This is a genomic window from Streptomyces prunicolor (assembly GCF_045162825.1).
Classification (GTDB): Bacteria; Actinomycetota; Actinomycetes; order Streptomycetales; family Streptomycetaceae; genus Streptomyces; species Streptomyces prunicolor.
In genome coordinates, this window is the sequence record NZ_CP108676.1 from 8037890 (window position 1) to 8153232 (window position 115343).

Consider the following 115343-nt stretch of genomic DNA (forward strand, 5'->3'; position numbering starts at 1 on the left):
CGGCTTCATGGCGGTGGCCGCCACGCACGCGGCGCTCCTCATGGCCCAGGGCGCCGGCCGTCTCGTCCGCGCGTCGGGGGACCGGGGCGTGGTCGCCGTCCTCGATCAGCGACTCGCCACCGCCCGCTACGGCAGCTATCTCAAGGCGTCACTGCCCGACTTCTGGTACACGACGGACCGTAACCAGGCCCGGAGGTCGCTGGCCGCGATCGACGCGAAGGCGAAGCAGGAGGAAGCCGAAGCGGAGTGATCCGGGGCGGTGTTGGCCCGGTACGCCGGGTCAACACAGGATCGACGACCGGCACCGGATCTCGACGACCGGCCGACACCGGGGCCCGCGCAGCACAGGACCCCGGAACCGGCGCAGGGGTCCCGGGGTCCGGTCAGGGGGCCGGGCCGATGAGGCCCGCCCGCCGCAGCCGTCACACGCGCCGCAGCACTGCCACCACCTTGCCGAGGATCGTCGCGTCGTCGCCGGGGATCGGCTCGTAGGCCGAGTTGTGCGGGAGGAGCCAGACGTGGCCGTCCTCGCGCTTGAAGCGCTTGACGGTGGCCTCGCCCTCCAGCATGGCGGCCACGATGTCGCCGTTCTCGGCGACCGGCTGGCGGCGCACGGTGACCCAGTCGCCGTCACAGATCGCGGCCTCGATCATCGAGTCACCGACGACCTTGAGGACGAACAGCTCACCGTCACCGACCAGTTGGCGGGGGAGGGGGAAGACGTCCTCGACCGACTCCTCGGCGAGGATCGGGCCACCGGCGGCGATCCGGCCGACCAGCGGGACGTATGACGCGGCCGGTTTGCCCGCGGTGTCCGTGGGCTGCACCGACGAGGACTGGTCCGAGCCGCGGACCTCGTACGCGCGCGGGCGGTGCGGGTCGCGGCGCAGGAAGCCCTTGCGCTCCAGTGCCATCAGCTGGTGTGCGACCGAGGATGTGCTGGACAGGCCCACGGCCTGGCCGATCTCGCGCATCGACGGCGGGTAGCCCCGTCGCTGCACCGAGTCCCTGATGACCTCGATCACCCGGCGCTGCCGGTCCGTGAGCCCGGAGCTGTCCGCCCGGATACCGGGAGGTCGGCCCGGCAGGGAGCGCTTGTGTCCCTCGGGATTCGCGGCTTCGTTCATTGCATGCACCGGCTCGAGTCGGCCCTGGGAGCGATCCTGGGCAGTGATGGTGGCACTGTCTGCGGTGGTGGTCACGTCGGCCCCTCTCGATGGTCTCCCTGCTGGACAACGGTAGTTGCTTTCGAAAGGTTGCGCCAAACACACGTTCGAGTGAAAAAGTGCAGATAGCCTGTTGTGATCACGCGTCTGGGTGTATGGCCAACGCGGCACCTGGCGGACAAAAGGGCCCATTGTTGTACTCTTCGCCGCCGGGGTGGTGACCTCATGGGTTGTCGCCTCAGTCTGCCACCCGGTGTCCCGGCGGTCAGGGGCCGGTCCCGTTCTGTGCGGGAGCCCCACGCCTCCTCCGTGCCGCGCTCACGGTATCTCCGTAAGTGGCCTGGCGGTACGGCTGTGCGCCCGCGTGTTCGGGGTGGCGGGACGGTCCTATGGCACATGCCAATACGGGTGCGACACGCGCGTGTGGCGTGTTTGTGTGAGCCAATCACCACATCTAGTGGTTGGATTGCGGCAGCAGCCCAGAAGTTGTGGTCCCCCGGGTCTCCAGAGTCTCGGTCATCGCCTATGCTGGGGGCTGCTTCGAGGGGCCCAAGGGGTCTCACGAGGCTATTGAGTCTGCTGTGAGGGAGGGTTGGAGACCATGCACTGCCCCTTCTGCAGGCACCCCGACAGCCGTGTCGTCGACAGTCGTACGACCGACGACGGCACGTCGATCCGCCGGCGCCGCCAGTGCCCTGACTGCTCCCGTCGTTTCACGACCGTGGAGACGTGCTCGCTCATGGTGGTCAAGCGGTCCGGAGTCACCGAGCCTTTCAGCCGTACCAAGGTCATCAACGGTGTGCGCAAGGCATGCCAGGGACGGCCTGTCACCGAGGACGCGCTCGCTCAGCTCGGCCAGCGGGTCGAAGAGGCGGTGCGGGCCACCGGAAGTGCCGAACTGACCACCCATGACGTCGGGCTGGCCATACTCGGCCCGTTGCAGGAACTCGACCTCGTCGCCTATCTGCGATTCGCCTCCGTCTACCGGGCGTTCAACTCGCTCGAGGACTTCGAGGCCGCGATCGTGGAGCTGCGCGAAGTGACCCCAGGCCCCGCCGCGGACGACGAAGACGCGGTATCGGGGAGCCAGGAAGACGACGGCGGGACCGGAGGGACTCTTCAGGTCCCCGTGCCCGCCCACTCCGCCGACTGACCGACGGGCCGGAACCGGGCGGAGACCCCGGGTCCGGTCGGGCGGCGGCGAATCAGGACTTGTTGCGGGGCCATGAGCTGTGGGCGCCCGCGGCATCAGACAAACACTCTGCCACGGGAACATCGTGGCATTTTCGGGCGTTTTTGCCTGTAGAGGGAGGCGGCATGACAGAGACGGCGAGCGGTCCGGCACGAGGTTCCCGCGCGAAGGGAACCAAGACCACCAAGGGACTGCGCATCGAGCGTATTCACACCACCCCCGGCGTGCACCCGTACGACGAGGTGGAGTGGGAGCGTCGTGACGTCGTCATGACCAACTGGCGCGACGGCTCGGTCAATTTCGAGCAGCGTGGCGTCGAGTTCCCCGCCGAGTGGGCGGTGAACGCGGTCAACATCGTCACCAGCAAGTACTTCCGCGGTGCTGTGGGCACCCCGCAGCGTGAGGTGAGCCTCAAGCAGCTCATCGACCGCATCGTGAAGACGTATCGGAAGGCCGGCGAGGACCACAAGTACTTCGCCTCGCCCGCCGACGCCGAGATCTTCGAGCACGAGCTGGCGTACGCCCTCCTGCACCAGGTCTTCAGCTTCAACAGCCCCGTCTGGTTCAACGTCGGGACCCCGCAGCCCCAGCAGGTCTCGGCCTGTTTCATCCTGGCCGTCGACGACTCCATGGAGTCGATCCTCGACTGGTACAAGGAAGAGGGCATGATCTTCAAGGGCGGCTCCGGCGCCGGCCTGAACCTGTCCCGCATCCGCTCCTCCAAGGAGCTGCTCTCCTCGGGTGGCAACGCCTCGGGTCCGGTCTCCTTCATGCGCGGCGCCGACGCCTCCGCGGGAACCATCAAGTCCGGTGGCGCCACCCGCCGCGCGGCCAAGATGGTCATCCTGGACGTCGACCACCCCGACATCGAGGACTTCATCCAGACCAAGGTCAAGGAAGAGGAGAAGATCCGCGCCCTGCGTGACGCGGGCTTCGACATGGACCTGGGCGGCGACGACATCACGTCGGTGCAGTACCAGAACGCCAACAACTCGGTCCGCGTGAACGACACGTTCATGAAGGCCGTGGAGAACGGCGACAAGTTCGGCCTGACGTCCCGCATGACCGGCGAGGTCATCGAGGAGGTCGACGCCAAGGAGCTCTTCCGCAAGATGGCCGAGGCCGCCTGGGCCTGTGCCGACCCGGGCATCCAGTACGACGACACCATCAACCAGTGGCACACGTGCCCGGAGTCCGGCCGTATCAACGGCTCGAACCCGTGCAGCGAGTACATGCACCTGGACAACACGTCCTGCAACCTCGCCTCGCTGAACCTGATGAAGTTCCTCAAGGACGACGGCAAGGGCCTCCAGTCCTTCGAGGTCGAGCGCTTCGCCAAGGTTGTCGAGCTCGTCATCACCGCGATGGACATCTCCATCTGCTTCGCGGACTTCCCGACGCAGAAGATCGGCGAGAACACGCGCGCGTTCCGCCAGCTCGGCATCGGCTACGCCAACCTCGGCGCCCTGCTGATGGCGACCGGCCACGCCTACGACTCCGACGGCGGCCGTGCCCTCGCCGGTGCCATCACCTCCCTGATGACCGGCACCTCGTACAAGCGCTCCGCCGAACTCGCCGCGGTAGTCGGCGCGTACGACGGCTACGCCCGCAACGAGCAGCCGCACCTGCGCGTCATGAAGCAGCACGCCGACGCCAACGCCGTGGCCCCGCGCGCGGACGACCTGGACACGCCCATCTGGGCCGCTGCCACGGAGTCCTGGCAGGACGTGCTGCGCCTCGGCGAGAAGAACGGTTTCCGTAACTCGCAGGCGTCCGTCATCGCCCCGACCGGCACCATCGGTCTCGCGATGTCCTGCGACACCACCGGACTTGAGCCCGACCTCGCCCTGGTCAAGTTCAAGAAGCTGGTCGGCGGCGGCTCGATGCAGATCGTCAACGGCACCGTCCCGCAGGCCCTGCGTCGCATGGGCTACCAGGAGGAGCAGATCGAGGCGATCGTCGCCCACATCGCCGACAACGGCAATGTGATCGACGCCCCGGGGCTCAAGCAGGAGCACTACGAGGTGTTCGACTGCGCCATGGGCGAGCGATCCATCTCCGCGATGGGCCACGTCCGCATGATGGCGGCCATCCAGCCCTGGATCTCCGGCGCGCTCTCCAAGACGGTCAACCTGCCGGAGACGGCGACCGTCGAGGACGTCGAAGAGGTCTACTTCGAGGCGTGGAAGCTGGGCGTCAAGGCGCTCGCGATCTACCGCGACAACTGCAAGGTCGGCCAGCCCCTCTCTGCCAAGACCAAGGAGAAGGAGAAGGTCGAGGTCACCGCCAAGGCCGAGGAGACCATCCGTACCGCGGTCGAGAAGGTCGTCGAGTACCGCCCCGTCCGCAAGCGTCTCCCCAAGGGCCGCCCGGGCATCACGACCTCCTTCACGGTCGGCGGCGCCGAGGGCTACATGACCGCCAACTCCTACCCGGACGACGGTCTCGGCGAGGTCTTCCTGAAGATGTCGAAGCAGGGCTCGACCCTCGCGGGCATGATGGACGCCTTCTCGATCGCCGTCTCCGTAGGCCTGCAGTACGGCGTGCCCCTGGAGACGTACGTCTCCAAGTTCACGAACATGCGCTTCGAGCCGGCCGGTATGACGGACGACCCGGACGTGCGGATGGCGCAGTCGATCGTCGACTACATCTTCCGCCGCCTGGCGCTCGACTTCCTGCCCTTCGAGACGCGCTCCGCGCTCGGCATCCACTCCGCCGAGGAGCGTCAGCGTCACCTGGAGACCGGTTCGTACGAGCCATCCATCGACGATGTCGAGGTCGACGTAGAAGGCCTGGCCCAGTCGGCGCCGCGCGCCCAGGAGTTGAAGGCCGTGGCCGCGCCGAAGGCCGTGGTCGAGGCTGCCAAGCCCGCTCCGCAGCAGGCGCACACCAGCGCCGAGCTGGTGGAGATGCAGCTGGGCATCCAGGCCGACGCCCCGCTCTGCTTCTCCTGCGGTACGAAGATGCAGCGGGCCGGTTCCTGCTACATCTGCGAGGGGTGCGGCTCGACCAGCGGCTGCAGCTGATCAACTGCATCTGCTTGAAGTGAACTAGCTGGTCAGGGCGGCGGAGTCGGTATCAGGACTCCGCTGCCCTCAGCATGTCCCGGCCCACGGCGAATCCGGTTTCCCAGCGGAACGATCAGCGGTTAATCTCCCTCGACGCGCATAGCGTGCGCACAGGGGAGGGTGGGGGCATGGTCGACGATTCCGTCGAACCCGAAAGAGGTATGAGGGCGGGGGCCCAGGCAGTCGCGGCAGTGGTGGTGGTCGGTGGTGTCGTGGGCGGTATGTGGGGACTTGGGGGAGTCCTGCCGAAGACGACGTCACGAGACAGCGCACCGGCGACCTGCTCGGCGAGCACGGACAACGCCCTGCCGGCGAAGTACGTCTCGCCGACGGTGCTCTGTACGGCGCTGAACCGCACGGACCTTCCGGCGCTGCTGGGGACTCCGGACGAACACGCGGAGACCGCGTCGGGCAGCGCGGGCTGGATGACTCTCGCCGGTGGCACCAAGATCGCCAGCCCCGAGGCCGACGTAGACCTGAAGACCTACTCCGTGCGGCTGTCGGCGTCCTACGACGACGTTCCCGTCGCCCAGGCGGCCCGGTACGTGGACTCCAGCTCGGAGGTGAAGATGGTCCTGGGGCACCCAGCCGTTCTCTACTCGGACCAGACCATCGCGATCAGCTTCAACCTCGGCGGAGGGAAGGCCAGTACGGGCCCTGGGGGCATCGCCCGCAGCTTGCTGGTCTCCAGGACCCCGCAGGACGGCGGCGACTCCTTCGAGATATCCATCTGGCGTCAGGACGATGTGCCGCCCGATGACGAGGCCCTGTTCCGCATCGCCGAGGAGGTGCTGCCGACGGTCCCGGGCTGGACCGCCGGCTGACGCGCCGTCCGTGACGGGCTCAGGGCTGCTGTGCCCTGCCCATCGTCCTGGTGAAGGTCGCGGGGTCGTCCTCGAAGCCCCGGATGCCGGGATGGAAGTCCCAGCTTCCGGACTCGTCCCGGACGAACTCCCCGACCGTCGCCGCCGTAGCACCGAGGACGTCACCGAAGTCGTCCTCGGTGAGGATGGTGTACCCCTCGCGGATGCGCAGCTTCGGGTTGAGGACATTGACGAACGTGCGGTGGGTGACCCGCTGTTGGATGACGACACCGACCACCACGCGCGCGTACCGGTCGGCGAGCCGGTCGAGCTCCAGCGTCATGACCTCGTCCCAGCCGAAGCCCTTGCCGTCCTTGCTGTCCCGGTTGAGATAAATGGTGCCGTCGGGCGAGCGGCTGTCGAAGTGCACCGCGTACGCGGGAGCGCCGTACAGATCGCCCGCCACATACGTGGTGGCGACGATGTCCAGATCGACGGGCGGCTGCCCGGTGGGACTCGGATCCCACTGGAGCCCGACTTCGGCCTTGCGGATCCCCTTGTTGAGGCCGTTCACCACAGTTCCCCTTCCCCGTTCGCCTCGATCGCGCGCCCCAACTACTGGGCGATCAGCGTGCGTTGTCCATCGTGCCACGCGCGCGGGGGCGCATGCGCCGACGATCTCAGCCGGAGCGTGACCGGCGCCACGCTCCGTGGCCTTACGATGGCGCGGTGCTGGTCAAGTGGATTCGCTGCACCGTGATAGACCGCCGCGGCTTCGAGCGCGGGCAGCGAAAGTGGGCGGGGCTTCTGGGGGAGCCGGGATTTCGGGGACAGGGGGGAGGCTGGAGCAGAGCGCGGCCAGGGGTGGCACACATTTTCGCGTTCTGGGAAAGCCGCGCCTTCTACGACTCCTTCATGGCCCGATCCCACGACCGGCTGGCGTCGGCCCAGGCGGGCACCTTCAAGGATGCGCAGGTCAAGCTGTTCGATCACCGCTTCGACGTGAAGACCGGCTTCGAACCGCGCTTCACCGACGCCGACCTGGTGCGGGTGGCCCTGTGCCGTGTCCACGAGGAGCGCGCCGAGCACTTCACGCTGATGCAGGAGAAGGTCTGGAACCCGGCGATGGCCGGTTCCCCCGGCATGCTCCGCGGGCTTTTCGGCGAGGCTCCGGAACACGAGTTCATGGTGCTGTCGATGTGGCACTCGGCCGCCGAGCACGGCAAGTACCGCACCGAGCGGGTGGAGCGGCTCGCGCTGCGGGCCCAGATCGAGGCGGACGTCGTGTCCCTCACGGGGGACATCGTGCAACTGGAACCGTCCTGGACGGTTTGAAATCCGAACTGACGCCGTCGGCGTCCCAATGTGTGAATCGTGCGTCCCTATGTGGCTCATCGGACACAATTCGTGTGACCTACGCCGTATGGAGCCCGTACGAGTGCTCGATATCCCGTCACTGGATCTAGGGTTTTGGCATGGCACGACCACGGCGCATCGTCCTTGTCCGGCACGGCGAGTCAACGGGCAATGTTGATGACACCGTCTACGAGCGTGAACCCGACCATTCCCTGGCGCTGACCGACCAGGGCTGGCGACAGGCGGAGGAGACCGGAAAGCGGTTGCGGGAGGTGTTCGGTCGCGAGCGCCTCAGCGTGTACGTCTCCCCGTACCGCCGCACGCACGAGACCTTCCGCGCCTTCCATCTCGATCCCGACCTCGTCCGCGTACGCGAGGAACCCCGGCTGCGTGAACAGGACTGGGGGAACTGGCAGGACCGCGATGACGTACGCCTCCAGAAGGCGTACCGGGACGCGTACGGGCACTTCTTCTACCGCTTCGCCCAGGGCGAGTCCGGCGCCGACGTCTACGACCGGGTGGGCGGCTTCCTGGAGAGCCTGTACCGCAGTTTCGAGGCCCCGGACCATCCGCCGAACGTGCTCCTGGTGACGCACGGCCTGGCGATGCGGCTGTTCTGCATGCGCTGGTTCCACTGGACGGTCGCCGAGTTCGAGTCGCTGTCGAATCCGGGGAACGCCGAGATGCGGATGCTCGTTCTGGGAGACGACGGCAGGTACGCGCTGGACCGGCCGTTCGACAGCTGGCGAGACCCCGAGCCGTACGGGATCACCGGATAGAGTTGCCGACCGATGATCCCTGACTCCTCTTCCGACACTCCCGACCCGTCTGTTTCTCTTACCTCTTCCAGTTCGCCCGATGTACGCCTGGACCGCGCCCTGGCCAGCTTGCGTGGACTCGCCGTGGGCGACGCGCTGGGCTCACAGTTCTTCGTCCCCGTGAACTACCCGCTGCTCAAGCGCCGCGAACTGCCCCCGGGGCCTTGGCAGTGGACGGACGACACGGAGATGGCCTGCTCCGTGGTAGCCGTCCTGGCAGCCCACCACCGCATCGACCAGGACGCCCTGGCGCACTCGTTCGCGGAACACCACGACTTCGACCGCGGCTACGGCCCCGCCGTCAACCGGCTGTTGCGCCTCGTCCGCGAGGGCGGCGACTGGCGTGAACTGTCCGCCGCGCTCTTCAACGGACAGGGGTCGTGGGGCAACGGCGCGGCGATGCGCATCGCGCCCCTGGGCGCCTGGTACGCGGACGACCCCGAGCAGGCGACCCACCAGGCGGAGATCTCCGCCTACCCCACGCACCAGCACCGTGAGGCCGTGGTCGGCGCCATGGCCGTCGCCGCGGCCGCCGCACTGGCCGCGGCCCCCGGTGGCCCGCCCGGCCCCGGGGAACTCCTCGACGGCGTCGTCGCACTCGTACCGAAGAGCGCCGTCGGCGCGGGCCTGCGGCGCGCCCGGGACATGCTCGACTACGCCGATCCGGGCACCGTCGCGGCCGTACTGGGCTGCGGACGCCGTACGTCCGCTCACGACACGGTCCCCTTCGCGCTCTGGTCGGCGGCACGCGGCCTCGGCGACTACGAAGAGGCGTTCTGGGCCACCTCCCAGGTCGGCGGGGATGTGGACACCAACTGCGCCATCGTGGGCGGTGTGATCGCCGGCGAGAAGGCGGGGAGGCCGCCCGCCGGGTGGGTGGAGCAGACGGAGGCGCTGCCGGGCTGGGTTCCGACGTCCGTCTGACGCCTTCGACTGCTCATCAGGGCGGTGCCGCCCGCACGCACCGAAAACTCTCTGTGCTTGCCGGGAACTCTCCGTGACCGAATGGCCGTTGTCCTGGTAGCTGCTGTGTGGCACATGAGTCCGCACGGGCAGACAGGACACGACAGTTGCAGGGGGGCGGGTCATGAGGTTTTCGTCGGTGACTGTCGGCCGGGCCCTGGTCGGGCCCGGCCGGTCAGCCGATCCCCGGACCCGCCGTGCCCGCGAGGGCCTCGAGGTCGCTCTTGCGGACCCGGATCACCAACCAGGCGGTGACCAGGGCGAGTACGGCCATCGCGGCGGCCGGGATGAAGGCCGTCGAGATTCCGTGCGCGAGCACCTCGTGCCCCCACGGCGCCGGCAGTTGGTGCGTCTTGGAGAAGGCATCCTTCTGCTCCGCCGATCCGTCGGCCAGGAACTTCGGCAGCTGCTTCTTCGCCTCGTCCTTGCTGGCCGAGCCGAACACCGTCGTGAGGATGGACAGCCCGAGCGAACCGCCCACCTGCTGCATGGTGTTGAGCAGCGCGGAGGCCGCGCCCGCCTCGTGCTGGGCGACACCGGAGACGGCGGTCACCGTCAGCGTGACGAAGTTCAGTCCCATCCCGAAGCCGAACACCAGCATCGGGCCGAGCACGCCACCGGCGTACGAACTGTCCGAGCTGATCAGGGTCTGCCAGGTCAGCCCGATGACCGCGAGAGCCGAGCCGACGAGCATGAACGGCCGTGGCCCGAACGTCGGCAGGAACCGTTGGGACAGTCCCGCGCCGGCCGCGATCACGACGGTCACCGGCAGGAAGGCGAGACCGGCCTGGATCGGGGTGTACCCCAGCACGTTCTGCACGAAGAGCACGATGTAGAAGAACATGCCGAACATCGCGGCGGCCAGGCTCAGCATGATCACGTAGGTGCCCGAGCGATTGCGGTCGGCGAACATCCTGAGCGGGGTGATCGGTTCCTTCGCCCGGTTCTCGGTGATCACGAAGGCCAGCAGCAGGACGACGGCCGCGGCGAAGGAACCGATGGTCAGGCTGTCGCGCCAACCCTGGTCCGCCGCGCGGATGAAGCCGTACACGAGCGACGCCATGCCCGCCGTCGAGGTCAGCGCGCCCGCGATGTCGAAGCGGCCGGTGTGCCGTTCGGACTCGCTGATGTACAGCGGCGTGAGGACGGCGATCAGCAGGCCGATCGGCAGGTTGACGAAGAACACCCAGCGCCAGTCGAGCCACTCGGTGAGCATGCCGCCCGCGAGCAGACCGATCGCGCCACCGCCCGCCGAGACCGCGGCGAAGACTCCGAACGCCCTGTTCCGCTCCGGGCCTTCGGGGAACGTGGTGGTGATGAGCGCCAGCGAGGTGGGCGACGCGATCGCGCCACCCACGCCCTGCAGGACGCGTGCGGCCAGCAACTGCCAGGGTTCCTGGGCGAGGCCGCCGAGCAGCGACGCGAAGGTGAAGAGCAGGATGCCGGTCATGAACACCCGGCGTCGGCCGAGGATGTCGCCGGCCCGGCCGCCGAGAAGCAGCAGGCCGCCAAAGGTCAGTGTGTAGGCGCTGACGACCCATGTGAGGTCGGTGGTGCTGAAGCTGAGCGCGGCTTGAATGTGCGGGAGAGCGATGTTCACAATCGTCGCGTCGAGTACCACCATGAGTTGGCAGGCCGCGATGACCGCGAGTGCGATGCCTGGATGTCCCTCCCGGCGGGCCGCTCCCGGTTTTGGGTCCTTCATCAACTGAGAGGTTGTCACTATGGGTCCCCCACAAGTGTGTTAGTGAACGCTCGCGTTCACTGTCGCGTCAACGGTAGTGAGTCCCCGCTAGTGAACGCAAGCGTTCACTTAAGCCGCTTTCGCGCGGCGCCTCCTCCGTCGCTGCCGCGTGACGTGTCCCCGTTTCCCGGAAGCCTCACTTCCACTGCTCGCTGGAGAGATGTAGATGGTTACCTCGGGCTGGACGGCCGCCCCCGCTCAGACGGCCTCCCTCCGCCGCCGCGGCGCCGTGCTCGAACGCGCGATCCTGGACGCCGCGTTGGAGCAACTCAGTACGGTCGGATGGAACGCCCTCACGATGGAGGGCGTCGCCGCCGGTGCCCAGACGGGCAAGGCAGCGGTCTACCGGCGCTGGTCCTCGAAGGAAGACCTGGTCGCGGACGCGCTGCAGGCCGGACTGCCACGTCTGGACGAGGCGCCCGATCTCGGGAACGTGCGTGAGGATCTGCGGGCGTTGTGCGTGCAGGCGCGCGACGCGATGTACTCGCGCCCCGGATACGCTCTGCGCTCGGTGATTCACGAATGCGACACGGCGCAGGCGGAGCGCTTCCACGGCGTGATCTTCGAAGGGGTCGTGGAGCCGATGATCCGCTTGCTCGGCGAGGTGGTAAACCGCGGAATAGAGCGAGGCGAGGTCCGCTCCGACGCCTCCAACGGCTATGTGCTGGACGCCATTCCGGCGATGATGATGTACCGCTCGAAGATGTGCGGCAGCGAATGGACCGACGGTGACATCGAGGAAATGCTCGACCAGTTGATGCTCCCGCTGCTCCGGCCCGGCGGTGCGTGAAGCCGGATCGGCACGGACTCGCGGGGGCCTCGGGAAACCCGGGTGTCGCAGGGGGTTCCGGGCGGCGTAGTCTGAGCGCGCCATGCCGTACGAACCACCTACTCATGCCGTCGAGCGCTCACTCCGCGCCACGACCGGGGCCAAGGTCATTGCCGGCGTCGACGAGGTGGGGCGCGGCGCGTGGGCCGGCCCCGTCACCGTCTGCGCGGCGGTCACCGGACTGCGCCGACCACCCGAAGGCCTCACCGACTCCAAGCTCATCGCGGTCAGACGACGCACCGAACTCGCCGAAGAACTCCGCAAGTGGGTCACGGCGTACGCCTTGGGGCATGCCTCCCACGAAGAGATCGACGACCTGGGGATGACGGCCGCGCTGCGGCTCGCCGCGGTGCGTGCCCTGGAGGCCTTGCCGGTTCGCCCCGACGCGGTCATCCTCGACGGGAAGCACGATTACCTCGGGGACCCCTGGCGGGTTCGTACGGTGATCAAGGGCGACCAGTCGTGCGTGGCGGTCGCGGCCGCTTCGGTGATCGCCAAGGTTCAGCGCGACAAAATGATGGCCGAACTGGGCATCGACCATGCAGACTTCGCTTTCGCGGCCAACGCCGGGTATCCCTCGCCCGTGCACAAGGCCGCACTGGAGGAACGGGGCCCCACCCCGTACCACCGGTTGTCGTGGGCGTATCTTGATGCGCTGCCCCAGTGGCGGCACCTCAAGAAGGCCCGCAGCTGGGCGGAGGGAAGCGTTCCGAAGATCGAGGGCCAGCTCGGTTTCGACTTCTGACCGTTCCGCTCGCACTCATGTGCCACCCGCTGCCGCAAGCCGCACCAGCGTTTGATAAAAATCAGCCCATGCCTCTCATTCCCGAGGAGCCTCAGATTCACGAGAGCGCCCAGGGTCCCAGCGCCACTCCGGCCAGCAGCCGCGTCGCGCCGACCCCCCGCCCTGTACCCGGTCCCCGCCCCGCGGCTCCGTCGCGTCCCGGTCGTCCCGGCCCCCTGCGGCCCACGGCGCCGGCGCAACGTACGCCGCGCGACGTGGCCGTGGCCAAGCCCGGACCCTCGGGTCCGGCTGTTCCCGCCTCCTCCGACACCGCTGTGGCGACCCCGCAGATCCAGCTGCTCCCGGCCTCGGCCGAGGGCGCGCTGGACGCTGCCGAGGAAGCCGTGGACCTGCTCCTGGAAGCGGGCCGTACCCCCGGTGACGTGCTGGTGATCACCACCGGCGAGCCGCATCCGTGGGCCGCCCACGAACTGTCCTTCGGCGAAGCCTCCTACTGGGCGCAGCACGACGCGCGCGACGACGTCTTCTACGCTGACGCCGCCGTCGCGGACCGGGCGGCATCCCGTCCCGTCGTCGTGGTCGCCGTCAACGGAGGCGCAGCCGCCGTTGCCACCACCGCCCTGCCCCTGGCCCTCGGCCGGGCCGGCGCCCTGCTGATCGTCTGCGGCGACCCGCAGCAGATCAACTCGGTGCTGGGCGCGGGCGTCTGAGCCGTTCCGGGAACCCCCGGAAGGCTTTCGGAGCGCGACGGCGGTCAGGTGAACGCCGTCGCGGCGGTCTGTGCACGGTGACGTGTTCGGCGTGCGCGGATTTCTGGCGGGGTCGGTCAAGTGGGCCTGCTGCGGCCGTACTTCTGGCCCGTGCGCAGGCACCGGAGTGTGCCCGACTCGGCGTCGTCAGGACTCCGTGGTGCTGGGGTCGTACGGTCCGGGCGCGGAGCCCGGACCGGTTTCAGCGGGCCGCGACGCGGCGCAGGACCTCCGAGGCGGCGCCGCCGGTGCGCGGCAGCAGGGGCGGTACCTCGGACATGGCGAAAGGTTCCGGCGTGGAGTCCGCGCTGGGCCGACGGCCGCCGCGCCCCTCGCCGAGCACCTGCCAGCCGTCGCGGGTCAGCGTGATGTAGGCCCCGCAGCGCAGCCCGTGCAGGGTGCAGGCGTCACGCAGCCCCCACATCCACGCGCCGTCCTCCTCCGTCCAACGCGCGTCGCCCTCACGGCAGTAGAGCAGCACGGCCGTGCGCACCGGGGTACGGCGGCGCAGATCGTGCGGGATGACCCGGCGCAGCTGCGCGAGCAGCGCGTTGCGGAACATCCAGCCGTCGGCCGGGGCGGACCGTCGGACGAACGAGGCGCTCGCGAGCAGTCGCTCGTCCGGGTCGAGGACGGCCACGATCGCGGTCGCCGGTCTCGGACCGTGCCGGGAGTGCAGCCCGCTGACGACCTCACGGGGATTGCGCAGCAACGGGATTCCGGCGGCGGCCCATTCGGAGGGTTCGAGCAGACGGGCGAGAGGGTTGGCGGAAGCGGCGGACAGGTCGGCAGACGTCGACGTGGATGCCGCGGAGGACGGAGCGAATCCGAAGGTCACGGTCCTCCCTTCGGCTACGCGCCCACACTACGGGCGGGGTCGGATTCGGGGGAGCGCGCACCACAGCAGAGCCCTACCGGGTCAGGGACGAGCCGTGCGGGGAGCGGACTTCAATTCTTCCTGTCGAACTGGGATGCGGCAACGAGCAAATGGGGCCACGGCCCCTTATCTGATGGTCTGTGGCTTATATCCCTACCCAATGCGTCGCCCGGCGACGCCTGGGACGTTCGGGCACGACACTTTCGTACGCCATTGATGTGCGGCAGGTCCATAGGGAGCCGATCGGCCCTGGTGCGGGACCAGGGTCTCCGCGCGCTTCGCCACGGCGGGGGATTGGGCCGTTGTCAGTGGCGTGCGGTTGCATGGGGGCATGAGCAACCAGGAGCTGCGTGCCGAAGCCGACGCCATCCTCGCCGAGCTGGTCGGTGATCCGAGCGGTACGGCGCGGCTGCGCGAGGACCAGTGGCAGGCGGTGGAGGCCCTGGTGGAGGAGCGCCGGCGCGCGCTGGTGGTGCAGCGCACCGGCTGGGGCAAGTCGGCGGTGTACTTCGTCGCCACCGCCCTGCTGCGCCGGCGCGGCTCCGGTCCCACGGTGATCATCTCGCCGTTGCTCGCGCTGATGCGCAACCAGGTCGAGTCCGCGGCGCGGGCCGGCATCAGGGCGCACACCATCAACTCGGCCAACCCGGAGGAGTGGGACAGCATCTACGGAGAGGTCGAACGGGGTGAGACCGACGTGCTTCTCGTGAGCCCGGAGCGGCTGAATTCCGTGGACTTCCGCGACCAGGTGCTGCCCAAGCTCGCCGCTACGACCGGCCTCCTGGTGGTCGACGAGGCGCACTGCATCTCCGACTGGGGGCACGATTTCCGCCCCGACTACCGCAGGCTGCGGGCGATGCTGACCGAACTGCCCGCCGGCGTACCGGTACTGGCCACCACCGCGACCGCCAACGCGCGCGTGACCGCCGATGTGGCCGAGCAGTTGGGCACGGGCGCGGGCGAGGCCCTGGTGCTGCGCGGCCCGCTGGAGCGGGAGAGCCTGCGGCTGGGAGTGGTCCAACTGCCGGACGCCGCGCACCGTTTGGGCTGGCTCGCCGAGCACCTGGACGAGCTGCCCGGCTCCGGGATCATCTACACCCTCACCGTGGCCGCCGCCGAGGAAGCCACCGCCTTCCTGCGCCAGCGCGGCTTCAAGGTGGCCTCGTACACCGGGAAGACGGAGAACGCCGACCGATTGCAGGCCGAGATCGACCTCCAGGAGAACCGGGTCAAGGCGTTGGTCGCCACGTCCGCGCTGGGCATGGGCTACGACAAGCCGGACCTGGGCTTTGTGGTCCACCTCGGCTCACCCTCCTCGCCGATCGCCTACTACCAGCAGGTGGGCCGTGCGGGCCGCGGTGTGGCCCACGCCGATGTGCTGCTCCTGCCGGGCCGCGAGGACGAGGCCATCTGGCGCTACTTCGCCGATACGGCCTTCCCGCCCGAGACACAGGTCCGGCAGACCCTCTCGGCCCTCGCCGACGCGGGACGACCGCTGTCCGTGCCTGCCCTGGAGACGGCGGTCGACCTACGACGCGGTCGCCTGGAGACGATGCTGAAGGTCCTGGATGTCGACGGGGCGGTCAGGCGCGTGAAGGGCGGCTGGGCTGCCACGGGCGCGGAGTGGGTGTACGACGCCGAGCGGTACACGTGGGTGGCCAAGCAGCGCGCGGCCGAGCAACAGGCCATGCGCGACTACGTGAGTACGTCCCAGTGCCGGATGGAGTTCCTGCGCCAACAGTTGGACGACGAAGGGGCGGTGCCGTGCGGCCGCTGCGACAACTGCGCGGGCGCCTGGATCGATGCCTCGGTCTCGGCGGAGACGTTGACGGGGGCGACCAAGGAACTGGACCGCCCGGGCGTGGAGGTCGAGCCGCGCCGGATGTGGCCGACCGGGATGGCCGCGCTGGGCGTCGACCTCAAGGGCCGTATCCCAGCCAAGGACCAGTGCTCCACGGGGCGCGCCCTGGGACGGCTCTCCGACATCGGCTGGGGCAACCGGCTGCGCCCGCTGCTGGCCGACAGCGCGCCCGACGGCCCGGTCCCCGACGACGTCCTGAAGGCCGCGGTGGCGGTACTCGCCGACTGGGCGCGCTCTACGGGCGGTTGGGCGCCGAACGTCGAGGACGCCTCCGCCCGTCCGGTGGGGGTCGTTGCGGTGCCGTCCCTGGCCCGCCCGCAACTGGTCGGTTCCCTCGCTCAGGGCATCGCGAGCATCGGCCGCCTTCCCCTCCTGGGCACCCTGACGTACACCGGACCGGACGGCACGCACGCGGCACGGCGCAGCAACTCCGCCCAACGCCTCAGGGCACTGTCCGACGCCTTCGCCGTCTCGGGGGAGCTGGCCGAGGCGCTGGCCGCCTCTCCCGGCCCCGTCCTGCTCGTGGACGACTGCACCGACTCCGGCTGGACACTCGCGGTCGCCGCCCGACTGCTCCGCCGGGCAGGCAGCGAACAGGTTCTTCCGCTGGTTCTCGCCGCGGCGGGCTGAGGTTCGTTACAGGGACTCTTGCCCGAGGTGTGCGGCCCGGGCAGGGGAGTGATCGCGTGATCGCCGAGGTGGTCCAGGTGTCCGGGGCGCGTGGGCTGAGTTGGTTCCGTGCCGAACCTCATGTGGCGTGTCCCTGACCGGACTTATCCACAGGCTCAAGCGGAACATTGCGATTCGCGAGATCGTCAACGCATGACGAACCACAGCGAAACGACTGGATCCTTCGAAAACCATGAAAACGGTGACATCGACCCCACGGCGTACGACCGCCACGGCGCCGAGCACCAGGTCACCCTGCGGACCCCCGCCGAACTCGCCGACGCGCTGCCTTATCTGCTCGGGTATCGCCCCGAGGACAGCATCGTCCTCGTCGCCCTGCACGACAAAGACGGCCGGGGCCGGTTCGGCGGCAGGGCCCGGCTCGGCATTCCCGCCGGCGCGGACGACTGGGCCTCCGTGGCACGGCAGTTGGCCCACGGCCTCGTGACCGGCAGTGAGCGCAGGGGAACCAAGCCCGAGCAGATGATCGCCTACGTCTGTCAGGAACCGGCGCCGGGAGAGTCGGGTCGCCAGGTCATGCAACGCCTGGGCCCACTCGTGCAGAAGCTGCGGACCGAGTGCGGCCGACTCGACGTGACCGTGATCGAGGCGCTCTGCATCTCGGACGGCCGCTTCTGGTCGTACTGCTGCGCGACCGAGGGGTGTTGTCCGGTCGACGGCTCCCCGATGGGCCTGCCCGGCACCTCCGTACTGGCCGCGGCGGCGACCTACGCGGGGCTCCAAGTGCGCGGCACGCTAAGGGAGTTGCGGACCCGGCTGCTGCCTTGGGAGACGGCTGCCGCGCTCCAGCAGGAAGTCGCCCTGGACGCCGCCGGTATGGATCTGGTCCCGAGGATCCTCGACGACGTCAGCCGCGCGGACGCGGCGGAGGAGACGCTGGACCTCGCCCAGCGGATCCTGAGGCGCTTCGCCGCGGCACCGCACGTCTCCGGTGCACTCCACTCGGACTTCCGCGACGACGCACTGCTCGCCCACGATGAAGCCGCCAGGCTGATCCTCGGCCTCCAGGACCGTACGACCCGCGACCGCGCCGCCGAATGGATGGAGGGCGACGACGCGGTACCGGCCCTGCGCCTCTGGCGCGCACTGGCCCGCCGCTGCGTCGGACCGTACGGCGAGCACGCCGCGGCTCCGCTCACCCTCGCCGGCTGGGTCGCCTGGTCGACCGGCGACGACCTGGAGGCGAGGGAGGCCCTGGCCATGGCCCTGGGCGCAGACCCCGACTACCTGTTCGCCCGTCTCCTGCACCAGGCGTGCAACGAGGGCCTGGACCCGGAGTCGATTCGGCGGTGTTTGCGCGCGGAGCGGGTGGGGCGGGCAGGGGTGGCGGAAGTTGGAGAGGTCGCGGGCGCTGGCAGGTCGGTGGGGGTTGGAAAGGTCGCAGGCGCTGGAGGGGTGACGGAAGCCGGAGAGGTGGCGGGAGTTGGAGGAACTGCAGGCGCCGCAGGGACAGCTGGGGTTGGAGAGGCGACGGGCGCTGGAAGGGTGACGAAAGCCGAAGAGATGGCGGGAGTTGGAGGAGCGGCGGGAGTCGCACAGACAGCGGGAGTTGGCAAGGCGACGGGCACTGGAGGACCGACGGGTGCTGGAGAGGTGACGCGTGCTGGAAGGCAGGCCGCCGACGCTGAGGCCGCCGACGGTTCCCTGCGGCAGGGTGCGGGCGATCCCGGCGACGGTCCGGCGCCGGCGGAAGCCTCACCCGTAGCCTCCCGCCGTCGGCGACGCGCGCGTACCGCCGACGGAGCCGAGGGCCGTCCCCGTCCCGCGAGCGCGGACGGCCGCCGATCCGGGACGGACGGATCCCATCCGCGCACACCGGCGCAGCGCACCGCACGCCCCGGCACCACACGTGCACGGGCTCCTAGGAAGGGTGGTTCGCAGCGTTACGACACCTGCTCGGAGGCGCCGCAGCCGGGGAGCAACGGCGTTGAGGGGGACGGGTGATCAAGGGCTGGGGGAGCGGAGAACGGCCCCGCCGGTCCAGCGGTCGACTCGGTGCGTTCGGAGCTTGGTTCCACCGGGCCGTCCGGTTGCGGGCGGCGACTCCACACGCGGTCAGTGTCCCCAGCACGCGGGGCGGCGCTGGACTCACCGAGGGGCAGGCGGCGCGAGAAACGGGCGCGTGTGGTGGACGGACCGTGCGCCGGGTCGGCGGCCACTTGGACGGAGCGAATGGCGCCGGCTGTTCGTCTCCTCCGCCGAGCCGCCATTCGGTCGGCTTCCCGGGCCGCGGGCGTGACCAGGACGAGCCCGGCTCCGTTCACCTGAGTGGCGGAACGCCTGAACGGGTCGTGTCGCCGGACAGCCCTTGTCCTTCCGGAACCGTCCATCCGGCGCCGAACACGTCTGCGGCGCACAGAGCGCAGAAGAAGCCGCCCATGCACCAGCCGACTCCGCCCTCCGCTGCCGACGACCGCCCTGAATCCGGTGACCCCGAGCCGCGCCCGAGCCGGGGCGCCGGCTCATCGCCGCCGTACACGGGCACAGCCGATCCCGAACATCCACAGCACCCGTCCCATCGGCTGAACGCGCCGGTGAACTTGCCGCCGACGGCTACCAACAGGCCAGAAGGGTGGACACCCGGCCAGATCCGCCGCCCGCCTCAGCTCGCATCCCCACGCCAGTCGCCATCCACCTCCTCGCCCATCTCCCCGCCGAAAAACTCTCCACTGCACCTGCCACACCCGTCCCGCCCGGCACCCCGCCGCTCCCTCGAACTGCCTCCCACCCACACCACCCTGATCTGCGTGGCCCTCCCGGGCCTCGCCGTCTCCACCGACCAAGGGCAGCTGAACGGCCGGGGGTTGGAGGGGTTCTACCGCGCGGGTCGGCGCGTGCTCTCCCGCTGTCAGGTACGGGTGGCCGGACGCGAACCACTGGCAGTGCAGGCCAGGATGACGGCGGCCGACCGCGCCCGTTTCGTGGGGACCGTACGGGTGTCCCCGGACTGCGGCCCGGACCCGGACCTCGTCGTCGAGCGGACCCGGCACGCCGACGGCACCGAGCGCATCACCCTGCGCAGCGTCTCCCGGCGCCCGCTGCGCCTGCCGGTCGAGGTGGCGCTCGGCACCGACATGGCCGATCTGGGCGCGATCGCCGCAGGCAACACTGGGCCTGAACTGCCCGCCAGCGTGCACGACTCCGGCCTGCGCTGGTCCGGTGCCGCGGGCACCTCGACGGTCACGGCCGACCCACCGCCCGCCGACGCACTGGCCTCCGCAGGTCTCTTGCGCTGGGAGTTCGAACTGCCACCGGGTGACGCGGTGAGCGTGGAACTCCGGGTGCGGCCGGACGGCGCGGGACCGGTACGGGCCGTGGGTCACGGGGCGACCAGTCCCTTGGCCTCCGCACAGGCGACCGGCGACGACCCACGGGTCCAAGTGCTCCTGCGGACCAGCGTCGAGGACCTTCAGGCACTGCTGCTGCGCGACCCCGCGCACCCCTCCGACACCCACCTCGCGGCAGGGGCACCCTGGCGCTGCGGTCTGGCGCCGGTGGACTCGCTCATGGCGGCGCGGATGACGTTGCCTCTCGGCACGCGGCTCGCCGCGGGCACGCTGCGGACTCTCGCCCGCACCCAACTCCAGCGCGCTGGAGCACAGTTGGGCATGATTCCCGGACCGCGCCGTGACGCCGGCGCCCATCTGCCGCCGAGTTGCACGGGGACAGAGGCCACCCTGCTCTTCCCGGTGCTGCTCGCGGAGGCTCGCCGCTGGGGGCTCCCGGAGCAGGAGACACGGGAGTTGCTCCCGGCCGCCGAGCGCTGCCTGACCTGGTTGCGGACCACCGTGGGCGACGGCACGTATCTGCGCGACCCGCACCCGAGCGGCCCCGCCCGCTGCGAGACACAGGCCCACGCCCACCGGGCGGCGCTGCTCGGCGCCGATCTGCTCGACGCGTTCGGCAGACCCGGCGGTGTGGAACTGCGGCAGTGGGCCCAGGCGTTACGTACCGCCTTCCGCGCGGACTTCTGGATCGGGGACCTGGGCGGCGGCCGCCCGGCAGCTGCCCGGGCCCCTGATGGACGCCTCGTACCGCACCTCGGCGCGACCGCGGCCCACCTCCTCGACACCGGGCTCCTGGGCGGCGGCGAGTACGCGCCCGGCCTGCTCGACAAGGTCCGGGCCGAACAACTCGCCCGGCTGCTCGGAGGCCCGGCCATGGACTCGGGCTGGGGACTACGCGGCCTGGGCGTGAAGGAGCCGGGATACAGCCCGTTCAGTCACCGGGGCGGAGCCGTGCGGGTGGCGGAGACGGCGATGGCCGTCGCGGGCCTTGCAGCCGCCTCGTACGAGAAGGAGGCGACCTCGCTGCTGCGTGGCGTCCTCGCCGCGGCCGAGGCGTTCGGGCACCGGCTCCCCGAGATGTACGCGGGGGAGCAGCGCACGGACGGGAGCGCTCCCCTTCCGCACCCCGCGGCCTGCCGCCCGGCGGCCACGGCGGCGGCTGCCGGTGTGCTGCTGCTGACCACCCTCGCGGGCATCCGCCCCGACGCCCCCGCCCGCACGGTCACCCTCCGCCCGGTGCGCAGCGCGCCCCTGGGCGAGATCGGTCTGACCGGGCTGCGGATCGCGGGCGCCCCCTTCTCCGTACGAGTCGGCCGACTCGGTGTCGCCATGGTCGAGGAGGCGGCCGACGGCCTGCAATTGGGAGCGTGACCTCGTGCGAAGCCGCATCGGCCGACGCCCGGAGCGCAGGACCGCCCATGCATCGCACCGAAAAGGATCAGTCATGGCGGTACCGGCGAAGGGAGTGTTTATCGTCAGGCAGACGACTATGATCGCCGCATGTCCTACGACCCGTCAGCGTATCCGCCCTTCGCCGTCACCGTGGACCTGGTCGTGCTGACCGTGCGCCGCCATGCTCTGTGCGGGCTGGCGGTACGCAGGGGCGAGCCGCCGTTCCAGGGACGGTGGGCGCTTCCCGGCGGATTCGTGCGGGCCGACGAGGATCTGGCGCAGGCCGCGGCACGCGAACTGGCCGAGGAGACGGGACTGCGCGCCCACGACCCCGGCGCCCCCGCCCAGGACAACGGAGCGCATCTGGAGCAGCTCGCGACCTACGGCGACCCCAAGCGCGACCCGCGGATGCGCGTCGTCAGCGTCGCCCATCTCGCGCTCGCTCCCGACCTGCCCGCGCCCCGAGCCGGCGGCGACGCCAGTAACGCGCGCTGGGCGCCTGTCGAGGAGCTGCTGCAGCAAGCGGGGTTCGCACGCGACGGCGACCCCGTGGCACCCCTCGCCTTCGACCACACGCAGATCCTGTCCGACGGGGTGGAGCGTGCCCGTTCGAAGATCGAATACTCGTCCCTGGCCACGGCGTTCTGCCCCACCGAGTTCACCGTCGGCGAGCTGCGCCGCGTCTACGAGGCGGTGTGGGGCGTGGCGCTCGACCCACGCAACTTCCACCGCAAGGTGACCGGCACGCCCGGGTTTCTCGTCCCGACGGGCGGCACGACGACCCGTCAGGGCGGCCGCCCGGCACAGTTGTTCCGGGCCGGCGGGGCCACGCTGCTCAACCCGCCGATGCTGCGCCCCGAGGTATGACGCCGTAGCACCTCGACCGAGGCGGTCGACCGAGGCGATCAACCGTTGTGGAGCGGGCCGTTCGGTGCCCCGAAAAACGGACATAGCGCGCTATCTTGCTGTGGGTGATCCAGGCCTTCGGACTGACCAGCAACGCCCGCAAGGAGCATCCGCCCGCCGTCGACGACGTCTCCTTCGAGGCCCGTGCGGGCCGTGTCACCGCACTCCTCGGAGCCCCGGGCGCGGGCAAGACGGCCGCGCTCCGGCTCATGCTCGAACTCCAACAGGGACGTGGAATCACCTATTTCAGGGGCCGTCCCCTGCACCGCATCGCCCACCCGTCGCGCGAGGTCGGCGTCCTCCTGGGCGATGTGCCGGGTCATCCGGCCCGATCGGTCCGCGGCCACCTCCGCATGCTGTGCGCCGCGGCGGGTGTTCCGGCCCGGCGCGCCGACGAAGTCCTCGAAGTGGTCGGCATCGTCAGCCTGCGCGACGAACGCCTCGGCAGCCTCGCGCGCGGCATGGACCGCCGCCTCGGCCTCGCCTGCGCCCTGCTGTCCGACCCGCACACACTCGTGCTGGACGAACCCGCGGACGCCCTCTCCACCCGCGAAAGCCGTTGGCTGTACGGCATGTTGCGCGCGCACGCGGCCCAGGGCGGCACGGTCCTGTTCACCACCGCCGACCCCAAGGAGGCCGCCCGCAGCGCCGACCGGGTCGTCACCCTGGAGCAGGGCAGACTCGTCGCCGACCAGGAGGCCGGAGACTTCGCCCGCACCCGGCTGCGCCCCCGCGTCGCCGTCCGCAGCCCGCACGCCAACCGCCTTGCCGCCCTCCTCACCAAGGAGGCCCGTACCGCACACCGCTCCGTCGAAGTCGTACGGGAGGACGGCAACCGCCTTTCCGTGTACGGCAGTACGTGCGCCGACGTCGGTGAGACGGCGTTCCGGCACGACATCCTCGTGCACCAACTCGCGGACGAGGTCGGGGACATGGGGCCGGGCGCCGGAACGACCCTACGGAGCGAGGTAGAAATCGTCGACGAGCCGCGAGTGCCGGACACCTCGTCGACGGCCGAACTGCCATCGGCCCGCACTGACGCACCACTTGCCGAGCTGCCGACGCGACTCGCGGATGCGCGGCTCGCGGAGATGCCGCCGCCCTGCACAGTCCCGCTGCCTGCCGAGGCTCCGCCGCTCTCCACCGAACCGCTGCCTGCCGAGACGCCGACACCGTCCACCGGCACGCTTCCGGCCGAGACCGCACAGCCCCGCACCGCCGCGCACCTCGCCCCCAGTCCGCAGCCGCTCACCGCCCCGCTGCCCGTCGCCGAGGAACCGGAACCCGCCGCCGCACCCCACCCGCCGGACGAGACCCACACAGCCACTGCAAGCCCCGCCACCACAACCTCCCGGCTGGTTCCCCTCATCGACCCCGAGAAGTCTGCCGGTACTCATCCCCGCGCGCGTGCCTCACGCCCCTCGCAAGCCCTCACCCTCGACACCCTGCCCCCGCTCCCGCCCCCCATCTCCGTCCGCTCCACCCCCAGCCCGCTGCGCCCGCTCCGCTACGAGTTGCGTCGTGCCGCCGGTATCGGCACCGGGTTTCTGACCGGGGCCGCCGTGCTCGTCGTGTCCGCTCTCACCGCGCTGCTGTTGGCCCGCATCGGTCACACCCCGCAGCCGCGTCTGTTGGCCGCGTGGCCGCGGGAGTTGCCCCTGCCGCCCGCGGCGCTCGGTGCGGGACTGCTCGGGGCGTTCGCGTTCGGTGACGAGTTCCGCCACCCTGCCCTGGCGGCGGACCGCGGCACCGTGCCCCGCCGGATGGGGCTGCTCGTCGCGAAGCTCCTCGTCTCCGCGGCCACCGCGCTGCTGCTGGCGTTCCTCACGGTGGGCTGCGACGCCGAAGTGCTCTACCTCGTCTACGGACGGGAGCTCGCGCAAGTTCCCGTCGACTGGCTTTCGATGAGCGCGAGTTGGCTCGGCCTGGTCGTCGGCTGCGCCTGGGCCGGCGTTCTGGCCGCGGGCATCTTCCGGTCGACCACGGCCGGGCTCGCCGCGGTGGTCGCCGTACCGATTCTCGTCGTACCCCTCGTGCACAAGGCGTTGGAAGGGCCTGCCGTGCGAACCGCGGAAGGCTTTCCGCTGCGGTTGCGGAAGGTGTTGCTGCTGCAGTGGCCCTTCGGGGGAGAGCGTTACCTGTCCGCGGCGGCGCGGGTGATCGCCCAACCCGTGGGCGGGGCACTGACGTTGTCGCTGACCGCCCTGCTCTGCGCGTATCTGCTCACGACCCTGCGGAGCAGGGTCCGATGACGACCGTCCGCACCCTTCGGGTGCCGCTCTGCGCACAACTCCCCGCAGAAAGCCCATTTCTTTCCGATAAGGCGTCAATTGCGACGGTGTGAGCGATCACCCTTTCGTGTGCTTTTCACCAAAGACCTCAAGGGAGTTGGAGACAGCGCCGACAAAGGATCCGTGAGTACCCTTGCGCACACCATGATGACCGCCGCCCGCTCCGCAGACTCCGGTCTGGCCGGCCCGGGCGAACTCGACCGCTACCCCTATGCCGAGGCGCCCGTCACCGAGCGCCTCGGAGCCCCTTCCTGGGACGGTTCCGACCCCGAGCTGGGCCGCGTGGGCCGGCGTGCCGGGGGCAGCCGCGGACGCGGGCTGCACGGCCAACTCGTCCAGCAGCTGGGTCAGATGATCGTCTCCGGGGACCTGGGCGCCGACCGCCCGCTGGTGCCCGAGGAGATCGGCCAGCGTTTCGAGGTCTCCCGCACCGTCGTCCGTGAATCGCTCCGTGTCCTGGAGGCCAAGGGTCTGGTCAGTGCCCGGCCGAACGTCGGCACGCGCGTGCGTCCCGTCAGCGACTGGAACCTCCTGGACCCGGACATCATCGAGTGGCGCGCCTTCGGCCCGCAGCGCGACAACCAGCGCCGTGAGCTGAGCGAGCTGCGCTGGACGATCGAGCCGCTCGCCGCGCGCCTCGCCGCCGGGCACGGGCGCGAGGATGTCCAGCAGCGTCTCTCCGACATGGTCGAGATCATGAGTCACGCCATGGGGCAGGGTGACGCGCTGACCTTCTCCCGCGCGGACGCCGAGTTCCACTCGCTGCTCATCCAGGTCGCGGGCAACCGGATGCTGGAGCACCTTTCGGGGATCGTCTCCTCGGCCCTTCAGGTCTCCGGTGGCCCGGTGACGGGCTGTGACCGCCCGACCGACGCCTCCGTGGGGCACCATGCCCGGATCGCCGACGCCCTCGCGGCCGGCGACGGCGCGACGGCGGAGGCGGCCATGCGGCAGCTGCTCATCGTGCACCCCGAGCCGGAGCGTGTGGTGCCCGCCCCGCGCGAACACTGACGCGCGCGGGATGGCCGGCGCGGTCGAGGTGTGCCGCGTTCTCCTGGCGGCGCCCGGCCGGGGTGCCCGTCTTCCGCCGGACCCCGCAGGATCCTTCAGGGAATCCGGCGGGGTCCGGCGGTGCGACGGGGTGTCGGATCTCCTGGAGGAGCGCCTGTCGCGGCCGTGGGTGACCTCCTCTGCCCGTGTATGACCGTTTTTGAACGCTTACGGGGTGTGACTCGGGCCACGCAGATTGGGCGTAACGCTCGCGGGCACTGCGCGATGACCTAAGAGGTGACAGCCGCGGAAGGGAATACGGACGCCGTTCAAGGCGCTGTGTTTCTTCCCGGCCCCAGCCCGCGCCGTCGGCCCATCCCCAGTCGGCGGTCGTCGGTTCCTGTCCGTACCGGACGGGGCCGGAAGCCGTTTTCCATCGTTCCGAGAGGTTGTTCGTGTCGGCCAGCACATCCCGTACGCTCCCGCCGGAGATCGCCGAGTCCGTCTCTGTCATGGCGCTCATCGAGCGGGGAAAGGCTGAGGGGCAGATCGCCGGCGATGACGTGCGTCGGGCCTTCGAAGCTGACCAGATTCCGGCCACTCAGTGGAAGAACGTACTGCGCAGCCTCAACCAGATCCTCGAGGAAGAGGGTGTGACGCTGATGGTCAGTGCCGCGGAGCCCAAGCGCACCCGAAAGAGCGTCGCAGCGAAGAGTCCGGCCAAGCGCACCGCCACCAAGACGGTCGCCGCGAAGACGGTGACCGCCAAGAAGGCCACCGCCACCGCCACTCCGGCGGCACCCGTCGCCGACGCTTCCGTCGAGGACGACGCCGCCCAGAAGGTCGCTGCCAAGAAGACCGCGCCCGCCAAGAAGGCGGTCGCCAAGAAGGTCGCCGCCAAGAAGACGACGGCGGCGGCCAAGAAGACCAGTGCCAAGAAGGACGACGCCGAGGTAGTCGACGAAGAGGCGACCGAGGAGACCCCCGGCAAGACCGGGGACGAGCCCGAGGGTGCCGAGAGCGCCGGGTTCGTGCTCTCCGACGAGGACGAGGACGACGCGCCCGCGCAGCAGGTCGCCGCGGCCGGCGCCACCGCCGACCCCGTCAAGGACTACCTCAAGCAGATCGGCAAGGTCCCCCTCCTCAACGCCGAGCAGGAGGTCGAGCTCGCCAAGCGCATCGAGGCCGGTCTGTTCGCCGAGGACAAGCTGGCCAACGCCGACAAGCTCGCCCCCAAGCTCAAGCGCGAGCTGGAGATCATCGCCGAGGACGGCCGCCGCGCCAAGAACCACCTCCTGGAGGCCAACCTCCGTCTGGTGGTCTCCCTGGCCAAGCGCTACACCGGCCGCGGCATGCTCTTCCTGGACCTCATCCAGGAGGGCAACCTCGGTCTGATCCGCGCGGTCGAGAAGTTCGACTACACCAAGGGCTACAAGTTCTCCACGTACGCCACCTGGTGGATTCGTCAGGCGATCACCCGCGCGATGGCCGACCAGGCCCGCACCATCCGTATCCCGGTGCACATGGTCGAGGTCATCAACAAGCTCGCGCGCGTGCAGCGCCAGATGCTCCAGGACCTGGGCCGCGAGCCCACCCCGGAGGAGCTGGCCAAGGAACTCGACATGACCCCGGAGAAGGTCATCGAGGTCCAGAAATACGGCCGCGAGCCCATCTCGCTGCACACCCCCCTGGGCGAGGACGGCGACAGCGAGTTCGGTGACCTCATCGAGGACTCCGAAGCCGTCGTCCCGGCCGACGCGGTCAGCTTCACCCTTCTCCAGGAGCAGCTGCACTCCGTCCTGGACACCCTGTCCGAGCGTGAGGCCGGTGTGGTCTCGATGCGCTTCGGTCTCACCGACGGTCAGCCGAAGACCCTCGACGAGATCGGCAAGGTGTACGGGGTCACCCGTGAGCGCATCCGCCAGATCGAGTCCAAGACCATGTCGAAGCTGCGCCACCCGTCGCGTTCGCAGGTGCTGCGCGACTACCTCGACTAGGTCGTAGTCGTACGACACGGAAGGCCCGGTCTCCCCTCGGGGAGCCGGGCCTTCGTGTTGGCGCGGGTGCGGGGCGCGGCGCGCTGGATCACTCTGGGTCTTCAATGACCATCCCAGAGTGAGGAACGTGCATGCGTCGTCCCCTTGCCCGGGCGCTGACCCGGCCGCTGGTCCTGGCGGCCGCCGCGTCCGCCATACCGCTGGTCTCCGCGGCCCCTGTGGCCGCCGACAGCATCGTCGTCGGCGGGTTCCCGGTCGATGTCTCCGTGAGCCCCTGGACGGTGGCGCTGTCCAGTCGTGACCGGTTCGGGGGTACCCGGGCGGGCCAGTTCTGCGGCGGTGTGGCTGTGAGCCGGACCACCGTGCTGACCGCGGCCCACTGCATGGGCGACGACGTCCTGGGGGCGCCGCCGCACCGGGCGCGCGATCTCAAGGCCGTCACGGGCCGTACGGACCTGCTCTCGGCCCGGGGTCGGGAGATCGCCGTACGCGAGGTGTGGGTCAATCCGGGTTACGACGCCGTCAGCAACGCCGGCGACTTCGCCGTGCTCACCCTCGCCGATCCGCTGCCCCAGAGCTCGGTCATCGGGATGGCGGCTGCGGGCGACACGGCCTACGAACCGGGCACGGCCGCCACGGTCTACGGCTGGGGCGATCTCACCGGCAGTGGCGACTACGCGGGCAGCCTGCACGCGGCACGCCTGCATGTGCTGTCCGACGCGCGCTGCGAGGAGGCGTATCCGGGCGGCGCCGACGGCACCTACCTCCCCGAGTCCATGCTGTGCGCCGGAGAGGCTCAGGGAGGCCGTGACGCCTGTCAGGGGGACAGTGGGGGGCCGCTGGTCGCCCAGGGGCGGCTGATCGGGCTGGTGTCGTGGGGCAGCGGGTGCGGGCGGGCCGGGAGCCCCGGCGTCTACACCCGGGTCTCGGACGTCCTGCGGACACTCGGACGTCACCGCGGCTCGCCAGGGCCGCACAAGGGCGCCTGACGGCGTCTGAGAGGCGTTTGCGGGCATGAAAGACGGGCGGCCCCGCTCCTGTGGTTCAGGAGCGGGGCCGCCCGTCGCCGGCCTGGGCCGGTGCTGGCTCGTCGTGGACGCGAAGTGTCAGCGGTCTTCTTCAGGAACGCTTGCAGCAGGAGCGGAGGTCAGCCGCTCCGACTCGTCCTGTATCTCAGCGGCGATCTTCTTGAGTTCCGGCTCGAACTTGCGGCCGTGGTGGGCGCAGAAGAGCAGTTCTCCGCCGCTCAGCAGGACGACGCGCAGGTATGCCTGGGCGCCGCAGCGGTCGCAGCGATCGGCGGCCGTCAGTGGGCTCGCGGGGGTCAGAACAGTAGTCACGTCGCCTCTTCTCTAGCTCGACGAGCTGTCGTACCAGGGTCAACATCCAACCAGGCCGAAAACGTTCCCGCTCGTGGCCTTTTCTCGAAAAATTCTTCCGGGGCGGCTGTCTGCTGCCGGTTGGCGGCGAATGTGCCGTATTGCGTGTCTATGTGTCTGTACGGGTTCGCGCTGTGGGGTCAGGGTCGGGTCCACCCGGCTGGATTGCCGGTTGTTCATGAGGACGTGCCCGGAGCCTAAATGGTTCATGCCCCGAAGGGAACGTGATATGTACTTCACTCCATCGAGGGATCGAACAGGTATACGACCCTGGACTAGTGTGAGGAGGAGGCGAGGGTGGCGTTACAACGGCTCTACCAGGCCTCGGTACCCTCTGAGCGGCAACCGAAGCCGGGCCCTTACCCAAAAGGGCCTCATCTGAAATTCAGCGAGGAGCGAACCGCGTGACCGCCGAAACGTCCGTGCCGTCGACAGCGCTGCTGGCAGGAGCAGACCGGGACGGTTCCAACTACACCGCGCGGCACCTGCTCGTCCTTGAGGGGCTAGAGGCCGTACGCAAGCGCCCGGGTATGTACATCGGGTCGACCGACAGTCGTGGCCTGATGCACTGTCTGTGGGAGATCATCGACAACTCCGTGGACGAGGCCCTCGGGGGCTACTGCGACCACATCGAGGTGATCCTGCACGACGACGCCTCGGTGGAGGTCCGGGACAACGGCCGGGGCATCCCGGTCGACGTCGAGCCCAAGACCGGCCTCTCCGGTGTCGAGGTCGTCATGACCAAGCTGCACGCCGGCGGCAAGTTCGGCGGCGGCTCGTACGCCGCCTCCGGTGGTCTGCACGGCGTGGGCGCCTCCGTGGTGAACGCCCTGTCCGCGCGGCTGGACGTCGAGGTGGACCGCAGCGGCAACACTCACGCCATCAGCTTCCGGCGCGGTGTGCCGGGCTCCTTCTCGACCGCCGGTCCGGACGCCACGTTCGAGCCCGGAGGCCTGCGCAAGACCAAGCGGATCCCCAAGACCCGCACCGGCACGCGCGTGCGCTACTGGGCCGACCGCCAGATCTTCCTCAAGGACGCCAAGCTCTCCCTGGAGGGCCTGCACCAGCGGGCCCGGCAGACCGCGTTCCTGGTGCCCGGACTGACCATCGTCGTCCGCGACGAGTACGGCCTCGGTGAGGGCGGCAGCAAGGGGGAGGAGTCCTTCCGCTTCGACGGCGGCATCAGCGAGTTCTGCGAGTACCTGGCGAACGACAAGCCGGTCTGCGACGTACTGCGCCTGTCGGGCCAGGGCATCTTCAAGGAGACGGTGCCCGTCCTGGACGACCACGGCCAGATGACGCCCACCGAGGTCACGCGCGAGCTCGGCGTCGACATCGCCATGCGCTGGGGGACCGGTTACGACACGACGCTCAGGTCGTACGTGAACATCATCGCCACTCCCAAGGGCGGTACCCACGTCGCCGGCTTCGAGCAGGCCGTCGTCAAGACGATGAACGAGGTGGCGCGCGCCAAGAAGCTGCTGCGCGTCGCCGAGGACGACGTCGTCAAGGACGATGCCCTGGAGGGCCTCACCGCGGTCGTCACCGTCCGCCTCGCCGAACCGCAGTTCGAGGGCCAGACCAAGGAGGTGCTCGGTACGTCGGCGGCCCGCCGGATCGTCGCCAACGTGGTGGCCAAGGAGCTCAAGGACTTCCTGACCTCGACGAAGCGTGACGCGGCGGCCCAGGCCCGTGTGGTCATGGAGAAGGCCGTCGCCGCCGCACGCACGCGTATCGCGGCCCGGCAGCACAAGGACGCGCAGCGCCGCAAGACGGCCCTGGAGTCCTCCTCGCTGCCCGCCAAGCTCGCCGACTGCCGCAGCGACGACGTGGAGCGCAGCGAGCTGTTCATCGTCGAGGGAGACTCCGCGCTCGGTACGGCCAAGCTCGCCCGGAACTCCGAGTTCCAGGCGCTGCTGCCGATCCGCGGCAAGATCCTCAACGTCCAGAAGTCGTCCGTCACCGACATGCTGAAGAACGTCGAGTGCGGGGCGATCATCCAGGTCATAGGAGCGGGCTCGGGCCGCACCTTCGACATCGACGCGGCCCGCTACGGCAAGATCATCATGATGACCGACGCCGATGTGGACGGTTCCCACATCCGGTGTCTGCTCCTGACTCTGTTCCAGCGCTACATGCGGCCCATGGTCGAGGCCGGCCGGGTGTTCGCCGCGGTGCCGCCGCTGCACCGCATCGAACTCGTCCAGCCCAAGAAGGGCCAGGACAAGTACGTCTACACGTACTCGGACCGAGAGCTGCGCGAGAAGATGATGGAGTTCCAGAGCAAGGGCGTCCGGTACAAAGACTCCATCCAGCGCTACAAGGGTCTCGGTGAGATGGACGCCGACCAGCTGGCCGAGACGACGATGGACCCCCGTCACCGCACCCTGCGCCGGATCAACCTCTCCGACCTGGACGCGGCAGAGCAGGTCTTCGATCTGCTGATGGGCAATGACGTGGCACCGCGCAAGGAGTTCATCTCCAGCTCGGCCGCGACGCTGGACCGGTCGCGGATCGACGCCTGACCGCCGAGCCGGGTCCGGGTCCGATCTGACCTGACCTGACCGTTGAGCCGGGCCCAGGTCCGAACTGGGCCCGGGCCGCGGCTCGGAGGTTTGGACCCGGGCCGGATCCCTGTGCCCGGAAGGTTCGGCGAGGGCTCGGCGCGATCGCCCCGCTCCTGCCCCGGACCGTTGTCGCCCGCCTGGCCTCGGACCGCCGCCGGTCGGCTCCACCCGTGGGTGGAGATCCGGGCGGGCCGGAGATCCACCCACGATCCACCCTGGCGCCGATCTGCCCACCCGCGAATTTCCGTAGCGTCGAAGGCGTCGGCAGCGCTCGCCGCCGGCATCCTCTTCCGCTCACGGAGGCTCTGATGTCCGGGCTGGTCAACGCGTTGGTGATCGTGGCCGTCGTCGCGGTGGTGATCGTGCGGCAGTTCCGCGCCCGTCGGATCGACACCGACCGGCGCTGGTGGCTCCTCCCCGCGATCCTCGCCGTCGTGGCGCTGCGCCAGCCCGGCATACTCGACGCCCACCACCACACCGGGTCGGCCCTCCTGCTCGCCGTCGAGCTGGTCGTCGGGCTGGTCACCGGAGCCGGCTGGGCCTGGACCACGCGCCTGTGGGTCGAGACGGACGGTTCCGTGTGGAGCAAGAGCACCAAGGCGAGCGGGGGCGTCTGGATCGTCGGCATAGCCCTGCGCGTCGGCCTCATGGCCCTGGGCGCGGTCGCGGGTGTGCACCAGAACAGCTCGGCCCTGATGCTCGGTCTCGCGGCAACGCTGCTGGTCCGCTCCGGGGTCCTGGCCTGGCGGGCCCAGTCGTTCACCGGGTCGGCAGGGTCTGCCCCGGCGTACGGTTTCGGCATGGCGCGTCCCGCCCGGAAGGAGCGCGTGTGACGGAGAACGCCTGGACGCGCTGGCCCTCACGGGAGGCGCTGGGCCGAGAGGGAGTCTCACGGCCCCGGCGTCTGCTCGCCTGGGCCGTCCGGCTGCTGGTGATCGGCGTGCTCCTGGGGGGCGCGCTCACCGGCAGTCACGTCCACGGCTGGGCGCTGGCCGGAGGTGCGGTCGGCATCGTGCTGGCGGCGGTCGTCGGCTGGGCGTTCTGGCGCACGACTCTCGCCCACAGGCTCTGGCCGTCGGTGGCACTCATGGCCGTGCTCCTCGGGATGGCGGTCGGGGGACAGGCAGCCGGTTTCACGGTCCCGGCCCTCGTCATCTGGTGCGGCTGCGCGGTCAGTTCGCTGGAGCGGCTGCCCATCGCGGTCGCCGTGCCGGTGACCGCGGTGTCCCTCGCGATCTTCGCCGCGGTCAACAACGACGTGTGGCTGACCACTGCGGTCACCACGGCCGGGTTGGCCCTTGCCGGATACACGCTCCGCCTCGACGCCGAGGCCCGGGGCAACGCCCAGCGGCTGCTCACCCAGGAGCGCATGGCACGTACTGCCGAGGCGGAGTCCGCCGCGCTCGACGAACGGGCCCGTATCGCCCGGGAGATCCACGACGTGCTGGCCCACAGCCTCTCGGCGCAGCTCGTGCACCTGGAGGCGGCCAGACTGCTGATCGAGCGGGGCGCCGACCGGGAGACGATCCTGGAACGGGTCGTGGCGGCACGGGGGATGGCCCGCGACGGCCTGGTGGAGACCCGGCAGGCCCTGTCCGCGCTGCGGGGCGAGATGAGCCCGCTGGAGGACTTCCTGACCGAGATCGTCGGTACGACGGGCCGTGCCGAGGTCACCGTTACGGGTGACCGGAGACAACTCCCTGCCGAGGCCTCGCAGGCCGTGCGCCGGGTCGCCCAGGAGGCCCTGACGAACGTCCGCAAGCACGCCCCGGGCGCCAAAGTGCTGGTCACATTGGACTACGGCGAACACGAAGTGACCCTGGACGTACGGGACTCGGGCGGCTCGCCCGGCGAACTCACCGGGGCGGGAGGTGGATACGGTCTGCTGGGCATGCGGGAACGCGCCGAGCTGCTGGGCGGTTCCTTGTTGGCCGGACCGGACGAGGAGGGATTCGTGGTGACGCTGAAGGTGCCCGCATGACGGAGGAGGCCGTGAGGAGACCCGCGCGGGTCGTGGTCGCGGACGACCAGACCGTCGTACGGGAAGGCATCGTGATGCTGTTGGGGCTGCTGTCCGGGATCGAGGTCGTCGGCGCTGCCGCCGACGGGGACGAGGCGGTGCGGCTCGTCGCCGAACTCGCCCCGGATGTCGTCCTGATGGACCTGCGCATGCCGCGCTGCGACGGCGTCGAGGCCACGCGGCGGATCCGCGCGGAGCATCCCGGGACACAGGTCGTGGTGCTCACGACGTTCGCGGACGACGCCTCGCTGTTCCCGGCGCTGCGTGCGGGGGCGCGCGGCTATCTCACCAAGGACGCGGGCGGCGACGAGATCGTACGGGCCGTGGAGAGCGTGCTGTCGGGGGACGCGGGGCTGTCGCCGAGCATTCAACGGCGTTTGCTGGAGCGGCTGTCGGAGCCCGAGCCGCCGCCGCAGTCGGGGCCCGCCGAGCCGCCGGACGGGCTCACCGCGCGGGAGACCGAGGTGCTGCTGCTGATCGCCGAGGGCCTGACCAACCAGGAGATCGCCCGCACGCTGCATGTCTCCACGGCGACCGTGAAGACCCACATCAACAACCTGTTCGCCAAGACGGGGCTCAAGGACCGTGCGCAGGCGGTGCGTTACGCCTACGGCAAGGGACTGGTGCGGCCACCCGCGGGTTGAGTCACCCGCGGGTTGAGTCACCTGATGGGGTGAAGACAGCGGAGAAGAAGAGTCGGGGATCTTCCCGTTCTGTCCATCCTTGGGCATGCAGTCAAGCAACGGTCGTTCCCGCGGTGGCGGGAGTGGTCACGAGAGTCCGGCCGAGAACCACGAAGGTCATGACCTGACCCCTGCCGAGGCAACCGGAAAGGTGAGGTACCACGACCCTTGGTACGACGCGCTCGCGTCCGGCTGGGGCGAGACGGACGGCACGGGCGGGCCCGCGCCCGAAGTGCCCGCCGCGCGTCGGGAGGACGCGGACCACGCGGTCCGCGCGGGCGATGTCTATCTGGAGGTGCAGCGCAGCGCGGCCTTCCAGGAGGTGCGCGGCCGGTATCTGCGGTTCGTGGTGCCGGCCACCGTCGTCTTCTTCACCTGGTACGTCGCCTATGTGGTGACGGCGACGGCGGCGCCCGGATTCATGGCCCGGCCGGTGGCCGGCGCGGTGAACGTGGGGATGGTCGCGGGACTGGGTCAGTTCCTCACCACCTTCCTGCTCACCTGGGCCTACGCCCGGCACGCGCGGCTGCGCAGGGACCGGGCCGCGCTCGAACTGCGCTGGGACACACAGGAACTGACACGAGGCATTCGAGGCGGTACGTCGTGACCGGGAACCATCAGACGCTGGCGCTGCTGCTGTTCAGCGCGTTCATCGCGGTCACCCTAGGGATCACCACCTGGGTGAGCCGCAACCGGCATGGTTCGGAGGAGGAGTTCTACGCGGGCGGGCGGCTCTTCTCCCCGATGGAGAATGGTTTTGCCATCTCGGGTGATTATCTGTCCGCAGCCTCGTTCCTCGGGGTCACCGGGCTCATCGCGCTGTTCGGCTACGACGGCCTGCTGTACGTGGTGGGCTTCTTCGTCGCCTGGCTCATGGTGTTGTTCCTCGTCGCCGAACTGGTGCGCAACTGCGGGCGGTTCACGCTCGCCGACGTGGTCGCCGCGCGGATGAGCGAGCGGCCGGTGCGGATCGCGGCGGGAACTTCCTCGGTCACCGTGTCCGTTCTGTATCTGGTGGCGCAGATGGTGGGCGCGGGCAGCCTGGTCTCGCTGCTGCTGGGCGGGACGAGCGCGGCCGCGCGGGCCTGGACCGTCATCGGCGTCGGGGCGCTCATGGTGATCTATGTGTCGATGGGAGGGATGCGGGCCACCACCTGGATCCAGATCGTCAAGGCGGTCCTGATGATGAGCGGCACCATCGCGCTGACGGTGCTGACCCTGGTGCGCTTCCACGGGAACCTGAACCACCTGCTGCTCACGGCCGCCGCGCGCAGCGGTCACGGCGCCGCCTTCCTGGCGCCGGGGCTCAAGTACGGCGGGGACTGGACCGCGCGGTTCGACTTCATCAGCCTCGGCCTCGCGCTGGTGCTGGGCACGGCCGGGCTGCCGCACATCCTGTCCCGCTTCTACACCGTGCCGACCGCACGCGCCGCGCGCCGTTCGGTGGTGTGGTCGATCGGGCTCATCGGCGCGTTCTACCTGATGACGATCATCCTCGGCTTCGCCGCCGCGGCGGTCGTGGGACCGGACACCCTTCGGAAGTCGAACGAGGCAGGGAACACGGCGGTCCCGCTGCTCGCCCTCGACCTCGGCGGAGGAGCCGATTCCACCGGAGGCACCGTCCTGTTCGCGATCGTCGCGGCCGTGGCCTTCGCCACCATCCTCGCGGTGGTGGCCGGGATCACCCTGGCCTCCTCGGCATCCGTGGCGCACGACCTGTACGCGTCGCTGCGGCGCCCGAACGCCAAGCCGCGCAGTGAGGTGGCCGTGGCACGGGTCGCCGCGGTCGGCATCGGTGTCGCGGCGATCGGGCTCGGCCTCATCGCCAGGAACCTCAACGTCGCCTTCCTGGTGGGCCTCGCCTTCGCAGTCGCCGCCTCCGCGAACCTCCCGGTGCTGCTCTACTCCCTGTTCTGGCGCGGCTTCACGACCCGCGGCGCCGTGTGGGCCGTATACGGCGGACTGATCCCTGCACTGGCGCTCGTGCTGCTGTCGCCGGTCGTGTCGGGCAGTCCCGAATCGCTGTTCCCGGGCATCGACTTCCAGTTCTTCCCGCTGCAGAACCCCGGCCTCGTCTCGATCCCGCTGGGCTTCCTGGCCGGCTGGCTCGGCACGGTCACCTCCACGGAGGTCCCGGACGAGGCCAAGCACGCGGAGACCGAGGTACGGGCGCTGACGGGGGCGGGGGCCGTCTAACGGAGGCCTGTGTGTCGTAGCCACGCCCGATTGTGCGGTTGTCGCGTGGCTACGGCGCCACCCAGGCGTAGCGGTGTTCCGGGCGGCCCGTGTCGCCGTACTTGAGGGAGAGGCGGAGGCGGCCGGCCTGTTCCAGGTGGCGGAGGTAGCGCTGGGCCGTGGAGCGGCTCAGGCCGGTCTCGGCGGCGACCTCGTGGGCCGAGAGCGGGTGGCCGGCGCTGTGCAGGACGCCGCAGATCAGGTCGGTGGTCGGTTCCGAGTGGCCGCTGGGCAGGCCGGGGGAGGCCGGCGCGGTCGTCGTGCGCAGCGCGCCGAAGATGCGGTCGACCTGCTCCTGGCCGGCGATGCCGCGGCCGCCGACGCGGTCGACGGTGCGGCGCAGCGCGGCGTACGAGTCGAGGCGGGTACGCAGCGCGGCGAAGGTGAACGGCTTGACCAGGTAGTGCAGGGCGCCCAGGCGCATCGCCCGCTGCACGGTCGTCACATCGCTGGCCGCCGTGATCATGATGACGTCGGTCGTGTGGCCCTGTTGGCGCATGCGGTGGACGAGTTCGAGACCCGTCTGGTCGGGCAGATAGTGGTCGAGCAGCACCAGGTCGATCGTCCCGCGCTCCACGGTGGCCAGCGCCTGGGCAGCGCTGTGCGCGCGGGCGGCGACCCGGAAACCGGGAACCTTTCCCACGTACTTGGCGTTGATCTCGGCGACGCGGAAGTCGTCGTCCACGACCATGACGTCAATCATTGGGCCTCTTTCCTCAAGGCCAGGCGAGCGTTAAGCCCGTGTTTCGGCTCCGCAGTTGTAGCGCGAGCAAAACGAGCACAACAGGCTCTTGCGAGCAAAAGAACGGCTTGCGCCCAGAAGACTGCTGTTGTGGTGCGCGCCACATCTACGGTCCCGGCCATGAGCGCAGACACCAGCCCCGCCATCGAGCTGCGGGGCGCGAGCAAGACCTTCAGGACCCCGTCGGGGGGTCTGCACACGGCCGTACGGGGGCTTGATCTCACCGTCGGGCGTGGCGAGTTCGTGGCGGTCGTCGGCCCCACCGGCTGCGGCAAGTCGACCACGCTGACCCTCGTCAGCGGGCTGGAAGAGCCCTCCGAGGGCGATGTCCTGGTCGCCGGGGAGCCCGTCTCCGGCGTCGGCGACAAGGTCGGTTTCGTCTTCCAGCAGGACGCCACCTTCCCCTGGCGCACGGTGCTGTCCAACGTCATGGCGGGCCCGCGCTTCCGCGGCGTACCCAAGGCGGAGGCCAAGGCGAAGGCGCGTGAGTGGCTGGCCCGGGTCGGGCTGTCCGCCTTCGAGGACCGCTATCCGCACCAGCTCTCCGGCGGTATGCGCAAGCGCGTCGCGCTCGCCGCGACCTTCGTCAACGACCCCGAGATCCTGCTCATGGACGAGCCGTTCTCGGCGCTCGACGTGCAGACCAGGGCTCTGATGTCGGACGAGCTCCTGGAGCTGTGGGAGGGCACCGGCGCCTCGGTCGTCTTCGTCACCCACGACCTGGAGGAGTCCATCGCGCTGGCCGACAGGGTCGTCGTGATGACCGCCGGGCCCGCCACCGTGAAGCAGGTCTTCGACATCGACCTGCCGCGGCCCCGCAAGGTCGAATCCGTGCGCCTGGAGCCGCGGTTCATCGAGATCTACCGCGAGATCTGGGAGTCGCTCGGCGAAGAGGTCCGCATCACACGCGAGAGGGGTGCGGCCAATGTCGCCTGACGTCATGCCCGAGGACAAGGTCCTGCCGACCACGGCCGAGCCCGGCACCAAGTCGGACCGCGCGCATTCACGCGCGCGTGCGGCCCGCAGACGCACACTCGTCATCGTCGCCGCGCGCGTACTGCTCCTGGCCGCGGTGCTCGGTCTGTGGGAATGGCTCTCCCGGGCCAAGGTCATCGATCCGTTCAACTTCTCGATGCCCTCGAAGATCTGGGACCAGATCTACACCTGGGTGACGCACGGGACCGCGCTCGGATCCCTGGGCGAGCAGATCTGGTACACGCTCCAGGAGGCGCTGCTCGGCTGGGTCATCGGGGTCATCGCCGGTGTCGTGTTCGGCATCGCGCTCGGGCGGATCACCTTGCTCGCCGACATACTTGGTCCATACATCAAGGTGCTCAACTCGCTACCGAGGATCGTCCTCGCCCCGATCTTCGTGATCTGGTTCGGACTCGGACCGGCCTCGAAGGTCGCCTCCGCTGTCGTCCTCGTCTTCTTCCCGGTGTTCTTCAACGCCTTCCAGGGCGCCCGCGAAGTCGACCGCAATCTGATCGCCAACGCCCGCATCCTCGGCGCGAGCGACCGCAAGGTGACGCTCCAGGTGGTCATCCCGTCCGCGACCTCCTGGATCTTCACCAGCCTCCACGTCAGCTTCGGCTTCGCCCTCATCGGCGCGATCGTCGGCGAGTACATCGGCGCCACCAAGGGCATCGGCCTGCTCGTCGCGCAGTCCCAGGGCACCTTCAACGCGGCCGGTGTGTACGCCGCGATGGTGATCCTCGCGGTCGTCGCCCTCGTCGCCGAAGGGCTGCTCACCTTCGCCGAGAACCGCATCTTCCGCTGGAAGCCGTCGGGCTCCGACAGCTGAACGGCCCCTCGCCGCAAGCCCGTTGAAGAGCCCCCTTCCTCCCCGCACCGCACCCTCACAAGGACGTGAACCGCCATGCGCAAGACCGCCAGATACACCGCCCTGGCCGCCTCGGGCCTGCTCGCCCTCTCCTCGCTCACCGCCTGCGCCAACGACGCGGCCAGCACCGCCTCCACGGGCTCAGGCAGCAAGGGCGACGGCAAGGGCGTGAAGGTCAAGATCATGGTCGGTGGCCTGGACAAGGTCATCTACCTGCCCGCGATGCTCACCCAGCGACTCGGCTACTTCGACGCCGAGGGCCTCGACGTCGAGCTGCTGAGCGAACCGGCCGGCGTCCAGGCCGAGACCGCGCTCGTCTCCGGGCAGGTCCAGGGAGCCGTCGGCTTCTACGACCACACGCTCGACCTGCAGGTCAAGGGCAAGTCGGTCGAGTCCGTGGTGCAGTTCTCGCAGGCGCCCGGCGAGGTGGAGGTCGTCTCCACCAAGTCGGCGGGGAAGGTCAAGTCGGCCAAGGACTTCAAGGGCAAGAAGCTCGGCGTGACCGGCCTCGGCTCCTCCACCGACTTCCTCACCAAGTACCTCGCCGTCAAGAACGGCGTCAACGTCAGCGAGTTCACCCCGGTCGCCGTGGGCGCGGGACCGACCTTCGTCGCGGCGCTCCAACAGGGCTCCATAGACGCCGGTATGACGACCGACCCGACCGTCGCCACGATCCTCGACAAGAAGGCCGGCAAGATCCTCGTCGACATGCGGACGCCCGAGGGATCGCAGGCGGCGCTCGGTGGACCGTACCCGTCGTCAAGTCTGTACATGCAGACGGACTGGGTGAACAGCCACAAGTCAACTGTGCAGAAGATGGTCAATGCATTCGTCAAGACGCTCACGTGGATGTCCACCCACAGCGCGACCGAGATCGCCGACAAGATGCCGGCCGACTACTCCCAGGGTGACAAGGCCCTCTACGCCGCCGCGATCAAGAGCACGCTGCCGATGTTCACCAAGGACGGCGTGATGCCGACGAACGGCCCGGAGACCGTCGAGAAGGTGCTCAAGGCATTCAACCCGACCATCAAGAACGCCGATGTGGACCTCGACAAGACGTACACGACCGAGTTCGTGAAGAACGCCACAGGCTGACGGCCGCGCGGTCGGCATCCGTAAAGAAGGCAAGGGGTACGGCCCCTTCCCCCGCCCCAACGGCCGTGCCCTCAGGCGCGGGTCGCCCACACGTAACGGTGTTCCGGGCGGCCCGCGTCGCCGTATTTGAGGGTCAGCCTGGCCCGACCGGTGCGCTCCAGGAGCTTCAGATAGCGCTGGGCGGTCTGCCGGCTCACGCCCGTGCGGTCGGCGATCTCCTGGGCGGACAAGGGGCTTTCGGCGTTCATCAGGGACCGGCGCACGAGTTCCGCCGTGGTGGGGGAGTGCCCTTTGGGCAGCCCGGGCTCCGAGGGCGTGGACAGGGCGCCGAAGATGCGGTCCACCTCGGCCTGTTCGGCCTCGCCGCCGCCGTCGAGGGTGCGGCGCAGTTCGGCGTACGCCTCCAACTTGGCCCGCAGGCCCGCGAAGGCGAACGGCTTGACCAGGTATTGCAGCGCGCCCTGCCGCATCGCCGCCTGTACGGTCGTCACGTCCCGGGCCGCCGTCACCATGATCACGTCCGTCTGGAGGCCGCGCCGGCGCATCTCCTGGACGACCGCCAGGCCCGTCTCGTCGGGCAGGTAGTGGTCCAGTAGGACCAGGTCGAGGCGGGGCAGCGTCTCCAACTGGCGTAGCGTCTCAGCCGCGTTGTGGGCCTCGCCGGCCACGTGGAAGCCCGGCACCTTCTCCACGTAGGCCGCGTTGACCTGTGCGACCCGGGTGTCGTCGTCCACGACCAGGACCTCGATCATCGCGACTCCTCCTCGGCGGCGGGCTCCCCGGGGGCGGTGAGGGCGGGTTCCAGGTCCGGTTCGGTCAGCGCCTCGGTCAGTGCCTCCGGCAGGATGACCACGAACTCCGCGCCTCCGCCGAACGCCTCCGTCACCACCGCGCTGCCGCCCTGCCGTTCGGCGAGCCGACGCACCAGGGAGAGCCCGATACCGCGCTTGCCGTGGGCAGGGGGCTTCTTCGTGGACCAGCCCTCGGTGAAGATCAACTCCCGTTGTTCCTCCGGGATTCCGGGGCCCGTGTCGCGCACCCGGAGCACGGCCGTACGCCCCTCCGTCCGCAATTCGACCTCCACGCGTGCGTGCGGTGTGCCCGCGACGGCGTCGAGTGCGTTGTCCACCAGGTTGCCGACGACAGTTACCAGCCCGCGCGGGTCGATCAACCGGTCGGGCAGCCAGGTCCGGTCGGAGATCCACAGGGCGACACCCCGCTCGGCCGCGACGGTCGCCTTGCCCACCAACAGGGCGGCGATCAGCGGGTCCTGGATCTTCTCGGTGACCTGCTCGGCGGTGGCCCGGTGATCACCGACCACCTCCCCGACGAAGTCCACGGCATCGTCGTACATCTCCAGTTCGAGCAGCCCCAACAGGGTGTGCATACGGTTGGCGTGCTCGTGGTCCTGGGCGCGCAGGGCGTCGATCAGGCCGTGCGTCGAGTCCAATTCCCGGCCGAGCTGCTCCAGCTCGGTGCGGTCGCGCAGGGTGGCGACGGCGCCGCCGTCGTCGGTGGGCATCCGGTTGGTGACCAGGACCCGTTGGCCGCGGACGGCGAGCAGATCGGTGCCGGTCACCCGGCCGGCCAGGACGTCGGTCGTACGGCCCTCACCCAGCGCCTCGTCCAGGGACCGGCCGACCGCCTCGTCACCGATGCCCAGCAGGCGCCGCGCCTCGTCGTTCAGGAGCCGTATGCGGCCCGCTCGGTCCAGGGCGACGACGCCCTCCCGGATGCCGTGCAGCATCGCCTCGCGCTCCGAGAGCAGCGCCGAGATGTCCGAGAAGGCCAGGTCCCGGGTCTGTCGCTGGACCCGCCGGGAGATCAGCCAGGCCGCCAGCGCACCGACGGCGAGAGCGCCCCCGGCGTACGCCAGCAGCCCCGGGATCGCGCTGATCAACTGTGCACGGACGCTGTCGTACTTGATGCCCACCGAGACGGCCCCCACGACCGTGCCGTCGGCGTCCCGGAGGGGCACCTTCCCGCGGGCCGAGCGGCCCAGGGTGCCCTTGTCGATCTCCTTGACCTCCTGACCGGCCAGGGGCTGGCCGGGAGAGGTCGAGACGAACCGGCCGATCTCGCTCGGGGTCGTGTGCGACCACCGCATGCCCCGCCAGTCCATCACCACCACGTACTCGGCCTGGGTGGCCTTCCGGATCCGCTCGGCCTCCTTCTGTACGGGTCCGTCCACGGTCGGAGGGGTGTCCTGGATGTCCTTGACGATCTGCGGCTGCTGCGCGGTGGTCTGGGCGATGGCCAGGGCACGGTTCATCGCCTCCTGGTCCAGCTGTTTGCTCAGCGGCGCGAGGAACAGCCCGGTCGCCAGGACCGCGACTCCCGCGGCGATCGCCAGCTGCATCAGCAGCACCTGCGAGAACACCCGCCGCGGCAGCCCGAGGCGACGGCGGCGTGCGGGGGGAGTGGGGCTCATACCCCTGACGGTACGTGGCGGGGCGGGGGCGGCCCCAGGGGTGTGGCGTGGATCTCTTGACCAATTCTTGGGGAAACCGGCTTCCAGGAGAGGGCGGTTTTCTGTACAAGGCCCCCAGGAGACGCGGTGTCGGGCGGGTCAGCCCGCCAGTGCCGTCGTCAGCTCGCGCACCATCACCACGTCCATCCGCGCGGGTGCGCCGAGAACCGACGCCCCGCAGCTCTCCGGGCGGGGCGGAAGCGACGCCCCCTGGGCGACGATCACGCGCCAGTGCCGTCCGTCGACGTGCGCGACGGTCACCTCCCAGCGCGGTGCGCCGCCGTCGGTCCGTACGACGCTCAGGGCGTCCATCGCGTATTCGCCCGCCGCCCTCCGCACGGCCAGCTCCGCCGCCTGTCCGGGCCGCTCCCAGGCCGAAGCACCCCGGCAGCCCTCGACGACCACACGGCCCTCCTGGACGCCCTGGAGGATCTCCTTGATGCCGTGCGCCTGGACCCGCCCGTACGCGTAGCCGTACGGCAGCACGAGCACCGTAGGCGAGAAGCGGTGACCGCCCAGGTGGGTGACCTCCCAGGCGCCCTCGACCCCGGAGGCGGCCAGTTCGGCCGCGAGGGGACGGCCGAGGAGAGCGCAGCAGCGGTCGCGCTTGCCGTTGGTGCAGACAAGGGCGAGTGGGTCACCGGTGTGGGCCCGCCCGCCGAGTGCCGAGCCGAACGAGTGCGGGTCACCCGCGCCGAGGGAGGCGAAGTCCAGGGCGAGCAGCTGCTCCGGGTCGGTGGTCGTGGCGCTGTGCAGCCATACGCTTCCGGGAACTGTGTGGGCCGCATACACCTGGCGTACCCGTGACGGCGCGGGGTCGGCGTGCCGCCCGGGGCGGCGGATGAGCGCGATCCGTACGCCGGTGTTCGCGGCGGCCGCTTCCAGGGCACGCCCCAGCGTGGGGTCCAGGTGGCTCGAAGTGAGCGCTTTGGCACCCCAAGGACCGGGCTGTTCCAGCAGCAGCCACGTCGTCGCCGTGGCCGCGGTTCCGGAAATGGGCTCGTCGAGGTCCCGAGAGACGGTCGCGCACGTACTCACAGAGGTGAGCCTAACCTGACTTGACCCAGGGTGACTTCCGGCCGCGCTCGTGTCCTACTCCGGTAGTGGTTGAGGCGGCCTGGGGCCCACGTAGTGACCGCTGGGCCGCATGCGCAGCGGGCGCTCGCCGTACTCCTCCAGAGCGTGCGCGATCCAGCCCGCCGTACGGGCGACGGCGAAGACCGTCTCGCCCGCCGTGGAAGGCATTCCCGAGGAGACGGTCAGTACGGCGAGTGCCAGGTCCACGTTGACGTACAGCGGGGTGTGGCGGGCGGTGGTGGCGACGATGTCACGGGCCGCGGCGAGGGCGGGCCCGGCGCCCGGGAGCTCCTTCAGGAGAGCGAACAGGGCGCGCGCGCGTGGGTCTTCGCCCGGGTACAGCCTGTGCCCGAGTCCGGGGATACGGCGGCCCGCGCGCAGTTCGTCCGCGATCACCGGGGCCGCGTCGCCCTGGTCGAGCACGTCGAGCAGCAGCCGGTGCGCCAGGCCGCTGGCGGCGCCGTGCAGGGGGCCTTCAAGGACCCCCAGGCCGGAGGAGACGGCCGCGTAGGGGTGGGCGCGGGCCGAGGCGGCGACACGCACCGCGAGCGTGGACGCGGCCAGATCGTGGTCGACGAGCAGGCCAAGTGCCGTGTCCAGGACGCGCAGTGACGGCTCGTCAGCCGGCCGTCCGCTCAGCCGTGCCCATAGGCGGTGTGCAAGCGGACCCGCGTCGCGATGCGCGCGCCGTACCGGCGGCAGGGCCGCGACGAGGGTGGGGATGAGGATGCGCGCGGTGCCGAGCACGGCGTCCTCGGACAGGTCGAAGCGCAGCGGGTCGGCGGTCGCCGCCGCGATGGCCGCGACCCGCAACCGGTCGGTGGGGCCGGTGTGTTCGGGCAGCGCGTCGACGGCGCGACGGGCGACGGCGACGGCCGCCTTGGGCGCGGTGAACGTGATCCCGGGGCGCAACTCCCCGGTCCACAGCCACTCGGCGATCTCCTCGTAGGAGTGGCGCGCGGCCAGCTCGGTCGCGTCGACGCCCCGGAAGTAGTACCGGTCCTTGTCGATGAGCGTGATGCGGGTCCGCACGGACAGCTCGCCCCCGGACCCCGAACTGCCGCTGCTCTCCCGCCTGTTGCGCCGGGCGAGCGCCTCCACCTCCTTGGCGTCGAAGGTGCTGCCCCGGCCGCCGGGCTCGCGCCTGCTGCTCAGCTGCCCGCGACTCACGTACGCGTACACGGTGTCGGGCTTCACGCCGAGCAGCTCGGCGGTCTCCTTGGTGGTCAGCCGTCGCTCGGGGTGACCGGGAGCGGGTTCTTGATCGCGCATGGAGGCCACGGTATCCATCCCTTGCATATATTGATTCAATCAATATTGACAGAGATTGAGTCAACCATGGACATTTGAATCAAGTCCAGGGAGGAAACATGTCCGTCAACAGGGCCGCAGCCACTCGTATCGAGGTTCCGCGGGGACTCGCGGGCGTCGTCGTCACCGACACCCGAATCGGTGACGTCCGAGGGATCGAGGGCTTCTACCACTACCGCCAGTACTCCGCCGTCGAGCTCGCGCAGACCCGCGGCTTCGAGGACGTCTGGCATCTCCTCGCGTACGGCGAACTGCCGGACGCGGACCGGAGCCCCGCCTTCGCCGCCGAGACGGCCGCGCTGCGCCGGCTGCCCGACGAGGTGCGGGCCGCGCTGCCCGCCGTGGCGGCGGCGAGCGGGACGTCCGGACCGCTGTCCGGGATGCGTACGGCGCTGTCGCTGCTCGGCGCGGCGAAGGGCTTCCGGCCGGTGTACGACATCGCCGCGGACGCGCGCCGCAGGGACACCCTCGTGGCCTCCGCGGCCGTACCGACACTGCTGACCGCGCTGTACCGGCTAGGGCGGGGACTCGACCCAGTCGAGCCGCGCGAGGACCTCTCCTACGCGGCCAACTACCTCTACATGCTGACGGGTTCGGAGCCGGACAAGCAGCAGACCAGGGCGATCGAGCAATACTTGATCTCAACCATTGACCACGGGTTCAATGCGTCAACCTTCACCGCGCGGGTCATCGCGTCGACGGGGGCGGATGTGGCGGCCTGCCTGGTCGGGGCCGTAGGGGCGCTCTCGGGTCCGCTGCACGGGGGTGCGCCCAGTCGTGCCCTGGACACCCTGGACGCGATCGGCACACCGGACCGTATCGACCCCTGGATCCGGGAACGTGTCCTCGCCGGCGACCGCATCATGGGCTTCGGTCACGCGATCTACCGTACGGAGGACCCCCGTTCGCGGATGCTGCGCGAGGTCGCCCAGCAGTTCGGCGGGTCGCGGGTCGAGTTCGCCGTCGAGGTGGAGCGCCAGGTCGAGAGGATCCTCGCGGAACTGAAGCCGGGCCGTGAGCTCCACACCAACGTCGAGTTCTACGCGGGGCTGGTCATGGAACTCTGCGGGCTGCCGCGGGAGATGTTCACGCCTACGTTCGCGGCTGCGCGGGTGGTGGGGTGGAGCGCGAACGTGGTGGAGCAGGCCGAGGACTCGAAGATTATTCGGCCGGTGGCTCGGTATGTGGGGGTGGGGGCGCCGGTGGCGGTGCCGGAGGTGGCTTGAGAGATTGCGTGAGGTCCGGCACCGGTCTGGTGCCGGACCCGAGGGGCGTGCTCGTCATTGTGGACGGGCTGGCCTGCCAAGGCGACGCAGGATCCTGGGTGGGGTGCCAGGGTGCTGATGTACCGGGCCGCCTTCGGAATTCGAACCGAGCTGTGGCTGCGGTGGCGTCTGAGAGTGGTCCAGGGGCTGGCGGTTCTTGCGCGCCCCGGACGCGGTCATGACTGCTGCGACAGCGGCGAGCAAGCCGCTCGCCGAACCGATAAGCGCTGCTATCGCGCTGAGAGGATCCATGGCGTTACCTACGCATCTGGAATGTCAGACTTTGCGCGTAGAAGCGTCTCCCGGCTGATGATGACAATACGTTCGTAGTCGGCGCGCGCGGCGTCAGGAGGAAGCTCCTTGTCGAGCGCCGCCGTGGCCTCTGTCCCGATGACGGCGAAGCGTCCGTCACTCAGTTCGAAGATGTCCGGGCATGAATCTCCGGACAAGCTGCCTCGTTCGCGTGGCGACGCACCGATTCGGCGCACGATGTTCAAAGGGATCCCTGTCCTTTTGCGGGGCGGGTGGTAGCCCGTCTGGGCGGGGACAGATTAGCGGCAGAGGCCCTTTGGCCTTGGCAACGGGGCTATCGCGACGACGTCCTTGACGCATCGTCAACTCTGCTCATTCTTCGGGTGGTTCGCCAACAACCCACCATTGTTCAGTTTCCGCTTCGTCCAGATCCTGGATCAGCCGATCCACCATTCGGCCCACTTTGGCTTCGGTCGACTCCGCCTTGAGGCTGGAGCGATGGGGGTGGTGGGCGTACCAGTAGTCGCGAAAGATGCTGTTGCGGCAGATCATCCGGAGGTGGCCGTGTAGTTCCTCCCAGCTGACGATGCCCACGCGGTAGGCGAGCAGCGCGTTGTTGTACAGGGCGTTCGCGAACAGGTACTGGCGCTGCTGCGTGGGCGAGTCCACCTGGACGTTGCTGTACACGGCAGCCAGGTCCGGATCCTCCATGGCCTTGGTCAGGAGGTAGAACTGCAGCCGCTGCTGTTCCGTCAGCATCGCCTGCCTGTCGCTCTGTTCCACTTCGGCGACGCGCACTCGAAGTTCCTCGAACTTGCGGCGCTGTGCGAAGAGCGCCGCGAGCGCCCCCGCGGCGAAGGCGAGTCCTACGGTGGCGGCGGCACTGGGCCCTCGCATCCCGCGGTTCTGTGTGGCCATGTCAACCCCCGAATCAGGCGGCCGTCCGCCGGTCGTCGGGGTGCGGGTCGACTGATGGGGACCGGCGAGCGATGGGCGGCGCTTGCCGTCTCCCAGAGTGCCGAGCGGCTCTGATCGGCAGGGAGGCGGAGAGGAGGCGCACGGAGGGAAGCGAGGGTCGCACGAACCGGCGCCTTCCCCAACGTCTGCCCCGCAAGTGCTGCTAACAATCGTTCACTTCGCGGCGATTCTTCCGGCTCGTATCCTGGGGCGGCATTCAACCTCCGTACGTGTGCCGGACCGCGAGCCGGTGCACGCGTCGGCGTGAAAGAGGTCGCACGTTGAGCCAGCAGAGCCCGAGCGCAAGCCCGGTTCCGGGCACAGGCCCGAGCCCCAGCACGAAACCGGCGTCGGATACAGCCTCGGTTCCGAACCCCCCGCAAATCCCCGTCCTCGTCCTCGCCGGATTCCTCGGCTCCGGCAAGACGACCCTGCTCAACCACCTCCTGCACCGCAGCGGCGGCAGCCGTATCGGAGCGATCGTCAATGACTTCGGGGCGATCGAGATCGATGCGCTGGCCGTGGCCGGGGCGCTCGGTGACTCGACCGTGTCGCTCGGCAACGGGTGCCTGTGCTGTGCCGTCGACGCCAGTGAACTCGACGTCTATCTGGAGCGGCTCGCCCGGCCCTCCGCCGGTATCGACGTCATCGTCATCGAGGCCAGCGGACTCGCCGAACCGGAGGAACTGGTGCGGATGCTGCTCGCCAGCGAGCACCCGGGGATCGTCTACGGCGGGCTCGTCGAGGTCGTGGACGCCGTCGAGTTCGACGACACGCGCGCGAAGCACCCCGAGATCGACCGGCATCTCTCCCTCGCCGATCTCGTCGTCGTCAACAAGCTGGACCGGGCGGCAGCCGATGCCCCGCGCGTCCTCGGTCTCGTCCGCTCCCTCACCGACCGTGCCGCCGTCGTGCCCGCCACCTACGGCCGTATCGACCCGGAGTTCCTCTTCGACTGTCGGCCGAACGAGGAGCGCGTCGGGCAGCTGACCTTCGACGACCTGCACGAGCACACGGGCGGGGACCACAGCGGCGACGCGCATGTCGACCATCTCCACGCCGCCTACGACAGTCTCTCCTTCGAGTCCGACTCGCCCCTGGACCCGCGCAGGCTCATGGCGTTCCTGGACAGTCGGCCCGAGGGGCTCTACCGCATCAAGGGGTACGTCGATTTCGGCGTCCACGATTCGCGTAATCGGTACGCCGTACACGCCGTTGGGCGGTTCCTGCGGTTCTATCCAGAGGCCTGGGGCAGTGGTGACACCCGGCTGACCCAGCTCGTGCTCATCGGTACCGGCCTCGACATGCCCGCCCTCGGCAAGGAGTTGGAGGCGTGCAGAGACGGCGACGCCCCGCACGCCGACGAGCGCGGCATGTGGGGCGTCCTTCGTTACGTACAGGAATCGGAGTCGGGACAGGAGTTGAACCAGGAGCTGGACCAACAACCCGGATCCGAGCCCGAGTTGGACCCGGATCCAGATCCGGAACTGGACGACTGACGGGCGGCGCTAAACCGGCCCCGCCACCACCGACACCGTCTTCGCCAGCGACACGCCCGAGCCGTCCCGTCGCGGGTCCATCTCCGGGAGTTCCGCCGGGGTGCCGTCCCGCTGCGCGGCCTTCGCCGGTACGGGGCCTGCCCAGGCCAGGGACAGGCAGTCCTCGCCCTTCAGGAAGCGCTGGCAGCGGACGCCGCCGGTGGCGCGGCCCTTGCGGGGGTACTGGTCGAACGGGGTCAGCTTGGCCGTCGTCTGGACGGAGTCGTCCAGCGTGCCGCGCGAGCCCGCGACCGTGAAGACGACCGCGTCCACAGCCGGGTCGACGGCCGTGAAGGAGATGACCTTCGCGCCCTCGGTGAGTTTGATACCCGCCATGCCGCCGGCCGCGCGGCCCTGGGGGCGCACCTGGGAGGCCTGGTAGCGCAGCAGTTGGGCGTCGTCCGCGATGAAGACCAGGTCCTCCTCGCCGGTGCGCAACTCGACCGCGCCGACGATCCGGTCGCCGTCCTTGAGCGTGATGACCTCCAACTCCTCCTTGTTCGTGGGGTAGTCGGGGACCACGCGCTTGACGACGCCCTGCTCCGTGCCGATGGCCAGGCCCGGGGACGACTCGTCGAGGGTGGTGAGGCAGATGACCGTCTCGCCCTCGTCCAGGGAGACGAACTCCGAGACCTGCGCGCCACCGGAGAGGTTGGGCGCGGCGGCCGTCTCCGGGAGTTGGGGGAGGTCCACGACGTTGATCCGCAGGAGGCGGCCGGACGAGGTGACCGCGCCCAGCTCGCCGCGGGCCGTCGCCGGGACCGCCGAGACGATCACGTCGTGCTTGGTGCGCCGGGCCTCGGAGTCCTCCGGGAAGGGCTCGCCGTTCGCCGTACGGGCCAGCAGGCCTGTCGAGGAGAGCAGCACCCGGCACGGGTCGTCGGCCACCTGGAGCGGCACGGTGGCGGCGGGGGCGCCCGCCGACTCCAGCAGGACCGTACGCCGGTCGGTGCCGAACTTCTTTGCCACCGCGGCCAGTTCGGTCGAGACCAGCTTGCGCAGCTCGGTGTCCGACTCCAGGATGCGGGTCAACTCCGCGATCTCCGCGCGGAGTCGCTCCATCTCCGACTCCAGCTCGATCCGGTCGAACCGGGTCAGGCGGCGCAGCGGGGTGTCCAGGATGTACTGCGTCTGGATGTCCGACAGGGAGAAGCGCTCCATCAGGCTCTGCTTCGCCTGCCCCGAGTTGTCGCTGGAGCGGATGATCCGGATGACCTCATCGATGTCGATGAGCGCGGTGAGCAGGCCCTCCACCAGGTGGAGGCGGTCGCGCCGCTTGGTGCGGCGGAACTCGCTGCGTCGCCGTACGACGTTGAAGCGGTGGTCGAGATAGACCTCCAGGAGTTCCTTGAGGCCCAGCGTGAGGGGCTGGCCGTCCACCAGGGCGACGTTGTTGATGCCGAAGGACTCCTCCATCGGCGTCAGTTTGTAGAGCTGCTCCAGGACCGCTTCCGGTACGAAGCCGTTCTTGATCTCGATGACCAGGCGCAGGCCGTGCGCGCGGTCGGTGAGGTCTTTGACGTCGGCGATGCCCTGGAGCTTCTTCGCGCCGACCAGGTCCTTGATCTTGGCGATCACCTTCTCGGGGCCTACGGAGAAGGGCAGTTCGGTGACGATGATGCCCTTGCGGCGTGCCGTCACGTTGTCCACGGCGACCGTGGCGCGGATTTTGAAGGTGCCGCGGCCGGTCTCGTACGCGTCCCGGATGCCGGTGAGGCCGACGATCCGGCCGCCCGTGGGCAGGTCGGGGCCGGGGACGTGCCGCATCAGGGTGTCCAGGTCCGCGTTCGGGTAGCGGATCAAGTGGCGGGCGGCGGCGATGACTTCGCCCAGGTTGTGCGGCGGCATGTTGGTGGCCATGCCGACGGCGATGCCCGACGAGCCGTTCACCAGGAGGTTCGGGAAGGCGGCGGGCAGGGCCACCGGCTCCTGCTCCTGGCCGTCGTAGTTCGGGGTGAAGTCGACCGTGTCCTCGTCGATCGACTCGGTCATCAGGTTGGCGGCCTCGGACGGACGGCACTCGGTGTACCGCATGGCGGCCGGCGGGTCGTCGTTGCCCAGCGAGCCGAAGTTGCCGTGGCCGTCGGCCAGCGGGACGCGCATGGAGAAGGGCTGGGCCATGCGCACCAGGGCGTCGTAGATCGACGCGTCGCCGTGCGGGTGCAGCTTGCCCATGACCTCGCCGACGACACGCGCGCACTTCACATAGCCGCGGTCGGGGCGCAGGCCCATCTCGTCCATCTGGTAGACGATCCGTCGGTGGACCGGCTTCAGGCCGTCCCGGGCGTCCGGCAGGGCTCGGGAGTAGATGACCGAGTACGCGTACTCAAGGTAGGAGCCCTGCATCTCGTCGACGACGTCGATGTCGAGAATCCGCTCCTCGAACGAGTCGTCGGGCGGCGGGGTCTTCGTGCTGCGGCGGGCCATCGCTGCCGGCTCCTCTTTTCTGGTCGCTCGCCTGGGGGTCGCTCCCCTTCGGCTCACTCTTGCTGAAGCGTGAACGGGGTCTTGACGTGAACCATTGTGGACCGCGGCACTGACAACGCGGACCAGGACCCGGCGTTGGCCGCTCGGCTCCGTCACCGACGGCTGCCGCGTGAGTCCACGTGTGCGACTGCCCGCAGGCTACGCGATCTCGCTCTGGGCGTACGTCCGCCGGGAACTTCGCCGACGGTCCGCACGCTTGCATACAGTGGCGGGACGAGCAGGATTTCTGCGGTTCCAGCCAGATAATCCGCGATCGAAGGGACGTACATGCCCATGGGTCACACGGCCACCGCCGAGGCAGGATCCGGCGGTCTGACAGCGACCGAACACCGCTTGGCCAACGGTCTGCGCGTGGTGCTCTCCGAGGACCACCTGACCCCGGTCGCGGCGGTGTGCCTCTGGTACGACGTCGGTTCCCGTCACGAGGTCAAGGGGCGTACCGGCCTGGCTCACCTCTTCGAGCACCTGATGTTCCAGGGCTCCGGACAGGTGAAGGGCAACGGCCACTTCGAACTGGTGCAGGGCGCGGGCGGTTCGCTCAACGGCACCACCAGCTTCGAGCGCACCAACTACTTCGAGACCATGCCCACCCACCAGTTGGAGCTCGCCCTCTGGCTGGAGGCCGACCGCATGGGCTCCCTGCTGGCCGCCCTGGACGACGAGTCCATGGAGAACCAGCGGGACGTCGTCAAGAACGAGCGCCGCCAGCGCTACGACAACGTGCCCTACGGGACGGCGTTCGAGAAGCTGACCGCCCTCGCCTACCCGGAGGGCCACCCCTACCACCACACGCCCATCGGCTCGATGGCGGACCTGGACGCGGCCACCCTGGAGGACGCGCGCGCGTTCTTCCGCACCTACTACGCGCCCAACAACGCCGTCCTGTCCGTGGTCGGCGACATCGACCCCGAGCAGACGCTCGCCTGGATCGAGAAGTACTTCGGGTCCATCGCCTCGCACGACGGCAAGCCCACACCCCGTGACGGCGCGCTGCCCGACACGATGGGCGGCGAGCTGCGCGAGGTCGTCGTGGAAGAGGTCCCGGCCCGCGCCTTGATGTGCGCCTACCGGCTCCCGGAGGACGGCACGCGCGCGTCCGACGCGGCCGACCTCGCCCTCACCATCCTGGGCGGCGGCGAGTCCTCGCTCCTCTACAACCGCCTTGTACGGCGCGACCGTACGGCCGTCGCCGCCGGCTTCGGTCTGCTGCGGCTGGCAGGGGCGCCCTCCCTGGGGTGGCTGGACGTCAAGACGTCAGGTGACGTCGAGGTGCCGGTCATCGAGGCCGCCATCGACGAGGAGCTCGCCCGGTTCGCCGCGGAGGGCCCCACGGCCGAGGAAATGGAGCGCGCCCAGGCCCAGTTGGAGCGCGAGTGGCTGGACCGGCTCGGCACGGTCGCGGGCCGCGCGGACGAACTGTGCCGGTACGCCGTCCTGTTCGGCGACCCGCAGCTCGCCCTGACCGCCGTACAGCGCGTCCTGGACGTGACGGCGGAGGAGGTGCAGGAGGTCGCCAAGGCCCGCCTGCGCCCCGACAACCGCGCGGTGCTCGTCTACGAGCCCATCGCGGACGAGGATGCCGACGAGGACGACGAAGCGGCGGCCGAGGCCGGCGACGAGAACGAGGAGGCGGCCAAGTGACCGAGCTCGCCACGATGGAATTCCACCCGCAGCCCCAGGCCGGCGAGGCCAGGCCGTGGGCCTTCCCGGCCCCGGAGCGCGGGACGCTCGGCAACGGCCTGACCGTGCTGCGCTGCCACCGCCCCGGCCAGCAGGTCGTCGCCGTCGAGGTGCTCCTGGACGCACCCCTGGAGGCCGAACCGGCCGGCCTGGACGGTGTCGCCACGATCACCGCGCGGGCCTTCTCCGAGGGCACCGACAAGCACTCCGCCGAGGAGTTCGCCGCCGAGCTGGAGCGCTCCGGCGCCACCCTCGACGCGCACGCCGACCACCCCGGACTGCGCCTGAGCCTGGAGGTACCGGCCTCACGGCTGGCCAAGGGCCTCGGCCTGCTGTCCGACGCGCTGCGGGCGCCCGCCTTCGCGGACAGCGAGGTCGAGCGGCTGGTCCGTAACCGCCTCGACGAGATCCCGCACGAGACGGCCAACCCGTCCCGCCGCGCGGCCAAGGAGCTCTCCAAGGAGCTGTTCCCGGTGACCTCGCGCATGTCGCGTCCGCGCCAGGGCACCGAGGAGACCGTCCAGAAGATCGACTCCGGGGCCGTACGCGCCTTCTACGAGCGGCACGTCCGCCCCGCCACGGCCACCGTCGTGGTCGTCGGCGACCTCACCGGCATCGACCTGGACGCGCTGCTCGCCGACACCCTGGGCTCGTGGACGGGCTCCACCGCACAGCCGCGTCCCGTGCCGCCGGTCACCGCCGACGACACCGGGCGGGTCGTGATCGTGCACCGTCCCGGCGCCGTCCAGACCCAGCTGCTCATCGGCCGGGTCGGATCCGACCGGCACGACCGCGTGTGGCCCGCCCAGGTGCTCGGCACGTACTGCCTCGGCGGCACCCTCACCTCACGCCTGGACCGCGTCCTGCGCGAGGAGAAGGGCTACACCTACGGTGTGCGGGCGTTCGGCCAGGTGCTGCGGTCGGCACCCGACGGCACGGGTGCCTCGATGCTCGCCATCAGCGGCTCCGTGGACACCCCGAACACCGGTCCCGCGCTGGACGACCTGTGGACGGTGCTCCGCAAGCTCGCCGAGGGCGGACTCACCGACGCCGAGCGGGACATCGCCGTACAGAACCTCGTCGGGGTGGCGCCGCTCAAGTACGAGACCGCCGCGGCCGTCGCGAGCACGCTGGCCGACCAGGTCGAGCAGCACCTGCCCGACGACTACCAGGCGACGCTGTACCAGCAGCTCGCCGCGACCGGCACCGTGGAGGCCACCGCGGCGGTCGTGAACGCCTTCCCGGTGGACCGTCTGGTGACGATCCTCGTCGGCGACGCGGAGCAGATCAAGGAGCCCGTGGAGGCTCTCGGTATCGGCGAAGTGACCGTCGTCGCGGCCGAGTAGACGACCAGTAGCGAGCCGAAGAGCGGCACGCGCGCGCGTGGGGGCCCTGGTGACTGAAGAGTCATCAGGGCCTCTTAATGTCCGAATTGGGGGAGAGGTTGCCTGTCTGCCCTGTGGCATGTGCAACAAATTCCGTGATCCGTTTGGGGATTGAAAGTGGCCCCCCTTAGCGTCGGTCCGGCTGTCCGTCAGGCACCGCGCCGCACTCGCGGCACCGGACAGTCATCGCCGAGTCCCCGTACGGCGCGAGCCAGGGGAGCCGGGGACCCACGTCCCTGGGGTGAATCGGACGCCCGCGCGCACAGCGAGGGGGTCCGTAGGAGACCTTCCTGCTCCGAACCCGTCAGCTAACCCGGTAGGCGAGAAGGAAGGAAAGGACCAGCCACTCCATGGCGTTCACCCGCGCCACCGGGAAGCACCGTCGCCCGAGCCGGACCCACCGCACCACCGTTCGTGTCGCGAGTGTCGCGGCCCTCACCACCACCGGCGTCGTCGGCACCCTCGCCGGTGCCCCCGCGTTCGCCGCGGAGCCCGCCCCCGAACAGACCGGCCTCACCCCCGTCGTCGCGATGGGCGATTCCGTGGCCGAGAAGATCGACGCCCAGGCCGTCGCCCAGGAGCAGGCCGCCGCCGAAACCCTGGCCAAGGAGACCGCCCGGGCCAAGGCCGCCGCGCAGGCCAAGGCGGAGCGCGAGGCCGAGGTACGTGCCGCCCGCGCCGCCGAGCGCAAGAGGCTCAACACCTTCGTCGCACCGGTCACCGGCTCGTACGTCTCCACCGGCTACAAGACCGGCGGTTCCCTCTGGTCCTCCGGTGTCCACACCGGCATCGACTTCCACGCCTCGACCGGCACCTCCGTGCACGCGGTCGGCTCCGGCACCGTCGTCGAGGCCGGCTGGGGAGGCTCGTACGGCAATGAGGTCGTGATCAAGATGGCCGACGGCATGTACACCATGTACGGCCACCTGTCGTCCATCGGAGTCTCCGTCGGCCAGACGGTCACCCCGGGCCAGCAGATAGGCCTCTCCGGGGCGACCGGCAACGTCACCGGACCGCACCTCCACTTCGAGGCCCGCACGACCGCCGAGTACGGCTCGGACGTCGACCCCGTCGCCTACCTCCGCAAGCACGGCGTGAACGTCTGACGACTCACCGCCGCACTTCCCGAAGCCCTGGCCCATCCGGCCGGGGCTTTCGGCCTTTCCAGGGCCCATCTGTCCAAAAAATATGCATGGATTCCGGTCCGCCATCGGAAATTCCCGCTGATTGCAATAGAGTCACGGAACACACGTCAATCGTCGACGTTTCACGGGGATTAAGGCGGAGGTCGGACATGCGTATTCCGGCGCACTCGGTATGCACGGCGATCCGGGACGACATCGTCGCCGGTGTCTACGAGCGCGGCAGCCGGCTCACGGAGGAACTCCTCGCGCGCCGGTACGGCGTCTCGCGCGTCCCCGTCCGGGAGGCCCTGCGCACGCTGGAGGCCGAGGGGTTCGTGGTGACCCGGCGGCACGCGGGCGCGTGCGTCGCGGAACCGACCGAGCAGGAGGCCGCCGACCTGCTGGAGATGCGGATGCTGCTGGAGCCGCTCGGCGCCTCGCGGGCCGCCCAGCGGCGCACCGAGGCTCACCTGAAGGTGCTGCGCGGCCTCGTCAGGCTGGGCCAGGAGCGCGCCAGGAGGGGCAACAGCGAGGATCTGCGCTCCCTGGGCAGCTGGTTCCACGAGACGCTGGCCCAGGCCTCCGGGAGCCCCGCGCTGACCTCGATGCTGACCCAGCTGCGGCACAAGATCGCCTGGATGTACGCGGTGGACGTACCGGCCAACCCCGTGGAGTCCTGGGCCGAGCACGGCGCCATCGTGGACGCGGTGGCGCGCGGCGACAGCGAGCGAGCGCGGGCGATCACCGCCCTGCACACCGAGCGCGCGGGCACCGCGCACCGGCTGCGCTTTCCCGGCGGGGCGAACGGCGCGAACGGCACGGACCGTGTGAGGACTTCGCAACCTCCCGTAAACATGTCCGGCCTGCGGCATTAACACGGGCACCGTATACAAAGAGGAGATAATTCGCGGGGGATTATTTCTGCTGCCCGTAAGTGGAATTGCGAAGGGCTCGCCCGGTAATTCGGACGAGCCCTTCGAGGTTGTGTGCAGTGTTTTGCGGCGAAAAGCACCGCAACCATCAATTGAGGAACCCCTGCGGCGCGCAACCGCCTCCGCGAGAGCGGCGCCGGTCTAGGCGCAAAGAAGGGGATACCTCAGACGGTCTCGGGGAGTTCCTCAAGACCTTCGGCGACCAGCTTCGCCAAGCGGTCGAGGGCCGCGTCCGCGCCCTCGGCGTCCGACGCGAGGACGATCTCCTCGCCGCCCTGGGCGCCCAGGCCCAGAACCGCGAGCATGGAGGCCGCGTTGACGGGGTTGCCGTCGGCCTTGGCGATCGTCACGGGGATACCCGAGGCCGTGGTGGCCCGGACGAAGATGGAGGCGGGGCGGGCGTGAAGGCCCTCCGCCCAGCCGACGTTGACGCGGCGCTCAGCCATGTGATGCTGCCCTTCAGAGTCTCAGGGTTGTCTAGACCAGTTTCCCACACGTGAAGCGAGCCCGGAGCGGCCCTGTGGACCGTCCGGAGCGAGTCGTCGGACCGCGGCCTCGGCCCGACTTCCCCATGCTGCTTTCTCCCCCAGACTGCCTCGCGCCGTTGTCAGACGCGAGCCGTACGCTGGGGCCCATGCAGACCTCGTCGGACCGGCACGAGTACCCCGCCCACTGGGAAGCCGACGTGGTGCTGCGCGACGGGGGTACCGCGCGCGTCAGGCCCATCACCGTCGACGACGCCGATCGCCTGGTCAGCTTCTACGAGCAGGTCTCCGACGAGTCGAAGTACTACCGCTTCTTCGCGCCGTATCCTCGTCTGTCCGCCAAGGATGTCCACCGCTTCACGCACCACGACTTTGTGGACCGGGTGGGACTCGCGGCCACCGTCGGCGGCGAGTTCATCGCCACCGTACGCTATGACCGCATTAGTGCCGACGGGCGTGCCGCCACCGCCCCGGCCGACGAGGCCGAGGTCGCCTTCCTGGTGCAGGACGCGCACCAGGGGAGGGGTGTCGCCTCCGCCCTCCTGGAGCACATCGCGGCCGTCGCCCGCGAGCGCGGCATCCGCCGTTTCGCCGCCGAGGTGCTGCCCGCCAACAACAAGATGATCAAGGTGTTCACGGACGCCGGCTACACCCAGAAGCGCAGCTTCGAGGACGGCGTCGTACGCCTGGAGTTTGACCTCGAACCCACGGACCGGTCCCTCGCCGTGCAGCGCGCGCGGGAGCAGCGCGCCGAAGCGCGGTCCGTACGACGGCTGTTGGGGCCCGGGTCGGTCGCCGTCGTCGGGGTGGGGCGTACGCCCGGAGGGGTGGGCCGCAGCGTTCTCGACAACATCAGGGACGCCGGTTTCACCGGTGGCCTGTACGCCGTGAACAAGGCCTTCCCCGAGGAACAGAAGGACCTCGACGGGGTGCCGGCGTACCGCTCGGTGCGTGACATCGAAGGCCCTGTGGACCTGGTAGTGGTCGCCGTCCCGGTCGAGCACGTCCCCGAAGTCGTCACCGAGTGCGGCGAACACGGGGTGCAGGGGATCGTCGTGGTCACCGCCGGGTATGCCGAGAGCGGCCCCGAGGGACGCGAGCGCCAGCGCGAACTCGTGCGCCACGCGCGCACGTACGGCATGCGCATCATCGGGCCGAACGCCTTCGGGGTCATCAACACCTCCGCCGACGTACGGCTGAACGCGTCCCTCGCGCCCGAGATGCCCCGCCCCGGACGCATCGGCCTGTTCGCCCAGTCCGGTGCCATCGGCATCGCCCTGCTGTCCCGGCTGCACCGGCGCGGCGGCGGGGTCACCGGAGTCACCGGCGTCTCCACGTTCGTGTCGTCCGGCAACCGCGCGGACGTGTCCGGCAACGACGTCCTTCAGTACTGGTACGACGATCCCGACACCGACGTCGCCCTCATGTACCTGGAGTCCATCGGCAACCCCCGCAAGTTCACCCGCCTCGCCCGGCGCACCGCGGCGGCGAAGCCGCTGGTCGTGGTCCAGGGCGCCGGATCCGCCCCCCAAGGACATGCCGTACGGGCGACGCGGTTGCCGCACGCGACCGTGTCCGCCCTGCTGCGGCAGGCCGGGGTGATCCGCGTCGAGACGATCACGGAGCTGGTCGACACGGGGTTGCTGCTCGCGCGGCAGCCGTTGCCCGGCGGGGCGCGGGTGGCGATCGTGGGCAACTCGGAATCGCTGGGGCTGCTGACGTACGACGCGTGCCTCTCCGAGGGGTTGCGGCCGCTCGCTCCGCTGGATCTGACCACGGCGGCGACGGCGGTGGACTTCCATCGGGCGCTGTCCGGGGCGCTGGCCGACGACTCCTGCGACGCGGTGGTCGTGACCGCGATACCCGCGGTGGGGGAGGGCCCCGAGGAGGACGCGGCGCTGGCCGAGGCGTTGCGGTCGGCTGCCCAGGAGGTTCCCGGGAAGCCGGTACTGGTGGTGCACGTGGAGCTCGGGGGGCTTGCGGAGGCGCTGTCGGCCGCGATGAGCACGGCACCACAGGCTGGTTCCAAGACGCCCGGCGTCGAAGGCGGTGTCCAACCTGCCAGCCGTACCGAACGCCCGCCCACCGCGGTGCCGGCATCCGAAGGCGGCGGCCTCATCCCCGCCTACCCCGCCGCCGAGCGTGCCGTCCGGGCCCTCGCCGAAGCCGTGAAGTACGCCCAGTGGCGGCGCGAGGCCGTCGACCCCGGGCGGGTGCCCGAGTTCGAGGACATCGACGAGAAGGGGTCCGCCGAGCTGATCGGCGGCCTGCTCGCGCGCGGGCAGGGCCTCACGCTCGGCGTCGACGACACCTGCGAGCTGCTCGGGAAGTACGGCGTCGACGTGCACCGCGCGCTGCCCGCACCCACCCCCGACGCCGCCGCCGAGGCCGCCCGCACCCTCGGCTACCCGGTCGCCCTCAAGGCCACCGCCCCGCACCTGCGACACCGGGCCGACCTGGGCGGCGTACGCCTGGATCTCGCGGACGAGGACCAACTGCGGCGGGCGTACGCCGAGTTGGGCGAGCTGTTCGGGACGCCGCAGGAGCTGCGGCCGGTCGTGCAGCGGATGGCGCCGCGCGGGGTCGACACCGTCGTACGGGCCGTCATCGATCCGGCGGCCGGGGCCGTGCTGTCGTTCGGGCTCGCCGGAGCCGCCTCGCAGTTGCTCGGGGACACGGCGCACCGGCTGATTCCGGTCACGGACCGGGAGGCCGGTTCGTTGATCCGGTCGATCCGGACGGCGCCGCTCCTGTTCGGCTGGCGCGGCTCCACGCCGGTCGACACACCTGCCCTGGAGGAGCTGATGCTGCGGGTCTCGCGACTGGTCGACGATCATCCCGAGGTCGTCGCGGTGACCCTGGAGCCGGTCGTCGTGGCCGCGCACGGCCTGAGCGTGCTCGGCGCGTCCGTCCGGCTGGCCCCGCCGCCGGTCCGCGACGACCTCGGCCCGCGGACGCTTCCCGTGTACTGATCCTGTGTCTCCGGTAACCGGTCCCGTGTACTGAGACAGCTGTGACGAGACCGTGCTCGACGGTGCCTCGCAGTCAGTGCGCCACCGTAGGATGGACGTCATGGCCAAGACCAGTACGACGACCCAGGGGCTGCGTGCGGCGATCGAGCGCAGCGGCTACTACCCGGCCCTCGTGGCCGAGGCGGTGGAGGCCGCCGTGGGCGGCGAGCCGATCCGGTCGTTCCTGGTCCACCAGGAGACCACGTTCGACCAGAACGAGGTGCGCCGACATGTGACCGTGCTCGTCCTCACCGGCAACCGCTTCATCGTCAGCCACACCGACGAGCAGTCCGCCGACAGCACCTCCCCGACGCCGTACGCCACGACATCCACGGAGTCCGTGAAGCTCGGCCGGATCTCGTCGGTGGTGCTCAGCCGCGTGGTCGCCAACCCGGAGTCGTACGCACCGGGCACGCTGCCCCGTGAGGTCGTGCTGACCATCGGCTGGGGTGCCGTCGCCCGCATCGACCTGGAGCCGGCCGCCTGCGGCGACCCCAACTGCGAGGCCGACCACGGCTACACGGGCAACTCGACGGCGGACGACCTGAGCCTGCGCGTCAGCGAGGCCGGGGACGGCCCCGAGACGGTGCGGGAGACCCTCGCCTTCGCGCAGTCGCTCTCCGAGGCGACCGCGGACGTTCCCCGCTGATGGCACAGCCAGCTACCTGGGACCACCCCGAGCCCCTAGCCATCGCTTCCGCGCCCGTCCCCGAGTACGGCTCCGGCTCCCTCGCCGACCTGCTGCCCACGCTGGCCGCGGGCATGGGCGTACCCGGTACGACCGCGGCGATCCCGGAGCTGACCCCGGCCGACCGCAACTGCGTCTTCCTGATCGACGGCCTCGGCTGGGAGCAGATCAAGGACCACGCCGACGAGGCGCCCTATCTGCACGCGCTCCTGGGCAGCTCGCGCGGCGGCACCGGACGCCCGCTCACCGCCGGCTACCCGGCGACCACCGCGACCTCCCTCGCCTCCGTCGGCACCGGCCTGCCGCCGGGCGCCCACGGCCTGCCCGGCTACACCGTGCGCAACCCGGCCACGGGCGCGCTGATGAACCAGCTGCGCTGGCAGCCGTGGAGCGAGCCGAAGGCCTGGCAGCCGTACCCCACGATCTTCCAGCTGGCCCACGACGCCGGTGCGCACGTGGCGCAGGTCTCGTCCCCCACCTTCCAGAACACCCCGCTGACGAAGATCGCGCTCAGCGGCGGAACGTTCCACGGGCGGCTGACCGGCGAGGAGCGCATGGACCTCGCGGCCGAGCAACTGGCCGCCGGCGACCGCTCCTTGGTGTACACGTACTACGCCGAACTCGACGGCGCCGGCCACCGCTACGGCGTCGCCTCCGACACCTGGCGCGGTCAACTCATGTACGTCGACCGGCTCGTCCAGCGCCTCGCCGAGCAACTGCCGCCGCGCAGCGCCCTGTACGTCACCGCCGACCACGGCATGATCGACGTGCCCTTCGACGAGGAGCACCGCATCGACTTCGACGCGGACTGGGAGCTGCGCGCCGGGGTCGCCCTGCTCGGCGGCGAGGGCCGCGCCCGCCACGTCTACGCCGTGCGGGGCGCCGAGAGCGACGTACTGACCTGTTGGCGCGAGGTCCTCGGCGAGCAGTTCTGGGTCGCCTCGCGGGACGAGGCGATCGCGGCGGGCTGGTTCGGCCCGCACATCGACGAGCGGGTCTACGACCGCCTCGGCGACGTGATCGCGGCGGCCCGGGACGACGTCCTGATCATCGCGTCCGATCGGGAGCCGAAGGAGTCGGCGATGGTCGGCAACCACGGTTCGATGACCCCTGCCGAGCAGCTGGTCCCCCTGCTCGAAGTACGCTCCTGAAGTCCCTCTGCCGTCCGTTTTGCCGAAAGGTGCTCAACTCCCCATGCCCGAGCTGGTGTTCTTCTCCGGAACGATGGACTGCGGGAAGTCGACCCTGGCGCTTCAGATCGAGCACAACCGCTCGGCGCGCGGCCTGGCGGGGATGATCTTCACGCGCGACGACCGAGCGGGCGAGGGAAAGCTTTCTTCCCGCCTCGGCCTGGTCACCGACGCGGTGGAGGTCGAGGACGAGCAGGACCTCTACGCGTACGTCGTCGACCACCTGTCCCAGGGCGGTCGCGCGGACTACGTCATCGCCGATGAGGCGCAGTTCCTCACACCGGTACAGATCGACCAGCTCGCGCGCGTGGTCGACGACCTGAGCCTCGACGTCTACGCCTTCGGCATCACGACCGACTTCCGCTCCAAGCTCTTCCCCGGCTCCCAACGCCTGGTCGAACTCGCCGACCGCGTCGAGGTCCTCCAGGTCGAGGCCCTCTGCTGGTGCGGCGCCCGCGCCACCCATAACGCCCGCACGATAGGTGGCGAAATGGTCGTCGAGGGCGCCCAAGTCGTCGTGGGCGACGTCAACCAGGCGGAAGCGGTCGGCTACGAGGTCCTGTGCCGCCGCCACCACCGCCGCCGCATGACGGCGGCTACGGCGCGGGCCGCGGCGCTGTCGCCGGATGTGCTGCCGATGACGTCGGCCTAGGGGCTCGGCGCTCAGGGCACCTGCCATTCGCCGACGTCGTCGGAGAACCCGCTGTCCATGGCGAACTGGACGGTGGCGACACGCGATGCCTTGGGCACCTCGAACGTGATGAACCCGAGCGCCGTCTTCCCGGGGCGGATCGTGACGATGCCGGGGAAGCGCGGACCGGCCGTGGAATCGTTGAACGAATCGGAGAACCGCTGGCCCTCCTTGTCGATCACCGTCGCTCCGTTGGACGGGGCGTCGTTGTAGACGGCGGTACCCGTGTTCTTGAGCTTGAACTGCACGGATACGAAACGGTCCCCGGCGGACGGGTTCTCGTACTGCCTGGCACCCGCCGGATCCACGACCTTGACGACTGTCACGTCGAGCTTCTCGCCGGAGTTGGTGCCGGTGAGGCTCAGCGTGTCTCCCACCTTGCTGTCGGACATCGGCGCCAGAGCCAGCGCCGGAACTGCCAGCAGACAAGTCAACAGCGGTGCCGTACGACGAAGCATCGCTCCTCCAGGTGTGCGGAGCGGCTGATGACCCCCATGATCCGCCCGCACCGCACCGGAGGCGACCCGAGGGGCTACCGCGGTCCCTGGATCACCGAGAACATCGCGCCCTCGGGGTCGGTGACCGTGGCCACGCGGCCGTGGGGGCTGTCGTGGGGCGGTTTGAGGGTGTGGCCGCCGAGGTCCGTGACGCGGCGCAGGGCCTCGTCCGCGTCGGCGACCTCGAAGTACGTCATCCAGTGCGGGCCCCGGTCGCGGGGCAGGGCCGTGCCGACGCCGTGGATGCCGGCGACCGGGTGGCCGTCCAGGTGCAGGGTGACGTAGTCGAAGTCGGCGGCGGCCACCGGCACTTCCTCGTAGCCGAACACGGCCTCATAGAACTTGGCGACGCTCACGGTCTCGGAGGTCACCAGTTCGTTCCAGGCGGGCGTGCCGGGGACGCCGGTGAGGATCGTGCCGAGGTGGTCGGAGGCCTGCCAGATGCCGAAGACCGCCCCCGACGGATCGGAGCCGATCGCCAGCCGGCCGGCCTCGGCCGCGTCCAGGGGGCCCACTCCGACCGTGCCGCCGCACATCCGTACCGTCTCGGCCGTCTGGTCCACGTCGTCCGAGGCGAGATACGGCGTCCACGCGATGGGCAGATGCCGGTCCGGCGGCAACTGGCCGATGCCGGCCACCTCCTGCCCGTCGAGCAGGGCCCGCGCGTAGGGGCCTAGCTGCTGGGGACCGGGTTGGAATTCCCAGCCGAACAGCTCCCCGTAGAAATCCTGAGTCGTGGCCATCCCGTGCACCATCAGACTCACCCAGCAGGGCGCGCCCTGCGTACGCCGAGTGTGCGTGTCGCCGTTCAGGTCGGCCGACCCCCGTGCCTCGGTCATCGTCACCTTCTCCTAGGCCCCTCGCGGTGGCCGTATCGCTTCCGCAGTGCGGATCCGCGTGCCGCAGCAGCCGCGTGCACGCCCCGTGCCGATGCTCGCACCCCCCGTGACGCACCGCGCCCCGGCCGCGCCGTCGACGGGCGGCTCACGTGGAGAGGATGACCGATCTGCGGCCACTCGTCCGTTTCCGGATGATTGCCGAGGGGTGTCCATCAGCTGTACAGCATGTGCTCGTTCCCGTACGCCTCGTGATCGAGGCTGTCCGGCCGAGCAGAGTAGTCGGACCTGGACGTGACGGCCACCCCTTGCGCGAGGATGGTGGCCATGAACGCCATCATCTCCGCATCCGAACTGGCGAGCGGTCTCGCCGGGACGAACCCGCCGGTCCTGCTCGACGTCCGCTGGCAGCTCAGTGTCGCGAAGGCCGCAGGTGAGCCGCCCTTCGACGGACGCGCCGAGTACGCGGCCGGGCACATCCCAAGTGCCGTCTACGTAGACCTCGATCAGGAACTGGCCTCGGCCCCGGGTGCCCATGGCCGTCACCCCCTCCCCGACGCCGCGCGCTTCGGCGCCGCGATGCGCCACGCGGGCGTGTCGGCCGGCCGTCCGGTCGTTGTGTACGACGGCGGCCAGGGCTGGGCGGCGGCCCGCGCGTGGTGGCTGCTGCGCTGGACGGGTCACCCGGACGTGCGCGTCCTCGACGGCGGCCTTCCCTCCTGGGAGGGGTCTCTGGAGACGACCGCACCGACACCGGTCGAGGGCGACTTCACCCCGGAACCGGGCGCCGTGGAACTCCTGGACGCCGACGGAGCCGCCGCCCTCGCCCGCACCGGGGTCCTGTTCGACGCCCGCGCGGGGGAGCGTTACCGGGGCGAGGTGGAACCGATCGACCGCGTGGGCGGCCACATCCCGGGCGCCCTGTCCGCACCGACCACGGAGAACGTGGGCCCGGACGGCCGCTTCCGCCCGGCGGACGAACTGGCCGCCCGCTTCAAGTCCCTTGGCGCTACGGAGGGTTCGGGCGTCGGCGTGTACTGCGGCTCGGGCGTCTCGGGCGCCCACGAGGTGCTGGCCCTGGCGGTCGCCGGGATTCCGGCCGCGCTCTACGTGGGCTCCTGGTCGGAGTGGTCCTCGGACCCGGAGCGCCCGGTCGCGGTGGGCCCAGATCCCCAGTAGGCCCGCATGACAAGAGGGCCCGCAGCCGAACCGGCCGCGGGCCCTCTCGTACGAGCAACTGTCCTGCTACTCCTGCTTCTTCCTGCGTGTCCCGAAGACGATCTCGTCCCAGCTCGGAACGGCCGCTCTACGACCCGGACGGACACCGTCCGCCTCCGCCTGGCGGTCGGTGGAGCCGATGAGCCGGTCACGATGGGCCCCTACGGAGCGAGGCATCAGGACATCCGCGTACGCCGAACCGGCCGAGGCCGCGGGAGCCGGGGGCTCCTCCTCTTCCGGCTCCACGGCGGGTTCCTCCGGGGGATCCGAGGGGCGCTCGGGGACCACCATGTCGCCGCGGAAGCTCGGTACCGCCTCCAGGAGGCTGGTCAGGGAGTCGCGCTCGCTCTCCTCGACCGGCTCGGGCGACGGCAGCGCGGGACGCTCCGGGCGCTCCAGGGCACGGTCCAGCGGCCGGTCCCGGGGCAGCCGGGCGATCCGCGGCACGAACGGGAAGCTGGGCTCGGGCGTGACGGAGAGGTCGTCGGACTCGCCGATCAGCGAGCGCGCCTCGTCGTCGACGGCCTGGACGAGCCGCCGGGGCGGGTCGTACGTCCAGCTCGCCGAGTGCGGTTCGCTCGCGACCCGGTAGACCAGCAGGACCTCCCAGGTGCCGTCGTCACGGCGCCAGGAGTCCCACTGGACGGTCTCCTTGTCGGCGCCGCGCAGCGTCAGACGTTCCTGGACGGCCTCGCCGAGCTGGGGTCCGGCGTTCTCACCGGGGCGGCGGACCGGAGTCTTCCGGGCCCGCTCGGCCATGAAGGCGCGCTCCGCGAGGACAGGGCCCTCGAAGCGGCGCACCCGGTCGACGGGGATACCGGCTAGTTGGGCGACTTCCTCCGCGGAGGCGCCGGCACGTATACGTGCCTGAATGTCTCGGGGGCGGAGATGGCTCTCCACCTCGATCTCGATCTGGCCGAGGCGGGGACGGTCGCCGCGTACAGCGGCGCGCAGACGCTCGTCAATCGGAAGCGTGTACTCCGTGCTGTCCGCAGCCTTCAGCACCAGCCGTGTGCCGTCGTTAGAGACGGCCACGACACGCAGTTCGGGCATGGGGACCTCCCGGGTGGTGCCTGCCGACGTCACGTGCGTCGCTGCTTCCGCTAGTCGAGTGTGGCCTGCCCGGGTGCAGCCTGCCACAACCTTGCCGAGTTGCCCGGCGTGTCGGGCACGGGCCCGAACTCGCCGTTATGGCACGGTTACCTATTCGCAACGCTAAGTGACCAACTACGTCACCCTGTGCAACTGGCCTCCTCTGGGCGGTCCATTGAGGCCGCGGACGCCCTGGCAGGAGACCGCACCCAGGGCTCGCAACAGTACTCCATTTGGACCACGTGCGTGGATTGGCACGCCGCCCAACTTCTTGTGGGGGGCGGGACTTGGCGGCCTGGAGCGGGGTTCGGGCGATCTTGAAAGTGGCGTACTTCACGCAATAGCCGGAAACGGAACTATTGGTTTCGACCGTACGTCCCTTTGTCGTACAGATAGTTGATCAGGTACGAGAAAGTTCGAGAAAGCGAGGCTAGGTCCCGGAATGCGTGCAAGGCCCGATGTCAGCAAGAAACGGATCGAACTGAGCGTCCCTCAAGTCGCGGGCAGTGCGGTGGCGGCGGTGGTGGCCGCCAAACTCGCCTCCTACTTCGGGGTCTACGGCACGATCCTCGGCGCCGGCGTCGTGAGCGCGATAGCCACCTCCGGAGGCTCCGTCTTCCAGCACTTCTTCAGCCGGACCGGCGCTCAGCTCCGGGAGGCGACGGTCACCTCCAAGGAGGCGGAACAAACCCCAGCTCGTCCAGGGGAGTTCACGGAGGGCACCGTCTACCGCGCGCGGGTGGGCAGTTGGAAGCGCCCGCTGCTCGCCGCGGCCCTCGTCTTCGGGGTCACCATGACCGGCATCACCGTCTACGAACTGGTGTCCGGCGACAGCTTCAGCGGCGGCAAGGGGACCACGGTCAGCGCCGCCGTCACCGGCCACGACACGTCCTCGTCCCCGAAGTCCGGTGACCACGAGCCGAGTCCGGCCGATTCCCCGTCCGACTCCTCGAGCGGCTCGTCGGCCGACCCGGAGACGTCATCCGGTGCGACCGACGGCGGCACAGAGTCCAACAGCGGTGGTGCGACGCCCAGTCCGACGCCGAGCGCTTCGGACGGCGGCGGTACGCCGACCCCCACGCCGAGCGCGTCGGCTACTGACCCAGCACCCTCCGCAAGTAGTCGTTCTGGAACCGGCGATCAGGATCCAGCCGATCCCGCAGCGCCGTGAACTCGCCGAAGCGCGGGTACACCCCGGCGAAGTACTCGGCGTCCCGGGTGTTCACCTTGCCCCAGTGCGGTCGGCCCTCGTGCGCGGTGAAGATGCGCTCGGCCTCGGTGAAGTACGCCTGGTAGGGCGTGCCCCGGAACATGTGCACGGCGATGTAGGCGCTGTCCCGGCCGGAGGCGGTGGACAGGGCGATGTCGTCCGCAGGGGCGGTGCGGACCTCCACCGGGTAGCTGATCCTGAAGTCCGAACGGTCGACCATCGCCTTGAGTTCCCGCAGCGTGTCCACCAGGGCCGCGCGCGGAACGGCGTACTCCATCTCCACGAACCGCACCCGGCGGGGCGAGGTGAAGACCTTGTAGGGGATGTCCGTGTACGTCCGTGCGGACCAGGCCCGGGTGGAGATCTGAGCGATGGTCGGAACGGTCGCGGGCACCGCGCGGCCGACCATGTTGGCCACCTGCCAGAGGCCGTTGGCCACGAACTCGTCGTCGAACCAGCTCGCCAGCGGCTTCACGGGCTGCTCCGGGCCCATGCTGCGGTTGTTGCGCTTGGTGTTGGTGGACGCCGTGTGCGGGAACCAGTAGAACTCGAAGTGCTCGTTCTCGGTCCAGAGTTCGTCGAAGCGGCTGGTGACCTCGTCGAAGGGCATCGGCTCCTCGCGGGCCGTGAGCAGGAAGACGGGCTCCACGGCGAAGGTGATCGCGGTGACGACGCCCAGGGCGCCGAGGCCTATACGGGCCGCCGCGAAGACGTCCGGATTCTCCTTCGCGGAGCAGGTCAGCACCGAACCGTCCGCCAGGACCAGTTCAAGTCCCCTGATCTGGGCGGCGATCGAGGCCGACTCGCGGCCGCTGCCGTGGGTGCCGGTGCTGGTCGCGCCCGACACCGTCTGCTCCATGATGTCGCCCATGTTCGTCAGCGACAGACCCTCGCGCGCGAGAGCCATGTTGAGTCTCTTGAGCGGGGTGCCCGCCTCGACCGTGACCGTCAAGGCGTCGCGATCAATATTGCGGATGCCGGTCAACAGTTGAGGGCGGATCAACACACCGTCGGTGGCGGCGATCGACGTGAAGGAGTGCCCACTGCCGACGGCCTTCACCGTCAGACCGTCCTCACCGGCCCTCCGCACGGCCGCGGCCAGTTCCTCGACGGAGGCGGGCGTGACCTCCCGCGCGGGCCGGGACGCGACCGTGCCGCCCCAGTTACGCCACGTGCCGTTCTTCGCGCTCGTTGTGGTGCTCAACGGTGCCTCCCCGACCCGGTGCCGGTCTGCTGAGCCGGCGGTACCCGAGGAAACCCACCGCGACCGCGACGGCACCGGCGACGACCGGAACCCCGTACCCGGCACGCGCGCCGGCTGCGTCGATCACCCAGCCGGCGACGGAGGAGCCGAGCGCGACCCCGACCGCCAGGCCGGTGCTCACCCAGGTCATGCCCTCGGTGAGCTTCGCGCGAGGTACGTGCTCTTCTATGAGGGACATCGTCGTGATCATCGTGGGTGCGATGGACAGGCCCGCAAGGAACAGCGCCACGGCCAGAAGCGGCAAGTTTCCGACCAGTAGGAGGGGGATCATACTCACGGCCATGGCGCATATGCCCAGCAGCCATCGACGTTCCGGGGCTCCCCGGAAGTGCAGCAGCCCGAACACGACTCCCGCCGCGCAGGAGCCCGCCGCGTACAGCGCGAGCACCACGCTGGCGCCGCCCTTGTGACCTTGCTCGTCGGCGAACGCGACGGTGACCACGTCGACCGCTCCGAAGATCGCCCCGGTCGCCACGAAGGTGGCCACCAGCACCTGGAGACCGGCCGCCCGCAGCGCCGAACCACCGCCCTTGTCGCCACGCGCGCGTGGATGCGGCGCGGGCTCGGTGGCGCGCTGAGAGGTCAGCCAGAAGACACCGACCGCCAGGAAGCAGGCGGCGAGCAGAGGACCGGCCTCCGGGAACCACGCCGTGGACAGCCCGATGGAGATGATCGGCCCGAAGATGAAGCACACCTCGTCGACCACGGACTCCAGGGAGTACGCGGTGTGGAGTTGCGGGGTGCCTCGGTACACGGCCGCCCAGCGCGCGCGGACCATCGCCCCCAGGCTCGGCACCGACCCGATGCCGGCGGCGCACACGAACAGCACCCAGTCCGGCCACGCGAAGCGCGCGGCCAGCAACAGCCCGGCCGCCGCGGTCAGCGCGACGAGCGTCGCCGGACGCAGCACCCGCCGCTGCCCGTACTGGTCGACCCACCGCGAGATCCGCGGCCCGATCGCGGCGGCGGCCAGCGCGATGGTCGCCGACAGGGCGCCCGCGAGCCCGTAGCGCCCGTTGATCTGGGAGATCATCGTGACCACGCCGATGCCCATCATCGACAGGGGCATCCGGCCGAGGAACCCCGCGGCGGAGAAGCCCTTGGAGCCGGGTGCGGCGAAGAGGGCGCGATAGGGGCTGGGCACGGTGTCTCCGGTCGGGAAGGAGCAGGGGCGGCTCGGTGGTGGTGCGGTGGCGGCTCGGTAAGGTGCGAACGCGGCTGATACAGCTTACGAGCAGGCCGCCCCCGATGCACCCGCCCGCGAGGCGCCTGGATCTCCGCCCCCATCCCCGTCCGGATCTCCGCCCCGACCCCCGTCCGGCACCCCGCCGTTTCCCGGCTGTCAGTGGTGGGTGGCAGGATCAGAGGCATGCCAGACGTGCTCGATGCCACCCCCTACGACGCCCTGCTCCTGCTCTCGTTCGGCGGCCCCGAAGGCCCGGACGACGTGGTTCCGTTCCTGGAGAACGTGACACGTGGGCGCGGCATCCCCAAGGAACGCCTCAAGGAAGTGGGCCGGCACTACTTCCTGTTCGGCGGGGTCAGCCCGATCAACGACCAGAACCGCGCCCTCCTGGACGCCCTCCGCAAGGACTTCGCGGACCACGGCCTGGACCTGCCGGTCTACTGGGGCAACCGCAACTGGGCCCCGTACCTCACGGACACCCTGCGCGAGATGGTCGCCGACGGACACCGCCGCATCCTGGTCCTCGCCACCAGCGCCTACGCCTCGTACTCGGGCTGCCGCCAGTACCGGGAGAACCTCGCCGACTCCCTGGCCGCCCTTGAGGCCGAGGGCCTCGACCTCCCCAAGGTCGACAAGCTGCGCCACTACTTCAACCACCCTGGCTTCCTGGAGCCGATGATCGACGGGGTCCTCGAATCCCTCGCCGACCTCCCCGAGGACGTCCGGGACGGCGCGCACCTCGCCTTCTCGACCCACTCCATCCCGACCGCCGCGGCCGACAGCTCCGGCCCGGTCGAGGACCACGGCGACGGCGGGGCGTACGTCGAGGAGCACCTGGACGTGGCCAGGCAGATCGCCGACGCCGTCCGCGAGCGCACCGGCGTCGACCACCCCTGGCAGCTCGTCTACCAGTCCCGCTCCGGCGCCCCGCACATCCCGTGGCTGGAGCCCGACATCTGCGACCACCTGGAGGAGCGCCAGGCGGCCGGCGCCCCCGCAGTCGTCATGGCACCCATCGGCTTCGTCTCCGACCATATGGAGGTCCTCTACGACCTCGACACGGAGGCCAAGGCCAAGGCGGAGGAACTGGGCCTGCCCGTACGCCGGTCCGCCACCGTGGGCGCCCATCCGCGCTTCGCCGCCGCGATCCGCGAGCTCGTCCTGGAGCGCGCCGCCGTCGAGACCGGGCAGCAGGTCACGCCCTGCGCCCTGGGCGCGCTCGGCGCCGGCCACAACCTCTGCCCGGTGGGCTGCTGCCCGGCCCGCGCCCCCCGCCCCGCCGCCGCGGGCGCCGACAGCCCCTACGCCTGAGGAGCGCCGTGACCGACCCCCTGCACCAGGAACTGCTCGCACTCGCCCAGGAGGCCGCCCACAAGGCCGGCGCCCTGCTGCGGGACGGCCGCCCGGCCGATCTCGCGGTCGCCGCCACGAAGTCCAGCCCGATCGACGTCGTCACCGAGATGGACATCGCGGCCGAGAAGCTGATCACCGACCTGATCTCCGAACAGCGCCCCGACGACGGCTTCCTGGGCGAGGAGGGCGCCTCCGTCACGGGCACCAGCGGCGTCCGCTGGGTCATCGACCCGCTCGACGGCACGGTCAACTACCTGTACGGACTGCCCACTTGGTCCGTCTCCATCGCCGCCGAGCTGCACGGCGAGACCGTCGCCGGGGTCGTCGCGATCCCGATGCGCGGTGAGACGTTCCACGCGGTGCTCGGCGGCGGGGCGTGGGCCACGGGTGCGTGGGAGGGCGAACGCCGGCTCACCTGCCGCCCGGCGGCACCCCTGGAGCAGGCGCTGGTCTCGACCGGCTTCAACTACGTCACCGAGGTCCGGTCCCACCAGGCCGACGTGGCGCAGAAGTTGATCCCGTTGCTGCGTGACATCCGGCGGGGCGGTTCGGCGGCGGTCGATCTGTGCGACGTGGCCGCAGGGCGCCTGGACGGTTACTACGAGCGGGGGTTGAACCCGTGGGACCTCGCGGCGGGTGACCTGATCGCCCGGGAGGCAGGCGCGTTGACCGGTGGACGGCCGGGAGAGCGCCCCGCGCGGGATTTGGCGGTCGCGGGTACCCCAGGCGTCTTCGAGCCCCTCCAGCGGCTGTTGGAGGATTTCGGGGCTTGGCACGACTGACGTGAGTGGTCGGGGGTGCCTGGGCCCGTGTTGGGAAGGTGCTGCGTGGGTGGGTCGGTGTTGATCAGGCACCCACGCGCGCACCTCTTTTGGTTCGGTCGCCTTCGGGGCGCTGGGAGCCGGTGTCGAGAGCCCCACCGTGCTCGGCGCTGCGCGCCTCCGCGCGCTGGATCTCTCGACACCGGCGCGCCCCTACGGCTCCCTCTCGGCCGTCCACGTGGGGACAGTTGGACTTGGTGGGCCCTCGCCGTCGGTTTCAGGGGGCGAACAACGGCAAAACCCCGGCGCTGGATTCGCCGGGGTTTTGCTTTTCTGCTGACCGCACTGATCAGACGCTCGTCGCGCCGACCTCCACACCGTGGTCGGCGGCGAGGCGGCGCAGGTCGTCGAGCTCGGCCTGTTCCACCTCGACGAGGAAGTCGTCGCCCTCGTCACGAGCCCGCGTCAGGTCGGTCTCGGTCGCCCTTATGCGCTGCAGAAGTCCTGCGGTGAATGCGTCCATGCTGCGCCCCCTCGTCCTGGGTCGTGGGTCGTTTGGCACGGGGGTGTGCCATTCGGAAGGGGCGATCACGTCTGCGGATGGGGTGCCCAGCGCTGCCCTGGCTGGGCGGCGACGGTGCCGGACACCCACGCCCGCTCTGCGGAAGCGGTTGGACGTACCACAAGGTGGCTTGCCACGTGCAGAGCGTGATCGCGGGGTGTAAAGCCGTCCTCCCCGCGCTCCCTTCCGTGGAAACCTCAACCCACCGAGAAAATCCCGCATTCCCGGGCCTCACACCGGACCTTCATCTTGCGCCCGGCCGCCTTACAGCCGACTTATGGCCGAAAAGGGCAGGATGGAGGTCACACAGCCACGAAGACCCTGCCCGTGTGCGCCGAGGCGCGCTACGCGGGTGGACAGAGGAAGGACAAGCGACGTGCGCGTACTCGTCGTCGAGGACGAGCAGCTGCTCGCCGATGCGGTGGCCACCGGACTGCGCCGGGAGGCCATGGCCGTCGACGTCGTGTACGACGGTGCGGCCGCCCTGGAGCGCATCGGCGTGAACGACTACGACGTGGTCGTCCTCGACCGTGACCTCCCGCTCGTGCACGGCGACGACGTCTGCCGCAAGATCGTCGAGCTCGGCATGGCCACACGCGTGCTGATGCTCACCGCGTCCGGCGACGTCAGCGACCGTGTCGAGGGCCTGGAGATCGGCGCCGACGACTATCTGCCCAAACCCTTCGCGTTCAGCGAGCTGACGGCACGCGTGCGTGCCCTCGGCCGGCGCACCAGCGTGCCGCTGCCGCCCGTCCTGGAGCGCGCCGGCATCAAGCTCGATCCGAACCGCCGCGAGGTGTTCCGCGACGGCAAGGAAGTCCAGCTCGCGCCCAAGGAGTTCGCCGTCCTGGAGGTGCTGCTGCGCAGCGAGGGCGCGGTCGTCTCCGCGGAGCAGCTCCTGGAGAAGGCCTGGGACGAGAACACGGACCCGTTCACGAATGTCGTGCGCGTCACCGTGATGACCCTGCGCCGCAAGCTCGGTGAGCCCCCGGTCATCGTCACCGTTCCCGGCTCCGGCTACCGGATCTGATCCACTGTGGCGACGACTCCCGCGCCTCCCCAGGCGCCCCCGAAGCCCACGTGGGACCCCAGAAGGCCCGAACCGCCGTTCCCCTGGCTGCGCCCCACCATCCGCATAAGGCTCACGCTGCTGTACGGCGGCATGTTCCTGATCGCCGGCATCCTGCTGCTGTCGATCATCTATCTGCTCGCCGCCCAGGCCCTGAACGTCGGCAGCGATCTGCCCTTCAAGATCACCGAGGGCAAGGTCACCAGCACCATCTGTGACCTGCCCTCAAGCGCCACGCCCGACGTGTTCAACAGCGCGATGAGCAACTGCGTCAATGAGCAGCGGCAGCACGCCCTGGACAACTTGCTCAGCCGCTCGCTCCTCACCCTGCTCGGCCTCGCGATCATCGCGTTCGCCTTCGGCTACGCGATGGCCGGCCGGGTGCTCTCGCCGCTCGGCCGCATCACCCGCACCGCCCGCGCGGTGGCCGGCTCGGACCTGTCCCGGCGGATCGAACTGGACGGCCCGGACGACGAGTTGAAGGAGCTCGCGGACACCTTCGACGAGATGCTGGAGCGGCTGCAGCGGGCCTTCACCGCCCAGCAGCGCTTCGTGGGGAACGCGTCGCACGAGCTGAGAACACCGCTCGCGATCAACCGCACGCTCCTGGAAGTGCATCTGTCCGATCCCGGCGCCCCCGTGGAGCTGCAACAGCTGGGCAAGACGCTGCTCGCCACCAACGAGCGCAGTGAGCAGCTCGTCGAAGGTCTGCTGCTGCTCGCCCGCAGCGACAACCAGATCGTCGAGCGCAAGCCCGTGGACCTCGCCGAGGTCGCCGAGCAGGCCGTCGACCAGGTGCACGCCGAGGCGGCCGCCAAGGGTGTGGTGATCCGCGGCGAGCAGAAACCCGCGGTCGTCCAGGGCAACGGCGTCCTGCTGGAGCGGATCGCCCTGAACCTGGTGCAGAACGCGGTGCGCTACAACGTGCCGGAGGACGGCTGGGTCGAGGTCACCACCGAGGTCCAGCACGGCCAGGCGGTGCTCATGGTCTCGAACACGGGTCCGGTGGTCCCGGCGTACGAGATCGACAACCTCTTTGAGCCCTTCAGACGGCTGCGTACGGAACGAACAGGCAGCGACAAGGGTGTGGGCCTCGGTCTCTCGATCGCGCGGTCCGTGGCGCGCGCACACGGCGGCCATATCGCGGCCCAGCCACGTGAGGGGGGTGGACTCGTGATGCGAGTCACCCTGCCCATCTGAGATCATGTCGCCGACACACGAGGATGTTCGCTTTGCGCGGAATTTTCTGGCCGCTTCTCCGGCATCCCTGTGTGTGATCGATCACAAGCGCGATTTTCAGGCCATCTACTCTCCGTGATCATGCACCCTGTCGGAAAGCCGGGAAAATCCGGGTTTTCGGGGGTCTTGATCACGGGAAGTACACGATGAGGTGCCTTTGAAGAGCGGCATTGGGACCGTGTACGGTCCCCTTCGCCATCCAAGCCGATCACTCTTGAGGGGTCCGGTTGGGTGTCGATTGAGTAACAGACCTTGATGTGAGGCAAAATCTCCGCCTCAGGTCGGGCACAAGTCCGGCCTCTCACGCGTTACGTGCGCTGGAGACACCGCAGACACCCAGAGGGGGAGAGCGCGACATGGCAACGGATTACGACACCCCACGCAAGACCGACGACGACGTCGACTCGGACAGCCTTGAAGAACTCAAGGCGCGTAGGAACGACAAGTCGACTTCCGCAGTGGACGTCGACGAATTCGAGGCGGCCGAGGGCCTCGAACTGCCCGGAGCGGACCTCTCGAACGAAGAGCTGGCCGTCCGGGTGCTGCCCAAGCAGCAGGACGAGTTCACTTGCATGAGCTGCTTCCTGGTGCACCACCGCAGCCAGCTGGCCCGCGAGAAGAACGGCCAGCCGATCTGCCGCGACTGCGACTGAGGAGGGGTCGGCCGTGACTGGCTCGACCCCACCCTGGAAGCGCCGCTCCCGCCGGTCGGGAGCGGACGAAGGGCCGACAGACGGTCCTCATGGCGCGCGTGACGACGAGCGGGGCTCATCCGAAACTGGATCAGCCTCGCTCGAACCGGCGGTTGACCGGGCTGACCTCCCGGTGCCGACGGATGTTCCCGCAGCCGCCCCCGTCGCCAAACGACGGGTGGCGGTCATCCGGGACAAGGCCAAGGAAGGCGTCCGTAAGGGCGGCAGCAGGGCCAGGGCCGGTCTGGCGTACCTCGCCGACCGGATCATCGACATCGCCCCGCGGATCCCCGTACGGGACCTTCAGGCGCTTCGGCGACAGTTCCCGGGCCTCGGCCCCGAACAGCTCGCCGACAAACTGGTGGCGGGTGCCGCCAACGCGACCTCGACGGTCGGCGCGGGCATCGGTGCCGCGGCGATGCTGCCGGTGCCGCCCGCGATGCCCACCGAACTGGCCGCCGAGATCACCGGCGTCGCCGCGATCGAGCTGAAACTGATCGCCGAGCTCTACGAGGTCTACGGCGCCCGTCCGCCCGGCGACCTCCGGCAGCGCAGCACCACGTATCTGAACTCCTGGTCCGGGGAGCGCGGTATCGACGTGACCAAGCCGTCGACCATGAGCGCCGCGCTGAACGGTCACATGAAGCGCGAGCTGCGCCAGCAGATCATGAAACGGATGGTCCGCGACCTGCCGAACCTGATGCCCTTCATGGTCGGCGCCGCCGTCGGAGCGGTCATGAACCGCCGGGACACCAGGAAACTCGCCGAGCGCATCCGCAAGGACCTGCGCAAGGCCCAGGTCCCGTGGGACGCGCTGCCCGAACTGCCGCCCCTGGAGACCCCGCCGGACCCGCTGCGGATGGGCGAGATCCCGAAGGAACTCGGTCGCTGAAGAGGCCCTAGACGGCTGCCGCGCGGGCAGTCTTCAGGGCCTCCGCCAGCCGCTCCGGCTCGCGCGTGGACAGATACAGGTACGGCGTCGGGTCGTCCGGGTCGGTGACCTCGACGCGCAGTGCCCTCGGGATGTACGAGCGCAGCAGCAGGAAGGCGCGGGTGTCGGCCTTGTAGGTGCGCCAGGCGCGGGCCTCCTCCGGGTCCAGGATCTCCGCCTCGCCCAGGGCCGTCACCGGGATCTTCGCCTCGCCCGCGATCAGCTGGTCGCCCACGATCCGGATGCGGAGCGAGCCGTAGGCGCTGGCCATCACGGAGGCGACCGCGGTGCCGCCGACCAGGCCGCCGAGCAGCGGCAGGGTGCCGAAGGGCAGCAGGATCAGGGCGAAGGAGACGCCCACCAGGAACGAGATGAACCACCACGAACGGGGGGCGGTGAGGCGCTCGTCGTAGGGGGAGGCGGAAAGCTGCATGGAGCCAAGCTTGGCACGGTGTCGGGAACCTACCGACGCGCGGGTAAGGTCTGCGGCTGTGAGTGGTACTTCTCCAGCTCTTAAGCCTCCGTCCGACGCCGTGAAACCGGTGCGGCACCCTGACGCGCCCGCGCCGGGCGAGCTGCTCGGTGCGCACTACGAACAGTGTTTCGGGTGTGGCGGCGAGCAGCCGCACGGGCTGCACCTGGAGGCGCGGGCCGGTGAGGGCGTGACCATCACCGCCGAGTTCACCGTGCGGGCCGCCCACCAGGGCGCCCCGGGCCTCGCGCACGGCGGAGTGCTCGCCAGCGCGCTGGACGAGACCCTCGGTTCGCTGAACTGGCTGCTGCGGACGATCGCCGTGACCGGCCGCCTGGAGACCGACTTCGTCCGGCCGGTGCCCGTGGACACCGTGCTGTACCTGGAGGCCGAGGTGACGGCCGTGGCCGGCCGGAAGATCTACTCGACCGCCACCGGACGCATCGGCGCCCCGGACGGGCCCGTCGCCGTGCGCGCCGACGCCCTCTTCGTCGAGGTCAAGGTCGACCACTTCACCGACAACGGCCGCCCGCAGGAGATCCGGGCCGTCATGGACGACCCGGACCAGGTCCGGCGTACCCGTGCCTTCGAGGTGAACCCGTGAGCCGTAGCCCCCTGAATGTGCTGATCCGCCGCGTCGACCCGGACGTACCGCTTCCGTCGTACGAGCATCCCGGCGATGCGGGAGCCGATCTGCGGACCACGGAGAGCCGGGAACTGAAGCCGGGTGAACGGGCCGTACTGCCCACGGGGGTGTCTATCGCTCTCCCCGAGGGGTACGCGGCCTTCGTGCACCCTCGTTCGGGGCTCGCCGCCCGCTGCGGTGTCGCCCTGGTGAATGCCCCGGGGACGGTTGATGCCGGGTACCGTGGGGAGATCAAGGTGATCGTGGTGAATCTCGACCCGTACGAGTCGGTACGGTTCGAGCGCTTCGACCGGATCGCCCAACTGGTCGTCCAGCAGGTCGAGAGGGTCCGCTTCCAGGAGGTCGCGGAGCTTCCCGATTCGGCGCGGGCCGAGGGGGGCTTCGGGTCCACCGGCGGTCACGCCGCCGTGGGCGGCACCACGGGTGGGAATCGATACGCTTCGGTCGTATCCGACCGGGAAGGACAGTGACGTGTTCGGACGTCGCAAGAAGGGCACTGCCGCCGAGGACGCGGCGAGCGAGGCCGAGCAGGTCGTCGACAATGTCGACACTGAGGCGGACGAAGCGGTCGAGCGCGTGAAGCTCGAACCGGAGCCCCGCCCCGACGGACCCTGGGACGACTCGGAGATCGGCGACCCCGCCGAGGGCCGGGTGGACCTGGGCGGTCTGTTCGTGCCGGGAGTCGACGGCATGGAGTTGCGGGTCGAGGTCGCCGGTGACGCGATCGTCGCCGCCACCGTGGTCCTCAAGGACAGTGCCATCCAGTTGCAGGCCTTCGCCGCCCCCAAGCGCGAGGGCATCTGGGGTGAGGTCCGCGAGGAGATCGCCAGCGGCATCACCCAGCAGGGCGGCATCGTCGACGAGGTCGAGGGGCCGCTGGGCTGGGAGCTGCGCGCGCAGGTTCCGGTGCAACTGCCGGACGGCACGGGCGGGTTCCAGGTCGTGCGGTTCGTCGGTGTGGACGGTTCGCGCTGGTTCCTGCGCGGGGTGATCTCCGGGCAGGGCGCGGTGCAGCCGCAGGCGGCCGGTCTGCTGGAGCAGATCTTCCGGGACACGGTCGTCGTGCGCGGCGAGGGCCCGATGGCGCCTCGCGACCCGATCGTCCTGAAGCTGCCGAACGACGCCCAGATGGTTCCTGAGGGCGTCCAGCAGGAGGAGGCGGGTTCCCGCTTCTCCGGTGGCATGGGCCAGCTGCAGCGCGGTCCGGAGATCACCGAGGTCCGCTAGCCGGAACAAGAACACCGGAACAGACGAAAAAGGGCCGTATCCCTCGCGGGGTGCGGCCCTTCGTCGTGCGCGCACTCTTGACGGTTCATTGGTCCGTACCTATGGTCTCGGCTCAACGCCCAAGTTCATGAGGGTGCTCTGTGTTCACATACGAGAACGGAGTCACCGTGCGCCGCGCTGCCCTGCTCTCCGTCGTCACCGCCCTGGTCCTGGGCTTCTTCGCCCAGCCCGGCACCGCCGCCCAGGCGGCCCCCGCCACCTTCGTCCACCCCGGAGTCGACGTCTCCCGGAGCCAGCTGGACTTCGCCCGCACCGAGGTCCTCGCCGGCGCCCAGCCCTGGAAGGGTGCCTACGACCAGATGATGGCCAGCTCCTACGCCAGCCTGAGTCGCACCCCGAAGCCCAGAGCCGTCGTCGAGTGCGGCTCGTACTCCAACCCCAACTACGGCTGCACCGACGAGCGCGAGGACGCGATCGCGGCCTACACCGACGCGCTCGCCTGGTACATCACCAAGGACGCGCGCTACGCCCAGAAGGCCATCGAGATCATGGACGCCTGGTCGGCCACGATCACCAGCCACACCAACAGCAACGCGCCCCTGCAGACCGGCTGGGCCGGCGCCTCCTGGCCCAAGGCCGCCGAGATCATCAAGTACACGTACACCGGGACATGGGCCAACTCGGCCCGCTTCTCGACCATGTTGCGCAACGTGTACCTGCCCGAGATCATCAACGGCTCCAATTCCAACGGGAACTGGGAGCTGACGATGATGGACGCCGCCGTCGGCATCTCCGTCTTCCTGGAGGACAAGACGTCGTACGACAAGGCCATGGCGCTCTTCCGGACGCGCACGGCCGCGTACATCTACCTCGCCTCGGACGGTTCCGTACCGAAGACCGTGCCGAGCCAGAACCTCAACACCACGGCGAAGATCGTCAGTTACTGGCAGGGCCAGTCGACCTTCGTCACCGGGCTCACCCAGGAGACGTGCCGCGACTTCACGCACACCGGGTACGGCCTCTCGTCGATCTCGCACGTCGCCGAGACCAGCCGGATCCAGGGCACCGACCTCTACGGCACCGACGTGGGGGAGCGGCTGCGGCAGGCGCTCGGGTTCCAGGCCAAGTACCAGCTGGGCACGGCCGTCCCGAGCTGGCTGTGCGGCGGGTCGCTGACCCTCGGGCTCGGGCCGGTCACCGAGGTCGGCTACAACGCCCTGCACAACCGGCTGGGCATCGCGATGACCAACACCCAGACGCTCACGCTCAACAACCGCCCGGCCGGCAGCAACAACCTCTTCGTGGCCTGGGAGACCCTCACCCACGGCGACAACCCCAACTGAACATCCTGAACAGCGCCGGACCCTGATGCCCGTACGTGCCGTACGGGCATCAGGGATGCGTCAAAGACGTCCCCCACCGCGCTCGCCACCCCATTTGTCGGACTTATTGGCCGTAAAGTCGACGCTGCGTACACGGGTGTGACGGGAAGACAATGGAGCCATGGGACGCGGCAAGCTTCGGATCTACCTCGGTGCGGCACCGGGCGTCGGCAAGACGTACGCCATGCTGTCCGAGGCCCACCGCAGGGTGGAGCGGGGCACGGACTGCGTGGTCGCCTTCGTGGAGCACCACGGGAGGGCCCGCACCGAGGTGATGCTGCACGGCCTGGAGCAGGTCCCGCGCGTGGAGCTGGCCTACCGGGGGACCGTCTTCACCGAGATGGACGTCGACGCGGTGCTGCGCCGGGCCCCCGCCGTCGCCCTGGTGGACGAACTCGCCCACACCAACATCCCGGGCTCCCGCAACACCAAGCGCTGGCAGGACATCGAGGAGCTGCTCGCGGCCGGTATCGATGTGGTGTCCACCGTCAACATCCAGCACCTTGAGTCCCTCGGTGATGTCGTCGAGTCGATCACCGGGGTCCGGCAGCAGGAGACCGTGCCGGACGAGGTCGTCCGCCGGGCCGACCAGATCGAGCTCGTCGACATGTCGCCCCAGGCGCTCCGCCGCCGGATGGCGCACGGCAACATCTACAAGCCCGACAAGGTCGACGCGGCCCTCTCGAACTACTTCCGGCCCGGAAACCTCACCGCCCTGCGGGAGTTGGCGCTGCTGTGGGTGGCCGACCGGGTCGACGAGTACCTCCAGGAGTACCGCAGCGAGCACCAGGTGTCGGCGATCTGGGGTTCGCGCGAGCGGATCGTCGTAGGGCTGACCGGCGGTCCCGAAGGGCGGACGCTGATACGGCGGGCCGCGCGGCTCGCCGAGAAGGGGGCCGGCGGTGAGGTGCTGGCCGTCTACATCTCCCGCAGCGACGGGCTGACCTCGGCTTCCCCGAAGGAACTCGCCCTCCAGCGCACGCTCGCCGAGGACCTCGGTGGCACCTTCCACCACGTAGTCGGCGACGACATCCCGGCCGCGCTGCTCGACTTCGCGCGCGGGGTGAACGCCACCCAGATCGTCCTCGGCTCCTCGCGCCGCAAGACCTGGCAGTACGTCTTCGGGCCGGGGGTGGGGGCCACCGTCGCCCGCGAGTCCGGTCCTGACCTGGACGTCCACATCGTCACCCACGAGGAGGTCGCCAAGGGGCGCGGGCTGCCCGTGTCCCGGGGTGCGCGGCTCGGGCGGGCGCGGATCGTCTCGGGGTGGCTGGTCGGGGTCGTCGGGCCCGTGGGGCTCGCGCTGCTGCTGAACGCCGTCCATCTCGGGCTCGCCAACGACATGCTGCTGTTCCTGTCGCTGACGGTGGCGGCGGCGCTGCTCGGCGGGCTGCTGCCGGCGCTGGTCTCGGCGGCCGTCGGATCGTTCCTGCTGAACTACTTCTACACGCCCCCGCTGCACCGGCTGACGATCGCCGACCCCAAGAACATCGTCGCCATCGCGATCTTCGTAGGCGTCGCCGTGTCCGTGGCCTCCGTGGTCGACCTCGCCGCGCGACGCACCCAGCAGGCCGCCAGACTGCGCGCCGAGTCCGAGATCCTGTCCTTCCTCGCGGGCAGCGTGCTGCGCGGCGAGACCAGCCTCGAAGCGCTGCTGGAGCGGGTCCGGGAGACCTTCGGCATGGAGTCGGTCGCCCTGTTGGAGCGCAAGAGCGATGTGGAGCCCTGGACCTGCGCGGGCCGGGTCGGAGTGGGGGCGCCGCTTGAGCGCCCCGAGGACGGCGACGTCGACATGCCGGTCGGCGACCACATGGCCCTCGCGCTGACCGGCCGGGTCCTGCCCGCCTCCGACCGCCGCGTGCTGGCCGCCTTCGCCGCGCAGGCCGCCGTCGTACTGGACCGCAGGCGCCTGCGTGAGGAGGCCGACCAGGCCCGTGCGCTCGCCGAGGGCAATCGCATCCGTACGGCGCTCCTGGCGGCTGTGAGCCACGATCTGCGGACTCCACTGGCCGGTATCAAGGCGGCCGTGTCGAGTCTGCGGTCCGATGACGTGGCGTGGTCCGAGGAGGACCAGGCCGAGCTGCTGGAGGGCATCGAGGACGGCGCCGACCGGCTCGACCATCTCGTGGGCAACCTGCTCGACATGTCCCGCCTCCAGACCGGTACGGTCACGCCGATCATCCGCGAGATCGACCTCGACGAGGTGGTGCCGATGGCGCTCGGCGGGGTGCCCGAGGGGAGCGCGGAACTGGACATCCCGGAGACGCTGCCCATGGTGGCCGTCGACCCGGGGCTCCTGGAGCGGGCGGTGGCCAACCTGGTTGAGAACGCGGTCAAGTACAGCCCGCCCGGCGAAACCGTCCTGGTGTCCGCCAGCGCCATCGCCGACCGCGTGGAGGTGCGGGTGGTCGACCGGGGTCCAGGAGTCCCGGACGAGGCCAAGGACCGCATTTTCGAGCCCTTCCAGCGCTACGGCGATGCCCCGCGCGGCGCCGGAGTGGGACTCGGTCTCGCCGTGGCGCGCGGCTTCACCGAGGCGATGAACGGAACCCTCAACGCCGAGGACACACCCGGTGGCGGCCTCACCATGGTGCTCACGCTCCGCGCGGCGGACGGCGTCGTAGAAGACGCGCATGACGTGTTTGACGTACAACCGGAAAGGCAGGCCTCATGACCAGGGTCCTCGTGGTCGAGGATGAGCCGCAGATCGTGCGGGCCCTCGTGATCAACCTCAAGGCGCGGAAGTACGAGGTCGACGCGGCCGCCGACGGCAAGACCGCCCTCGACCTCGCCGCCTCCCGGCATCCGGACGTGGTCGTTCTCGACCTGGGGCTGCCCGACATGGACGGCGTCGAGGTGATCCGGGGACTGCGCGGCTGGACCCGGGTGCCCATCCTCGTGCTGTCCGCGCGGCACTCCTCCGACGAGAAGGTCGAGGCGCTGGACGCGGGCGCCGACGACTACGTCACCAAGCCGTTCGGCATGGACGAGCTGCTGGCCCGGCTGCGGGCCGCCGTACGCCGGGCCGAGCCCACCGGGGGCGGCGAGGACGACGTCCTGGTCGAGACCGAGGAGTTCACCGTCGACCTGGCCGCAAAGAAGGTGCACCGGGACGGGCGGGACGTACGGCTCACCCCCACGGAGTGGCATCTGCTGGAGGTGCTGGTGCGCAACACCGGGCGGCTGGTCAGCCAGAAGCAGCTGCTTCAGGAGGTGTGGGGGCCGTCGTACGGGACCGAGACGAACTACCTCCGTGTCTACATGGCGCAGCTGCGGCGGAAGCTGGAGACGGACCCCGCGCATCCGAAGCACTTCATCACGGAGCCCGGTATGGGATACCGGTTCGAGCGCTGAGGCCATGGGTACGTCACTGTCGGTGGACCCCGGTACGCTTCAGATATGAGCGCTGTTCCTCGTTCCGAAAAGCAGGCGGGCCGGTTCCGGCGCATGCTCGACCGGCTCTCCACCTCGCAGGAGGACCTGGAGTCCGAGGAGCTGCGTGAGGATGCCGAGACCGAGGGCTGTGTGCGGATCGGCGACTGCCACGACCGACAGATCGTGACGGTTACTGGTACCTTGCGCACGGTCACGCTGCGCCCCCGGGCGGGAGTTCCGGCCCTGGAGGCCGAGCTGTTCGACGGTTCGGCCGCCCTGGACGTGGTGTGGCTCGGCAGGCGCTCCATCGTGGGGATAGAACCGGGGCGCAAGCTGATCGCGTCCGGCCGGATCTCGATGAGCAGGGGCCGCCGGGTGCTCTTCAACCCGAAATACGAACTGAAACCCCTCGGACGGGAGTAGCCGGTGACGTCGCTCGACAAGCCGACCGCGGACACTGTGGACGCCGAAGACAGCGAGCAGGATGTCCGGGCGGTGACCGAGGCGGCCCTCTTCGAGGCGTTCGGCGGTCTGCGCGGCATGATCGAAACGGTCCTGCCCGGCCTGCTCTTCGTCAGCATCTTCACCATCAACAAGAACCTGCACTGGTCGGCGATCGCCGCGCTGGCCGTGGCGCTGGCCCTGGTCGTGGTCCGGCTGGTGATGCGGGACACCGTCAAGCACGCCTTCAGCGGTGTCTTCGGCGTCGCCTTCGGTGTCGTCTTCGCGATGATGACGAACAACGCCAAGAACTTCTATCTCCCCGGCATGCTCTACACGTTGGGGCTCGCGCTGGCGTACATCATCACGACGCTCGCGGGCGTCCCGCTGATCGGCCTGATCCTCGGCCCGGTCTTCAAGGAGAACCTCTCCTGGCGGACCCGCAACCCCGGCCGCAAGAAGGCCTACACCAAGGCCAGTTGGGCCTGGGGCCTGATCCTGCTCGCCAAGTGCGCGATCCTCTTCCCGCTCTACTGGTGGGCCAACACGGCCCAACTCGGCTGGGTCCTGGTCGCGTTGAAGATCCCGCCCTTCCTCCTTGCCGTCTGGCTGACCTGGGTCTTCCTCGCGAAGGCGCCCGCGCCGATCGACGTGTTCGCGGAGATGGAGGCGGAGGAACAGGCCGAGAAGGAACGCAGGGCTGCGGCCGAGGCCGCCGGCGAGACAGAGGACGCCACGTCGGGACGGCACCGGCGCGACGCATAGCCTTCCCGATACTCCGCTACGACGAAGAGGGCGCCCTGAGATCTCAGGGCGCCCTCTTCGTCGTAGACGTCTGGCGAATCAGCTCGCCGCATCCTCCCGGCGTACCGACAACAAGTCCTCCAGCTGCTCCTCGCGCGCCTGAGCCGCCACGAACAGCAGCTCGTCGCCCGCCTCCAGGGAGTCCTCCCGGGTCGGGGTCAGCACGCGGGTGCCGCGGATGATCGTGACCAGGGACGTGTCCTCGGGCCACTCCACGTCGCCGACCTGGGTGCCCGCGAGGGCGGACTCCTCGGGGAGGGTGAGTTCGACGAGGTTGGCGTCGCCGTGGCTGAAGCGGAGCAGGCGGACGAGGTCGCCGACCGACACCGCCTCCTCGACCAGGGCCGACATCAGGCGGGGGGTGGAGACGGCCACGTCGACGCCCCAGGACTCGTTGAAGAGCCATTCGTTCTTGGGGTTGTTGACGCGGGCGACGACGCGCGGGACGCCGTACTCCGTCTTCGCGAGGAGGGAGACGACGAGGTTGACCTTGTCGTCGCCGGTCGCGGCGATCACCACGTTGCAGCGCTGCAGCGCGGCCTCGTCCAGGGACGTGATCTCGCAGGCGTCGGCCAGCAGCCACTCCGCCTGGGGGACCCGCTCGACCGAGATCGCGGTCGGGGCCTTGTCGATGAGCAGGATCTCGTGACCGTTCTCCAGGAGCTCTCCGGCGATCGAACGTCCGACCGCACCGGCTCCGGCAATGGCGACCCTCATCAGTGACCGCCCTCCTCTTCGGGACCCTTGGCGAACGCCGCCTCGACCTTGTCGATCTCGTCCGTACGCATCATCACGTGCACGAGGTCGCCCTCCTGCAACACGGTCTGCGAAGAGGGCAGCATCGCCTCGCCGAGACGGGTGAGGAACGCCACGCGGACGCCCGTCTCCTCCTGCAACTTGCTGATCCGCTGGCCGACCCAGGCGGCCGAGGCGTGCACCTCGGCGAGTTGGACGCCGCCGGTGGGGTCCCGCCACAGCGGCTCCGCGCCCGAGGGCAGCAGCCGGCGCAGCATCTGGTCGGCGGTCCAGCGGACCGTGGCCACGGTGGGGATGCCCAGGCGCTGGTAGACCTCGGCGCGGCGGGGGTCGTAGATACGGGCCGCGACGTTCTCCACGCCGAACATCTCGCGGGCCACGCGCGCGGAGATGATGTTCGAGTTGTCACCGCTGGAGACGGCCGCGAACGCGCCCGCCTCCTCGATGCCGGCCTCGCGCAGGGTGTCCTGGTCGAAGCCGACCCCGGTGACCCGGCGGCCGCCGAATCCGGGGCCCAGCCGACGGAAGGCGGTGGGGTCCTGGTCGATCACGGCGACCGTGTGCCCCTGTTGCTCCAGGGTCTGGGCGAGAGCGGAACCCACTCTGCCGCAGCCCATGATGACGATGTGCACGACCGTCCTTCCGGTGTCCTGAATTCAATGCTCAGCCCCATCAGGGTCTCAGACCGAGGCCCAAGCTACACACGCCCGGTCCCTCCAGGGCACCCCTGTGCGTCAGCGGCGTCCGATGCTGCGCACGCTGGCCAGGGTGAGGATTCCGAGGCCGACGAGGGCGGCCAGGGCGCCGATCAGCTCTGCGGTCGCGGGCATGGAACCTCCAGGAGGCGGCGGGAGCGGGGTTTTGTCATATAGACACGGAGTCGGCCGTCCCGACGGAATCCGCAACTCCGCTCGCCCCTTATTTCACTCGTGAGGCAGATGACAGAGGGTTGGGCGGCGGAAAGTAGAGGATCGCCTGTTCGAAGGCCTACGATCCTCTGTTGTGTCCAAACTGACCGACGTGCCCAAGCGCATCCTCATCGGGCGCGCACTGCGCAGCGACCGGTTGGGCGAAACGCTCCTGCCGAAGCGCATCGCACTTCCCGTCTTCGCTTCCGACCCGTTGTCCTCCGTGGCGTACGCGCCCGGCGAGGTGCTGCTGGTCCTCTCCATCGCGGGCGTGTCGGCGTACCACTTCAGCCCCTGGATCGCGGTCGCGGTCGTGGTGCTGATGTTCACCGTCGTCGCCTCCTACCGGCAGAACGTCCACGCCTACCCCAGCGGCGGCGGCGACTACGAGGTGGCCACCACCAACCTCGGCCCCAAGGCCGGCCTCACCGTCGCCAGCGCCCTGCTCGTCGACTACGTCCTCACCGTCGCCGTCTCGATCGCCTCCGGCATCGAGAACCTCGGCTCCGCGATCCCGTTCGTGATCGAGCACAAAGTGATCTGCGCGGTCGCCGTCGTGGTGCTGCTCACGCTGATGAACCTGCGCGGGGTGAAGGAGTCCGGCTCGCTGTTCGCGATTCCGACGTACGTCTTCGTCGCGGGCGTCTTCGTCATGATCGCGTGGGGCGCCTTCCGCGGCCTGGTCCTCGGCGACACCATGCGCGCGCCGACCGCCGCCTACCACATCAGGGCCGAGCACCAGGGCCTCGCGGGCTTCGCGCTCGTCTTCCTGATGCTGCGCGCCTTCTCCTCCGGCTGCGCCGCGCTCACCGGTGTCGAGGCGATCTCCAACGGCGTCCCGGCCTTCCGCAAGCCCAAGTCCAAGAACGCGGCGACCACGCTCGCGGCGATGGGCATCCTGGCCGTCACGATGTTCTGCGGGATCATCGCCCTCGCCATGACGACCAAGGTCCGCATGGCCGAGAACCCGGCCAACGACCTGCTCCACAACGGCGTCGCGATCGGCTCCGGCTATGTCCAGAACCCGGTGATCTCGCAGGTCGCCGAGGCCGTGTTCGGCAAGGGCAGCTTCCTGTTCGTCGTGCTCGCCGCGGCCACCGCGCTGGTGCTGTTCCTGGCCGCCAACACGGCGTACAACGGCTTCCCGCTCCTCGGCTCGATCCTCGCCCAGGACCGCTACCTCCCACGCCAGCTGCACACCCGCGGCGACCGCCTGGCCTTCTCCAACGGCATCGTGCTGCTCGCCGGCACGGCCGCACTGCTGCTGGCGATCTACGGCGCCGACTCGACCCGGCTGATCCAGTTGTACATCGTGGGTGTGTTCGTCTCCTTCACCCTCAGCCAGACCGGCATGGTCCGGCACTGGAACCGCCACCTGGCCACCGAGAAGGACCAGGCCAAGCGCCGCCACATGGTCCGCTCCCGGGCCATCAACACCTTCGGCGCGTTCTTCACCGGCCTGGTGCTGGTCGTCGTCCTGGTCACGAAGTTCACCCACGGCGCCTGGGTGGCGCTGCTCGGCATGTGCATCTTCTACGCCACGATGACCGCGATCCGTAAGCACTACGACCGGGTCGCCGAGGAGATCGCGGCCCCCGAGGGCCCGAGCGACGACAGCATCCGCCCGTCCCGCGTCCACTCGGTCGTCCTGATCTCCAAGATCCACCGCCCGGCGCTCCGGGCCCTGGCCTACGCCAAGTTGATGCGCTCGGACACCCTGGAGGCGCTCAGCGTCAACGTGGACCCGGTGGAGACCAAGGTGCTGCGCGAGGAGTGGGAGCGGCGCGGGATCGACGTACCGCTGAAGGTGCTGGACTCGCCGTATCGCGAGATCACGCGGCCGATCATCGAGTACGTGAAGGGGCTGCGGAAGGAGTCGCCGCGGGACGCGGTGTCCGTGATCATCCCGGAGTACGTGGTCGGGCACTGGTACGAGCATCTCCTCCACAACCAGAGCGCGCTCCGCCTCAAGGGGCGGCTGCTGTTCACGCCGGGCGTGATGGTGACGTCGGTGCCGTACCAGCTGGAGTCCTCCGAGGCGGCGAAGAACCGGGCGCGGAAGCGCAGCGAGTGGAGTGCGCCGGGTGCGGTGCGGCGCGGTCCCGCGGAGGAGCGGCACAGCGAGCCGTCCTCCAAGTCGAAGCTCTAGCCGACGTCTGGCCGGGACGGCTTTGTGGTGAGCGGTCGGGCGGGGTCCACGTAGACTGGTGGGCTGTTGTCCGGCCGTTCCCCTGTGTACGTCCTTTCGCTCGCCCCCTTTCGCATTTGGAGTCACCCCGCCATGCAGGCAGAACCGAAGAAATCGCTGGTGGGGGAGGAGTACGAGGTCGAGGTGGGCCCCGTCGCCCATGGCGGGCATTGCATCGCCCGTACCTCCGAGGGGCAGGTGCTGTTCGTCCGGCACGCGCTGCCCGGTGAGCGTGTCGTCGCGCGGGTCACCGACGGTGAGGAGGGCGCGCGGTTCCTGCGTGCCGACGCGGTGACGATCCTGGACGAGTCCAAGGACCGGGTCGAGGCACCCTGTCCGTACGCCGGTCCCGGTCGCTGCGGCGGCTGCGACTGGCAGCACGCCAAGCCCGGCGCCCAGCGTCGCCTCAAGGGCGAGGTCATCACCGAGCAGCTGCAGCGGCTCGCGGGGCTCACGCCTGAGGAGGCCGGCTGGGACGGCACGGTGATGCCGGCCGAGGGCGACAAGCTGCCCGCGGGCCAGGTGCCGCGGTGGCGCACGCGCGTCCAGTACGCGGTGGACGTGGACGGCAACGCCGGTCTGCGCAAGCACCGTTCGCACGAGGTCGAGCCGGTCGAGCACTGCATGATCGCGGCGTTGGGCGTCAGCGAGCTGGGCATCGAGGAGCGCGACTGGTCCGGCATGGCCTCGGTCGAGGCGATCGCGGCGACGGGTTCCCAGGACCGCATGGTCATCCTGGAGCCGAGGCCGGGCGCCCGCCTTCCCCTGGTCGAACTGGAACGTCCCGTCTCCGTCATGCGCGTCGAGGAGCACGACGGTGGCATCCACCGTGTCCACGGCCGCGCGTTCGTGCGCGAGCGGGCCGACGGTCGTACGTACCGGGTCGGCAGCGGCGGCTTCTGGCAGGTCCACCCGATGGCCGCGGACACCCTCGTCAAGGCGGTCATGCAGGGCCTGCTGCCGCGCAAGGGCGACATGGCCCTCGACCTGTACTGCGGCGTCGGCCTCTTCGCGGGCGCGCTGGCCGACCGCCTCGGCGACAAGGGCGCGGTCCTCGGCATCGAGTCCGGCAAGCGCGCGGTCGAGGACGCCCGGCACAACCTCGCCGGGTTCGAGCGGGTGCGGATCGAGCAGGGCAAGGTCGAGAGCGTGCTGCCGCGGACGGGGATCAGTGAGGTCGACCTGATCGTGCTGGATCCGCCGCGGGCGGGGGCCGGCAAGAAGACCGTGGAGCATCTGTCGTCGCTGGGGGCGCGGAAGATCGCGTACGTGGCGTGCGATCCGGCTGCGTTGGCTCGGGACCTGGCGTATTTCCGGGATGGGGGGTATCGGGTGCGGACGCTGCGGGCGTTCGATCTGTTTCCGATGACTCATCATGTGGAGTGCGTGGCGATTCTGGAGCCGGTGGCGAAGAGCGCCTGACCTTGGGTTTCGTCGATGGCTGGGCGGTTCGATCTGTTTCCGGTCAGCCATCAGGTTGAATAGGCCGGCTACTTGCCTTGGGTGCTTTGAACTGTGGTTTTGCGCGTATCGGTACCCAGGTTGGCAGCGGTGCGACTCTGTCGCCCAGGAACGTTGACGCTCAAACGACGCTAGTCCTGAGGGCATGTCAGGTACACAGGCGTACCCGCTCGAGTGAGCGTCACGCTGTGCCGAAGTGCTTCCTGATCAGTCGACGTCGGGCTCTTGGGACTCTTCGAGAAGCAAGGCTGCGAGGGCGTCGGCCCAGTGCACGGCCCAGGCGCGCAGTGCGCTGATGGTGGAGTCATCAAGGCCGTAGGCCGCGAAAGCCTCGTCGTCGGTCCACTCGGCCCCCGTGAGGCTGGCCTGCAGGTCTTCCCGCTCGAAGCGGCCACGGGCGTGCCGACGGCCGAATTCTTCGAGGTCGGCCGTGCTCCAACGGCGGGAAGCCGCGTAGACGTCGATCAGGTCGCGGGGCGCTCCGCGGTCGGCGAGGGCGCGGACCTTGGTCCCGATCACATCCTCTTCCGCGAGGACGGGCCCGTACGAGCTCTGGACGACCGGTCGCCAGAAAATCTCCTTGAGGATGTCGACCTCGCAGTCCTGCCCGGTGATCGGGTCGGACACGGTGAAGCGGGCAGACAGCGGGGCGGTTTCCAGCGCCTGAACTTGCCAGCCCCGTGCCTCCAGGCCGACGCGGAGCGTGGCCGCGATGTCGGCCATGGGCGTCGGATTCTCAGTGGCGACATCGAGGTCCTGGCTGGGACGGCTGACCAGGCGGTGGGCCCGCACTGCGTATCCGCCAGTGAGAACCAGCGGGTATGGGGAACCGAGGGCGATCACGTCCGCCAAGAGCCGTGCGTGCAGCTCTGGCATGTTCGTCACGCGGCTGCCTGCGCGTGTAGCGCGAGCTCGGGAAACGCGTCCTCCCACACGGTGCGGACAGTGCGTCCGACGAGAGTGCGCAGCACCGGCCACATTTGTAGGAGCAGGTCTTGATTGAGGTAGAGGGGCAGGTCCTCGCTCAGACCCTCGTGAAGGACTGTGCGATACAGGCCCATGCACTGGCGAGGCTTGGCTATGTCGTACGAGGTCATTCCGGACCAGGCCACGTGCAGTGGCAGATCCACGACGCCTTCGGCGGGGCCGTGCAACTCGTCCAGCGATTCCGGCAGGCGACGCCGGAACTTCTCTTGGTAGAGCGTGAGGTCTTCGGCGTAGACGCCGGAGAGGTCGCTCTTCCCGGACGCATGGGGCTGTGGGCTGGGGGCCATATGACTCATTATGGCGGGCCAGCGCGGCGGCGTGGGTCATGACGGGCGAGGTGGTGAGACCTGGGGCCAGAAGCCAACCCCTTGAGGGACGCGGTGCTGAGCCGACCCCGGATCGGCAGCGCCAGCAGGGACGATGGTGCCGAATGTAACGGCGGCCGCAGCGCGGTCGATGGCAGTCTGCAGGACGATCTGCTGCGGCAGCAGTGCTCTCCGCTCGACGGTCCCTCGTCCGGATGGAGGCACCTGTCGCTCTGCGTGCTGATGATGTCGTTCAGCGGCGCATCCTCCGGAGGGCTGTAGCTGGTAGGGGTGATGCGTCAGCGTTAGTTGGGCCGCCAGTCTCGTGGCCCGTGCTCTTGCGCCGCACAGTCGATCGAGACGCGTGGGCGCCTTTGGTGCCGTTGCGCCAGACGAACAGCGCGAGACTGTGGCAGCGGCTCAGCGGAGCCTTCGGGTAGTTCGAATACGCCCGCCTGCCGAGTTGCTCGCGGTCCCATGCCAGCCGCTCTTTCAGCTCTTCGTCCGCCACCACCCCTGTCCTTGCCCTCTACGACCAAGTCGGCTTCCCCGACTGGCCACGCCCCTGGGTAACCGTATTTTGGTGTGCCGCGCCTCGGAATCGATTCCCAGCGGGCTGCGGTTACGCAGTCGACGGGCGGGGACGGAGACCAGGGTCGATGAGCTCGGGTGTGATGTCGGATACAACTAGCCTTCTTCACCTCGCGGATGCAATTGGGCCATTCCTTCCCATTGGCCCGGCAGGTTGACTAGCGTTCTGCGGCATGAACGACAGCCGTGAGCCGACCGCCGTTGACTTTGCGGATGACGGATTGGCCCGTAGGGCCAAGGCGCTCGCCTGTACGGCTCCCCTGCAGGCGTTGGACGAGAACAAGGGGAGCCTGCGCTGGGTGAAGGCGGACGTCTACCAACTGGCGGAGATCGCGCTGCACACCATCGACCAGGTCACCATCTCCATGGACTTCGACGCTGGGGCTAACCAGGAAAAGGTCGTCGACCAGGTGAAGCGGTTCGTTGCTCTCCAAGCCCCTGAACGTACGACCGAGGAACATCGCAGGGTGGCACGGCACGTACTCCACCGGCTGATCAACGTCGGTACCGTGGACCGGAGTTTCAACGAGACCATCGGGGCGGTGGACCGGAGCGGTATCTATCGTCGCTTCGGCTTCCAGTTCAATCTGCTGGTCGAGAGGGCAGGTCGGGACGGAAAGATCTACCTTCGCGCTTCCGACGAGGCGATCAACGTCTTGGTCGGCGCGCTCGACACGGATGTGGAGTCGGCGCAGATCGCGGCAGAGGTGAAGCTCGACAGCCTGATCAAGCGAGGCAGGCTCGCCGAGGCCAAACTCGCAGCGGAGCAAGCCCGTTACCGCACTGTCCAGTACGGGGAGATGCTGCGTCAACTGCTCGATGCCACGGCACGGGACATCCGCGCGGTCGACTGGGAGCGCGAGGTGCCGGATCTCCTCGCGCACGCGTTGGCCCACATTGAAGAGCGCTACGACTTCGAGCATCGCATTCTGAGCAACATCAGCGCAGCGCGCGACAAGTCCGACGAATCGCTTCACAAACAGCGAGCCGCGGAGCTGGTTACGATTGTCCGTGACTGTATCCGCCGACATATGCAGCTGCAGAAACGCTTGTTGACGGCCCGCTCCGTGTTCCGTGAGGAACAGGACCGACAACAGTTCGCGGAACTGCCGCGGCGAGCCGTACTGGACCTCTATGGGCAGGTACTCAACCCAGTACTGGATCTGTCCCTCCGCGATGCGCTCACCGTCAGCGAGGGGTTCTTCAGCGATGCCGTCGGTCCCGAACCCCCTGCCGTGATGGACCTGTCGTCCTTGGTCACGCGACTGCTCCGAACGGCACCGGAGCGCGAGCGGCTGGGCGAGGCGATTCCGGAACCTGACTTGACGGAGACGACGGAGAAGCCCGCTTTCACGTTGGGAGACTGGGCTGCCACCGATGAACTGCTCGATTTCTGCGACACACCACGGCAGTTGAGCGATCTACTCGCGAAGGCCGAGCACACGGCGCGCAGTACGGCGACCCTGCTCCTGCACCGTGCGTTCCACGCACTCGACCCGCAGGTTGGCGAGCGCATCGCGCGAGGCGACTCCCGCGTCCTTGTGGGGGTGGGCACAGGCGATCGATTCGACGCGCCCCACTTCGGCGGCGACGACCTGCTCCTCTATTCCGTCCCGATCACTTACCCGCCCGACGGCACCGATCCCGACGCTTCCCTTCCCGAGGATTCTTTCGAATGAGCGACACCTTCACGGTCCCCGACGCGGAGGGCGCTGCCCAACTGGTGGCCTTCGGCATGCGTCCGCGCCTGCATCCCTCGCAGGATCGTGAGTACGACAGTCTCGTCCGCCGTTATCGCGAGGACGATGCGTTCCGCTTTCTGACCGAACGGATCGCCTTTAGCCTCGGCCTCCATGTGGTCGACGTCGGTCATGGCACGGGAATGGTCCTGGCTGCCGTCACCGGTTCGGTTTTCGAGACCAGGATCGAGGACTACGCCCGCAGGTCACACCATCGGAACGAGGGTGAGAGAGCGTTGCACGGCATCATTCACCTCGCGGTGGCGGCGCTGGCGTTTCCCCGTCCCGCAGACCTCGCCGATGACGGTTACATCGGCCGGGTCAAGGCGAGCGTCGTCGACGAGGCCGTACGGGAGATCTGCCGGAAGCTGGGACGCCGGGCGGCGGAGGCCGAGAGCACGGAGGATGTCCCCACGGACGCCCCTGAGTTGGAGCGGGCCTGGCGGGCCTACGCACGCCGGCCTGAGGTCTCGGAGACCAAGGATGAGCGTGTCGCCCCCAATTCCACCCGGGGGATGACCTCCCGCGCCCTGCGTTTCCTCACGGAACAGGGACTCCTGGTGATGGTGGACGACGACGAAGCCGAGGAGAACGTCTTCCGCACCACCCCTCGCTACCAGGTGCAGGTGCGTGAACTGGCCTCCACGGCAGCATTTGACGAACTGCTCCGCCTCGGCGCGGTCCCCGACATCACAGAGCCGAGCGGAACACTTCGCACTGGCGCGCCGGGCGCGAGGGCCTCCGAGCCGCACGACGTGGCGAAGGCCGGCGCCGATGTATGAGCTGTCCCGGGTGATGCTCCAGTCCGTCGGGCCGGCCGGAGCCCGCTACCAAAACGTTCTCCTCGACTTCAGCGCTGTCGGTCGCCAGGTCTCAGACCGCCGTATGTCCTTGTTCGGTGCCGGTGAGTCCGTGCGCCGCCCTTCACCCGCAACCGTTCTCTTCCTGGAGAACGGAGGTGGAAAGTCCGTTCTGATCAAGCTGATCTTCTCGGTGGTGCTGCCCGGTCGTCGGCAGGTCGTCGGCACGAGCGGCGGAGGAGTCCTGGAACGCTTCGTCCTGCCCAAGGACACCGCCCATGTGGTCCTGGAATGGACGCATGCACGCAGCGGCCGTCGATTGATCACCGGCAAGGTGATGGAGTGGAAGGATCGGCGGGAGTCCTCCGACCCCCGGAACCTGATCGAACGCTGGTACCACTTTCGCCCCACTCCCGCGCTGGGCCTCGACAATCTCCCCTTCTCGGCAAACGACCACTATCGGACCCGGATCGACTACCTGCTCGAAATGGAGAAGGCGCAGGCCGCTGACCCCACCATCGAGTACGAGGAGTTCGCGCGGCAGGGCGAGTGGTCCGAGCGGCTGACGGATCTGAATCTGGACCCCGAGCTGTTCAAGTACCAGCGCAGCATGAACGCCGACGAAGGGGAGGCAGCCGAGGCGTTCTCCTTCGCCAGTGACATCGCCTTCGTGAACTTCCTGCTCGGAGCTGTTCTGCCCACCGACCCGGCCAAGGAACTAGCGGACCTGCTGGACACGTATGCAGGACGCCTCCATTTGCGCACCGAGCTGCTGCTCGAACGGGATTTCACCCAAGGCGCGTTGAACATCCTCCAGCCCCTTGCCGACGCACGGGCGAGCGCTGACGAGGCGCGCGACCGACGGAGGACTTCGGCACAGGACATGGCCAACCTGCTGGGGAGACTGAAGGCCCGGGCGGAGACGGAGGCCAAGGCTGTCCGCCGGATCCAGACGGAGGCCGAGCAACTCGCCGCTGAGAGCGTGACGGCGAACACTGAGCACCTTCGACTTCAAGCAGCCACTGTCGAGTTGGAAAGACTTCTGGCCGAACTCCGGTTCAGTGAAGCTCAGTCGGAAGCCGAGAAGGCGGAGACGGAAGCCCTGCTCGCCGAGGTGGAATCGGCGGCTTGGAAGGTTGTCCCCACTGTGCTGCGTCAGCTGACCGCGGAGCAACGGGTGAGCGACCTCCGCGCGGTGGTGGCGGCCGCCGAGGAGGCCGCGCGTCCCGCGCTTGTCGCCCGGGACAAAGCGGCGGCACTGCTGATCCGTGCACTCCGCGACGGAGTCAAGGAACTTCGTGACAAGGCGTACCTGATCGAGGCGGAGGCCAAGGCCGCCGCTGCGCAGGCCGAGGTGGACCAGAAGGGGCACAACGACGCGCTCGCCCGCGCGATCAGTCAGGTGAAGGAAGCTGAGACTGCCGAGCAGCGCGTGCGTGAAGTACGCGACCTGATCGTGGACGCGATACGCGACGGTCTACTCGCCTCCGGCGTATCAGTGGCCGGGGCGCTGGAGGAGGCCAAGGCGGCCGCGACGGACAACGCCCGCCGGCTCAAGGCACTGGAGAAGGAGGTCAAACGGCTCGAAGTCGAGCAGCAGGCAGCAGCGCAGACTGTCCGCGTGTCGGAGAGACGACTCGCCGTCCTGCACCGAGCCTTCGACACCGCCGACCAGGAATGGAAGGCGGCCGTGGCTCGCAAGGATGCGCTGGGCGCAGACCCCGCCTTCCTCGATCTGCTTGGGCAACGCCCCCAAGACCTGGAGACTGACGCAGAGTTGCTGCGGAACCGACTGGCCGAGGTCCAGGACAAGGCAGTTGCCGAGATTACGGATCTTCATGTCGCCGAGGCCCAGGACGAGAGGGCCCGCATCGCTTTGGAGAGTACGGAACTGCTGCCTGCCTCCCCAGAGGCCACGCGGGTCAAGGAGATCCTCGCGGAGGCAAATATCACCGCATGGACCGGATGGGAATACCTGGCTGCGATTCCGGATGTCGAGCGTCGTCACTCCCTCGTCAAGCAAGTACCGCAGCTGGCAAGCGGCGTTCTGTTGAACAACCCTGCTCAACTGTCGGCGGCGGAAGAACTCGTCAACAGCCAAGAACCTCACCCCAGCGTGTTCCTCGCGGTCGGTACGACGGAGGCCGTGACCCGGACACATTCTGAGATCGGTGGTGTTGGCTTTGTCGTGGACGCGCATCCGGCGCTCTACGACGAGAGAGCCGCTGACACGGAACGCCGTCTGGTACGACAGCGCCACGATCGGCGTCTGGAGCGGCTCGCCGAACTCGCCGAGCGTCGTGGAGCAGCGGCCACTCTGGTGGCCCGGATCGAGGAATGGCGCAGGGACTTCCCACTTGGCCGTCTGGCCGAACTCCAACAGCAGGCAGAGGAACGGCGTCGGCTCGTCGAGGTCGGGGAGCAAGAGGTCGAGGAACTGCGCGTGGTCCACGACGAGTTGGGGAGAGCCCGTGGCGTAGCGATCGAGGAGACCGAGCCAGTGCGGGTCGCCCAGCGGGGACTCGACGAGCGAACACACCGCCTGACGAGCCTCGCCGATCAGGAAGCGCGTGTTCCAGGCTGGGAAAGCACCGCAGCTCTGTACAGAGAGGCGGGCGAACGAGAGCGGGAAGCGGCCAGGAACGCGGATGAGAAGGCCCGGCGGGGCCGTGAACAGGCAGCCGGGCTGCTGCGTGAAGTGGACGGCATGCGAGCCTCCGCCAGCAGGCTCTCGGAAGAACTGACTGGACTTCCCCTGGATGTCGAACTGACGGCAACGACAGAAGGTGCAAGCGCACCGCTGGAAGTGCTCCGACGCGACTATGCACGTACGGTCGAGACGTATCTGCGCGCGTCTGTCGGTGACCAATTGCTCACCGATCTGCGCCAGGCCGAGAACGACACTTCACTGATCGCAGCTGAACTCGACGATCACGCGGACAACGTGGTCGAGGTGGCGCACAACCTGTTGAACGGCCCGTACGGAGCAGACGGCGCCTCCCGCGAACTGGCGCGCCGACTGGCCGAACAGGCCGCCCCAGAACTACGCCGTCGAGCGGCCGAGTCGAGTGCGCACGCGGCGAGCCGCAAGGAGGAGTTCGAAAGGTTCATCACTCCACAATCAGAGATCGACTTGACTCCGTTCGAAAGACCGCGCCATGTCCTTCACGGTCTGCAACTGGTGGAAACGGCGAAGCGTACACGGGATGAGGTGTACCGGGTCGTGTCGGAGCTGGCCAGGCATGGGCAGTATCTGAAGGAATCCCTGGAGCAGGCCGAATCCTCTCGTAGGGGATTCGAGCAGCTCCTTTTGGGGGGCGATGAGTTCTCGGAATTCGCTCCCATCACAGGCTTGGCCGGTCCCGAACCATTCCAGGGCGACATGACCGTTGCCGCTACGGAGCACCAGGCGGTTCGTACCGTCCATGACGAATGCCGGAAGCGGGAAGTGGCGGCGGAGGACGAAGAACGCCGATTCTCTGATCAGTTGGTCCGGCATGCGAGTCGGGACCGGTTCCTGCCGCTGGAGACCAGCAGCCGAAAGATTATCCTTATGATCGATCGGGCCGAACTGCCTAAGCGGGCAGCTGAGTGGACCGGGGCCATGCGCAGACGCCTCCGCTCGCTCACCGACGATCTGGAGACGATCGACCGCCACCGGAACGCAATCGTCCAGCAACTGTCCCAGCAGGTCACGGAAGCACTTGAGACCCTGCGGCGGGCTGAGCGGTTCTCGCGTCTACCCAAGGGGCTTGGGGACTGGTCCGGCCAGAATTTCTTGAGAATCCGATTCAAAAGCATCCCTGAAGCGGCCTTGCTCGACCGCATGGGGCAGCTTGTGGACGACATGGCGAAGAGCACCATCGCAACTCTCGAAGCGGGGCGAGAGCCCAAGCGCGACGGTCTTTCCCTGATCCTCAAAGGCGTGGCCGCCGGGGCGCCGAGAGGTTTCAGGGTGACGATCATCAAACCCGACTCCGTGCTGCTCGCCCAAAGGGTGCCTGTGTCTGACATCCGTGCCGTGTTCTCCGGTGGACAGCTCCTCACCACGGCGATCATTCTGTACTGCACCATGGCGGCCTTGCGTGCCAACGACCGAGGACGGGTCAAGCATCAGCACTCCGGTGTGCTCTTCCTCGACAACCCGATCGGCCGCGCCTCCACTACATACCTGTTGCGCCTCCAGCAGTCGGTCGCCCAAGCGTTGGGGGTCCAACTCATCTACACCACAGGTTTGTTCGACACCAATGCGCTGGACACCTTCCCTTTGGTGGTGAGGTTGCGGAACGACACCGACCTACGTGCCCGGCGTAAGTACCTGTCGGTGGAGGGAGCCTTCGGACGTTATCTGGACGAGTCGTTGGCGGGAGACGGTTCGCAGATCTCCGCGTCCCGCTACTTCACCAAGGAAGACGCCGTCGATGGTGACGAATGAGGAGGCGCTGGAGCTGCTGGCAAGGCTGCATGATTGGAAAATTGAAAACGGATGGAAGGGGAAAAGCGAGTCGACCATCGAGATAGCTGACGTTAAGTCAATCTTCTTGCGCATGCCACGGCCCCTTGGAAGAAGTGGCGAACTTCCGATCCGGATTCTCTCGGAGTATCTGGGAGAACTGGCCGGAGCAGGTCACATCAAGCCCTCGAAGAAGACGGATCGAGAAAGGCGAACACCCCTGCCTGTCAGTATCAGATTGAAGCCCGTCTACTCTGTGGTGAAGAGCATTCCGGCGATGCCGCCTTGGGTGACTGAACTGGCAGACATCGAGGAATATTGGGCTCTGGGTCGGACCACGGACAGGATTCGCGCCGCCTACGAGGCGTTGAACACCTGGCTGCACCGCGGAGACAGAGGTATGCGTATTCCTCTGCGCGAGAGAGCACTGCAGATCTTCGGCCAGCATCCGTTCTTCCGGCAACCCGATCACCCGGCTGAGAAGCTCTTCGACACGTTGGTGGCGAAGCCGCTCTTCTCCGACACCAAGCGGCTGCTGGATCTGATCAATGCATTCGACGTCGATCCCCCTCTGCTCAGCAAGGATTTCAGCTCAACGAAGCTGGCCAAGAACCTCGGTGGTCATCACCAACTGGGTGAGGGCCACAAGCTTCTCGTCATCGAGAACTCCACCACCTACTGGTCGATCTCTCACATGCTTGGACACATCGATCACCGGATCGGTCGGGTTGCATGGGGCAGCGGCGGCACTTTCCAGCGGTCCATCGGAAGCCTCACGGCGCAGGACCAGATCACTGAGATCGTCTATTTCGGAGATCTGGACCCCAGCGGACTGGCTTTCCCAATCCGTGCAGGCAACTACGTACGTGGCCTGCCGGTGCGCCCGGCAGTCGAGTTGTACGACGCCCTGTTGCAACTCGGCTCGCCGAGCCGCTGTCTGCCCAAGGAGGCGTGGACCACGCCAGAAGACGTTCAGAGACTGGTCACCTGGCTCGACCCCAGCCACCACGACCGCGTACGTGACCTCCTGCTGAGCGGTGAACGGCTTGCGCAGGAATGGGTCGGTTTCGATCACCTGAGCACCAATAGGCACTGGCATGGGGATGTGCGGTGACGTAACCGCTGTCGGGGCCATGTCGTTTGACTGGAAAGCCGGTAAGTCGTTCAGCTACCGACCGGTTGACTCCTCGGCGGCGTAGCCGAGTCTATGAGAGGCGAGTCGCGTGACTCTTCCGGAGGATGCAGCCCCTGGGGCGGAGGGATCCCACGCCACGGGCCTTGTCCCCGTCGGCCGGCGCGCACTGACGAGCAGAATCATGCGGGAACTGAACCGGTACGGGACCGTGGTAGTGGTCGGCGGCCCCGGAGTCGGCAAAACTCACGTGATCGAGCGCGGTGTGTACACGCAGCGCTCGGCGCAGTCCGAGTTCGGGGCCGTAGTCAGGTGGTCCTATGACCTTCAGGAGTACCTGGCCTCGCGCAGCAAGGAGTTCGTCCCGAACTGGGGCCCACCGGTGTTGCTGTTGGCCGACGATGTCGCCGGCCCCGAGTCGTTGCCCGACGTGCTGTTGAACCATGCTCTTCAACTCATCGTCGTTTCACGTGCACCTGCAGACAGGTGGCGGCACCTGCCGAACTTTCCGGCCGTGGTGGAGGTCGGGCCCTTCGACCGCGAAGAGTCAGTGCGGTTTCTCACCGCCAATCTTGCGGGCATGGCCGATTCGGAGGCAGACCGGCTGGCAGAGCACCTGGGCGATCTGCCTCTTGCACTTGACGGCGCGGTCCGCTGGTTCACGCCGGATACGACCGTCGACGAGTTCCTCCAGAGAGCGAAGCTCCAACCCCATGTCCTCGTCGGCGACGAGCGCCCCGGTGAGCGCAGGACTTCGCTGATGGCCGAAGTCCGCGGAGCCGTAGAGGCCTTGTCCGACAGGGGAAGGCTCGCCCCGCGCATCGCCCTGGGTGCCCTCGCCTTGATGGACGGCGCGCGTTACCCCATGTCTCTCCTGGACGGCCCTTCGCGCTGGCCGCAATGGAGTTCGGCCGTGACAGGTCTGCCGTCCGATCGACAGGTGCCGCTGTACGGCCTTTCCACTGCGGTGGTGCCGGACTTGGAGCGCAGTGGGCTCGTCCGAGTGGTCAATGGTGAGGTCAACTTCGTCTGGCTCACTTGCCAGTTGGTGCGGCAGGTGCTGTCGTCGACGGACCTCGAACGGGCCAGACAATTGGCCGAGGTGATGCTGCTCAGCTTGGTACCTGACAGCAAAGGTCATGCGGAGTGGAGGCACTGGGCCTCATGGAAGGAGAGTGCTTCCGCCCTCAACGCCATCGACCCTGGGTGCATGACCACGGTGGTCGGCCGGCGGGCCCTGCTGGCGGCATGTGACTTCCTCATCGAGCAGGGGCATGTTGCCGAGGCGCGTGAGCGACTGCTCATGCTGCGTGACGTGTGGAGGCGGGCGAAGAACGTTCCCTTGTCCCTTCGGTTGATGACTCTCGATCTGCTGGGGCGGGCATCTTACGAACTCGGTGATGTCCGTTCGGCGTGCCGGTACGGCGATACCGCGTTTCGGGCCCGTCGCTGGGAGAGCGATCGGTGGAGACTCGACCCGGCCGCTCTCTCGGGTGCCGCGCATTGGGCGCTGGCCGCTGGCCGTCAGGAGTGGCTCGTGGAACTGCGTCGACTTGCCCAAAACCTTCCGGACCAGAGGCTGGCACTTCGTATCGCTTCCTTCGACATGCTGCTCCGTGCCCGGACGTTGTACGGCCTGTGCCTAGCGGATTCGATCGACGAGATCGTCCGTGCCCAGCGCGACATCCTCGAACCCGAGCACCCCCATACTCTCTTCACCATGGATCTCCTGGCGCGTGCCTACCACAGGGCCGGAAGGCCTGAAGAGGCGCGGCACACGTTGTCCAAGGTGCTGGAACTCCGAACCCGGGTACTCGGACCGGGACATCCTCACACGCAGGCGACAGCCGTCGAACTGTATGGGCAGTCTCACGAGCTGGGGTGACAGGTTTGGACAGTCAGATTCGCAGGCGGAGCTGCAATCTGGAGCGGGTGCCGAGAATCGAACTCGTGCTCCCGGTTCGGGTTGAGTGGCTGCGGTGCTGCTCCCTGCCAGTATGTCGTCATCGGCACAGCTTCGGGCACGAGCCAACGCGAGTCACCCGCGCCCGGAGCATGCCCAGGTGAGCGACCCGGCTAGATGGAGATTTCGCACTCGTCGGACTTCGCATCCAGCAGGGAAGCCGCCAGATGCTCTCATGCTCGTGCGTGTCTAGGTCGTCGGTGTCCGTTCCACCGCAGCTTGTACTCTTCGGCACGTTTTCGTAGTGGAGCGCGTCGGAATAGGCAGCCTGCCACCGACCTCAGGTCTGAGGGGCGGGCTCAGGGATCGTGATCTTCCCCTAGGCGGCTTGCCGACGGGAGATCAGCTTGCCGTGGTTGAGGTAACAGCGCCGTCCGCAGTGGCACCGCCGACATGCCCGCTGCCGCGCCAGCCTCTCTTGATCAGCCTGCGCGTGGGCTGCGCGATGAGAGTTGGTCCCCGTACGAGTGCTTCAAGCCGATGCCGATCACAGCTGGCGCGGCGGCAGGTGTACGGCTTTGCCGCAGCCGGTCTGGCAGAGTTCCCGCATCTCCGTCGTGACGCTCATTTGACGCTCTGTGCCTCTGACGGCCTCCTGCCGATACCGAGGAACCGTCACTGATCAGCTAGTTTTGCCACCTCCTCTCGTCCTGACATGATTCCGATGACTCATCATGTGGAGTGCGTGGCGATTCTGGAGCCGGTGGCCAAGCCGTCCTGACCTGCGGTTTTGTGGGTGCGCATTGTGTGCGGTGTGGGTGTTGAAGCCAAGTGGTTGCGCTCAGCTATACGTGCGGAACGCCTCCGCTCTCGCGGAGATCGACCTGTCGGCCAGGGCTTTGTCAGTGATGCGGTTCCGCTGATTGTGTGACTCGGCTGCTCTGGGTGAATTACGCTGCGTAGTCCGGACGTTACGAGGATGCGGCCGGAGGTGGGCGGCCGGGTTGCGGACGGGGCGGTGGGTTCCCGTCGTCGTCGCGCGCGGAGGTGGTTCCACATGTTCCACATCGCTCACGTGTATGTCCCGGAGGGACTGGTATGCCGCAACGGCGCGTCATCACCGACCGCAGTCAGGAACCCCGCCAGCGGTTCGCCGAGGAGTTGCGGAGGCTGCGCGAAGCGAGCGGGCTGAGCCTGCGGGCGCTTGGTGAACGGCTCGGCTGGGACTGGTCGTTGTTCGGCAAGATGGAGAACGGCGAGACGCTCGGCAGCCCCGAGGTCGTCCAGGCGTTGGACACGCACTACGGGACGCCGGGGTTGTTGCTGGCGTTGTGGGAGCTGGCAGCCGGGGACCATACGCAGTTCCGCGAGCGGTACCGGCGGTACATGGCGCTGGAGGCGGAGGCGGTGAGCTTGTGGCACTTCGCGGTGAGCGTGCTGCCGGGGTTGTTGCAGACGCCGGGGTATGCGCGGGAGATGCTGGCGGCGGGCGGGCTTGAGGGGAAGGAACTTGAGCAGCAGGTCGATGCCCGGATGGGGCGGCGGGAGTTGTTGGAGGGGGAGGGTGCGCCCCGGTTCCGGACCATTCTTTCTGAGGCAGTCCTGCGCACGGCATTGCTGAACTCCCGTGAGTGGCGCGGGCAGTTGGAGCACCTGGCTGAGATGGCGGAACGCCCGAACGTTGCCGTTCATGTGCTGCCGTTCAGTGCTGGCCCCTACGGGCTTGATAGCACTGACCTGTGGTTCCTATGTATGCCGCAGGGACGTACGGTGGCATACACGGAGAATGCGCACCGCGGCGACCTGATCGAAGACGGTGCGGCGGTCGAGAAGCTGCAAGGTGCCTACGATGCAGTTCGTGACCTGGCGCTGTCCCCGGCCGAGTCGCGGAAGTTTGTCCTGCGCATGTTGGAGGAAGTGCCGTGCGATCCATCGACCTGAGCGTCATAAATTGGCGCAAGAGCTCATACAGCAACTCGGACGGTGGCGCTTGCGTCGAGGTCTCTGACGACTTCGCCGCTGTCGTCCCGGTACGGGACAGCAAGGTTCCCCACGGGCCGGTGCTTGTGTTCCCTGTCGGCGGGTGGAACTCCTTCGTTTCGGCAATCGGGAACGGGCAGTTGAGCGACTGAGCAGGCAAGGTGAAGAACTTTGCGGGGGTCGGAAGCGCTCAAGTGGGTGTTCCCGCCCCCTGACCTGACGGTTCGTGCTGCGCGAGGCTGTGCGCACTGCCCCGAGACCTCGATGTCAGTGGTGACCGTTAGTTTGGGATCACTGGAGATCGGCCGCACCGGCCGACGAGGTCCTTGGGGAGGGGTGCGCTGTGTCCGCTGCGCAGGCACGACAGTCGGGGAACACGACGTATCTGGAGTTGTCGCAGGAGAGCGGCGGTGCGCACAAGTTCTACGAGGTGACGGTCGAGGGGACCACCGTCTCCGTGCGGTACGGACGGATCGGGGTGGACGGGCAGCGTCAGATCACCACCTTCCCGACCGACGAGAAGGCGAAGACCGCGGCGGCGAAGAAGATAGCCGAGAAGGTACGGAAGGGGTACGCGCCCGCTGTCCAAGGGCAGCGAGCCGCCCGTGCCGTGACGCGCCGTCAGGTGACGTCGGCTCCGTCGACGGCGCGGTCGACCGCGCCGGTGCTGTGGCGGTTCCGTACCGGCGCCTCGGCGTTCGGCATCCATGTGGACGAGGACCGCTGCTGGGTCGGCAACCAGCAGGGCAATGTCTACAACCTGAGCCACGACGGCGAGGTACTGGCGCACTACTCCCTGCCCGACGGGGTGAAGTGCCTGGTGGCGGACGACTTCTGGATCTACGCGGGCTGCGACGACGGCCGGGTCTACGACCTCTCCTCGAAGGTGCCGTTCGCCGCCTACGACATCGCGGCCGAGGTCGACATCTTCTGGCTGGACATCCACGCGGGCGTACTGAACGTCTCCGACCGCAACGGCGGACTGACGGTCATCGACCACGAGGACGAGCTCCAGTGGTCGCGCAACTCGGCCGGGGACAACGCGTGGATGGTGCGGGCCGACGACCACGCCGTCTACCACGGACACAGCCAGGGCGTGACGGCGTACGCGGCGAACGGCACCAGCCAGCTCTGGCACACCGCGACCAACGGCAACGTGCTCTTCGGCTGGCAGGAGCAGGACGCGGTCTACGCCGGGACGGGCCGGCGGGTCGTCCAGCGACTCGCGAAGTCCTCCGGGGCGATCGAGGCCACCTACCAGTGCGACGCCGCCGTGTACTCCTGCGCCACGTCCCCCGGCGGTCGGTACGTCTTCGCCGGCGACTCGGCCTCCTCCGTCTACTGCTTCACCGCCGACGGCACCCGGCTGTGGAAGCTCGGCACGGGCGGCGGCTCGGCGCTGTCGATGCAGTATCACGACGAGCGGCTGTACCTCGTCTCCACGGACGGCTCGCTCGCCTGCATCGACGCGAGCGAGGCGGCGATCAACGCGGCCCAGTCGGGCACCGTCCCGGTCGCCGCGGACATCAAACTGGCGGCCGCCCTGCCGACGTACGCACCGCTGACCACCGCCGCCTCCGTCGCCACGATCAGCACCGTCCCCGCTGCGGGGAACGGCGTCGTCGTGGAGTGCTTCGAGCGCGGTGGCCGCGTGCGGGTGCATGTGGTGTCCGAGGGTTATGAGCAGGGCTGGAACGTGCAGTTCCCGCGTGCGATACGGGAGCCCGGGGCGCGCTATGTGGTGGACGCGCTGCACTCGTCCGCGGGCGGTTTCTACCGGGTACGTGGGGAGATCAGGCGGCTGGTCTGACCAGCCGGATGACGCGGGCGTCCTATGCCGGACATCGAGGGCGACGCCCGCCTACGAAGGGGCGGGCAGCCGCACCGTGAAGACCGTCTTCGTGCCGGGCACGCCGGTGACGGTGGCCGTTCCCCGGTGGGCGTCGATCAGCTGCCTGACGATCGAGAGGCCGAGGGCCGGTTCCTCACCGAGTCCGTGGCCCTGTCCGGCCTGGGCGGCCTGGTCGGGACCCTGCTGGGAGTGCTGGCCACGATCGGTTACGCCACCTACCAGGGCTGGCCCTGTCGGCCACATGACGCCGGTGGATCCGGCGAAGGGCAACCGGCCTTCGGCTGCCCCGGCCCGCGCTACCCCTGCTCGCCCAACGGCTTCGGCCAACTGTCCAACAGCTGCTCGTCCGTCATCGCCGACGTACCGTCCGCCGTCGCTCCCTCCAACCCGAACCCCACCATCAGCACCTCCGCATACCGCCGCCAGGCATCCGGCGCGACGTCGTGCGTGCGGTCCGCGACCGCGCCGATCATGTTCAGGAAGGCGTACACATCGGCGCTGACGAAGTCCTTGCGGACCGCGCCCGCGGTCACCGCTCGTTCCGCGAGGCCGTCCACGAGGCGGCCCAGTTGGTCGCGGGTGCGGGCGATCGGGTTCGAGTCGACGCTCGCGTTGGCCAGGACGACCTCCAGGGCGCGGTCCTCGGACCGCCACCGTGCCGCCGCCAGCAGGTACTGCCGTAGCGCCCGGGCCGGGTCCGGTTGTTCCGCGGCTGTGGTCGCGAGGTGCAGGAACATCGTGAAGCGTTCAGTGAACAGGGCGTCCACCAGGGACTGGAGGTCCGGGAAGCGGCGGTAGACCGTGCCGACGCCGAGGCCCGCCTCGCGGGCGATCTCGTTGAGGGGGACCGTGGCTCCCCGCCGGGCGAACAGGCGGTCGGCCGTCGTCATGATCAGGCGGCGGTTTCGTTCCGCGTCCGCTCGCAGCGGGCGTTGGTGTGGGGTTTCCGGGCTCACGCCGGGACATTCTCCGGCATCTTCGGCTCGGCGGCCCGGCGCACCTGCCTGACCAGAAGCGATACGCCGGTCACGACGCTCCACAGCAGCCATGAGTACACACCGCCCCGCTCGAAGATGCCCGCCGTGCTCGTCGAGACGCCCACGCCTGCCTCGCTCAGCAGGCCCAGGGTGCCGACCGCGACGCTGAACACGCGGTACGCGCGCGGCAGTTGGAGGCTCTTCAGCGAGCCCGCCATGATCACGATCGTGTTCGCGCACAGGATGGCGACCGCCGCGCCCCCGACATGCAGCCCCAGGCTGTAGCCTGGGCCGTCCGCGGAACCGTGGAACACGCCGATCAGCAGGAAGCCCACCGCGTGTGCGCCCGCAAGAGCGATGACGATGCGGCGCGCGCGGCCCGTGAGCAGGGGCACCGCCAGCAGGATCACCCCGGCGGCGAACAGGATCCCCTGGGCGATGAACGACGTGTTCATCAGCGTGTGATCCGGCGAGCAGATGACGCGGTCCTGGAACTTCGTACCGCAGCCCGTGACGCCCAGGTCGCTGATGTAGTTCGTGGCGTAGCTGTAGGGCGGGGTGGTCCAGGCGCCCGCGGTGACCGCCTCGGACACCACCCACTGCACCGCGTTCAGCACCAGGACAGCCGCTCCCAGCGGCAGCCAGTGCTTGCGGGACGTCTCCGTTCCCATCACAACTCCCTTCACAGGTCTTCTCGACAGGTCATGCTCACCAGCCTACATTAAGTGGATAGATCTATCCGCTTAGGGGTCGCGGCTGCTCGCCGGTCATGTGATCGGCATCACATTGCAAGGTTCGAACTTCGAGGGCCGCCGTGCATCTAGTCGGCGTCCATTCCCCTCCACCGAGGAAACAATCAATGTTGGCTTATCTGCCCGGATTCGCCCCCTGGATCGTCGCCGGCGTCCTCTCGTCCTTCGACTGGCGCTGGGGCGCGATAGGCGGTCTCGTCACGGGGCTGCTGATGATGCTGAACGACCGTCGCCGCGGGATCGGCTTCGACGCGCTGGTCCTGGAGATCAGCACCCTCGCGTACTTCGTCGTGATCGGCGCCGTCTCCGTCGCCCGGCCGGACTCCTCGCTGGCCGACCACACCGACGTCATCTCGTTCGTCTGGCTGGGCGCCACCGCGTGGGGGAGCCTGGTGGTCCGCAGCCCCTTCACGCTGGGCATCGCCAAGCGGCAGACCCCGCGCGAGTACTGGGACATGCCGGAGTTCGTCCAGGTCAACAACTACATCACCAGTGCCTGGGGAGCCGGCTTCACCTTCATCGCCGTCAGCCTGGCCATCGCCAACGCGGTGGACGCCCCGGCCTGGGTGGGCATCACCGCCCACGTCGTCGGCCTGGTCGCCCCGGCCGTCTTCACGAAGGTCTACCCCGCCCGCGCCCAGGCCCGGCTCATGGCACTGGCGCAGGCACCGGAGCAGACCCAGTCGTCGGTGCGGGCCGTTCAGTAACGGCCGGTCCCGTACCGCGACCTGCCTGACCTCTCGGCACCACAGCACTCACCCCACGGATCAGCACCAAAGCACTTACCCCACAAAGGAGTTGACGCATCGTGAGCATCGCAAAGAACGTCGTTCTCGTGCACGGCGGATTCGTCGACGGATCGGGCTGGCGGGGCGTCTACGACGCGCTCCGCGCCGACGGCTACCACGTGAGCGTCGTCCAGAACCCCACGCTGTCGCTCGAGGACGACGTCGCCACGACCAAACGGGTCCTCGACGCCCAGGACGGCCCGACCGTACTCGTCGGACACTCCTACGGCGGCGCGGTGATCTCCGAGGCCGGGACCCACGCGAACGTGTCGACGCTCGTGTACATCGCGGCGTTCGCGCCCGACAAGGGCGAGTCGGTGAACACCCTCATCGCCGACCCGCCGCCCGGCGCTCCCGTTCCGCCGATCCTGCCGCCCGTCGACGGGTTCCTCTTCCTCGACCGGGAGAAGTTCGCCGCGTCCTTCGCCGGGGACCTGCCCGCCGAGGACGCCCAGTTCCTCGCCGACTCCCAAGTGCCGTGGGGCGTAGCGGCGTTGGCGGGCGCGGTCACCGAGCCCGCCTGGCAGACCAGGCCGAGCTACTACCTCGTCGCGACCGACGACTGCATGATCCCGCCGCCCGCCCAGCGCCTCATGGCCGAGCGGGCCGGTGCGACCGTGACCGAGACCGGCGGCAGCCACGCCGTGTACGTGTCCAAGCCCGCCGAGGTCGCCGCGTTCATCAAACAGGCGGCGTCGGGCACCTCGGCCTGAGCCTTCTCCGCTGAGAGCTGAGCGCTGAGCGCCGACAACGGCCAACTCCGTCCCGGACCAAGGGCGTTCGGGCGCACGGAGCCACAGAACCTCTAAGGAAAGCAGCATGACGAACGAGACCGACACACCTGTTCCCCTCTACCTCCAGGGCCGCTTCGCGCCGGTCCCCGAGGAGTACACCGCGGCCGAGCTCACCGTACGGGGCACCCTCCCGCCCGACCTGGACGGCCGCTATCTGCGCAACGGCCCGAACCCGCTGCCCGGCGAGGACCGTGGCCACTGGTTCACCGGGCCCGGCATGCTGCACGGCATCCGGCTGCGCGGCGGCCGTGCCGAGTGGTACCGCAACAGGTGGGTCAAGACACGGGAGTTGGAGGGGCACCCCTTCGTCCGCGAGGACTTCAGCGTCGACCTCGCCGCGGTGCCCGCCAACACCCATGTGATCCGGCACGCCGACACCGTGCTCGCCCTGTGCGAGGTGGGCCTGCCCTACTGGGTCACCCCGGAGCTGGAGACCGTCGGGCCGTACGACTTCGGTGGGAAGCTGACCACCGCGATGACCGCGCATCCCAAGGAGGACCCGGTCACCGGTGAACTGCACCTGTTCGGGACCGGGTTCGCGCCGCCGTACCTCACCTACCACCGGGTGACTCCGGAGGGCGAGTTGCTCGACAGCCGACCGATCGACGTTCCCGGGCCGACGATGATGCACGACTTCGCCATCACCGAGAACCACATCGTGTGGATGGACCTGCCCGTCGTCTTCGACCACACCCTGGCCGGGCGCGGCGGTATGCCGTACCGGTGGGCCGAGGCGTACGGCGCGCGGATCGGGATCATGTCCCGTGAACACGGCTCCACCGACGTGCGCTGGTTCGACGTCGACCCCTGCTACGTCTTCCATGTGGGCAACGCCTATGAGGACGTGCAGGGGCGTGTGGTGCTGGACGCGGTGCGCTACGACGACGCCGGGTTCCGGAAGGTCTGGGGCGACATCGGCGGACCCACCGGTCAGGGCACGCCGAGCGTCCCCGGTGTGCCGAACGGTCAGGTCGGAGTGCGCGAGCCCGGTCACACCCAGGCCCCCTCCGTCCTGTACCGGTGGACCCTGGACCCGGTGGCCGGCCGGGTCACCGAGACCCAACTGGACGACCGCGAGGCCGAGTTCCCCACCCACAACGAGACCCTCACCGGGCGCCGGAACCGCTACCTCTACACGGTCAACGGCGACGGCATCGCCAAGCACGACCTGGAGCGGCAGACCGGTGACGTCCACAAGACGCCCGGCAGCCGCTACTCCGGCGAGGCCGTCTTCGTACCGGCGTCCGACGGCACCGACGAGGACGCGGGCTGGCTCATGTCGCTCGTCTCGGACGACGACGGCGCGGCCGGTGAACTCCTCGTCCTGGACGCCAGTGACCTCTCCGTGCAGGCGGTCGTGGAACTGCCGTACCCGGTCCCGTCCGGCTTCCACGGCAGCTGGCTGCCCGAGCCCGGGTCTGCCGAACAGGACTGACCCGCTGAACATGCCTGATGTGGAGGCGAGTTGACCGATCCGGTCGAGGGGGCCCGTCGAGGAGCCGTAGCGGCGTATCTTCCTCGACAAGGGTCCCCTCGGTCCGACACGTGGGGTCCATCTCCTGTTCATCGGCGGGTGGGAGAAGTGGGGTCCCCAGAGCACGAGCCCAACTCCCCGGAGTGGCCCAGGGCTTGTGATGTGTGCGCATGGAGGCTTCATGGTGCCCCTCGACCACCCCACGGATGAGGAACTCACCCGCAGGGCCCAGGCAGGCGAGTCCGATGCCCTGGGTCTGTTGCTGACACGCCATCAGGCGCCCATGCGGGCCGTCGCGTTGAGCCTGCTCGGCTACGGCCCCGACGCCGAGGACGCCGTACAGGATGCCGCGTTGACCGCGCTGCGGCGCATCGGTGACGTACGGGAGCCCGCGGCCGTCGGGGCGTGGTTGCGGGCGATCGTGCGGAACGCGGCCCGGATGCGGCTGCGGGCCGTGCGGGAGGTGCCCGGTCTCGACGCGCTGGAGCAGTTGCGGGTGCGGGACGACGAGCCCTCGCACCCGGAGCGGGTCGTCGAGCAGCACGCGATGCGGGACTGGATCTGGGACGCGGTGGAGGAACTGCCGCAGCAGCAGCGGCTGGTGCTGATGCTGCGGCACTTCAGCGGGATCACCTCGTACCAGGAGATCGCCGAGGTCTGCGAGGTGCCGGTCGGCACGGTGCGCAGCCGGCTCAACCAGGCCCGGGCGAAGATGGCCAAGGTGCTGCTGTCGACCGCGACCGGGGGCCACGACGACGTGTCCGCGCTCGTCGAGGAGAGCCGGCAGGAGGCCGAGGTCACGCTCGACGGCGCCATGCGCGGCCAACTGCCGCCGGAGATCCTGGAGTTGTGGCCTGAGGAGACCGAACTGGTCGGCGTCCTCAACAAAAAGGGAGAGCGTCTCCATCCCTTCCCGGCGATGCAGAGCACCCGGGTCAAGGGCGTGACCCAGCAGCTGCGTCATGTCGTGGCCAGCCGCGACATCGCCATCTGGGAGATGGACGCCGTCACCCCGGCCGGCGTCCCGAACCCCTGCCCGCCCACCCTGGCCTGGCTGATGTTCCGCCAGGGCAGGCAGGTGCGGAAACTCCGGGTGGTCTTCCCCGGGACGGCGCCCGGGGCACCGGCGTGAGCGCTGTGTCAGGCGTGGCGCGGCAGCTGGGTCAGACGGAGCGCAGCAGCTGTCGTAGCACCGTGGTGTCGATGACGTGGGCGCGGGACGGGAACACCTTCTCGACCAGCACCCGGTGGGTCTCGGTGTCGGGGTCGGCGACGCCGTCGGACAGGACGAGGACGCGGTAGTCGCGGTCGGCCGCGTCGATGACCGTGGACAGGACCACACCGCTGGTGCTGATCCCGGCGAGGACCAGGGTGTCGATGCCGCGGTCGCTCAACTGCTCGTGGAGATCGGTGGTCGAGCCCGCGCCGTAGCGGATCTTGCGGACGACGATGTCGCCGTCCTCGGGTGCGATCCGCGCGTCGATCTGCGTGGCGTCGTCCTCGTGGTGCAGCATCTTCGCCGCGGCGACCGCGCTGAAGGACTTGTTGGTCTCGGGGACCGCCGACCAGTCGTCCTCGGTGAAGGCGACGCGGACGTAGCCGATGGCGCCGCCGGCGGCACGGACGTCGGCGATCGTGTCCTTGACCCGCTCGACGAGGGCGTCGGAGTCGGGGGCGATGGGGACGATCCCGTTCTGGAAGTCCATGACCAGCAGGGCGGTGCGCTCGGGGGTGATCGTGGGGAGGGAGGGGGTGCTCACGCGAGGTTCTCCTTGAGGGGGTTCTTACTGGAGGGGGTCAGGTGGTCTTGGTGGCGCGGCCCATCAGACGGCGGTCCAGGACGGTCAGCAGGAGGACCGTGAGGCCCGCGCCGACCAGGACGAGGCCGAGGATGTGCAGGCCGTGGTCGGTCACGCCGGTGCGGAAGACGATGCCGCCGATCACTGCGGAGGTGATCGTCCCGAGGTAGCCGAAGGTCCTGAACAGGCCGGAGGAGGTGCCGATCTGGTCGGGCGGCGTCTCCAGGTAGAGGGCGGTCTGGTTGCCGACGGTGGTGGTCGCCGAGGCGACGCCGAAGATCAGGGACACCAGCACGATCGCGATCGCCGGGCTGTGCGAGGAGAGCAGCATGATCCCGGCCGAGCCGATCAGCATGGTCACCGCGGCGATGATCAGTGGGCCGCGGATCAGATTGCGGCGGGCGAGCGGGCGCGAGAGGAGCGCGGAGACGGCGCCCATCGGGAGCAGCAGGAGTCCCGCCGTCACGGTGGAGAGGCCGTGCGCGGCCTCCATCCACTGGGTCACGCCGTACATCACGGTGTAGGTGCCGAGCAGGGAGAGCGCCTGGCGCAGATAGGTGCGGGTCAGGGCGCCGTTGGCGGCGAGGCCGCGGAAGTCGAAGAACGGTGCCGGCTTGTGCAGCTCCCACCAGACCGTGGGCACCGCGGCCAGCACGAAGACGGCGAGCGCGGTCCACCCGAGGCGGGGGAGGCCCATCAGGAAGATGACCAGCGCGGTCATCGCCACGGCGAAACCGAGGATGCCGGGCAGGTCGATCCGGTCGGCGACCCTGCGGAAACCGTTGTCCGCGCGGTCGAGCGCCGGGTCCTCGGGCAGCCAGCGCACGGCCATCACCATCGCGGCCAGGGTCACCGGGATGTTGATCAGGAATGCCCAGCGCCAGCCCGCGGCGCCGACCAGCAGCCCGCCGATCGGCGGCCCGATGGCGGCGGTGGCCATGCCCGCGATCGCGATCCCGCCGAGCACTCCGCCCGGCGGGGCGTCGAGTCCGGCGTCCTGGGCGCGGCGCCGGATCAGAACCATCGCGCAGGGGAACGCGGCCGAGGTACCGATGCCGACCAGGACCCGGGCCACGGTCAGCATCGCCAGGTTCTGGCCGAGGCCGCCGACGACACCGCCGAGCAGCACCAGGACGATCCCGCCGAGGAAGATCCGGCGCGCCCCGAGCACCTCCGCGAGCTTGCCGGCGGTGGGCTGCGCCACGGCGCTGGCCAGGTAGAGCGAGGAGACGAGTACGGCGGTGCTGCCGACCGCGACATGCAGCTCGGTGGCGATCGGTACCAGCGCGGTCGCGATGATGGAGCTGTTGACCGGGTTGAGCCCGGCGCCCACGTAGAGCGGGGTCGTGAAGGTCCAGGCGAAGGGCTTGCGCACGAGCTCACGCGCCGGGCCGACGGCCTTGCCGGTGCCGGTCCTCATATCCGGGCCCTTGCATGGACGGTGCCGGTCCTCATATCCCGCCGTCGTTCAGCTCGGTCGTGGCGAGGCGCTCCAGCAGCTCGATGGCCTTCTCTACGTCCTTGCGCTCGTCCGGGGCGACCAACTGGTCGATGGCCCGCGCCAGGAAGGAGGCACGCCCCGCGAGCAGCTTCTCGACCAGTTCGGTCGCGGACGGGTCGGCGCTCATCAGCTTCTTGCGGCCGTCCTGCGCGTCGGGCTCGCTGCGGACCAGCCCGGCGGCCTTGAGCACCGCCAGGCTCTGCGCGATGGACTGCGCGCTGACCCGCTCCAGCGCGGCCAGCCGCGCCGCGGTGACGGGGCCCTCCCGTACGACGCTCGCCAGCACGCCGAGCTGCGTGAGGGTCAGGCCGGTCGCGTGCTGCCCCGATTCCGTGCGCAGCCGGGCGCGCAGCCGGGTCATCGCGTCGTTGAGCCGCTGAGCGGTCGCGACGGACTGCTGCTGCGGCGGGGGGTTCGTGGTCATGGATCCAACGTAAAACTACGCAAGTAACTTTGCCAAGTTACTTGCGTAGTTTCCTGCTGTCGGCTGGATCACACGGTCGGACCAGGCGGGCGGATCACACGGCCGGGTCAGGCGGGTGGATCACACCGCCAGCTGGGCGGCGAAGAAGTCGCCCAGCTTCTCGACGGCGGGCGTCACGTACTGCTCCTTGTCATAGAGATCGACGTGCGAAGCGCCCTCGATCCACGCCAACTCCTTTGACCCGGACGCCTTTTGGAACGCCTCCACGCTCATCCAGGACGTCACCGCGGCCCGCCCGACGATCAGCAGCAGCGGCCGCGGCGCGATCAGCGCGACAGACGCGAACGTGTCGAAGGCCGCGATGCGGTCGACGCTCGTCCAGGTCAGCGACTTGGCCGAACGGGGGTGCCCGGCGCGCGGAGTGCAGTAGTACTCCCAGCCCTCGTAGACATGCTGACCGCCCGCACGCGCCTCCTCCTCGGTGGCGGGGAAGACCGGGAAACGCTGGACGTCCGCACCACCGGCCTCCGCGGTGCGGGCCGCGGAGGCGGCGGCCAACATGCCCTCCACGACCGCCGGGTCCTGGGCGCCGTCCGCGCCGAGCCGGAACTGCCGTGACATGTCTACGGCGCTGACCGCGCCCACAGCCCGGATACGCGGGTCGGTCGCGGTCGCCGCGAGGGCGTAG

99 protein-coding genes and 1 riboswitch (2 of these 100 running past the window's edge) are annotated in these 115343 nt (G+C 69.2%); of the genes, 67 read left to right on the top strand and 32 right to left on the bottom strand.

Annotated elements, in window-relative coordinates; all coding sequences use genetic code 11:
• Nucleotides 1–250 carry the final stretch of an ATP-dependent DNA helicase gene (locus tag OG588_RS36945; protein WP_019060993.1) on the top strand. The gene continues 1733 nt to the left of window position 1, outside the view, so the window shows 250 of its 1983 coding nt (coding positions 1734–1983); its start codon lies off the left edge, out of view; the stop codon is at nucleotides 248–250.
• A gap of 172 nt (nucleotides 251–422) precedes the next feature.
• On the opposite strand, the gene lexA is transcribed toward OG588_RS36945, so the two are convergent.
• Nucleotides 423–1202, bottom strand: a complete 780-nt coding sequence (gene lexA, locus OG588_RS36950; protein ID WP_026151025.1) for a transcriptional repressor LexA — start codon at nucleotides 1200–1202, stop codon at nucleotides 423–425.
• 565 nt (nucleotides 1203–1767) lie between these two features.
• Here lexA and nrdR point away from each other — a divergent pair.
• From nrdR to OG588_RS36965, 3 genes are all read left to right on the top strand, one after another.
• On the top strand, nucleotides 1768–2319 hold the full coding sequence (nrdR, locus tag OG588_RS36955; RefSeq protein ID WP_019060995.1) for a transcriptional regulator NrdR: 552 nt from the start codon (nucleotides 1768–1770) through the stop codon (nucleotides 2317–2319).
• Between the two features lie 164 nt (nucleotides 2320–2483).
• Nucleotides 2484–5384 carry a vitamin B12-dependent ribonucleotide reductase gene (locus OG588_RS36960; RefSeq protein ID WP_405951015.1) on the top strand — a complete coding sequence of 967 codons (2901 nt, stop codon included), beginning with the start codon at nucleotides 2484–2486 and terminating at the stop codon, nucleotides 5382–5384.
• A 170-nt stretch (nucleotides 5385–5554) separates the two neighbouring features.
• Complete coding sequence (locus OG588_RS36965) at nucleotides 5555–6250, top strand: DUF6215 domain-containing protein (protein WP_405951016.1); 696 nt, start codon at nucleotides 5555–5557, stop codon at nucleotides 6248–6250.
• A gap of 19 nt (nucleotides 6251–6269) precedes the next feature.
• Here OG588_RS36965 and OG588_RS36970 read toward each other — a convergent pair whose 3' ends face one another.
• Nucleotides 6270–6803 carry a TerD family protein gene (locus tag OG588_RS36970; RefSeq protein ID WP_405951017.1) on the bottom strand — a complete coding sequence of 178 codons (534 nt, stop codon included), beginning with the start codon at nucleotides 6801–6803 and terminating at the stop codon, nucleotides 6270–6272.
• 155 nt (nucleotides 6804–6958) lie between these two features.
• Between OG588_RS36970 and OG588_RS36975 the strand changes: the two genes are divergently transcribed.
• The 3 genes from OG588_RS36975 (at nucleotide 6959) to OG588_RS36985 (ending at nucleotide 9327) form a co-directional block, all read left to right on the top strand.
• Entirely contained in the window at nucleotides 6959–7564 is a 606-nt protein-coding gene (locus OG588_RS36975; RefSeq protein WP_405951018.1) for a YdbC family protein, read from the top strand.
• Nucleotides 7565–7704: 140 nt separating this feature from the next.
• Nucleotides 7705–8364, top strand: a complete 660-nt coding sequence (locus OG588_RS36980; RefSeq protein ID WP_266862851.1) for a histidine phosphatase family protein — start codon at nucleotides 7705–7707, stop codon at nucleotides 8362–8364.
• Between the two features lie 12 nt (nucleotides 8365–8376).
• Nucleotides 8377–9327, top strand: a complete 951-nt coding sequence (locus OG588_RS36985; protein WP_405951019.1) for an ADP-ribosylglycohydrolase family protein — start codon at nucleotides 8377–8379, stop codon at nucleotides 9325–9327.
• Nucleotides 9328–9541: 214 nt separating this feature from the next.
• Here the strand turns inward: OG588_RS36985 and OG588_RS36990 are convergent, their stop codons facing one another.
• On the bottom strand, nucleotides 9542–11089 hold the full coding sequence (locus OG588_RS36990; RefSeq protein WP_405951020.1) for an MFS transporter: 1548 nt from the start codon (nucleotides 11087–11089) through the stop codon (nucleotides 9542–9544).
• Between the two features lie 187 nt (nucleotides 11090–11276).
• Here OG588_RS36990 and OG588_RS36995 point away from each other — a divergent pair, with 187 nt between their 5' ends.
• The 3 genes from OG588_RS36995 (at nucleotide 11277) to OG588_RS37005 (ending at nucleotide 13394) form a co-directional block, all read left to right on the top strand.
• On the top strand, nucleotides 11277–11900 hold the full coding sequence (locus tag OG588_RS36995; protein WP_366098027.1) for a TetR/AcrR family transcriptional regulator: 624 nt from the start codon (nucleotides 11277–11279) through the stop codon (nucleotides 11898–11900).
• A gap of 82 nt (nucleotides 11901–11982) precedes the next feature.
• Complete coding sequence (locus OG588_RS37000; protein WP_019061004.1) at nucleotides 11983–12684, top strand: ribonuclease HII; 702 nt, start codon at nucleotides 11983–11985, stop codon at nucleotides 12682–12684.
• Nucleotides 12685–12752: 68 nt separating this feature from the next.
• Complete coding sequence (locus OG588_RS37005; protein ID WP_405951021.1) at nucleotides 12753–13394, top strand: hypothetical protein; 642 nt, start codon at nucleotides 12753–12755, stop codon at nucleotides 13392–13394.
• A gap of 241 nt (nucleotides 13395–13635) precedes the next feature.
• On the opposite strand, the gene OG588_RS37010 is transcribed toward OG588_RS37005, so the two are convergent.
• A complete protein-coding gene (locus OG588_RS37010; protein ID WP_405951022.1) occupies nucleotides 13636–14271 on the bottom strand; it encodes a hypothetical protein in 636 nt (211 codons plus the stop codon).
• Between the two features lie 370 nt (nucleotides 14272–14641).
• Here OG588_RS37010 and OG588_RS37015 point away from each other — a divergent pair, with 370 nt between their 5' ends.
• The 8 genes from OG588_RS37015 (at nucleotide 14642) to OG588_RS37050 (ending at nucleotide 28713) form a co-directional block, all read left to right on the top strand.
• Nucleotides 14642–16801 carry a RecQ family ATP-dependent DNA helicase gene (locus OG588_RS37015; protein WP_405951023.1) on the top strand — a complete coding sequence of 720 codons (2160 nt, stop codon included), beginning with the start codon at nucleotides 14642–14644 and terminating at the stop codon, nucleotides 16799–16801.
• Nucleotides 16802–16993: 192 nt separating this feature from the next.
• A complete protein-coding gene (locus tag OG588_RS37020; RefSeq protein ID WP_405951024.1) occupies nucleotides 16994–18805 on the top strand; it encodes a DUF4192 domain-containing protein in 1812 nt (603 codons plus the stop codon).
• A gap of 803 nt (nucleotides 18806–19608) precedes the next feature.
• Nucleotides 19609–21519: a glycogen debranching N-terminal domain-containing protein gene (locus OG588_RS37025; protein ID WP_405951025.1), complete on the top strand. Its 1911-nt coding sequence runs from the start codon at nucleotides 19609–19611 to the stop codon at nucleotides 21517–21519.
• Between the two features lie 129 nt (nucleotides 21520–21648).
• Nucleotides 21649–22407: an NUDIX domain-containing protein gene (locus OG588_RS37030; protein WP_405951026.1), complete on the top strand. Its 759-nt coding sequence runs from the start codon at nucleotides 21649–21651 to the stop codon at nucleotides 22405–22407.
• Between the two features lie 104 nt (nucleotides 22408–22511).
• Complete coding sequence (locus tag OG588_RS37035; RefSeq protein WP_405951027.1) at nucleotides 22512–24698, top strand: ATP-binding cassette domain-containing protein; 2187 nt, start codon at nucleotides 22512–22514, stop codon at nucleotides 24696–24698.
• 162 nt (nucleotides 24699–24860) lie between these two features.
• Complete coding sequence (locus OG588_RS37040; RefSeq protein WP_405951028.1) at nucleotides 24861–25748, top strand: FadR/GntR family transcriptional regulator; 888 nt, start codon at nucleotides 24861–24863, stop codon at nucleotides 25746–25748.
• Nucleotides 25749–26182: 434 nt separating this feature from the next.
• Nucleotides 26183–27724, top strand: coding sequence for an RNA polymerase sigma factor (locus OG588_RS37045; RefSeq protein WP_026151031.1), 1542 nt, complete (start codon nucleotides 26183–26185; stop codon nucleotides 27722–27724).
• 131 nt (nucleotides 27725–27855) lie between these two features.
• Nucleotides 27856–28713, top strand: coding sequence for a S1 family peptidase (locus OG588_RS37050; protein ID WP_405951029.1), 858 nt, complete (start codon nucleotides 27856–27858; stop codon nucleotides 28711–28713).
• Between the two features lie 117 nt (nucleotides 28714–28830).
• Here the strand turns inward: OG588_RS37050 and OG588_RS37055 are convergent, their stop codons facing one another.
• Nucleotides 28831–29064, bottom strand: a complete 234-nt coding sequence (locus OG588_RS37055; RefSeq protein WP_019061015.1) for a hypothetical protein — start codon at nucleotides 29062–29064, stop codon at nucleotides 28831–28833.
• Between the two features lie 443 nt (nucleotides 29065–29507).
• Here OG588_RS37055 and OG588_RS37060 point away from each other — a divergent pair, with 443 nt between their 5' ends.
• From OG588_RS37060 to OG588_RS37085, 6 genes are all read left to right on the top strand, one after another.
• Nucleotides 29508–31628, top strand: a complete 2121-nt coding sequence (locus OG588_RS37060) for a type IIA DNA topoisomerase subunit B (protein ID WP_019061016.1) — start codon at nucleotides 29508–29510, stop codon at nucleotides 31626–31628.
• 350 nt (nucleotides 31629–31978) lie between these two features.
• Nucleotides 31979–32503, top strand: a complete 525-nt coding sequence (locus OG588_RS37065) for a DUF1453 domain-containing protein (RefSeq protein WP_405951030.1) — start codon at nucleotides 31979–31981, stop codon at nucleotides 32501–32503.
• Nucleotides 32500–33651: a histidine kinase gene (locus OG588_RS37070; RefSeq protein WP_405951031.1), complete on the top strand. Its 1152-nt coding sequence runs from the start codon at nucleotides 32500–32502 to the stop codon at nucleotides 33649–33651. Before OG588_RS37065 ends, OG588_RS37070 begins: the two co-directional genes overlap by 4 nt.
• Nucleotides 33648–34334 (top strand): response regulator, encoded by a 687-nt coding sequence (locus OG588_RS37075; protein ID WP_405951032.1) that lies wholly within the window; start codon nucleotides 33648–33650, stop codon nucleotides 34332–34334. The genes OG588_RS37070 and OG588_RS37075 overlap by 4 nt, the downstream gene beginning before the upstream one ends.
• Before the next feature lie 85 nt (nucleotides 34335–34419).
• Nucleotides 34420–34980, top strand: coding sequence for a DUF485 domain-containing protein (locus OG588_RS37080; RefSeq protein WP_405951033.1), 561 nt, complete (start codon nucleotides 34420–34422; stop codon nucleotides 34978–34980).
• Nucleotides 34977–36569 carry a cation acetate symporter gene (locus OG588_RS37085; protein WP_405951034.1) on the top strand — a complete coding sequence of 531 codons (1593 nt, stop codon included), beginning with the start codon at nucleotides 34977–34979 and terminating at the stop codon, nucleotides 36567–36569. The genes OG588_RS37080 and OG588_RS37085 overlap by 4 nt, the downstream gene beginning before the upstream one ends.
• Nucleotides 36570–36618: 49 nt before the next feature.
• Here OG588_RS37085 and OG588_RS37090 read toward each other — a convergent pair whose 3' ends face one another.
• On the bottom strand, nucleotides 36619–37311 hold the full coding sequence (locus OG588_RS37090; RefSeq protein WP_327400814.1) for a response regulator: 693 nt from the start codon (nucleotides 37309–37311) through the stop codon (nucleotides 36619–36621).
• A 159-nt stretch (nucleotides 37312–37470) separates the two neighbouring features.
• Here OG588_RS37090 and OG588_RS37095 point away from each other — a divergent pair, with 159 nt between their 5' ends.
• From OG588_RS37095 to OG588_RS37105, 3 genes are all read left to right on the top strand, one after another.
• Nucleotides 37471–38286 carry an ABC transporter ATP-binding protein gene (locus tag OG588_RS37095; protein ID WP_043677970.1) on the top strand — a complete coding sequence of 272 codons (816 nt, stop codon included), beginning with the start codon at nucleotides 37471–37473 and terminating at the stop codon, nucleotides 38284–38286.
• The gene (locus OG588_RS37100; protein WP_405951035.1) at nucleotides 38276–39154 is read left to right on the top strand and encodes an ABC transporter permease; all 879 of its coding nucleotides are present in this window, start codon (nucleotides 38276–38278) and stop codon (nucleotides 39152–39154) included. Before OG588_RS37095 ends, OG588_RS37100 begins: the two co-directional genes overlap by 11 nt.
• 75 nt (nucleotides 39155–39229) lie before the next feature.
• The gene (locus OG588_RS37105) at nucleotides 39230–40291 is read left to right on the top strand and encodes an ABC transporter substrate-binding protein (protein ID WP_405951036.1); all 1062 of its coding nucleotides are present in this window, start codon (nucleotides 39230–39232) and stop codon (nucleotides 40289–40291) included.
• A 71-nt stretch (nucleotides 40292–40362) separates the two neighbouring features.
• On the opposite strand, the gene OG588_RS37110 is transcribed toward OG588_RS37105, so the two are convergent.
• The 4 genes from OG588_RS37110 to OG588_RS37125 form a co-directional block, all read right to left on the bottom strand.
• Entirely contained in the window at nucleotides 40363–41043 is a 681-nt protein-coding gene (locus OG588_RS37110; RefSeq protein ID WP_405951037.1) for a response regulator, read from the bottom strand.
• Nucleotides 41040–42722, bottom strand: coding sequence for an ATP-binding protein (locus OG588_RS37115; RefSeq protein WP_405951038.1), 1683 nt, complete (start codon nucleotides 42720–42722; stop codon nucleotides 41040–41042). The genes OG588_RS37110 and OG588_RS37115 overlap by 4 nt, the downstream gene beginning before the upstream one ends.
• Before the next feature lie 138 nt (nucleotides 42723–42860).
• Nucleotides 42861–43799: a sucrase ferredoxin gene (locus OG588_RS37120; RefSeq protein WP_405951039.1), complete on the bottom strand. Its 939-nt coding sequence runs from the start codon at nucleotides 43797–43799 to the stop codon at nucleotides 42861–42863.
• A 54-nt stretch (nucleotides 43800–43853) separates the two neighbouring features.
• Complete coding sequence (locus tag OG588_RS37125; protein WP_405951040.1) at nucleotides 43854–45110, bottom strand: citrate/2-methylcitrate synthase; 1257 nt, start codon at nucleotides 45108–45110, stop codon at nucleotides 43854–43856.
• A gap of 98 nt (nucleotides 45111–45208) precedes the next feature.
• Here OG588_RS37125 and OG588_RS37130 point away from each other — a divergent pair, with 98 nt between their 5' ends.
• Nucleotides 45209–46375 carry a citrate synthase/methylcitrate synthase gene (locus OG588_RS37130; RefSeq protein WP_405951041.1) on the top strand — a complete coding sequence of 389 codons (1167 nt, stop codon included), beginning with the start codon at nucleotides 45209–45211 and terminating at the stop codon, nucleotides 46373–46375.
• Between the two features lie 299 nt (nucleotides 46376–46674).
• Here OG588_RS37130 and OG588_RS37135 read toward each other — a convergent pair whose 3' ends face one another.
• Both OG588_RS37135 and OG588_RS37140 read right to left on the bottom strand, forming a co-directional pair.
• Nucleotides 46675–46911 carry a hypothetical protein gene (locus OG588_RS37135; RefSeq protein WP_405951042.1) on the bottom strand — a complete coding sequence of 79 codons (237 nt, stop codon included), beginning with the start codon at nucleotides 46909–46911 and terminating at the stop codon, nucleotides 46675–46677.
• Nucleotides 46912–47038: 127 nt separating this feature from the next.
• On the bottom strand, nucleotides 47039–47584 hold the full coding sequence (locus tag OG588_RS37140) for a DUF6082 family protein (protein WP_405951043.1): 546 nt from the start codon (nucleotides 47582–47584) through the stop codon (nucleotides 47039–47041).
• Nucleotides 47585–48006: 422 nt separating this feature from the next.
• Here OG588_RS37140 and OG588_RS37145 point away from each other — a divergent pair, with 422 nt between their 5' ends.
• Nucleotides 48007–49122 carry a CobW family GTP-binding protein gene (locus tag OG588_RS37145; protein WP_405953301.1) on the top strand — a complete coding sequence of 372 codons (1116 nt, stop codon included), beginning with the start codon at nucleotides 48007–48009 and terminating at the stop codon, nucleotides 49120–49122.
• A gap of 9 nt (nucleotides 49123–49131) precedes the next feature.
• On the opposite strand, the gene OG588_RS37150 is transcribed toward OG588_RS37145, so the two are convergent.
• A complete protein-coding gene (locus OG588_RS37150) occupies nucleotides 49132–51588 on the bottom strand; it encodes a DNA topoisomerase (ATP-hydrolyzing) subunit A (protein ID WP_405951044.1) in 2457 nt (818 codons plus the stop codon).
• Nucleotides 51589–51915: 327 nt separating this feature from the next.
• On the opposite strand from OG588_RS37150, the gene OG588_RS37155 reads away from it, so the two are divergent.
• The 4 genes from OG588_RS37155 (at nucleotide 51916) to OG588_RS37170 (ending at nucleotide 56712) form a co-directional block, all read left to right on the top strand.
• Complete coding sequence (locus OG588_RS37155; RefSeq protein WP_405951045.1) at nucleotides 51916–53289, top strand: M16 family metallopeptidase; 1374 nt, start codon at nucleotides 51916–51918, stop codon at nucleotides 53287–53289.
• Nucleotides 53286–54674: a pitrilysin family protein gene (locus OG588_RS37160; protein ID WP_266862873.1), complete on the top strand. Its 1389-nt coding sequence runs from the start codon at nucleotides 53286–53288 to the stop codon at nucleotides 54672–54674. Before OG588_RS37155 ends, OG588_RS37160 begins: the two co-directional genes overlap by 4 nt.
• A 216-nt stretch (nucleotides 54675–54890) precedes the next feature.
• Nucleotides 54891–55050: riboswitch (cyclic di-AMP (ydaO/yuaA leader) on the top strand.
• Nucleotides 55051–55063: 13 nt separating this feature from the next.
• Nucleotides 55064–55819: a M23 family metallopeptidase gene (locus OG588_RS37165; protein ID WP_405951046.1), complete on the top strand. Its 756-nt coding sequence runs from the start codon at nucleotides 55064–55066 to the stop codon at nucleotides 55817–55819.
• A gap of 188 nt (nucleotides 55820–56007) precedes the next feature.
• On the top strand, nucleotides 56008–56712 hold the full coding sequence (locus OG588_RS37170; protein ID WP_405951047.1) for a GntR family transcriptional regulator: 705 nt from the start codon (nucleotides 56008–56010) through the stop codon (nucleotides 56710–56712).
• A 221-nt stretch (nucleotides 56713–56933) separates the two neighbouring features.
• Here OG588_RS37170 and OG588_RS37175 read toward each other — a convergent pair whose 3' ends face one another.
• On the bottom strand, nucleotides 56934–57215 hold the full coding sequence (locus OG588_RS37175) for an HPr family phosphocarrier protein (protein ID WP_013000229.1): 282 nt from the start codon (nucleotides 57213–57215) through the stop codon (nucleotides 56934–56936).
• 188 nt (nucleotides 57216–57403) lie between these two features.
• Here OG588_RS37175 and OG588_RS37180 point away from each other — a divergent pair, with 188 nt between their 5' ends.
• The 4 genes from OG588_RS37180 to OG588_RS37195 all read left to right on the top strand — a co-directional run bounded on the left by OG588_RS37180 (nucleotide 57404) and on the right by OG588_RS37195 (nucleotide 62795).
• Nucleotides 57404–60226: a GNAT family N-acetyltransferase gene (locus OG588_RS37180; protein ID WP_405951048.1), complete on the top strand. Its 2823-nt coding sequence runs from the start codon at nucleotides 57404–57406 to the stop codon at nucleotides 60224–60226.
• Nucleotides 60227–60317: 91 nt separating this feature from the next.
• Nucleotides 60318–60914, top strand: a complete 597-nt coding sequence (locus OG588_RS37185) for a DUF5998 family protein (protein ID WP_174447577.1) — start codon at nucleotides 60318–60320, stop codon at nucleotides 60912–60914.
• A complete protein-coding gene (locus OG588_RS37190; RefSeq protein WP_405951049.1) occupies nucleotides 60914–62104 on the top strand; it encodes an alkaline phosphatase family protein in 1191 nt (396 codons plus the stop codon). The genes OG588_RS37185 and OG588_RS37190 overlap by 1 nt, the downstream gene beginning before the upstream one ends.
• Nucleotides 62105–62147: 43 nt before the next feature.
• A complete protein-coding gene (locus OG588_RS37195; RefSeq protein WP_405951050.1) occupies nucleotides 62148–62795 on the top strand; it encodes a thymidine kinase in 648 nt (215 codons plus the stop codon).
• 11 nt (nucleotides 62796–62806) lie between these two features.
• Here the strand turns inward: OG588_RS37195 and OG588_RS37200 are convergent, their stop codons facing one another.
• Together OG588_RS37200 and OG588_RS37205 are read right to left on the bottom strand one after the other, a co-directional pair.
• Nucleotides 62807–63292: a DUF4352 domain-containing protein gene (locus OG588_RS37200; RefSeq protein WP_405951051.1), complete on the bottom strand. Its 486-nt coding sequence runs from the start codon at nucleotides 63290–63292 to the stop codon at nucleotides 62807–62809.
• 74 nt (nucleotides 63293–63366) lie between these two features.
• On the bottom strand, nucleotides 63367–64170 hold the full coding sequence (locus OG588_RS37205; protein WP_405951052.1) for a VOC family protein: 804 nt from the start codon (nucleotides 64168–64170) through the stop codon (nucleotides 63367–63369).
• A gap of 324 nt (nucleotides 64171–64494) precedes the next feature.
• On the opposite strand from OG588_RS37205, the gene OG588_RS37210 reads away from it, so the two are divergent.
• Complete coding sequence (locus OG588_RS37210; protein WP_405951053.1) at nucleotides 64495–65346, top strand: sulfurtransferase; 852 nt, start codon at nucleotides 64495–64497, stop codon at nucleotides 65344–65346.
• Nucleotides 65347–65412: 66 nt separating this feature from the next.
• Here OG588_RS37210 and sepH read toward each other — a convergent pair whose 3' ends face one another.
• Nucleotides 65413–66438, bottom strand: coding sequence for a septation protein SepH (gene sepH, locus OG588_RS37215; RefSeq protein WP_266862888.1), 1026 nt, complete (start codon nucleotides 66436–66438; stop codon nucleotides 65413–65415).
• 481 nt (nucleotides 66439–66919) lie between these two features.
• Here sepH and OG588_RS37220 point away from each other — a divergent pair, with 481 nt between their 5' ends.
• Entirely contained in the window at nucleotides 66920–67648 is a 729-nt protein-coding gene (locus tag OG588_RS37220; RefSeq protein WP_405951054.1) for a hypothetical protein, read from the top strand.
• Here OG588_RS37220 and OG588_RS37225 read toward each other — a convergent pair.
• Entirely contained in the window at nucleotides 67572–68891 is a 1320-nt protein-coding gene (locus tag OG588_RS37225) for a D-arabinono-1,4-lactone oxidase (protein ID WP_405951055.1), read from the bottom strand. The two genes, OG588_RS37220 and OG588_RS37225, sit on opposite strands and share 77 nt — an antisense overlap.
• Nucleotides 68851–70095 carry an MFS transporter gene (locus OG588_RS37230; RefSeq protein WP_405951056.1) on the bottom strand — a complete coding sequence of 415 codons (1245 nt, stop codon included), beginning with the start codon at nucleotides 70093–70095 and terminating at the stop codon, nucleotides 68851–68853. The genes OG588_RS37225 and OG588_RS37230 overlap by 41 nt, the downstream gene beginning before the upstream one ends.
• Before the next feature lie 225 nt (nucleotides 70096–70320).
• Between OG588_RS37230 and OG588_RS37235 the strand changes: the two genes are divergently transcribed.
• Nucleotides 70321–71448, top strand: a complete 1128-nt coding sequence (locus OG588_RS37235; protein WP_405951057.1) for a ferrochelatase — start codon at nucleotides 70321–70323, stop codon at nucleotides 71446–71448.
• A gap of 8 nt (nucleotides 71449–71456) precedes the next feature.
• Nucleotides 71457–72272, top strand: a complete 816-nt coding sequence (locus tag OG588_RS37240; RefSeq protein ID WP_405951058.1) for an inositol monophosphatase family protein — start codon at nucleotides 71457–71459, stop codon at nucleotides 72270–72272.
• A 328-nt stretch (nucleotides 72273–72600) separates the two neighbouring features.
• On the opposite strand, the gene OG588_RS37245 is transcribed toward OG588_RS37240, so the two are convergent.
• Complete coding sequence (locus OG588_RS37245) at nucleotides 72601–72774, bottom strand: hypothetical protein (RefSeq protein WP_019061061.1); 174 nt, start codon at nucleotides 72772–72774, stop codon at nucleotides 72601–72603.
• Between the two features lie 415 nt (nucleotides 72775–73189).
• On the opposite strand from OG588_RS37245, the gene OG588_RS37250 reads away from it, so the two are divergent.
• From OG588_RS37250 to OG588_RS37265, 4 genes are all read left to right on the top strand, one after another.
• Nucleotides 73190–73843, top strand: a complete 654-nt coding sequence (locus OG588_RS37250; protein ID WP_019061062.1) for a response regulator transcription factor — start codon at nucleotides 73190–73192, stop codon at nucleotides 73841–73843.
• 6 nt (nucleotides 73844–73849) lie between these two features.
• Nucleotides 73850–75082, top strand: coding sequence for a sensor histidine kinase (locus OG588_RS37255; RefSeq protein ID WP_405951059.1), 1233 nt, complete (start codon nucleotides 73850–73852; stop codon nucleotides 75080–75082).
• Nucleotides 75083–75477: 395 nt separating this feature from the next.
• Nucleotides 75478–75774, top strand: coding sequence for a DUF4193 domain-containing protein (locus tag OG588_RS37260; protein WP_005481602.1), 297 nt, complete (start codon nucleotides 75478–75480; stop codon nucleotides 75772–75774).
• Between the two features lie 13 nt (nucleotides 75775–75787).
• Nucleotides 75788–76705: a hypothetical protein gene (locus OG588_RS37265; protein ID WP_405951060.1), complete on the top strand. Its 918-nt coding sequence runs from the start codon at nucleotides 75788–75790 to the stop codon at nucleotides 76703–76705.
• Between the two features lie 7 nt (nucleotides 76706–76712).
• Here OG588_RS37265 and OG588_RS37270 read toward each other — a convergent pair whose 3' ends face one another.
• Nucleotides 76713–77177 carry a DUF3093 domain-containing protein gene (locus OG588_RS37270; protein ID WP_019061065.1) on the bottom strand — a complete coding sequence of 155 codons (465 nt, stop codon included), beginning with the start codon at nucleotides 77175–77177 and terminating at the stop codon, nucleotides 76713–76715.
• Between the two features lie 58 nt (nucleotides 77178–77235).
• On the opposite strand from OG588_RS37270, the gene OG588_RS37275 reads away from it, so the two are divergent.
• The 8 genes from OG588_RS37275 to OG588_RS37310 all read left to right on the top strand — a co-directional run bounded on the left by OG588_RS37275 (nucleotide 77236) and on the right by OG588_RS37310 (nucleotide 85052).
• Nucleotides 77236–77820 (top strand): PaaI family thioesterase, encoded by a 585-nt coding sequence (locus OG588_RS37275; RefSeq protein ID WP_405951061.1) that lies wholly within the window; start codon nucleotides 77236–77238, stop codon nucleotides 77818–77820.
• Nucleotides 77817–78332: a dUTP diphosphatase gene (dut, locus tag OG588_RS37280; RefSeq protein ID WP_026151042.1), complete on the top strand. Its 516-nt coding sequence runs from the start codon at nucleotides 77817–77819 to the stop codon at nucleotides 78330–78332. The genes OG588_RS37275 and dut overlap by 4 nt, the downstream gene beginning before the upstream one ends.
• A gap of 1 nt (nucleotide 78333) precedes the next feature.
• On the top strand, nucleotides 78334–79089 hold the full coding sequence (locus OG588_RS37285; protein WP_019061068.1) for a DUF3710 domain-containing protein: 756 nt from the start codon (nucleotides 78334–78336) through the stop codon (nucleotides 79087–79089).
• A gap of 167 nt (nucleotides 79090–79256) precedes the next feature.
• Nucleotides 79257–80432 (top strand): alginate lyase family protein, encoded by a 1176-nt coding sequence (locus OG588_RS37290; RefSeq protein WP_405951062.1) that lies wholly within the window; start codon nucleotides 79257–79259, stop codon nucleotides 80430–80432.
• Nucleotides 80433–80592: 160 nt separating this feature from the next.
• Nucleotides 80593–83145: an ATP-binding protein gene (locus tag OG588_RS37295; RefSeq protein ID WP_405951063.1), complete on the top strand. Its 2553-nt coding sequence runs from the start codon at nucleotides 80593–80595 to the stop codon at nucleotides 83143–83145.
• Complete coding sequence (locus OG588_RS37300; protein WP_329349180.1) at nucleotides 83142–83825, top strand: response regulator; 684 nt, start codon at nucleotides 83142–83144, stop codon at nucleotides 83823–83825. The genes OG588_RS37295 and OG588_RS37300 overlap by 4 nt, the downstream gene beginning before the upstream one ends.
• Before the next feature lie 45 nt (nucleotides 83826–83870).
• Nucleotides 83871–84269 (top strand): OB-fold nucleic acid binding domain-containing protein, encoded by a 399-nt coding sequence (locus tag OG588_RS37305; protein WP_078623066.1) that lies wholly within the window; start codon nucleotides 83871–83873, stop codon nucleotides 84267–84269.
• A gap of 3 nt (nucleotides 84270–84272) precedes the next feature.
• Nucleotides 84273–85052 (top strand): DUF3159 domain-containing protein, encoded by a 780-nt coding sequence (locus OG588_RS37310; protein WP_405951064.1) that lies wholly within the window; start codon nucleotides 84273–84275, stop codon nucleotides 85050–85052.
• Between the two features lie 78 nt (nucleotides 85053–85130).
• On the opposite strand, the gene OG588_RS37315 is transcribed toward OG588_RS37310, so the two are convergent.
• Entirely contained in the window at nucleotides 85131–85808 is a 678-nt protein-coding gene (locus OG588_RS37315; RefSeq protein ID WP_200678994.1) for a TrkA family potassium uptake protein, read from the bottom strand.
• Nucleotides 85808–86479 (bottom strand): TrkA family potassium uptake protein, encoded by a 672-nt coding sequence (locus OG588_RS37320; protein ID WP_019061075.1) that lies wholly within the window; start codon nucleotides 86477–86479, stop codon nucleotides 85808–85810. The genes OG588_RS37315 and OG588_RS37320 overlap by 1 nt, the downstream gene beginning before the upstream one ends.
• Nucleotides 86480–86849: 370 nt before the next feature.
• On the opposite strand from OG588_RS37320, the gene OG588_RS37325 reads away from it, so the two are divergent.
• Nucleotides 86850–88904: an APC family permease gene (locus OG588_RS37325; RefSeq protein WP_405951065.1), complete on the top strand. Its 2055-nt coding sequence runs from the start codon at nucleotides 86850–86852 to the stop codon at nucleotides 88902–88904.
• A gap of 132 nt (nucleotides 88905–89036) precedes the next feature.
• The gene (locus OG588_RS37330) at nucleotides 89037–90365 is read left to right on the top strand and encodes a class I SAM-dependent RNA methyltransferase (RefSeq protein ID WP_405951066.1); all 1329 of its coding nucleotides are present in this window, start codon (nucleotides 89037–89039) and stop codon (nucleotides 90363–90365) included.
• 246 nt (nucleotides 90366–90611) lie between these two features.
• Here OG588_RS37330 and OG588_RS37335 read toward each other — a convergent pair whose 3' ends face one another.
• Both OG588_RS37335 and OG588_RS37340 read right to left on the bottom strand, forming a co-directional pair.
• Nucleotides 90612–91280, bottom strand: a complete 669-nt coding sequence (locus OG588_RS37335; protein ID WP_405953302.1) for a nucleotidyl transferase AbiEii/AbiGii toxin family protein — start codon at nucleotides 91278–91280, stop codon at nucleotides 90612–90614.
• Between the two features lie 5 nt (nucleotides 91281–91285).
• A complete protein-coding gene (locus OG588_RS37340; RefSeq protein WP_405951067.1) occupies nucleotides 91286–91678 on the bottom strand; it encodes a hypothetical protein in 393 nt (130 codons plus the stop codon).
• Between the two features lie 782 nt (nucleotides 91679–92460).
• On the opposite strand from OG588_RS37340, the gene OG588_RS37345 reads away from it, so the two are divergent.
• The 8 genes from OG588_RS37345 (at nucleotide 92461) to OG588_RS37380 (ending at nucleotide 106104) form a co-directional block, all read left to right on the top strand.
• Complete coding sequence (locus OG588_RS37345; protein WP_405951068.1) at nucleotides 92461–93966, top strand: hypothetical protein; 1506 nt, start codon at nucleotides 92461–92463, stop codon at nucleotides 93964–93966.
• The gene (locus tag OG588_RS37350; protein ID WP_405951069.1) at nucleotides 93963–94808 is read left to right on the top strand and encodes a hypothetical protein; all 846 of its coding nucleotides are present in this window, start codon (nucleotides 93963–93965) and stop codon (nucleotides 94806–94808) included. Before OG588_RS37345 ends, OG588_RS37350 begins: the two co-directional genes overlap by 4 nt.
• Nucleotides 94801–99261: a hypothetical protein gene (locus OG588_RS37355; RefSeq protein ID WP_405951070.1), complete on the top strand. Its 4461-nt coding sequence runs from the start codon at nucleotides 94801–94803 to the stop codon at nucleotides 99259–99261. Before OG588_RS37350 ends, OG588_RS37355 begins: the two co-directional genes overlap by 8 nt.
• Nucleotides 99248–100393 (top strand): hypothetical protein, encoded by a 1146-nt coding sequence (locus OG588_RS37360; RefSeq protein WP_405951071.1) that lies wholly within the window; start codon nucleotides 99248–99250, stop codon nucleotides 100391–100393. Before OG588_RS37355 ends, OG588_RS37360 begins: the two co-directional genes overlap by 14 nt.
• 202 nt (nucleotides 100394–100595) lie before the next feature.
• Nucleotides 100596–102296 carry a tetratricopeptide repeat protein gene (locus OG588_RS37365; protein ID WP_405951072.1) on the top strand — a complete coding sequence of 567 codons (1701 nt, stop codon included), beginning with the start codon at nucleotides 100596–100598 and terminating at the stop codon, nucleotides 102294–102296.
• Between the two features lie 1116 nt (nucleotides 102297–103412).
• Nucleotides 103413–104255 carry a helix-turn-helix transcriptional regulator gene (locus OG588_RS37370; RefSeq protein ID WP_329349178.1) on the top strand — a complete coding sequence of 281 codons (843 nt, stop codon included), beginning with the start codon at nucleotides 103413–103415 and terminating at the stop codon, nucleotides 104253–104255.
• Nucleotides 104237–104446 (top strand): DUF397 domain-containing protein, encoded by a 210-nt coding sequence (locus OG588_RS37375; protein ID WP_360075285.1) that lies wholly within the window; start codon nucleotides 104237–104239, stop codon nucleotides 104444–104446. The genes OG588_RS37370 and OG588_RS37375 overlap by 19 nt, the downstream gene beginning before the upstream one ends.
• 191 nt (nucleotides 104447–104637) lie before the next feature.
• Entirely contained in the window at nucleotides 104638–106104 is a 1467-nt protein-coding gene (locus OG588_RS37380) for a WGR domain-containing protein (RefSeq protein ID WP_405951073.1), read from the top strand.
• Between the two features lie 51 nt (nucleotides 106105–106155).
• Here OG588_RS37380 and OG588_RS37385 read toward each other — a convergent pair whose 3' ends face one another.
• Genes OG588_RS37385 through OG588_RS37395 form a run of 3 tightly spaced genes read right to left on the bottom strand, consistent with a single transcriptional unit; the run spans nucleotide 106156 to nucleotide 107794 of the window.
• Nucleotides 106156–106389 carry a sensor histidine kinase gene (locus tag OG588_RS37385; RefSeq protein WP_405951074.1) on the bottom strand — a complete coding sequence of 78 codons (234 nt, stop codon included), beginning with the start codon at nucleotides 106387–106389 and terminating at the stop codon, nucleotides 106156–106158.
• Between the two features lie 53 nt (nucleotides 106390–106442).
• Entirely contained in the window at nucleotides 106443–107102 is a 660-nt protein-coding gene (locus OG588_RS37390; RefSeq protein ID WP_405951075.1) for a TetR/AcrR family transcriptional regulator, read from the bottom strand.
• Nucleotides 107099–107794 carry a DUF998 domain-containing protein gene (locus OG588_RS37395; RefSeq protein WP_405951076.1) on the bottom strand — a complete coding sequence of 232 codons (696 nt, stop codon included), beginning with the start codon at nucleotides 107792–107794 and terminating at the stop codon, nucleotides 107099–107101. Before OG588_RS37395 ends, OG588_RS37390 begins: the two co-directional genes overlap by 4 nt.
• A gap of 188 nt (nucleotides 107795–107982) precedes the next feature.
• Here OG588_RS37395 and OG588_RS37400 point away from each other — a divergent pair, with 188 nt between their 5' ends.
• From OG588_RS37400 to OG588_RS37415, 4 genes are all read left to right on the top strand, one after another.
• Entirely contained in the window at nucleotides 107983–108582 is a 600-nt protein-coding gene (locus OG588_RS37400; protein ID WP_405951077.1) for a hypothetical protein, read from the top strand.
• 101 nt (nucleotides 108583–108683) lie between these two features.
• Nucleotides 108684–109376: an alpha/beta hydrolase gene (locus tag OG588_RS37405; protein WP_405951078.1), complete on the top strand. Its 693-nt coding sequence runs from the start codon at nucleotides 108684–108686 to the stop codon at nucleotides 109374–109376.
• Nucleotides 109377–109482: 106 nt separating this feature from the next.
• Nucleotides 109483–110892 (top strand): carotenoid oxygenase family protein, encoded by a 1410-nt coding sequence (locus OG588_RS37410; protein ID WP_405951079.1) that lies wholly within the window; start codon nucleotides 109483–109485, stop codon nucleotides 110890–110892.
• Nucleotides 110893–111112: 220 nt separating this feature from the next.
• Nucleotides 111113–112063, top strand: a complete 951-nt coding sequence (locus OG588_RS37415) for an RNA polymerase sigma factor (RefSeq protein WP_405951080.1) — start codon at nucleotides 111113–111115, stop codon at nucleotides 112061–112063.
• 31 nt (nucleotides 112064–112094) lie between these two features.
• On the opposite strand, the gene OG588_RS37420 is transcribed toward OG588_RS37415, so the two are convergent.
• From OG588_RS37420 to OG588_RS37435, 4 genes are all read right to left on the bottom strand, one after another.
• The gene (locus OG588_RS37420) at nucleotides 112095–112691 is read right to left on the bottom strand and encodes a cysteine hydrolase family protein (RefSeq protein ID WP_405951081.1); all 597 of its coding nucleotides are present in this window, start codon (nucleotides 112689–112691) and stop codon (nucleotides 112095–112097) included.
• A gap of 37 nt (nucleotides 112692–112728) precedes the next feature.
• Complete coding sequence (locus tag OG588_RS37425; protein ID WP_405951082.1) at nucleotides 112729–114150, bottom strand: MFS transporter; 1422 nt, start codon at nucleotides 114148–114150, stop codon at nucleotides 112729–112731.
• A gap of 31 nt (nucleotides 114151–114181) precedes the next feature.
• Complete coding sequence (locus tag OG588_RS37430) at nucleotides 114182–114655, bottom strand: MarR family winged helix-turn-helix transcriptional regulator (protein WP_405951083.1); 474 nt, start codon at nucleotides 114653–114655, stop codon at nucleotides 114182–114184.
• 120 nt (nucleotides 114656–114775) lie between these two features.
• Nucleotides 114776–115343, bottom strand: partial view of an alpha/beta hydrolase gene (locus OG588_RS37435; protein WP_405951084.1) — the 3' portion only. It continues 350 nt past the right edge of the window; the window shows 568 of its 918 coding nt (coding positions 351–918); the start codon falls outside the window, past its right edge; it ends in the stop codon at nucleotides 114776–114778.

What these genes read in the sequence shown, in the direction of transcription:
- OG588_RS37195 (WP_405951050.1), top strand. Translation starts at nt 62,148, where the DNA reads ATGCCCGAGCTGGTGTTCTTCTCCGGAACGATGGACTGCGGGAAGTCG.
- OG588_RS37315 (WP_200678994.1), bottom strand. Translation starts at nt 85,808, where the DNA reads ATGAGGGTCGCCATTGCCGGAGCCGGTGCGGTCGGACGTTCGATCGCC.
- OG588_RS37105 (WP_405951036.1), top strand. Translation starts at nt 39,230, where the DNA reads ATGCGCAAGACCGCCAGATACACCGCCCTGGCCGCCTCGGGCCTGCTC.
- OG588_RS36980 (WP_266862851.1), top strand. Translation starts at nt 7,705, where the DNA reads ATGGCACGACCACGGCGCATCGTCCTTGTCCGGCACGGCGAGTCAACG.
- OG588_RS37220 (WP_405951054.1), top strand. Translation starts at nt 66,920, where the DNA reads ATGCGTGCAAGGCCCGATGTCAGCAAGAAACGGATCGAACTGAGCGTC.
- OG588_RS37365 (WP_405951072.1), top strand. Translation starts at nt 100,596, where the DNA reads ATGCGGGAACTGAACCGGTACGGGACCGTGGTAGTGGTCGGCGGCCCC.
- OG588_RS37005 (WP_405951021.1), top strand. Translation starts at nt 12,753, where the DNA reads ATGCCTCTCATTCCCGAGGAGCCTCAGATTCACGAGAGCGCCCAGGGT.
- OG588_RS37370 (WP_329349178.1), top strand. Translation starts at nt 103,413, where the DNA reads ATGCCGCAACGGCGCGTCATCACCGACCGCAGTCAGGAACCCCGCCAG.
- OG588_RS37170 (WP_405951047.1), top strand. Translation starts at nt 56,008, where the DNA reads ATGCGTATTCCGGCGCACTCGGTATGCACGGCGATCCGGGACGACATC.
- OG588_RS37395 (WP_405951076.1), bottom strand. Translation starts at nt 107,794, where the DNA reads ATGGGAACGGAGACGTCCCGCAAGCACTGGCTGCCGCTGGGAGCGGCT.
- OG588_RS37355 (WP_405951070.1), top strand. Translation starts at nt 94,801, where the DNA reads ATGTATGAGCTGTCCCGGGTGATGCTCCAGTCCGTCGGGCCGGCCGGA.
- OG588_RS37350 (WP_405951069.1), top strand. Translation starts at nt 93,963, where the DNA reads ATGAGCGACACCTTCACGGTCCCCGACGCGGAGGGCGCTGCCCAACTG.
- OG588_RS37015 (WP_405951023.1), top strand. Translation starts at nt 14,642, where the DNA reads ATGAGCAACCAGGAGCTGCGTGCCGAAGCCGACGCCATCCTCGCCGAG.
- OG588_RS37340 (WP_405951067.1), bottom strand. Translation starts at nt 91,678, where the DNA reads ATGGCCCCCAGCCCACAGCCCCATGCGTCCGGGAAGAGCGACCTCTCC.
- OG588_RS36960 (WP_405951015.1), top strand. Translation starts at nt 2,484, where the DNA reads ATGACAGAGACGGCGAGCGGTCCGGCACGAGGTTCCCGCGCGAAGGGA.
- OG588_RS37210 (WP_405951053.1), top strand. Translation starts at nt 64,495, where the DNA reads ATGAACGCCATCATCTCCGCATCCGAACTGGCGAGCGGTCTCGCCGGG.
- OG588_RS37235 (WP_405951057.1), top strand. Translation starts at nt 70,321, where the DNA reads ATGCCAGACGTGCTCGATGCCACCCCCTACGACGCCCTGCTCCTGCTC.
- OG588_RS37415 (WP_405951080.1), top strand. Translation starts at nt 111,113, where the DNA reads ATGGTGCCCCTCGACCACCCCACGGATGAGGAACTCACCCGCAGGGCC.
- OG588_RS37030 (WP_405951026.1), top strand. Translation starts at nt 21,649, where the DNA reads ATGTCCTACGACCCGTCAGCGTATCCGCCCTTCGCCGTCACCGTGGAC.
- OG588_RS37385 (WP_405951074.1), bottom strand. Translation starts at nt 106,389, where the DNA reads ATGTGGCCGACAGGGCCAGCCCTGGTAGGTGGCGTAACCGATCGTGGC.
- OG588_RS37180 (WP_405951048.1), top strand. Translation starts at nt 57,404, where the DNA reads ATGCAGACCTCGTCGGACCGGCACGAGTACCCCGCCCACTGGGAAGCC.
- OG588_RS37360 (WP_405951071.1), top strand. Translation starts at nt 99,248, where the DNA reads ATGGTGACGAATGAGGAGGCGCTGGAGCTGCTGGCAAGGCTGCATGAT.
- OG588_RS37115 (WP_405951038.1), bottom strand. Translation starts at nt 42,722, where the DNA reads ATGAGCCCCACTCCCCCCGCACGCCGCCGTCGCCTCGGGCTGCCGCGG.
- OG588_RS37155 (WP_405951045.1), top strand. Translation starts at nt 51,916, where the DNA reads ATGCCCATGGGTCACACGGCCACCGCCGAGGCAGGATCCGGCGGTCTG.
- OG588_RS37150 (WP_405951044.1), bottom strand. Translation starts at nt 51,588, where the DNA reads ATGGCCCGCCGCAGCACGAAGACCCCGCCGCCCGACGACTCGTTCGAG.
- OG588_RS37175 (WP_013000229.1), bottom strand. Translation starts at nt 57,215, where the DNA reads ATGGCTGAGCGCCGCGTCAACGTCGGCTGGGCGGAGGGCCTTCACGCC.
- OG588_RS37080 (WP_405951033.1), top strand. Translation starts at nt 34,420, where the DNA reads ATGCAGTCAAGCAACGGTCGTTCCCGCGGTGGCGGGAGTGGTCACGAG.
- OG588_RS37430 (WP_405951083.1), bottom strand. Translation starts at nt 114,655, where the DNA reads ATGACCACGAACCCCCCGCCGCAGCAGCAGTCCGTCGCGACCGCTCAG.
- OG588_RS37190 (WP_405951049.1), top strand. Translation starts at nt 60,914, where the DNA reads ATGGCACAGCCAGCTACCTGGGACCACCCCGAGCCCCTAGCCATCGCT.
- OG588_RS36995 (WP_366098027.1), top strand. Translation starts at nt 11,277, where the DNA reads ATGGTTACCTCGGGCTGGACGGCCGCCCCCGCTCAGACGGCCTCCCTC.
- OG588_RS37205 (WP_405951052.1), bottom strand. Translation starts at nt 64,170, where the DNA reads ATGACCGAGGCACGGGGGTCGGCCGACCTGAACGGCGACACGCACACT.
- OG588_RS37140 (WP_405951043.1), bottom strand. Translation starts at nt 47,584, where the DNA reads ATGGCCACACAGAACCGCGGGATGCGAGGGCCCAGTGCCGCCGCCACC.
- OG588_RS37410 (WP_405951079.1), top strand. Translation starts at nt 109,483, where the DNA reads ATGACGAACGAGACCGACACACCTGTTCCCCTCTACCTCCAGGGCCGC.
- OG588_RS37065 (WP_405951030.1), top strand. Translation starts at nt 31,979, where the DNA reads ATGTCCGGGCTGGTCAACGCGTTGGTGATCGTGGCCGTCGTCGCGGTG.
- OG588_RS37260 (WP_005481602.1), top strand. Translation starts at nt 75,478, where the DNA reads ATGGCAACGGATTACGACACCCCACGCAAGACCGACGACGACGTCGAC.
- OG588_RS37400 (WP_405951077.1), top strand. Translation starts at nt 107,983, where the DNA reads ATGTTGGCTTATCTGCCCGGATTCGCCCCCTGGATCGTCGCCGGCGTC.
- OG588_RS37090 (WP_327400814.1), bottom strand. Translation starts at nt 37,311, where the DNA reads ATGATTGACGTCATGGTCGTGGACGACGACTTCCGCGTCGCCGAGATC.
- OG588_RS37330 (WP_405951066.1), top strand. Translation starts at nt 89,037, where the DNA reads ATGCAGGCAGAACCGAAGAAATCGCTGGTGGGGGAGGAGTACGAGGTC.
- OG588_RS36985 (WP_405951019.1), top strand. Translation starts at nt 8,377, where the DNA reads ATGATCCCTGACTCCTCTTCCGACACTCCCGACCCGTCTGTTTCTCTT.
- OG588_RS37270 (WP_019061065.1), bottom strand. Translation starts at nt 77,177, where the DNA reads ATGCAGCTTTCCGCCTCCCCCTACGACGAGCGCCTCACCGCCCCCCGT.
- OG588_RS37100 (WP_405951035.1), top strand. Translation starts at nt 38,276, where the DNA reads ATGTCGCCTGACGTCATGCCCGAGGACAAGGTCCTGCCGACCACGGCC.
- OG588_RS37130 (WP_405951041.1), top strand. Translation starts at nt 45,209, where the DNA reads ATGTCCGTCAACAGGGCCGCAGCCACTCGTATCGAGGTTCCGCGGGGA.
- OG588_RS37305 (WP_078623066.1), top strand. Translation starts at nt 83,871, where the DNA reads ATGAGCGCTGTTCCTCGTTCCGAAAAGCAGGCGGGCCGGTTCCGGCGC.
- OG588_RS37075 (WP_405951032.1), top strand. Translation starts at nt 33,648, where the DNA reads ATGACGGAGGAGGCCGTGAGGAGACCCGCGCGGGTCGTGGTCGCGGAC.
- OG588_RS37200 (WP_405951051.1), bottom strand. Translation starts at nt 63,292, where the DNA reads ATGCTTCGTCGTACGGCACCGCTGTTGACTTGTCTGCTGGCAGTTCCG.
- OG588_RS37335 (WP_405953302.1), bottom strand. Translation starts at nt 91,280, where the DNA reads ATGCCAGAGCTGCACGCACGGCTCTTGGCGGACGTGATCGCCCTCGGT.
- OG588_RS37110 (WP_405951037.1), bottom strand. Translation starts at nt 41,043, where the DNA reads ATGATCGAGGTCCTGGTCGTGGACGACGACACCCGGGTCGCACAGGTC.
- sepH (WP_266862888.1), bottom strand. Translation starts at nt 66,438, where the DNA reads ATGCCCGAACTGCGTGTCGTGGCCGTCTCTAACGACGGCACACGGCTG.
- nrdR (WP_019060995.1), top strand. Translation starts at nt 1,768, where the DNA reads ATGCACTGCCCCTTCTGCAGGCACCCCGACAGCCGTGTCGTCGACAGT.
- OG588_RS37165 (WP_405951046.1), top strand. Translation starts at nt 55,064, where the DNA reads ATGGCGTTCACCCGCGCCACCGGGAAGCACCGTCGCCCGAGCCGGACC.
- OG588_RS37295 (WP_405951063.1), top strand. Translation starts at nt 80,593, where the DNA reads ATGGGACGCGGCAAGCTTCGGATCTACCTCGGTGCGGCACCGGGCGTC.
- OG588_RS37125 (WP_405951040.1), bottom strand. Translation starts at nt 45,110, where the DNA reads ATGCGCGATCAAGAACCCGCTCCCGGTCACCCCGAGCGACGGCTGACC.
- OG588_RS37345 (WP_405951068.1), top strand. Translation starts at nt 92,461, where the DNA reads ATGAACGACAGCCGTGAGCCGACCGCCGTTGACTTTGCGGATGACGGA.
- OG588_RS37425 (WP_405951082.1), bottom strand. Translation starts at nt 114,150, where the DNA reads ATGAGGACCGGCACCGGCAAGGCCGTCGGCCCGGCGCGTGAGCTCGTG.
- OG588_RS37020 (WP_405951024.1), top strand. Translation starts at nt 16,994, where the DNA reads ATGACGAACCACAGCGAAACGACTGGATCCTTCGAAAACCATGAAAAC.
- OG588_RS37000 (WP_019061004.1), top strand. Translation starts at nt 11,983, where the DNA reads ATGCCGTACGAACCACCTACTCATGCCGTCGAGCGCTCACTCCGCGCC.
- OG588_RS37300 (WP_329349180.1), top strand. Translation starts at nt 83,142, where the DNA reads ATGACCAGGGTCCTCGTGGTCGAGGATGAGCCGCAGATCGTGCGGGCC.
- OG588_RS37245 (WP_019061061.1), bottom strand. Translation starts at nt 72,774, where the DNA reads ATGGACGCATTCACCGCAGGACTTCTGCAGCGCATAAGGGCGACCGAG.
- OG588_RS37095 (WP_043677970.1), top strand. Translation starts at nt 37,471, where the DNA reads ATGAGCGCAGACACCAGCCCCGCCATCGAGCTGCGGGGCGCGAGCAAG.
- OG588_RS37185 (WP_174447577.1), top strand. Translation starts at nt 60,318, where the DNA reads ATGGACGTCATGGCCAAGACCAGTACGACGACCCAGGGGCTGCGTGCG.
- OG588_RS37050 (WP_405951029.1), top strand. Translation starts at nt 27,856, where the DNA reads ATGCGTCGTCCCCTTGCCCGGGCGCTGACCCGGCCGCTGGTCCTGGCG.
- OG588_RS36965 (WP_405951016.1), top strand. Translation starts at nt 5,555, where the DNA reads ATGGTCGACGATTCCGTCGAACCCGAAAGAGGTATGAGGGCGGGGGCC.